This is a genomic window from Streptomyces sp. NPDC107454, from assembly GCF_055582885.1.
The window spans coordinates 283,968-393,281 of record NZ_JBVJPA010000013.1 but is presented as its reverse complement, the minus strand read 5'-3'; the positions used below and the strand labels follow the sequence as shown (position 1 = coordinate 393,281).

At 69.8% G+C, this 109,314-nt stretch carries 113 protein-coding genes, 1 rRNA gene and 3 pseudogenes (1 of these 117 cut by a window edge); 58 read left to right on the top strand and 59 right to left on the bottom strand.

The annotated features are described in order from the left end of the window. A 5S ribosomal RNA gene (gene rrf / locus ACZ69M_RS32895) occupies positions 1–93 on the top strand; the annotation flags it as partial. Positions 94–244: 151 nt separating this feature from the next. Here the strand turns inward: rrf and ACZ69M_RS32890 are convergent. Further along, entirely contained in the window at positions 245–1,006 is a 762-nt protein-coding gene (locus tag ACZ69M_RS32890; protein WP_470055547.1) for a CDP-alcohol phosphatidyltransferase family protein, read from the bottom strand. 123 nt (positions 1,007–1,129) lie between these two features. Here ACZ69M_RS32890 and ACZ69M_RS32885 point away from each other — a divergent pair, with 123 nt between their 5' ends. Beyond that, entirely contained in the window at positions 1,130–1,672 is a 543-nt protein-coding gene (locus ACZ69M_RS32885) for a GNAT family N-acetyltransferase (protein WP_470055545.1), read from the top strand. A gap of 23 nt (positions 1,673–1,695) precedes the next feature. Here the strand turns inward: ACZ69M_RS32885 and ACZ69M_RS32880 are convergent, their stop codons facing one another. The 11 genes from ACZ69M_RS32880 to ACZ69M_RS32830 all read right to left on the bottom strand — a co-directional run bounded on the left by ACZ69M_RS32880 (position 1,696) and on the right by ACZ69M_RS32830 (position 14,984). Then, positions 1,696–3,213 carry a type IV secretory system conjugative DNA transfer family protein gene (locus tag ACZ69M_RS32880; protein WP_470055543.1) on the bottom strand — a complete coding sequence of 506 codons (1,518 nt, stop codon included), beginning with the start codon at positions 3,211–3,213 and terminating at the stop codon, positions 1,696–1,698. A 1-nt stretch (position 3,214) separates the two neighbouring features. Beyond that, positions 3,215–4,639: an ATP-binding protein gene (locus ACZ69M_RS32875; RefSeq protein WP_067371420.1), complete on the bottom strand. Its 1,425-nt coding sequence runs from the start codon at positions 4,637–4,639 to the stop codon at positions 3,215–3,217. 14 nt (positions 4,640–4,653) lie between these two features. Next, positions 4,654–6,195 carry an SCO6880 family protein gene (locus ACZ69M_RS32870; RefSeq protein WP_351433221.1) on the bottom strand — a complete coding sequence of 514 codons (1,542 nt, stop codon included), beginning with the start codon at positions 6,193–6,195 and terminating at the stop codon, positions 4,654–4,656. Between the two features lie 14 nt (positions 6,196–6,209). After that, positions 6,210–7,547 carry a hypothetical protein gene (locus ACZ69M_RS32865; protein WP_470055541.1) on the bottom strand — a complete coding sequence of 446 codons (1,338 nt, stop codon included), beginning with the start codon at positions 7,545–7,547 and terminating at the stop codon, positions 6,210–6,212. After that, a complete protein-coding gene (locus ACZ69M_RS32860) occupies positions 7,537–8,397 on the bottom strand; it encodes a DUF8175 domain-containg protein (RefSeq protein WP_470055539.1) in 861 nt (286 codons plus the stop codon). Before ACZ69M_RS32860 ends, ACZ69M_RS32865 begins: the two co-directional genes overlap by 11 nt. A gap of 186 nt (positions 8,398–8,583) precedes the next feature. After that, complete coding sequence (locus ACZ69M_RS32855; RefSeq protein ID WP_054232206.1) at positions 8,584–8,892, bottom strand: hypothetical protein; 309 nt, start codon at positions 8,890–8,892, stop codon at positions 8,584–8,586. A 562-nt stretch (positions 8,893–9,454) separates the two neighbouring features. Beyond that, positions 9,455–10,792 carry a S53 family peptidase gene (locus ACZ69M_RS32850; RefSeq protein ID WP_470055536.1) on the bottom strand — a complete coding sequence of 446 codons (1,338 nt, stop codon included), beginning with the start codon at positions 10,790–10,792 and terminating at the stop codon, positions 9,455–9,457. Positions 10,793–11,170: 378 nt separating this feature from the next. Beyond that, positions 11,171–12,538, bottom strand: coding sequence for a S53 family peptidase (locus tag ACZ69M_RS32845; protein ID WP_470055534.1), 1,368 nt, complete (start codon positions 12,536–12,538; stop codon positions 11,171–11,173). 371 nt (positions 12,539–12,909) lie between these two features. Next, complete coding sequence (gene bla, locus ACZ69M_RS32840; protein WP_470055570.1) at positions 12,910–13,812, bottom strand: class A beta-lactamase; 903 nt, start codon at positions 13,810–13,812, stop codon at positions 12,910–12,912. Beyond that, a complete protein-coding gene (locus ACZ69M_RS32835; protein WP_470055532.1) occupies positions 13,806–14,042 on the bottom strand; it encodes a DUF397 domain-containing protein in 237 nt (78 codons plus the stop codon). The genes bla and ACZ69M_RS32835 overlap by 7 nt, the downstream gene beginning before the upstream one ends. Positions 14,043–14,138: 96 nt before the next feature. Next, on the bottom strand, positions 14,139–14,984 hold the full coding sequence (locus ACZ69M_RS32830; RefSeq protein WP_470055530.1) for a helix-turn-helix domain-containing protein: 846 nt from the start codon (positions 14,982–14,984) through the stop codon (positions 14,139–14,141). Between the two features lie 268 nt (positions 14,985–15,252). Between ACZ69M_RS32830 and ACZ69M_RS32825 the strand changes: the two genes are divergently transcribed. The 3 genes from ACZ69M_RS32825 (at position 15,253) to ACZ69M_RS32815 (ending at position 18,094) form a co-directional block, all read left to right on the top strand. Continuing rightward, a complete protein-coding gene (locus ACZ69M_RS32825) occupies positions 15,253–16,011 on the top strand; it encodes a trypsin-like serine peptidase (RefSeq protein ID WP_470055528.1) in 759 nt (252 codons plus the stop codon). 243 nt (positions 16,012–16,254) lie between these two features. Next, on the top strand, positions 16,255–17,202 hold the full coding sequence (locus tag ACZ69M_RS32820; RefSeq protein ID WP_470055568.1) for a C40 family peptidase: 948 nt from the start codon (positions 16,255–16,257) through the stop codon (positions 17,200–17,202). Positions 17,203–17,392: 190 nt separating this feature from the next. Next, positions 17,393–18,094, top strand: coding sequence for a phosphatase PAP2 family protein (locus tag ACZ69M_RS32815; RefSeq protein ID WP_470055526.1), 702 nt, complete (start codon positions 17,393–17,395; stop codon positions 18,092–18,094). Between the two features lie 41 nt (positions 18,095–18,135). Here the strand turns inward: ACZ69M_RS32815 and ACZ69M_RS32810 are convergent, their stop codons facing one another. Both ACZ69M_RS32810 and ACZ69M_RS32805 read right to left on the bottom strand, forming a co-directional pair. Next, positions 18,136–19,722, bottom strand: coding sequence for an FAD-binding oxidoreductase (locus tag ACZ69M_RS32810; RefSeq protein WP_470055524.1), 1,587 nt, complete (start codon positions 19,720–19,722; stop codon positions 18,136–18,138). A gap of 192 nt (positions 19,723–19,914) precedes the next feature. Then, positions 19,915–20,088, bottom strand: coding sequence for a hypothetical protein (locus tag ACZ69M_RS32805; RefSeq protein WP_470055522.1), 174 nt, complete (start codon positions 20,086–20,088; stop codon positions 19,915–19,917). A gap of 117 nt (positions 20,089–20,205) precedes the next feature. Between ACZ69M_RS32805 and ACZ69M_RS32800 the strand changes: the two genes are divergently transcribed. Both ACZ69M_RS32800 and ACZ69M_RS32795 read left to right on the top strand, forming a co-directional pair. Beyond that, entirely contained in the window at positions 20,206–21,045 is an 840-nt protein-coding gene (locus ACZ69M_RS32800; RefSeq protein ID WP_470055520.1) for an SCO4651 family lipoprotein, read from the top strand. Positions 21,046–21,176: 131 nt separating this feature from the next. Next, entirely contained in the window at positions 21,177–21,362 is a 186-nt protein-coding gene (locus ACZ69M_RS32795) for a hypothetical protein (RefSeq protein WP_470055518.1), read from the top strand. A gap of 58 nt (positions 21,363–21,420) precedes the next feature. On the opposite strand, the gene ACZ69M_RS32790 is transcribed toward ACZ69M_RS32795, so the two are convergent. Beyond that, the gene (locus tag ACZ69M_RS32790) at positions 21,421–21,861 is read right to left on the bottom strand and encodes a metal-sensitive transcriptional regulator (RefSeq protein ID WP_470055516.1); all 441 of its coding nucleotides are present in this window, start codon (positions 21,859–21,861) and stop codon (positions 21,421–21,423) included. A gap of 209 nt (positions 21,862–22,070) precedes the next feature. Between ACZ69M_RS32790 and ACZ69M_RS32785 the strand changes: the two genes are divergently transcribed. Continuing rightward, on the top strand, positions 22,071–22,691 hold the full coding sequence (locus ACZ69M_RS32785; protein ID WP_054232360.1) for a DUF47 domain-containing protein: 621 nt from the start codon (positions 22,071–22,073) through the stop codon (positions 22,689–22,691). A gap of 5 nt (positions 22,692–22,696) precedes the next feature. Further along, complete coding sequence (locus ACZ69M_RS32780; protein ID WP_470055514.1) at positions 22,697–23,695, top strand: inorganic phosphate transporter; 999 nt, start codon at positions 22,697–22,699, stop codon at positions 23,693–23,695. Positions 23,696–24,390: 695 nt separating this feature from the next. Here the strand turns inward: ACZ69M_RS32780 and pstB are convergent. The 11 genes from pstB to ACZ69M_RS32725 form a co-directional block, all read right to left on the bottom strand. Next, a complete protein-coding gene (pstB, locus tag ACZ69M_RS32775) occupies positions 24,391–25,167 on the bottom strand; it encodes a phosphate ABC transporter ATP-binding protein PstB (protein WP_101404245.1) in 777 nt (258 codons plus the stop codon). Positions 25,168–25,220: 53 nt separating this feature from the next. Continuing rightward, complete coding sequence (pstA, locus tag ACZ69M_RS32770; protein WP_470055512.1) at positions 25,221–26,285, bottom strand: phosphate ABC transporter permease PstA; 1,065 nt, start codon at positions 26,283–26,285, stop codon at positions 25,221–25,223. Further along, positions 26,282–27,289 carry a phosphate ABC transporter permease subunit PstC gene (pstC, locus tag ACZ69M_RS32765; protein ID WP_470055510.1) on the bottom strand — a complete coding sequence of 336 codons (1,008 nt, stop codon included), beginning with the start codon at positions 27,287–27,289 and terminating at the stop codon, positions 26,282–26,284. The genes pstA and pstC overlap by 4 nt, the downstream gene beginning before the upstream one ends. A gap of 104 nt (positions 27,290–27,393) precedes the next feature. Beyond that, the gene (pstS, locus tag ACZ69M_RS32760) at positions 27,394–28,530 is read right to left on the bottom strand and encodes a phosphate ABC transporter substrate-binding protein PstS (protein ID WP_352043972.1); all 1,137 of its coding nucleotides are present in this window, start codon (positions 28,528–28,530) and stop codon (positions 27,394–27,396) included. Positions 28,531–28,801: 271 nt separating this feature from the next. Next, entirely contained in the window at positions 28,802–29,224 is a 423-nt protein-coding gene (locus tag ACZ69M_RS32755; protein WP_470055509.1) for an NUDIX hydrolase, read from the bottom strand. A 10-nt stretch (positions 29,225–29,234) separates the two neighbouring features. Then, positions 29,235–30,338, bottom strand: a complete 1,104-nt coding sequence (locus ACZ69M_RS32750) for a CHAD domain-containing protein (protein ID WP_470055507.1) — start codon at positions 30,336–30,338, stop codon at positions 29,235–29,237. Then, positions 30,319–32,550, bottom strand: a complete 2,232-nt coding sequence (locus ACZ69M_RS32745) for an RNA degradosome polyphosphate kinase (protein ID WP_382016640.1) — start codon at positions 32,548–32,550, stop codon at positions 30,319–30,321. Before ACZ69M_RS32745 ends, ACZ69M_RS32750 begins: the two co-directional genes overlap by 20 nt. 318 nt (positions 32,551–32,868) lie before the next feature. After that, a complete protein-coding gene (locus ACZ69M_RS32740) occupies positions 32,869–33,813 on the bottom strand; it encodes a hypothetical protein (RefSeq protein ID WP_470055505.1) in 945 nt (314 codons plus the stop codon). Beyond that, positions 33,810–34,841, bottom strand: coding sequence for an ABC transporter permease (locus ACZ69M_RS32735; RefSeq protein ID WP_470055504.1), 1,032 nt, complete (start codon positions 34,839–34,841; stop codon positions 33,810–33,812). The genes ACZ69M_RS32740 and ACZ69M_RS32735 overlap by 4 nt, the downstream gene beginning before the upstream one ends. Next, on the bottom strand, positions 34,838–35,743 hold the full coding sequence (locus ACZ69M_RS32730; RefSeq protein WP_470055502.1) for an ABC transporter ATP-binding protein: 906 nt from the start codon (positions 35,741–35,743) through the stop codon (positions 34,838–34,840). Before ACZ69M_RS32730 ends, ACZ69M_RS32735 begins: the two co-directional genes overlap by 4 nt. Then, positions 35,740–36,126 carry a GntR family transcriptional regulator gene (locus ACZ69M_RS32725; protein ID WP_470055500.1) on the bottom strand — a complete coding sequence of 129 codons (387 nt, stop codon included), beginning with the start codon at positions 36,124–36,126 and terminating at the stop codon, positions 35,740–35,742. Before ACZ69M_RS32725 ends, ACZ69M_RS32730 begins: the two co-directional genes overlap by 4 nt. Before the next feature lie 147 nt (positions 36,127–36,273). On the opposite strand from ACZ69M_RS32725, the gene ACZ69M_RS32720 reads away from it, so the two are divergent. From ACZ69M_RS32720 to ACZ69M_RS32700, 5 genes are read left to right on the top strand one after another with little or no spacing between them, the layout of a single operon-like run. Further along, positions 36,274–36,816, top strand: a complete 543-nt coding sequence (locus ACZ69M_RS32720) for an RNA polymerase sigma factor (RefSeq protein ID WP_060895010.1) — start codon at positions 36,274–36,276, stop codon at positions 36,814–36,816. Beyond that, positions 36,813–37,811, top strand: coding sequence for a cupin domain-containing protein (locus ACZ69M_RS32715; protein ID WP_470055498.1), 999 nt, complete (start codon positions 36,813–36,815; stop codon positions 37,809–37,811). The genes ACZ69M_RS32720 and ACZ69M_RS32715 overlap by 4 nt, the downstream gene beginning before the upstream one ends. Further along, positions 37,808–38,668 carry an ABC transporter ATP-binding protein gene (locus ACZ69M_RS32710; RefSeq protein ID WP_470055496.1) on the top strand — a complete coding sequence of 287 codons (861 nt, stop codon included), beginning with the start codon at positions 37,808–37,810 and terminating at the stop codon, positions 38,666–38,668. The genes ACZ69M_RS32715 and ACZ69M_RS32710 overlap by 4 nt, the downstream gene beginning before the upstream one ends. Next, complete coding sequence (locus ACZ69M_RS32705) at positions 38,665–40,239, top strand: ABC transporter permease (RefSeq protein ID WP_470055494.1); 1,575 nt, start codon at positions 38,665–38,667, stop codon at positions 40,237–40,239. Before ACZ69M_RS32710 ends, ACZ69M_RS32705 begins: the two co-directional genes overlap by 4 nt. A 2-nt stretch (positions 40,240–40,241) precedes the next feature. Further along, a complete protein-coding gene (locus tag ACZ69M_RS32700) occupies positions 40,242–40,958 on the top strand; it encodes an ABC transporter (protein WP_470055492.1) in 717 nt (238 codons plus the stop codon). A 151-nt stretch (positions 40,959–41,109) separates the two neighbouring features. Here the strand turns inward: ACZ69M_RS32700 and mshD are convergent, their stop codons facing one another. Continuing rightward, on the bottom strand, positions 41,110–42,036 hold the full coding sequence (gene mshD, locus ACZ69M_RS32695; RefSeq protein WP_470055490.1) for a mycothiol synthase: 927 nt from the start codon (positions 42,034–42,036) through the stop codon (positions 41,110–41,112). A gap of 200 nt (positions 42,037–42,236) precedes the next feature. Between mshD and ACZ69M_RS32690 the strand changes: the two genes are divergently transcribed. The 4 genes from ACZ69M_RS32690 to ACZ69M_RS32675 all read left to right on the top strand — a co-directional run bounded on the left by ACZ69M_RS32690 (position 42,237) and on the right by ACZ69M_RS32675 (position 46,496). Next, positions 42,237–44,036 (top strand): bifunctional metallophosphatase/5'-nucleotidase, encoded by a 1,800-nt coding sequence (locus tag ACZ69M_RS32690; protein WP_470055488.1) that lies wholly within the window; start codon positions 42,237–42,239, stop codon positions 44,034–44,036. A 263-nt stretch (positions 44,037–44,299) separates the two neighbouring features. After that, the gene (locus tag ACZ69M_RS32685) at positions 44,300–44,437 is read left to right on the top strand and encodes a hypothetical protein (RefSeq protein ID WP_470055486.1); all 138 of its coding nucleotides are present in this window, start codon (positions 44,300–44,302) and stop codon (positions 44,435–44,437) included. 71 nt (positions 44,438–44,508) lie between these two features. Further along, positions 44,509–44,649, top strand: coding sequence for a hypothetical protein (locus ACZ69M_RS32680; protein ID WP_470055484.1), 141 nt, complete (start codon positions 44,509–44,511; stop codon positions 44,647–44,649). 92 nt (positions 44,650–44,741) lie between these two features. Then, a complete protein-coding gene (locus ACZ69M_RS32675; RefSeq protein ID WP_470055482.1) occupies positions 44,742–46,496 on the top strand; it encodes an ABC transporter ATP-binding protein in 1,755 nt (584 codons plus the stop codon). Here the strand turns inward: ACZ69M_RS32675 and ACZ69M_RS32670 are convergent. From ACZ69M_RS32670 to ACZ69M_RS32640, 7 genes and pseudogenes are all read right to left on the bottom strand, one after another. Further along, a pseudogene (locus ACZ69M_RS32670) lies at positions 46,472–46,606 on the bottom strand (winged helix-turn-helix domain-containing protein); the annotation flags it as partial. The gene ACZ69M_RS32675 and the pseudogene ACZ69M_RS32670 sit on opposite strands and share 25 nt — an antisense overlap. Before the next feature lie 357 nt (positions 46,607–46,963). After that, positions 46,964–47,140, bottom strand: a complete 177-nt coding sequence (locus tag ACZ69M_RS32665) for a hypothetical protein (protein WP_470055480.1) — start codon at positions 47,138–47,140, stop codon at positions 46,964–46,966. A 198-nt stretch (positions 47,141–47,338) separates the two neighbouring features. Continuing rightward, positions 47,339–49,405: a pectinesterase family protein gene (locus ACZ69M_RS32660; RefSeq protein WP_470055478.1), complete on the bottom strand. Its 2,067-nt coding sequence runs from the start codon at positions 49,403–49,405 to the stop codon at positions 47,339–47,341. A 193-nt stretch (positions 49,406–49,598) separates the two neighbouring features. After that, the gene (locus tag ACZ69M_RS32655; RefSeq protein WP_470055476.1) at positions 49,599–49,838 is read right to left on the bottom strand and encodes a hypothetical protein; all 240 of its coding nucleotides are present in this window, start codon (positions 49,836–49,838) and stop codon (positions 49,599–49,601) included. Further along, positions 49,835–50,161: a DUF6247 family protein gene (locus ACZ69M_RS32650; protein WP_470055474.1), complete on the bottom strand. Its 327-nt coding sequence runs from the start codon at positions 50,159–50,161 to the stop codon at positions 49,835–49,837. Before ACZ69M_RS32650 ends, ACZ69M_RS32655 begins: the two co-directional genes overlap by 4 nt. A 131-nt stretch (positions 50,162–50,292) precedes the next feature. Beyond that, positions 50,293–50,604, bottom strand: a complete 312-nt coding sequence (locus ACZ69M_RS32645; protein WP_470055473.1) for a hypothetical protein — start codon at positions 50,602–50,604, stop codon at positions 50,293–50,295. Continuing rightward, positions 50,601–50,930 carry a hypothetical protein gene (locus ACZ69M_RS32640; protein ID WP_470055471.1) on the bottom strand — a complete coding sequence of 110 codons (330 nt, stop codon included), beginning with the start codon at positions 50,928–50,930 and terminating at the stop codon, positions 50,601–50,603. The genes ACZ69M_RS32645 and ACZ69M_RS32640 overlap by 4 nt, the downstream gene beginning before the upstream one ends. Before the next feature lie 184 nt (positions 50,931–51,114). Between ACZ69M_RS32640 and ACZ69M_RS32635 the strand changes: the two genes are divergently transcribed. Genes ACZ69M_RS32635 through ACZ69M_RS32625 form a run of 3 tightly spaced genes read left to right on the top strand, consistent with a single transcriptional unit; the run spans position 51,115 to position 52,356 of the window. Next, positions 51,115–51,948 carry a helix-turn-helix domain-containing protein gene (locus ACZ69M_RS32635; RefSeq protein WP_470055469.1) on the top strand — a complete coding sequence of 278 codons (834 nt, stop codon included), beginning with the start codon at positions 51,115–51,117 and terminating at the stop codon, positions 51,946–51,948. Further along, the gene (locus ACZ69M_RS32630) at positions 51,945–52,184 is read left to right on the top strand and encodes a DUF397 domain-containing protein (RefSeq protein ID WP_470055468.1); all 240 of its coding nucleotides are present in this window, start codon (positions 51,945–51,947) and stop codon (positions 52,182–52,184) included. The genes ACZ69M_RS32635 and ACZ69M_RS32630 overlap by 4 nt, the downstream gene beginning before the upstream one ends. 28 nt (positions 52,185–52,212) lie before the next feature. Continuing rightward, complete coding sequence (locus ACZ69M_RS32625; RefSeq protein WP_470055467.1) at positions 52,213–52,356, top strand: hypothetical protein; 144 nt, start codon at positions 52,213–52,215, stop codon at positions 52,354–52,356. Positions 52,357–52,949: 593 nt separating this feature from the next. Here ACZ69M_RS32625 and ACZ69M_RS32620 read toward each other — a convergent pair. From ACZ69M_RS32620 to ACZ69M_RS32600, 5 genes and pseudogenes are all read right to left on the bottom strand, one after another. Continuing rightward, positions 52,950–53,487 (bottom strand): annotated as a pseudogene (locus ACZ69M_RS32620) (IS701 family transposase); the annotation flags it as partial. Positions 53,488–54,347: 860 nt separating this feature from the next. Next, entirely contained in the window at positions 54,348–55,820 is a 1,473-nt protein-coding gene (locus tag ACZ69M_RS32615) for a sensor histidine kinase (protein ID WP_470055465.1), read from the bottom strand. Next, positions 55,817–56,548 (bottom strand): response regulator transcription factor, encoded by a 732-nt coding sequence (locus ACZ69M_RS32610; protein WP_266433129.1) that lies wholly within the window; start codon positions 56,546–56,548, stop codon positions 55,817–55,819. The genes ACZ69M_RS32615 and ACZ69M_RS32610 overlap by 4 nt, the downstream gene beginning before the upstream one ends. 450 nt (positions 56,549–56,998) lie before the next feature. Continuing rightward, the gene (locus ACZ69M_RS32605) at positions 56,999–57,247 is read right to left on the bottom strand and encodes a hypothetical protein (protein ID WP_470055463.1); all 249 of its coding nucleotides are present in this window, start codon (positions 57,245–57,247) and stop codon (positions 56,999–57,001) included. A gap of 34 nt (positions 57,248–57,281) precedes the next feature. Then, entirely contained in the window at positions 57,282–58,502 is a 1,221-nt protein-coding gene (locus tag ACZ69M_RS32600; RefSeq protein ID WP_470055461.1) for a S1C family serine protease, read from the bottom strand. A 371-nt stretch (positions 58,503–58,873) separates the two neighbouring features. Between ACZ69M_RS32600 and ACZ69M_RS32595 the strand changes: the two genes are divergently transcribed. Beyond that, complete coding sequence (locus tag ACZ69M_RS32595; protein ID WP_470055459.1) at positions 58,874–60,619, top strand: trypsin-like serine protease; 1,746 nt, start codon at positions 58,874–58,876, stop codon at positions 60,617–60,619. 60 nt (positions 60,620–60,679) lie between these two features. On the opposite strand, the gene ACZ69M_RS32590 is transcribed toward ACZ69M_RS32595, so the two are convergent. Next, positions 60,680–61,702 (bottom strand): LacI family DNA-binding transcriptional regulator, encoded by a 1,023-nt coding sequence (locus tag ACZ69M_RS32590; protein ID WP_403689636.1) that lies wholly within the window; start codon positions 61,700–61,702, stop codon positions 60,680–60,682. A 71-nt stretch (positions 61,703–61,773) separates the two neighbouring features. Further along, the gene (locus tag ACZ69M_RS32585; RefSeq protein ID WP_470055457.1) at positions 61,774–62,565 is read right to left on the bottom strand and encodes a response regulator transcription factor; all 792 of its coding nucleotides are present in this window, start codon (positions 62,563–62,565) and stop codon (positions 61,774–61,776) included. A 285-nt stretch (positions 62,566–62,850) separates the two neighbouring features. Here ACZ69M_RS32585 and ACZ69M_RS32580 point away from each other — a divergent pair, with 285 nt between their 5' ends. The 8 genes from ACZ69M_RS32580 to ACZ69M_RS32545 all read left to right on the top strand — a co-directional run bounded on the left by ACZ69M_RS32580 (position 62,851) and on the right by ACZ69M_RS32545 (position 68,182). Beyond that, complete coding sequence (locus tag ACZ69M_RS32580) at positions 62,851–63,759, top strand: alpha/beta hydrolase (RefSeq protein ID WP_470055455.1); 909 nt, start codon at positions 62,851–62,853, stop codon at positions 63,757–63,759. Positions 63,760–63,856: 97 nt separating this feature from the next. Beyond that, complete coding sequence (locus tag ACZ69M_RS32575; RefSeq protein WP_054232388.1) at positions 63,857–64,111, top strand: MoaD/ThiS family protein; 255 nt, start codon at positions 63,857–63,859, stop codon at positions 64,109–64,111. An 8-nt stretch (positions 64,112–64,119) separates the two neighbouring features. Beyond that, positions 64,120–65,313: a hypothetical protein gene (locus ACZ69M_RS32570; RefSeq protein ID WP_470055453.1), complete on the top strand. Its 1,194-nt coding sequence runs from the start codon at positions 64,120–64,122 to the stop codon at positions 65,311–65,313. Between the two features lie 132 nt (positions 65,314–65,445). Then, positions 65,446–66,198 (top strand): LmeA family phospholipid-binding protein, encoded by a 753-nt coding sequence (locus ACZ69M_RS32565; RefSeq protein ID WP_470055451.1) that lies wholly within the window; start codon positions 65,446–65,448, stop codon positions 66,196–66,198. 257 nt (positions 66,199–66,455) lie between these two features. Further along, positions 66,456–66,536, top strand: coding sequence for a putative leader peptide (locus ACZ69M_RS32560; RefSeq protein ID WP_350310325.1), 81 nt, complete (start codon positions 66,456–66,458; stop codon positions 66,534–66,536). 139 nt (positions 66,537–66,675) lie between these two features. Further along, positions 66,676–67,515 (top strand): sulfurtransferase, encoded by an 840-nt coding sequence (locus tag ACZ69M_RS32555; RefSeq protein ID WP_352044002.1) that lies wholly within the window; start codon positions 66,676–66,678, stop codon positions 67,513–67,515. A 30-nt stretch (positions 67,516–67,545) separates the two neighbouring features. Further along, positions 67,546–67,833 (top strand): DUF1416 domain-containing protein, encoded by a 288-nt coding sequence (locus ACZ69M_RS32550; RefSeq protein WP_054232391.1) that lies wholly within the window; start codon positions 67,546–67,548, stop codon positions 67,831–67,833. A gap of 88 nt (positions 67,834–67,921) precedes the next feature. Next, on the top strand, positions 67,922–68,182 hold the full coding sequence (locus ACZ69M_RS32545; RefSeq protein WP_470055448.1) for a DUF3099 domain-containing protein: 261 nt from the start codon (positions 67,922–67,924) through the stop codon (positions 68,180–68,182). A gap of 46 nt (positions 68,183–68,228) precedes the next feature. Here ACZ69M_RS32545 and ACZ69M_RS32540 read toward each other — a convergent pair whose 3' ends face one another. Beyond that, positions 68,229–68,591: a DsrE family protein gene (locus ACZ69M_RS32540; RefSeq protein WP_450480369.1), complete on the bottom strand. Its 363-nt coding sequence runs from the start codon at positions 68,589–68,591 to the stop codon at positions 68,229–68,231. Positions 68,592–68,726: 135 nt separating this feature from the next. On the opposite strand from ACZ69M_RS32540, the gene ACZ69M_RS32535 reads away from it, so the two are divergent. The 6 genes from ACZ69M_RS32535 (at position 68,727) to ygfZ (ending at position 73,695) form a co-directional block, all read left to right on the top strand. After that, the gene (locus ACZ69M_RS32535; RefSeq protein WP_470055446.1) at positions 68,727–69,542 is read left to right on the top strand and encodes a hypothetical protein; all 816 of its coding nucleotides are present in this window, start codon (positions 68,727–68,729) and stop codon (positions 69,540–69,542) included. After that, complete coding sequence (locus ACZ69M_RS32530; RefSeq protein ID WP_470055444.1) at positions 69,539–70,441, top strand: hypothetical protein; 903 nt, start codon at positions 69,539–69,541, stop codon at positions 70,439–70,441. The genes ACZ69M_RS32535 and ACZ69M_RS32530 overlap by 4 nt, the downstream gene beginning before the upstream one ends. After that, positions 70,438–71,352 (top strand): hypothetical protein, encoded by a 915-nt coding sequence (locus ACZ69M_RS32525; RefSeq protein WP_470055442.1) that lies wholly within the window; start codon positions 70,438–70,440, stop codon positions 71,350–71,352. Before ACZ69M_RS32530 ends, ACZ69M_RS32525 begins: the two co-directional genes overlap by 4 nt. A 248-nt stretch (positions 71,353–71,600) precedes the next feature. Further along, complete coding sequence (locus ACZ69M_RS32520; protein WP_470055440.1) at positions 71,601–72,176, top strand: heme-binding beta-barrel domain-containing protein; 576 nt, start codon at positions 71,601–71,603, stop codon at positions 72,174–72,176. Positions 72,177–72,282: 106 nt separating this feature from the next. Then, the gene (locus tag ACZ69M_RS32515) at positions 72,283–72,720 is read left to right on the top strand and encodes a Fur family transcriptional regulator (RefSeq protein WP_352044008.1); all 438 of its coding nucleotides are present in this window, start codon (positions 72,283–72,285) and stop codon (positions 72,718–72,720) included. A 9-nt stretch (positions 72,721–72,729) separates the two neighbouring features. Beyond that, entirely contained in the window at positions 72,730–73,695 is a 966-nt protein-coding gene (ygfZ, locus tag ACZ69M_RS32510) for a CAF17-like 4Fe-4S cluster assembly/insertion protein YgfZ (protein WP_352044009.1), read from the top strand. A gap of 27 nt (positions 73,696–73,722) precedes the next feature. On the opposite strand, the gene dtd is transcribed toward ygfZ, so the two are convergent. After that, on the bottom strand, positions 73,723–74,160 hold the full coding sequence (gene dtd / locus ACZ69M_RS32505) for a D-aminoacyl-tRNA deacylase (RefSeq protein ID WP_060897698.1): 438 nt from the start codon (positions 74,158–74,160) through the stop codon (positions 73,723–73,725). A gap of 282 nt (positions 74,161–74,442) precedes the next feature. On the opposite strand from dtd, the gene ACZ69M_RS32500 reads away from it, so the two are divergent. The 3 genes from ACZ69M_RS32500 (at position 74,443) to ACZ69M_RS32490 (ending at position 77,814) form a co-directional block, all read left to right on the top strand. After that, positions 74,443–75,162, top strand: coding sequence for an RsiG family protein (locus tag ACZ69M_RS32500; protein ID WP_470055437.1), 720 nt, complete (start codon positions 74,443–74,445; stop codon positions 75,160–75,162). A 237-nt stretch (positions 75,163–75,399) separates the two neighbouring features. Further along, entirely contained in the window at positions 75,400–76,377 is a 978-nt protein-coding gene (locus tag ACZ69M_RS32495; protein WP_470055435.1) for an asparaginase, read from the top strand. A gap of 180 nt (positions 76,378–76,557) precedes the next feature. After that, positions 76,558–77,814, top strand: a complete 1,257-nt coding sequence (locus ACZ69M_RS32490) for a GNAT family N-acetyltransferase (RefSeq protein WP_470055433.1) — start codon at positions 76,558–76,560, stop codon at positions 77,812–77,814. Between the two features lie 210 nt (positions 77,815–78,024). On the opposite strand, the gene ACZ69M_RS32485 is transcribed toward ACZ69M_RS32490, so the two are convergent. Continuing rightward, a complete protein-coding gene (locus ACZ69M_RS32485) occupies positions 78,025–78,210 on the bottom strand; it encodes a hypothetical protein (RefSeq protein ID WP_054232402.1) in 186 nt (61 codons plus the stop codon). Positions 78,211–78,380: 170 nt separating this feature from the next. Between ACZ69M_RS32485 and ACZ69M_RS32480 the strand changes: the two genes are divergently transcribed. Then, entirely contained in the window at positions 78,381–79,301 is a 921-nt protein-coding gene (locus ACZ69M_RS32480) for a winged helix-turn-helix domain-containing protein (RefSeq protein WP_097285286.1), read from the top strand. Between the two features lie 18 nt (positions 79,302–79,319). Here ACZ69M_RS32480 and ACZ69M_RS32475 read toward each other — a convergent pair whose 3' ends face one another. Continuing rightward, the gene (locus ACZ69M_RS32475) at positions 79,320–79,508 is read right to left on the bottom strand and encodes a hypothetical protein (protein WP_054232404.1); all 189 of its coding nucleotides are present in this window, start codon (positions 79,506–79,508) and stop codon (positions 79,320–79,322) included. A gap of 241 nt (positions 79,509–79,749) precedes the next feature. Here ACZ69M_RS32475 and ACZ69M_RS32470 point away from each other — a divergent pair, with 241 nt between their 5' ends. Together ACZ69M_RS32470 and ACZ69M_RS32465 are read left to right on the top strand one after the other, a co-directional pair. After that, positions 79,750–80,604, top strand: a complete 855-nt coding sequence (locus ACZ69M_RS32470; protein ID WP_470055430.1) for a GntR family transcriptional regulator — start codon at positions 79,750–79,752, stop codon at positions 80,602–80,604. Then, on the top strand, positions 80,553–81,341 hold the full coding sequence (locus ACZ69M_RS32465; protein ID WP_470055428.1) for an HAD family hydrolase: 789 nt from the start codon (positions 80,553–80,555) through the stop codon (positions 81,339–81,341). The genes ACZ69M_RS32470 and ACZ69M_RS32465 overlap by 52 nt, the downstream gene beginning before the upstream one ends. Before the next feature lie 54 nt (positions 81,342–81,395). On the opposite strand, the gene ACZ69M_RS32460 is transcribed toward ACZ69M_RS32465, so the two are convergent. Next, complete coding sequence (locus ACZ69M_RS32460; RefSeq protein WP_470055426.1) at positions 81,396–81,584, bottom strand: hypothetical protein; 189 nt, start codon at positions 81,582–81,584, stop codon at positions 81,396–81,398. 194 nt (positions 81,585–81,778) lie between these two features. Between ACZ69M_RS32460 and ACZ69M_RS32455 the strand changes: the two genes are divergently transcribed. Continuing rightward, the gene (locus ACZ69M_RS32455; RefSeq protein ID WP_470055425.1) at positions 81,779–82,684 is read left to right on the top strand and encodes a winged helix-turn-helix domain-containing protein; all 906 of its coding nucleotides are present in this window, start codon (positions 81,779–81,781) and stop codon (positions 82,682–82,684) included. A gap of 220 nt (positions 82,685–82,904) precedes the next feature. Beyond that, positions 82,905–85,142: a phosphotransferase gene (locus tag ACZ69M_RS32450; protein WP_470055423.1), complete on the top strand. Its 2,238-nt coding sequence runs from the start codon at positions 82,905–82,907 to the stop codon at positions 85,140–85,142. Between the two features lie 46 nt (positions 85,143–85,188). Here ACZ69M_RS32450 and ACZ69M_RS32445 read toward each other — a convergent pair whose 3' ends face one another. Beyond that, a complete protein-coding gene (locus ACZ69M_RS32445) occupies positions 85,189–86,160 on the bottom strand; it encodes a zinc-binding dehydrogenase (protein WP_470055421.1) in 972 nt (323 codons plus the stop codon). 176 nt (positions 86,161–86,336) lie between these two features. Here ACZ69M_RS32445 and ACZ69M_RS32440 point away from each other — a divergent pair, with 176 nt between their 5' ends. Then, positions 86,337–86,942, top strand: a complete 606-nt coding sequence (locus ACZ69M_RS32440; RefSeq protein WP_470055419.1) for a TetR family transcriptional regulator — start codon at positions 86,337–86,339, stop codon at positions 86,940–86,942. A 98-nt stretch (positions 86,943–87,040) separates the two neighbouring features. Beyond that, the gene (locus ACZ69M_RS32435) at positions 87,041–89,104 is read left to right on the top strand and encodes a HelD family protein (protein ID WP_470055417.1); all 2,064 of its coding nucleotides are present in this window, start codon (positions 87,041–87,043) and stop codon (positions 89,102–89,104) included. Positions 89,105–89,147: 43 nt separating this feature from the next. Here ACZ69M_RS32435 and ACZ69M_RS32430 read toward each other — a convergent pair whose 3' ends face one another. The 3 genes and pseudogenes from ACZ69M_RS32430 to ACZ69M_RS32420 form a co-directional block, all read right to left on the bottom strand. Beyond that, positions 89,148–89,816: an SDR family NAD(P)-dependent oxidoreductase gene (locus ACZ69M_RS32430; protein WP_470055415.1), complete on the bottom strand. Its 669-nt coding sequence runs from the start codon at positions 89,814–89,816 to the stop codon at positions 89,148–89,150. A gap of 128 nt (positions 89,817–89,944) precedes the next feature. Next, positions 89,945–90,793: a nitroreductase/quinone reductase family protein gene (locus ACZ69M_RS32425; protein WP_470055413.1), complete on the bottom strand. Its 849-nt coding sequence runs from the start codon at positions 90,791–90,793 to the stop codon at positions 89,945–89,947. Between the two features lie 321 nt (positions 90,794–91,114). Then, positions 91,115–91,644 (bottom strand): annotated as a pseudogene (locus ACZ69M_RS32420) (sigma-70 family RNA polymerase sigma factor family protein); the annotation flags it as partial. A gap of 20 nt (positions 91,645–91,664) precedes the next feature. Here ACZ69M_RS32420 and ACZ69M_RS32415 point away from each other — a divergent pair. The 5 genes from ACZ69M_RS32415 to ACZ69M_RS32395 all read left to right on the top strand — a co-directional run bounded on the left by ACZ69M_RS32415 (position 91,665) and on the right by ACZ69M_RS32395 (position 95,079). Further along, positions 91,665–91,877 (top strand): hypothetical protein, encoded by a 213-nt coding sequence (locus tag ACZ69M_RS32415; protein ID WP_470055412.1) that lies wholly within the window; start codon positions 91,665–91,667, stop codon positions 91,875–91,877. Between the two features lie 11 nt (positions 91,878–91,888). Beyond that, on the top strand, positions 91,889–93,328 hold the full coding sequence (rox, locus tag ACZ69M_RS32410; RefSeq protein ID WP_470055411.1) for a rifampin monooxygenase: 1,440 nt from the start codon (positions 91,889–91,891) through the stop codon (positions 93,326–93,328). A 112-nt stretch (positions 93,329–93,440) separates the two neighbouring features. Next, positions 93,441–93,956, top strand: coding sequence for a helix-turn-helix domain-containing protein (locus tag ACZ69M_RS32405; RefSeq protein WP_470055409.1), 516 nt, complete (start codon positions 93,441–93,443; stop codon positions 93,954–93,956). Between the two features lie 99 nt (positions 93,957–94,055). Continuing rightward, on the top strand, positions 94,056–94,646 hold the full coding sequence (locus ACZ69M_RS32400) for a hypothetical protein (protein ID WP_470055407.1): 591 nt from the start codon (positions 94,056–94,058) through the stop codon (positions 94,644–94,646). Positions 94,647–94,743: 97 nt separating this feature from the next. Further along, a complete protein-coding gene (locus tag ACZ69M_RS32395) occupies positions 94,744–95,079 on the top strand; it encodes a DUF2516 family protein (protein WP_075026970.1) in 336 nt (111 codons plus the stop codon). 174 nt (positions 95,080–95,253) lie between these two features. On the opposite strand, the gene ACZ69M_RS32390 is transcribed toward ACZ69M_RS32395, so the two are convergent. The 3 genes from ACZ69M_RS32390 to ACZ69M_RS32380 form a co-directional block, all read right to left on the bottom strand. After that, entirely contained in the window at positions 95,254–96,588 is a 1,335-nt protein-coding gene (locus tag ACZ69M_RS32390) for a PP2C family protein-serine/threonine phosphatase (RefSeq protein ID WP_470055405.1), read from the bottom strand. A 363-nt stretch (positions 96,589–96,951) separates the two neighbouring features. Continuing rightward, the gene (locus ACZ69M_RS32385) at positions 96,952–98,052 is read right to left on the bottom strand and encodes a C40 family peptidase (RefSeq protein ID WP_470055403.1); all 1,101 of its coding nucleotides are present in this window, start codon (positions 98,050–98,052) and stop codon (positions 96,952–96,954) included. 402 nt (positions 98,053–98,454) lie between these two features. After that, positions 98,455–99,276 (bottom strand): class I SAM-dependent methyltransferase, encoded by an 822-nt coding sequence (locus ACZ69M_RS32380; protein WP_470055401.1) that lies wholly within the window; start codon positions 99,274–99,276, stop codon positions 98,455–98,457. A 267-nt stretch (positions 99,277–99,543) separates the two neighbouring features. Between ACZ69M_RS32380 and mshA the strand changes: the two genes are divergently transcribed. The 3 genes from mshA (at position 99,544) to ACZ69M_RS32365 (ending at position 103,247) form a co-directional block, all read left to right on the top strand. Then, entirely contained in the window at positions 99,544–100,881 is a 1,338-nt protein-coding gene (mshA, locus tag ACZ69M_RS32375; protein WP_470055399.1) for a D-inositol-3-phosphate glycosyltransferase, read from the top strand. 53 nt (positions 100,882–100,934) lie between these two features. Next, a complete protein-coding gene (locus ACZ69M_RS32370; protein ID WP_470055397.1) occupies positions 100,935–101,426 on the top strand; it encodes a type III secretion system chaperone family protein in 492 nt (163 codons plus the stop codon). A gap of 138 nt (positions 101,427–101,564) precedes the next feature. Then, entirely contained in the window at positions 101,565–103,247 is a 1,683-nt protein-coding gene (locus ACZ69M_RS32365) for a glycosyl hydrolase family 28-related protein (protein ID WP_470055395.1), read from the top strand. A gap of 63 nt (positions 103,248–103,310) precedes the next feature. Here ACZ69M_RS32365 and ACZ69M_RS32360 read toward each other — a convergent pair whose 3' ends face one another. Further along, positions 103,311–104,111, bottom strand: coding sequence for a helix-turn-helix transcriptional regulator (locus ACZ69M_RS32360; protein WP_470055393.1), 801 nt, complete (start codon positions 104,109–104,111; stop codon positions 103,311–103,313). Here ACZ69M_RS32360 and ACZ69M_RS32355 point away from each other — a divergent pair. Beyond that, a complete protein-coding gene (locus ACZ69M_RS32355) occupies positions 104,110–104,586 on the top strand; it encodes a DUF2000 family protein (protein ID WP_470055391.1) in 477 nt (158 codons plus the stop codon). The genes ACZ69M_RS32360 and ACZ69M_RS32355 overlap by 2 nt on opposite strands. A gap of 109 nt (positions 104,587–104,695) precedes the next feature. Here the strand turns inward: ACZ69M_RS32355 and ACZ69M_RS32350 are convergent, their stop codons facing one another. Continuing rightward, positions 104,696–105,949 (bottom strand): MDR family MFS transporter, encoded by a 1,254-nt coding sequence (locus ACZ69M_RS32350; RefSeq protein ID WP_470055390.1) that lies wholly within the window; start codon positions 105,947–105,949, stop codon positions 104,696–104,698. Positions 105,950–106,101: 152 nt separating this feature from the next. Here ACZ69M_RS32350 and ACZ69M_RS32345 point away from each other — a divergent pair, with 152 nt between their 5' ends. Beyond that, positions 106,102–106,863, top strand: coding sequence for a phosphoglyceromutase (locus ACZ69M_RS32345; RefSeq protein ID WP_470055388.1), 762 nt, complete (start codon positions 106,102–106,104; stop codon positions 106,861–106,863). A 103-nt stretch (positions 106,864–106,966) separates the two neighbouring features. On the opposite strand, the gene ACZ69M_RS32340 is transcribed toward ACZ69M_RS32345, so the two are convergent. After that, entirely contained in the window at positions 106,967–107,242 is a 276-nt protein-coding gene (locus ACZ69M_RS32340; protein ID WP_470055565.1) for a ribosomal protein L7/L12, read from the bottom strand. A 197-nt stretch (positions 107,243–107,439) separates the two neighbouring features. After that, entirely contained in the window at positions 107,440–107,748 is a 309-nt protein-coding gene (locus ACZ69M_RS32335; protein WP_470055386.1) for a hypothetical protein, read from the bottom strand. Between the two features lie 475 nt (positions 107,749–108,223). On the opposite strand from ACZ69M_RS32335, the gene ACZ69M_RS32330 reads away from it, so the two are divergent. Beyond that, a complete protein-coding gene (locus tag ACZ69M_RS32330) occupies positions 108,224–108,385 on the top strand; it encodes a hypothetical protein (RefSeq protein ID WP_470055384.1) in 162 nt (53 codons plus the stop codon). 135 nt (positions 108,386–108,520) lie between these two features. Beyond that, on the top strand, positions 108,521–108,793 hold the full coding sequence (locus ACZ69M_RS32325) for a hypothetical protein (RefSeq protein WP_470055382.1): 273 nt from the start codon (positions 108,521–108,523) through the stop codon (positions 108,791–108,793). 149 nt (positions 108,794–108,942) lie between these two features. On the opposite strand, the gene ACZ69M_RS32320 is transcribed toward ACZ69M_RS32325, so the two are convergent. Next, on the bottom strand, positions 108,943–109,095 hold the full coding sequence (locus tag ACZ69M_RS32320; protein WP_167552125.1) for a hypothetical protein: 153 nt from the start codon (positions 109,093–109,095) through the stop codon (positions 108,943–108,945). A 180-nt stretch (positions 109,096–109,275) separates the two neighbouring features. Next, positions 109,276–109,314 carry the 3' end of a phosphate signaling complex protein PhoU gene (phoU, locus tag ACZ69M_RS32315; protein WP_054232434.1) on the bottom strand. It continues 651 nt past the right edge of the window, so only the last 39 of its 690 coding nucleotides appear in the window; the start codon falls outside the window, past its right edge; it ends in the stop codon at positions 109,276–109,278.

Sequence of the window (109,314 nt, the reverse complement as noted above, 5' to 3'; positions counted from 1 at the left end):
ACGCCCGGTTACATTCCGAACCCGGAAGCTAAGCCTCACAGCGCCGATGGTACTGCAGGGGGGACCCTGTGGGAGAGTAGGACGCCGCCGAACAAATCTTGAGAAGAGCCCCAACTTCGGGTAGGTAACCGAAGTTGGGGCTTTTTTGCGTTCGCTCTCGTGTCTGACTGCGGAGGCGGCGGGGAGCATGCGGGGCCGGACAACAGCCCCGCATGCCCTCACTCGGTTCCTGCGGGCGACTCGGTTACTTCAGGCGGGACGACGCGACGATCGAGACGATGTGCGCGGGGACCAGCAGCCCGACGATCGCCGTCACGGCCACGGTCGCGATCTTCGTCGCCGTCAGGTCGCCGAGCGCCAGGTCGACGATCGCCGTCACGAGCAGCAGGATGGTGCACTCGATGCCGTTGACCAGGCGGTGGAGGCCGACGGCCGAGGTGAGGCGGCGGACCCGGGCGAGGCCACTGGAGCGCGGGACGACGGACTGGTCGGTGGCCTTCTGCATGCCGCTGTCGGAGCGCGCCACGTGGACGAGGTCCGAGGACGACTTCAGGAGCAGCACGCCGATCGCGGCCGCCAGGCCGGCCACCAGGTAGAGGTTCAGGCCGAGTTCGGCGGCGCGGATGCCCATGCCGACCATGACGGCGGCGTCGGCGAGGTAGGCGCCGAGGCGGTCCAGATAGACGCCGAGCGGGCTGAACTGGCGTCGCCAGCGGGCCACTTCGCCGTCCACGCAGTCCAGGAGCAGATACAACTGCATGAAGAGGACGGACAGTACGGCGCCGCCCAGGCCGGGGACGACCAGGGCGACTCCGGAGAGTACGCCCGCGAAGACCATGACCGTCGTGATCTGGTTCGGTGAGACGCGGGTGCCCAGCATCAGCCGGGTCACCCGCAGGGAGAGCGATCGCATGTAAAGGCGGCCGGCCCAGTGTTCCGCCCTGCTCTCCAGCTTGCCCGCGGGGTGGATGACCTCGCGGAGTTCCTCTAGTTGGACCTTGGTCATGCGGCTTTCTCCCCTGGGATCAATGTGTTTACAGGGAAGAGCATGACGGGGGCCCGGACGGCAGGGATCGGCAGGGTGGAATTCAGATGAGCGATGTCGAACGCGAAGACTACGGTGGGTTCCATGAACCACGTGATTCGTTCCATAAGTGCCGACGAGTGGCCCGCGACCAAGGAGTTGCGGCTTGCCGCACTGCGGGACCCTGTGGCGCACCTCGCGTTCCTGGAGACCTACGAGCAGGCGGCGGCCCGGCCCGACTCGTTCTGGCAGGAGCGGGCGGCGGGGGCCGCCGAGGGGGACGGGGCGCGGCAGTTCGTCGCGGTCGGGCCGGACGGGGTGTGGGCGGGTTCCGTGGTCATGCTGGTCGAGAAGGCCGGGCAGCGGGACTTCTTCGATGCTGTGATCGACCAGGACCAGGGGCATCTGGTGGGTGTCTTCGTGCGGGCCGAGCACCGGGGGAGCGGTGTGACGGACGCGCTCGTCGACGCCGCTCTCGGCTGGGCCTGGGAGCGCGGGCTCGAGCGTGTGCGGCTGTTCGTGCACGAGAAGAACGGGCGCGCCGAGGCCTTCTACCGCAAGACGGGGTTCGTGCCGACCGGGGGATCCGTGGCATCCCAGGGGAACGAGGGGACCCGGGATCTGGAGTTTGTGATCGTCAGGCCGTAGGTGTCGCCAGGCCGTAGGTGTCGTCAGGCCGGGAGTTCGTGCTGGGGCCAGCGGGCCCTGGCCTGTTCCTGGGAGCGGAGGAGGGCCAGGGTGGGCATGCCCTGGGCGGCTCCGGTGGCGAGCAGCTCCGGGAGTTGGGGGAGCGGGGCCACCGCGGCGACGTCGTCCAGGACGAGCGTAAGTGGTGGGTCGAGGCGACCGGAGGATGACCGTTCGGCCATGCGCCGGCCGCGCTCGACCACGCTTGAGGCGAGGGCCGTCAGGAGCGGCATCGCGCCGGGGTTCGCCTTGGGGTCCTCGATGGGTTCACCGACCACATAGAGCGTGCCCCCTTCGTTGACGAAGGAATCCAGCGTGAGGGCGTCACTTCGGTTCGGGGTGCAGGATTCGCGGACGTTGACCGTGAAGAGGGCGGACAGCGCGCGGGCCGTCAACTCCTGTGCTATGTCGCGGCGTTCCGGGTGTGAGGTGAGGGCGGCCTCGAGTTCGCCCGCCGCGCCGGAGGCGGCCTTGGGGTTCGTGCGGAGGGCTCGTACGGCGTCCTGCACCTGGGTGCCCTGGGCCCAGCGGTGGACGTGGCGGAATGCTTTGCCCTCCACCGCGGCGGCGTGCAGATAGCTGCGCAGGAGCGTTTCGGCGACGTCTGCCATGGCCTGGTCGACCTTGGCGGTGGGGCGTACGGGGCCGAGGAGGGCGGTGGCTCTCGACGCGGCCGTCGCCTTGTCCTCGCAGCCGGTGGAGGGGGACCAGTGGAGGCGGGCCGGGGTGTCGCAGAGGTGGGAGGGGTCGTAGAGGAGGACGGGGCCGAGTTTGGCTCTGGCGTCCTTGGTTTCCGACCAGATGGCAGGGTTGGAGGTGACGACCAGGGCGGGGCCGTCCGCGTCTCGTACGGCCTGGGTCGCGGTGGTGTGGCGGGTTTCGGCGGGGCCGAGGATGAGCGCGGCTGTCGTGCGGTTGCTCTCCCACCCACCCACCCGTTTACTGTCCGCCACCAGGGGAGCCGTCGAAAGCGGTGGCTGTGAGGTCTCCTTGGACAGCTCGGTCGGCTGCGGCTCCGGTCGCGGCAGCGGGACCTCGTGATGCGCCGGGACCTGTTCAGCAGCGGGGGTCGGAGCCGGTTCGGGTACCTGCGCCGGAGCCGGTGCCCGTCTCGCGTACGCCCCCGCCCTGCGTCTCGCCCGGACCGCGCGCCACCGTGCCCACGTTCCCATCACGAAGATGGTCATCACGACCAGCACCATCAGCTGGCCGATGAACAGGCCCCAGAAGAGCCCGTACCCCGAGAGCTGGTCCGCGGGGGTGTCCGGCCAGGCGCCCGTCATGTCGTGCGGGTGCCCGACGAGGTGCCGCAGGGCCAGCGGCGTACGGGCGAAGGTGACCGCGTTCGGCCAGGCGCCGTGGGCGAACCAGCCGGCGAGTCCGGTGGCCGACCAGATCAGGAAGGTCATGCCGAGCAGGAAGGCGAGCACCCCGACCAGCAGGCCGTCCGGGATGCCGCCCTCGCTCTCCGCCTTGCGGCGGTCCCGCCCGTCCCGGCTCATCTCACGCCACCGTGGACTCGGACGAACCGTCGAGGTCGGCGAGGTGCTGCTCCACGAAGGCCGCGGCGCGTTCCTCGGCCTCGAGTTCGGCGGCGCGCAGCGCGTCGTCGGCGAGGTGGTCGGCGGAGGACTCGGTCATGGCGCGGTCGGTGAAGACGAGGGGGCGTTCGGTCTCGGTGATGAGGTGTTTGACCACCTGGACGTTGCCGTTGACGTCCCAGACGGCGATGCCGGGGGTCAGGGTCGGGATGATCTCGACGGCCCATCGGGGCAGGCCGATCACCCGGCCCGTCGCCCGTGCCTCGTCCGCCTTCTGGGCGTAGATCGTCCGGGTGGACGCCATCTTCAGGATCGCGGCCGCCTCCTTGGCCGCCGCGCCGTCCACGACGTCGGACAGGTGGTGGACCACCGCCACGAAGGACAGACCCAGGCGGCGGCCGAACTTCAGCAGGCGCTGGAAGAGCTGTGCCACGAAGGGGCTGTTGATGATGTGCCACGCCTCCTCCACCAGGAAGATGCGCTTCTTGCGGTCGGGGCGGATCCAGGTGTGTTCCAGCCAGACGCCGACGATCGCCATCAGGATCGGCATGGCGATGGAGTTGCGGTCGATGTGGGACAGGTCGAAGACGATGAGCGGGGCGTCGAGGTCGATGCCCACCGTCGTGGGGCCGTCGAACATGCCCCTGAGGTCACCGTCGACCAGGCGGTCGAGGACCAGGGCGACGTCCAGACCCCACGCCCGTACGTCGTCTATGGCGACGTTCATCGCCTCGGCCGACTCCGGCTCGGGGTGCCGTAGCTGTTCGACGATGTCCATCAGTACGGGCTGGCGCTCGACGATCGTCTCGTTGACATAGGCGTGTGCGACCTTGAGGGCGAAGCCGGAGCGCTCGTCGAGGCCGTGGCCCATCGCGACCTCGATGATCGTGCGCAGCAGGGCCAGCTGGCCCGTCGTCGTGATCGCCGGGTCGAGCGGGTTGAGGCGGATGCCCATGTCCAGGGCCGCTGTCGGGTCCAGGCGGATGGGAGTTATTCCCAGCTCTTCCGCGATGAGGTTCCACTCGCCGACGCCGTCCTCGCCCTGTGCGTCGAGCACGACGACCTGGCGGTCGCGGAAGCGCAGCTGGCGCAGGACGTAGGTCTTCTCGAGCGCCGACTTGCCGTTGCCTGACTCGCCGAGCACCAGCCAGTGGGGCGCGGGGAGCTGCTGGCCGTACAGCTGGAAGGGGTCGTAGATGTAGCCCTTCCCGGAGTACACCTCGCGTCCGATGATGACGCCCGAGTCGCCGAGGCCGGGTGCGGCGGTCGGCAGGTAGACCGCCTGGGCCTGGCCCGTGGAGGTGCGCACGGGCAGGCGGGTCGTCTCGACCTTGCCGAAGAGGAAGCCCGTGAAGGCGTCTGTCGCGGCGGACAGCGGATCCCGCATCAGAACATCAGCTCCTACCTGCGGATTCCGGTGGCGAACGGCAGTGTGTTGACGAAGGCCCGGTGGTGCTCGCGGTCGCACCACTCCAGCTTCAGATACGACTTTCCGGCGGAGGCGCGGATGGTGCGCTTGTCGCGGGCCAGGGCCTCCGGGGAGCGGGAGCTGACCGTGATGTAGCCGACGAGGTTGACGCCGGCGGCGCCGCTCGCGAGGTCCTCGCCGCGCTGGTCCAGGCGGTTGTGGGAGGCGATGTCGCGGGGGTCGACCGTGCGGTTCATCTTCAGCTGGCGGCTGGCCTCGGCGTCGTCGTTCGTCTTCTCCGTCAGCATGCGCTCGATGGCGACCTCGGTGGGTTCGAGGTCCATCGTGACGGCGACGGTGCGGATGACGTCCGGGGTGTGGACCAGGAGCGGGGCGAGGAAGTTCACGCCGACCGGGGTCATCGGCCATTCCTTCACCCAGGCCGTGGCGTGGCACCAGGGGGCGCGGGTGGAGGACTCGCGGGTCTTCGCCTGGAGGTAGGTGGGCTCCATGGCGTCGAGCTCGGCGGGCCAGGCATTACGTTTCGTCATCGCCTGGATGTGGTCGATCGGGTGGTCGGGGTCGTACATGGAGTGCACGAGGGAGGCCAGTCGCCCCTGACCGAGCGGCTGGCGCACGCGGATGTCGGCTTCCTGGAGGCGGGAGCAGATGTCGGTCAGCTCGCGTGCCATGACGACGGCGAGCCCGGCGTCGCGGTCCAGCTTCTTGCCGCCCTGGGGACGGGCGGCGCGCGCCATGGCCTGGGCCTCGGCGGCGAGTTCACGGTTGTAGTGCATGCACGCGACGAGGTAGGCGCGGTGCTGCTCGCTGCTGGTGGACACCATGGACTGGAGCTGGTCGTAGGACTGCTGGAGCCAGGCCGGTGCCTTCTCGTCCCCGCGCTGGGCGACGTCCTTGGCGTGGGCGTCCGGGTCGGCGGGGAGGGTGCGGGCGAGCATCTGGAGGCGGGTGACGAAGCCGTCGCCGTTCGCCACGTGCTTGAGCAGCGTGCCGAAGCGGTCGACGAGGGCCTCCTGGTCCTCGCTGTCGCGCAGGCCGACACCCGGACCCTCGATCTCGATCGCGGCGGTGACGGTGCGGCGGTCGGCGTGCAGGAGTACGGCGATCTCGTCGGGGCCGAAGGGGGCCGCGAGCCAGGAGATCCGGCCGATGCCGGGCGGCGGCCCGATCTCGACCTCCTTGCCGTCCAGACGCGTGCCGGCCTCCTGGACGCTGCTGCGGTACGCCGTGCCGCCGCGCAGGTTGCGCTTGTAACTGCGGTTGATCTCGAACCACTTGTAGAACGTGCGGCGCTTGTACGGGACGTACACCGCGGCGATGGCCACCAGCGGGAAGCCCATCAGCAGCACGATCCGCAGGGACAGGACGGGGACGAGCAGGCCGCACATCATGCCGAGGAACGCGCCCGCGATGATGAGCGCGATCTCGCCGGACTCGCGGTTCCGGCCGACGATCGCGTTCGGCCGGGCGCGGCCGATCAGATATGTACGGCGGGGCGTGACCGGATGGGACACGTGGGAATCGGTCGTCAACGCCCTTCACCTCCCGTGCGGTTGGAACTGGTGCTGTTGCGGGTGTTGCCGGTACGTGGTGGGGGTGCGGCGGAGGGGACAGATCCGCCGCCTCCGTTCGGCGTACGGGTGCTGTGGGCGGACACGCCTCCGGAGACGGGGTTCGCGGGGCGCGGCTGGCTGTTGCCGCCGCCTGCGCCGCCTCCGCCGTTGTTGTCGGCGCGGGTGCTGTGGGTCTTGATGCCCTGGGCGACCAGGGTGGCGGGGGAGCTGATCACGGCCGCGGCCTTGCCTTCGGCGCCCTGCATGATGCGGTTGTTGCGGCCATTGGCGATCTCGTCGCCGAAGCCGGGCACGAAGCGGTAGATCATCGCGCTGGCGAAGATGGCGAGCAGGATGATCGCGAGGCCGGAGACGACGGCGGAGAAGGAGTCCGGGCCGCCGTTGGTCGACAGCGCGCCGGCGAGGCCCAGCACGATCACGATGACCGGTTTGACCAGGATGACGGCGATCATGATGCCGGCCCAGCGGCGGACGTGGCCCCACAGGTTCTTGTCGACGAGCCCGGCGTAGACGACGGTGCCGAGCAGGGCGCCGACGTACAGCAGGGCGGCGCGGATGACGAGCTCCAGCCACAGGACGCCCGCGGCCAGGATCGACACCAGGGAGACGACGATCAGCATGATCGGACCGCCGCCGATGTTCTCGCCCTTGGCGAGGGCGCCGGAGAAGGTGCCGAAGAAGGTGTCGGTCTGGTTGCCGGTGGTCTTGGCGAGGACGTCGGTGACGCCGTCGCTGGCCGAGACGACGGTGTAGAGGATCAGCGGGGTGAACGCCGACGCCAGGACCGTGAGCCAGAGGAAGCCGATCGCCTCGGAGATCGCGGTGCCGAGGGGGACGCCTCGCACCGCTCGCTTCGCCACGGCCAGCAGCCACAGGAGGAGGGTGAGGATGGTGGACGCGGCGAAGACCACGGCGTACTGCTGGAGGAACTTCTGGTTCGTGAAGTCGACGTTCGCCGTGTCCTTGACCGCCGCGGAGAGCTTGTCGATGGTCCAGGACGCGGCTTCGGCGCAGCCCTTGGCCAGCGAGGAGAGGGGGTCGAGCGTGGAGGTGGTACCGGGGTCGGTGGTACCGCCGCCGGTGCTGCCCTTTTCGCAGTACTTCTTGGCCTCGCCGACGATGAGCCTGCACGAGTCGGTCGAGGCGCTCGCGCTCGCACTGGGACTGGGACTTGAGTTCGGCGTCGGGCTCGGTGGAGCCGCGTAGGCGTGGGATGCCAGCAGAACGACCGCGGTCTGTACGGCCGCGACGGCGCCGGTGAGCCTGAGTACACGGCGCGGGCTACCGGGCATAAGTGAACCCTCCGTACTCCTCGATGACCTTGCTGATCTCGTCGGAGGTGGCGGCCTTGTCGTCGCCGGGGACCGGGGCGGGGCCGTCCTTCTGCGAGTCGGTGACGATCTTCCAGTCCCCGCCGGACCACTGGAGCTCGAAGGTCCACGTCTTCCAGGTCGAGGTGACGGGGTCGGTCGAGTTCTGCGCGGACATTCCGATGAGTCCCAGGTACCAGACCGACACCTTGGCGTCGGTGGCGCTGTACTGCTCGACCTTGCTGCCGACGGGGATCGTGCGGGAGACGAAGGTGCTGCCCCGGGGTGCGTTGCCTGCCGCGTCGAGTCCCAGCTTGTTGAGGAAGCCCGTCGAGTAGGCGTCGTCCAGCGGGCCCTGGAGGCGGCCGGCCGCGGCGGAGGTGTAGAGGGTGTCGACCAGGTCGTGCCGACCGGCCTTCTGGAACATGCTCGTCGAGCCCAGCGCCACCGCGTAGTTGGCCGCCGCGCTCTGCGCGCCCTGCTCGCTGTGCGCGAACCCGGTGGGGATGCCCCCGGTGTTCGTGTCCACCGGGCGTTGGCCCGAGGGGGCCGTGGGGGAGGTCTTGGTGGCGTTGCCGCCTCCGTTGCCGGTTCCGGAGGAGGAAGAGGAATCGTCTCCTCCACGGTTCGCGAAGGCGATGGCCGCGATGAGCAGGACGACGACGCCGACCACCGTCACCAGGCTCCGTGAGGAGGAGCGGCCACGGCGGGCGCCGCCGTAGACGTCTCCGGGGCGGTCGGGGAGGCGGGTCCGGGTCTGGCCCGTTCCCCCGTATCCCCCGTCGTCGCCGCGGGAGCCGTCCCCGTATCCGGGTTCGTCACCGGGACTCATGTCGCGTACGCCCCCTCAACCTCTTCCTGAACCGCGTAGTACGACGGTAGCCGTGCTGGTTTCCGCGCGGACGCGGTGTGGTGACTCGACATCAGGGAAACGCAACCTCAGCCGGTGGGCACGACGGACGGGTGGGTCGGACAGGGAAGGAGGAGATGAGGTGAGGTGCCGGGTGCCCGGCCGAAGCTAGACGGCCATGCCGTACACGATGGTGAAGAGCGTGCCGAGGGAGCCGATGATGAAGACCCCGGTGAGGCCCGCGATGATCAGACCCTTGCCCTGTTCGGCGCTGAACGTGTCGCGGAGCGCCGTTGCTCCGATACGTTGCTTCGCCGCTCCCCAGATCGCGATCCCGAGGCAGAGCAGGATGGCGACGGCCATCACGACCTGGATCATCGTCTTGGCCTCGTTGCCCAGGCTGCCGAAGGGACCCCAGTCCGGGGCGATTCCGCCGATGATTGTGGTGATGTCGCCCTTGTCGGCTGCGAAAAGCATGTAAGTCACCGCCCCTAGTGGGTAGTTCTGCACCCCCTGCCACTGTGCGCAGAGGTCGGGCCCATTCTCGCCGACAATGCCGCTGTCGTATGTCGACTTGGCGTCATTGATTGGCGGTTTTCGTACGAATCCCTTGTCACCGGCGTACGCGGGCCCCTTTCGGGAGGCGTGCGACGGTATGCAAAGAGTCGTATGGTCACTCTGTGTATCACGCCTGGTCACGCCGGGCAATGAAGTCGAACCGGAACCTGTGGTGTGGTTCCGTCGTTAACCCCTTCTACGACGAGTGCGGGGCGGTCACCCCGCCGCTCCTCGCAGCATCCCTGCGTGCCCGTCGTGTTTCTGACGGGTTGTCGAGCCGATGTTCTCCGGGTCGCGCGTCCGCCCGATGTGGACGCACGGCCACTGCCCCGAAGGCTATCCCCGTCGCCGTGGCGCACGGAAACGGGCCGCGGCTGGTTGCCGCGGCCCGTTCCCCGCACTGCCGGAGGATCCCCACGTCCTCCCCGGCAGTTCCCCCCGCTTTCCCGTGCTTTCGGGGGTTTTCCGTGTCTCCGGCGGGTCAGCCGGTGAAGGCCGAGACTCCCTCCGGGGTGCCCCAGCCGGTCGGGCCGTCGTAGCCCGACTTCGCGGTGCACAGATAGCTGGAGCCGCAGCTGCCGTTGCTGCCGGAGGTGACGTCGTTGAGGGCCGAGGTGCCGGCCGACGCGTAGGGGAAGGACGCCGGGTAGGAGCTGCTGGAGGGGGTGCCGCCGAGGGCGTACACACCGGCGATGATCGGCGAGGACGCGCTCGTGCCGCCGAAGGTGTACCAGCCGGCCGTGACCCCGTAGGAGTCGTAGACCGAGACGCCGGTGGCCGGGTCGGCGACGGCGGAGACGTCGGCGACGGTCCGCTTCGAGCAGCCCGTGTCCGTCTGCCAGGTCGGCTTCGCGTCGTACGAGGAGCAGCCGGAGCCGGTGCCCTCGGTGCTGCTGGTCTCCCAGACGCTCTCGGTCCAGCCGCGGCTGTTGGAGCTCGAGGAGAGGGCGGTGCCGCCGACGGAGGTCACGTACTTGGAGGCGGCCGGGTACTCGGCGCCGTAGCCGGAGTCACCCGCGGAGACGGTGATGGCGACGCCGGGGTGGTTGAAGTACGAGGTGTCGTAGGAGGTGTCGGAGGAGGACTCCGAACCGCCGTAGCTGTTGGAGACGTACTTCGCGCCCAGGGTGACGGCCTCGTTCACCGCCTTGCCGAGGTTGGCCATGGTGGCGGAGGTGGCCTCGACGAGCAGGATGTTGCAGTTCGGGCAGATGGCGCTGGCCATGTCGACGTCGAGGGAGATCTCCTCGGACCAGCCGGCGTCACTGGAGGGCAGGGAGGTCGTGGAGCCCGTCTGACTGACTTTCTTGAAGCAGCCGTTGGCCGTGGTGCAGGCCGACAGACCGTAGTACGAACGGTACTTGGCGAGGTCCGCCTCGGCGTTCGGGTCGTTGTACGCGTCGACGATCGCGATCGTCTCGCCCGAGCCGTTGGAAGCCGCGGCGGAGGTCAGGCCGTAGGCGCTCTGGAGGTTGCTCGGCCCGTACCCGGACGGGGTGGCGGCGTCGGCGGCCTTCGGGGTGACGGCGTCCGCGTGGGCGTTGGCCTTCTGGAAGGCGGTCGTGCCGCCGGTGACCCGCAGTGCCTTGCAGGCCATCCGGCCCTTCGCGGGGGTGGAACAGGCCGGGCTCCACGTCACCTTGGAGGAGGTGGAGGCGGCTGTGGCGGTGGCCTTGGCGGCCGGGGCGGCGTTCGCGGGGCCCGCGGCGCCGAAGCCGGCGAGGACGAGAGCCGCGGTGCCGACGGCGGCTGCTCCGATACGGCGCCACCGGCCGCGTACGGCGGGTCTGGCGGGCTCTTGGGGATTCGAGGTACGCAACGGACAGCCTCCTGAGAGTGTTTGACAGGGGCAGTGCGGGTGCGCCGCCGGTGCGGTGTCCCCGGCGGAGGGCCGAGTGGCCCGCCGATGACCATCCTCTTGTTGAGTACGTGACAACAAGAGCCGTCTGGAATCCTGACTTCCGCATTACTGAACGAGGCCGCCGCGTTACTCCTCGATGGCCGCTCGATGGACTGCGGCTGAGCGCCACTTGACTCAACTCACAGGCAAGTCAAGGGATTTGCCAAAGTTTCCGATCGGGTGGACGTGAGCGCGAACGGGCCGCGGCAGGCTGCCGCGGCCCGTCCCGGACGCCGCCGGCGGATCCCCACTTGATCCGTTACCCGGCGGCTCCGTGCCGTGCGGAGGGTGATGCGATCAGCCGGTGAAGGCCGAGACGCCCTCCGGGGTGCCCCAGCCGGTCGGGCCGTCGTAGCCCGACCTGGCGGTGCAGAAGTAGCTCGTGGAGCAGGAGCCGTTGCTGCCCGACGTCACGTCGTTGAGCGCGGACGTGCCGGCCGAGCCGTACGGGAACTTCGCCGGGTACGAGCCGCTGGACGGGGTGCCGGCCAGGGCGTACACGGCCGCGATGATCGGCGAGGAGGCGCTGGTGCCGCCGTAGGTGACCCAGCCGGTGCCGTCGCCGTAGGTGTCGTAGACCGAGACGCCGGTCGCCGGGTCGGCGACGGCCGAGACGTCCGCGATCATGCGCTTCGAGCAGGAGGTGTCGGTCTGCCAGGTCGGCTTCGCGTCGTAGGCGGAGCAGCCGGAGCCGGTGCCCTCGGTGCTGCTGGTGTTCCACACCTTCTCGCTCCAGCCACGGCTGTTGGAGCTGGACGAGAGGGCGGTGCCGCCGACGGAGGTCACGTACTTGGAGGCTGCCGGGTACTCGGCGCCGTAGCCCTCGTCGCCCGCGCTGACCGTGATGGCGACGCCCGGGTGGTTGAAGTACGAGCTGTCGTAGGAGGTGTCGGAGGAGGACTCCGAGCCGCCGTAGCTGTTGGAGACGTACTTCGCGCCGAGCTTGACCGCCTCGTTCACCGCGGTGCCGAGGTTGGCCATGGAGGAGGACTTCGCCTCGACCAGCGTGATGTTGCAGTTGGGGCAGACGGCGCTGGCCATGTCGAGGTCGAGCGAGATCTCACCCGCCCAGCCGCTGTCGGCTGAGGGCAGGGAGGTCGTGGAGCCCGTCTGGCTGACCTTCTTGAAGCAGCCGTTGGCGACGGTGCAGGCCGACAGGCCGTAGTACGAGCGGTACGCGGCGAGGTCGGAGGCCGCGTTCGGGTCGTCGTAGGCGTCGACGATCGCGATGGTCCTGCCCGAGCCGTTGGAGGCGGCGGCGTCGGTCAGGCCATAGGCGTCCTGGAGGTCGCTGGGGCCGTAGCCGGTGGGGGAGTCGGCGGCGGCCTTGGGGGTGACGGCGTTCGCGTGGGCGTTGGCCCGCATGAAGGCGGTCGTGCCGCCGGTCACGCGCAGCGCGTTGCAGGCCATCTCCCCCTTCTTCTTGGGCTCGGCGCAGGAACGGGTCCAGGTGACCTTGGCCGAACCGGCCTCGGTGGCGGTGCTCTTGCTCACGACGGTCTTCGTCGCGGTCGTGCCGGCCGCCGCGCTCGCGTCGACGGCGGTGCCGAAACCGGCCACCAGGAGGGCGGCGGTGGCGACGGCCGCGGAGCCCAAGCGGCGCCAGTCGGTGCGGGCTGCCGATCTGTTGCCGGGTGTGGGGGGTATGGGGGGTGTAGTACGCAACGTACAGCTCCTGAGAGAGGTTGACAGGGGCGGTGCGGGTGCTGTTGCCGTCGGTGTGGTGTCCCCGGCGGCCGGGCCGTGTGACCCGCGTAGACACTCGCTTGTTGAGTACGCGACAAACAAGAGTGATCTGGAATTCTGACTTCCGCCTTACCGAACCCGGGTGATCGGGTGACCCCTCAATGGCCCATCGTTGGCTGGAAGTTGACGTCGGCTTGACTCGCTTCGCGGCTCGGCTGTGCATCGGGCGAGGCGCGGTGGTGACGGCGGAAGCCGCCGCCCGTGGGGCCGCGATCGCACGAACGCGGCGTACACGGGGGCGGCGCCGGACTAGTGATGACGGGGGTCGCCGACTGTTCCGGGGGCTCGCGTCAGCCCACGGCCGCGGCCAGGACCGAGGCCGTGGCGGCGACGAGGGGGCTGTCCGCGGCGGCGTCCCGCGCGGGTTTGGTGCTGAGGACGGCGAGGGCCACGGGGGCGCCGTCCGGGGTCCAGGCGATGCCCACGTCGTTGCTGGTGCCGTAGTCGCCGGTGCCGGTCTTGTCGGCGATCGTCCAGTCCTCGGGCAGGCCCGCGCGGAAACGCTCGCCGCTGGTGGTGTTGCCGAGCAGCCATGTCGTCAGGCGGTCACGGTCGCGGTAGTGGAGCGCGTCGCCGAGGACGAGCCGGGCGTAGGTGCCGGCGATGGCAGCCGGGGTGGTCGTGTCCTCCACCCGCCAGGGCTCCGCCGAGTTCAGCTCCGGTTCCCAGCGGTCCAGGCGGGTCTTCGGGTCCCCCAGCGAGCGGCAGAAGCGCGTGATCGCCGTGGGGCCGCCCAGTTCGCGCAGCAGCAGGTTGGCCGCCGTGTTGTCGCTGTAGCGGATCGCCGCGTCGCACAGTTCCCCGACGGTCATGCCGCCCGCCAGGTGCTCCGGCTCGCCCGTCTTCGGCGAGTACCCGGCCAGGTCCGCCGCCGTGTAGTGGATGCGCCGGGCGAGTGTCTCCCCGTGCCGGTCCAGATCCCGCAGCACGGCCGCCACCGCGAGCGTCTTGAACACCGAGCAGCCGGGGAAGCGTTCCGCCGCGCGGTGGCGCACGGTGGCCTTGGTCCTCAGGTTGTACGCGACCGCGCCGATCCTCGTGCCGTGTCGTGCCTCCAGCTCTCGCAGCCTGGCGCGGGTGTCGCGTTGCCGGGGATCCTCCGCGTACGCCGGGCCCGCGCCGAGCGCGAGGGTGGCGGCGGTGGTGGTGGCCGCGGTGAGCAGGGTGCGGCGTGTTGTCGTGGTTCCTAAGATCTCTCGTCCTCCAGTCCTTCCACGAAGTGGTCGAACTCGCCCGCCTGTACACCCAGGACGAAGGCGTCCCACTTCTTCTGAGTGGTAGTGACGATGTTGGTGGGGTCGCTGGTTTCGCGGATGTGGACCAGGCCGTCGGCGCCGAAGGCGAGTTCGATCCAGGGGCCGGGGCCGGTCGCGTCGTCCGGGGCGGCGCGGACCCAGTCGAGGTCCGGGGGGACGTCAGCCACGGGGGGCTTCCTTAGGGGTGAGGAAGAGGGTGTGGAAGAGGGGTGAGGAGGAGGGTGTGGAAGGCGGCGGGGCGGCCCTGAGTGTCTCGGTCCTTTTCACAGGTCGTGGATCAGCTTGTGGAGCAAGTCTCGCGAGTGCTCCGGGGCGAGGGACACCGATTCCATCCGGTCGAGGAGGGCGCGGTACCTCCGCAACTGGGCCTCGGCGTCGAGGAACACCGGGCCGTGGGACTGGTCGAGGCACACGGTGTCGAGTGGGGGGACCGGTCCGCCGGAGTAGAAGACCGACTGGCCGGAACCAGGGAAGGATCCGGTGGCGAACGGGAGCACCCTGAGGGTGATGTGGTCCCGCTCGCTCATGTCCAGCAGGTGCCGCAACTGGGACGTGGCCACGGTGAGGCCGCCGAACCGCATGCGAAGCGCCGCCTCGTGGATGACCGCCACCAGGGCGGTCGGGGCGTCTGCGAAGAGGACGGTCTGGCGTTTGACGCGGAACGACACCCGGTGCTCGATCTCCGGTGGCGAGAGCTCGGGCACGACGTGCCGCAGCAGCTCCCGGGCGTGATCGGTCGTCTGGAGCAGGCCCGGGATGTGCATCGTGACCGCGGTGCGCAGCCGCCCCGCATGGTGCTCCATCTCGGCGAGGTCCAGCAGGGCGGCGGGCAGGATCTCGCGGTACTCCTCCCACCAGCCGCGCGAGCGCTCCGTGGTCATGGCGCTGAGCGCGTCGACGAGGGCCTTGTCCGTGCAGCGGTAGTGGCCGGCGAGCGCGCGCAGCCGCTCGGCGCTCACGCCCACGCGCCCCGCCTCCATGTTGCTGACCTGGGTCTGCTTGATGCCAATGAGCTGACCGGCCCCAGTGACGGTCAGGCCCGCGCGCTCCCGGAGTTTGCGCAGCTCCGCGCCGAAGCGGAGTTGGCGACCTGTCGGGTTGCTCCTCACGGGCTCCTCCGTCTCCTGGCTGTCGCCGGCCGCCCACACGAATGATAGTGAACCCAATGCCTGCCTGCCGGTGAATGTGTTTACCGTTCGCCGTGTTCGTCCACAGGCTGTGGGCAGTTTGGAGTGTCGAGTGTGCGTGCGAGGGCCGGGGATGGGCCGTACGGTGGACCTGCCGTTGTGACTCCGTTGGCCCCCACCGGTGACTCATAGGAGATTCTCAGTGTGGTTCCAGGATTTTTCTTAATTTCGTGGGCCAGAGTATGAACCGATGAAGCGCACCACTCGTCCCCCTGGTAACCGGCGGAACGCTTTGTTCGTCGTGGTCGTGACGATCGCCGTCACGTCCGCGTCCGTGGCGTCCGCCGATGACGGCCCCGGGCCGTTCGGCGTGACCGTGCAGGCCGACGCGAACAAGGCGAGCGCCCGCGTGGGCGCCTTGTTCGGCGCGGGTGATGGCCTGAGCGGACACTTCTGCACCGCCTCGGTCGTGCACAGCGAGGGGCGGGACCTCCTGGTGACCGCCGCACACTGTCTTGACGGGGGCGGAAAGTTGCGGTTTGTCCCGGGTTATCGGGACGGCAAGGCGCCGTACGGGATCTGGGACGTCAAGAAGACCTTCGTCGGTGACGCCTGGACGGGCGGTCAGGACGAGGACAGTGACGTCGCCTTCGCCGAGGTGGCCAAGCGGGGCGCGAAGGGCATCGAGGACGTCGTCGGCGGGAACGCCCTCGCCACGGGGCGGGAGACCGGGGCCACCGCCGTCACGGTCACCGGCTACCCCAGCACCCTCGACGCACCGCTCATCTGTACGAACAAACCGACCGCCCACAGCCGCACCCAACAGCGCATCGAGTGCCCCGCCTTCGCCGGCGGCACCAGCGGCAGCCCCTGGGTGAACGGCGACGGGGCGGTCGTCGGGGTCATCGGCGGCCACGAGGCGGGCGGGGACACCGACGACGTCTCGTTCAGCGTCGTCCTCGGGAATGAGGCCGCGAAGTTGTACAAGGCGGCGCGCAAGGCGGGTTAGGGGCGCGCGGGGCGGGTTCGAAGTGTGCAGGGCGGGTTCGGGGCGTACGGGGGCGGGTTCGGGGTGTACGAGTGGGGCTCGGGGCGCACTTCGCGCCCCGTTTCTTGTCGTGTGTGATCGTTTCCTCGCACAGGGGTCGCCTCTAGACTGACGTCCGGCGGACTCCCGGGCGGCGAGGGGCGGTTGACGGTGCGTAAGACGTGGGTCGCGGTGACCGCCGTCGCCGGGGTCGGGCTCGTTTTCATGTCGGCGCTGGTCGTCGGCGTCTACATGGTGGCCGGGAACCTCGCCAACGGGGTCGGCGGCGGATCGGTCGGGCTCGCCAAGGGCGCCGTGCCGGCCGCGTACCAGACGCTCGTACAGAAGTGGGGCAATCTGTGCGGCGCGATCAATCCGGCGCTGCTCGCCGCGCAGCTGTATCAGGAGAGTGGATTCAATCCGAACGCCAAGAGTCCGGCGGCGGCCGAGGGCATAGCGCAATTCATCCCCGGCACCTGGGCCACGCACGGAATCGACGGCAATGGGGACGGCAAGCGCGACGTATGGGACCCGAATGACGCGATTCCGTCGGCCGCCTCCTACGACTGCAAGCTCGCGTCCTATGTGAAGGACGCACCCGGGAACACCACCGAGAACATGCTCGCCGCTTACAACGCGGGGGCCTACGCGGTCATCAAGTACGGAGGCGTGCCGCCGTACAAGGAGACCCAGAATTATGTGAAGACGATCACGACTCTGGCGAAGAGCTTCGCGCGGCCGGTGAGCCGGGTGGATCCCTCGCAGCAGGCCGCCGCGGCGATCTACTACGCCCAGAAGAAGCTCGGCACGCCCTACCTGTGGGGCGGCAACGGAACCGCTGACCAGGGCGGACGCTTCGACTGCTCGGGTCTGACCAAGGCCGCGTACGAGAGTATCGGAGTCACCCTGCCGCGCGTCGCCAACGACCAGTACAACGCCGGACCGCACCCCGCGCGCGCGGAACTGCTCCCGGGCGATCTGGTGTTCTTCTCCGACGACCTCACCAACTCGCGGGCCATTCGGCACGTCGGTATCTATGTGGGTGGCGGGTACATGATCGACGCACCGCGAACGGGTGCCGTCATCCGCTTCGACCCCATCGACACCCCCGACTACTTCGGCGCCACGCGCGTGACCGAAGATGGCGCGAAAGCGTTGCCGACGACGGTTTGATCCCACCCCTGAGCTGCGGCGATGTATCTCTCTTCGATAACGTCTGCGTGATCATTCGGTGGAGGGTGGAACGTACTGAAGGGGAATGTGCGTTCCTGTTGACGTAGAGCTGATCTACGACCACGGGGGTGGATCGGGCGGCGCACGAAAGGCTGCGCCCGCGGAAAGACGACGAAGGGGCCGCAGCACCATGGCTGGACTCGCCGAATCCGGTTCGAACCCCGACGTGGACCTGCTGTACGACATCAACGGCCTCGCCAAGAACGCGCCGCACTGGTTCGACCGCGGCATGGAGTTCGTCGGAGAGTACGGGCTGCTGCTCGCCATGATCCTGCTGGTGCTGTGGTGCTGGTGGACCGTGCGGCGGCGCGGCGACGAGAACGCCGCCCCGTCGGTGGCCGCGCTCGTCTGGGCGCCCCTCGCGGCCGGCGTCGCGGTGCTGGTGAACGTGCCGATACGCGGCTTTGTGGAGCGGCCCCGCCCCTTCGTGGACCACCAGGGGCTCGACGTCCTGGTCGATGGCAAGACCGACTTCTCCTTCGTGAGCGACCACGCGACGCTCACCATGGCGATCGGCGTCGGGCTGTTCGTCGCGAACCGGAGGTTCGGGCTCGTCGGGATAGGGATCGCGCTGCTCGAAGGCTTCTGCCGGGTCTACATGGGCGTGCACTACCCGACGGACGTCGTCGGCGGCTTCGCCCTCGGCACCGCCGTCGCCCTGCTGCTGTCCCCGCTCGCCATGGCCCTGCTGACCCCGGTGATGAAGGCCGTGGAGCACTCGCCGCGCGCCGGATGGCTGATCCGGGCGCGGAGCGTGGGGAGTGCGGGGCAGGAGGCGCTGATTCCCGGGGCGCGGGCGGAGCGCCCCGAGGAGCCGGACCTCGCCGCGTAGGCGCCTCCGCTGAGCGGCGGGGGCGGTGGTGGGTCTGCGGGTCAGAGTGACTGGGGGAAGGAGAAGAAGCGGTTCGGGTCGTACTGCTTCTTCAGGGCCGCCAGGCGGGTCGCCGCGTCGCCGTAGTACGCCTTGCGCCAGTTGGTGAGGGTCGCGTCCGTGTAGTTCTGGTAGGCGGCACCGGAGGCGTGGGGGGCCATCGCCGAGTGGGCGGAGACCAGCCAGGACTGGACCGTGCTGCCGGAGGCGCCGGCGCCCCAGGAGGCGAAGTACTGGGCGAGCATCCGGGAACGCCGGTGCACGAAGGCCGTCGCGGTCGGCGAGACCCGGTTGACCGCGCCGCCCAGTGCGGTGAGCGCGATGCTGCCCGCGCCGCCGCGGACCGAGGAGATCTGGTGCAGCAGCGTCTGGATGCCGGCCGCGGAGATGGACCGGTCGAAGAAGTCCGAGCGGGCCGCGAACGTATCGCGGCTGAGGGAGCCCTGCGGGGAGCGGCCCGGTGTCGAGCCCGGCAGATGGCACTGGGCTTCGGTGGGGAATGACGAGCAGCCCGCGTACGCCTCCATCGACTCCTTGTAGGAGTGCTTCTTGAGCGAGACGCTGCGCGCGGGGCCGCCGATCATGATGGCCAGGCGGTCCACGGCGTTCTGGAGTTCGCCGTAGGTGCCCAGGGAGAAGGCGGCGACGGCGACGGTGGGTGTGCCGCTGCCGTTCTCCAGGTGGAGCGAGGACCAGATCTCGTCCGGCTGGCTGGGGCCCCACTCCTGCCAGGCCTTCACCACGGCGGCGGCCTTCGCCCAGGGCCACGTCATGTACGCCGACACGGCCTGCGGGGCGGCGTGGGTCTTGAAGCGCAGCTCGGTGACGACACCGAAGTTGCCGTTGCCGGCGCCGCGCAGGGCCCAGAAGAGGTCCTTGTTCTCGCTCGCGTTCGCCACGAGCTGCTTGCCGTCCGCGGTGATCAGCGTCGCCTGGGTGAGGCTGTCGCAGGTCAGGCCGTACGCCCGTGACACCACGCCGTGGCCGCCGCCGAGGGTCAGACCGGAGACGCCGACGGTCGGGCAGGAACCGGCCGGGATCGTGACGCCCTTCGCGGCGAGCGCCCGGTAGACGTCGATCAGCTTGGATCCGGCGCCGACCACCGCTTCGTTCGCGGACGCCCGGATGGTGTTGAGCTTGGACACGTCGAGGATCAGGTGGCCGTTTCCGGAGGACCAGCCCGCGTAGGAGTGACCGCCGTTGCGGATCGACAGCGGGATGTTGTGGGCACGGGCGTAGGCCATGGTCGTACGGATGTCGTCCGCGTGGGCGACGTACGCGACGGCGGTGGGCTTCAGGGAGTCGAAGCGGGTGTTGTACAGCAGGTGGGCCGTCGACCAGCTGCGGTCGCCGGGGCGGACCAGCGGGCCGTCGAGGTCCTTGGCGAGAGCCGTCCAGTTGGCGGCGGCATGGGCGGCTACGCCGCTGCCCGTGCTGCTCGTGCCCGTGCCGGTGGTGGCCGTGCGTATCGACGTGCCGGCCGAGTCCGTGGCCGCCGCCTTGCCCCCGCTGCCCTTGCCGTTGCACGCGGCCGTGGCCGCCGCCGCGAGTGCGGCCGCGCCGCCACCGATGAACGTACGCCGTTGCATGTGCGCCTCCCATTGCTTCCCGTGCGTGGGACGAGACGTGTGCCGGGTCCTGGGGGTTCCGGGGCGGACGGGCGCGGGACGGAACCGGGACACGGCCGTGATCCCGCGCGGATCTCGCTCTCAATCTTCAACCTGGCCTGGGCCTTTTCGGCCGTGGACGGGCGAGAGGTTGGTCACGCCCCTTATGGGGTGCTACGCGAGCGGTGTGTTCTGCGCGTGGCCCTCGGCGTCGGTGCGGGCCAGGCTGCGGGCGCGGCGGGCCGGGCCTCGCCAGCCACAGGTGCAGCGCGCCAGACAGAAGCGACCCTGCTCGATCGTCGTCGTTCGGTGTTCCTGGACGGGATGGGTCTCCTCCGGTTGCGCCACAGTGACAACGTTACCCAAGGCAAGCAGATGAATCGCCGCTGCGTGACGGCCGTCCCTACCCGTCGTTAACCGGAACGACAGGAGGCCCGGGACGGACCGGCTGGGGGTCGGCGGACGATGGTGGCGCAGCAGCAGAGTCGGACGGGCACGGGCGTCGTCGCGGTCGCGATGGCGGGGCTCATGGTCTGCGTCGGCGGATGTTCCGTCGGCCGGGCCGGTGCCGAGGACGCGCGCGAGGGCATCACCTCCGTCGAGGTGCTGCACCGGGCCGCCGCCACACTGGAGCGCGCGGGCAGCGCCAAGACCCGTACGTCGATGGAGATGGCCACCGGCGGGACCCGGGTCACCATCCGCGGCCAGGGTGTCTACGACTTCAAGAAGCAGCTGGGGCAGTTGAAGGTGCTGCTGCCGCAGGATCCCGCGGGCGCCGTCGAGCACCGGCCGATCACCGAACTCCTCGCCCCGGGCGCCCTGTTCATGAAGAACCGCGGCGCCGGTGTCCCCGCCGACAAATGGGTGCGCGTCGACACGGCCACCCTCTCCGACGGGAACCTCGTGACCGGCGGCGCCACCGACCCGTTCGCCGCGGCGGAGTTGCTGCGGGGGGCGCGGACGGCGACGTACATGGGCAGGACGGAGGTGGCCGGGACGCCGGTGTGGCACTATCGCGGGACCGCCGACCTGGACATCGCCGCGCGCAGCGCCTCGCGGGGGAACCGGAAGGCACTCGCGGCGGCGGCGAAAGGGTTCGCCACCGCCGAAGTCCCGTTCGACGCCTACCTCGACGACCAGGGGCGCGTCCGCAAGCTCCGGAACCGGTTCAGCTTCATCAACGGGCGGCAGAAGGGCACCGTCGCGGTCGCCTCGACGACCTTGCTGTACGACTTCGGGGTCCCCGCCCACGTACGGCTTCCGGAACCCGAGGACATCTTCGCGGGGAAGATCGCGGAGCCGTAGACGTCCGTCCGCGGCGTGGCTGCCGGTGCGTGGACGAGGTGGAGTTGGGGGCTGGAAATGGCCCTTCCGTGCCATGCGCGGTGTGTAGGCCGCTCCCTACTCTAGGAAGTCGGTGACGGCAGGAAGAGGTGATGCACGTGGCTCCGGTCGGCGGTACGGCAGTTCAGGACCACGTGGCCCTCGCCGAGATCGAGCTGTGCGGCGACCTGATCATCGCGGCCTCGGCCGCCCACGAGGAGCGGCTCAGCCTGGAGAGCATCGACGAGGTGCTGAAGGTGGCCGAAGAGCGCACCCGGGAGAGCGGCACGGGAGAGTAGGCCCGCTTCACGTGCGCACTTCGGTGTGTCCGTGCGTTTGTGTCCCCGTGCGTTTGTGTCATGTGCGCAGCAGGCGGCCGATCGCCTTCGTGGCCTCCTCGACCTTCGCGTCGACCTCCTCGCCGCCCTTGAGGGCCGCGTCCGCGACGCAGTGGCGCAGGTGTTCCTCGAGGAGCTGGAGCGCGAAGGACTGGAGGGCCTTCGTGGAGGCGGAGACCTGGGTGAGTATGTCGATGCAGTAGACGTCCTCGTCGACCATCCGCTGCAGACCGCGGATCTGACCCTCGATGCGGCGCAGGCGCTTGAGGTGCTCGGCCTTCTGCTTGTGGTAGCCGTGGATGCCGCGGTCGTGGTCGGTCACGACGTCCTCGGTCCCGGCTCCGTCGCTCCCGGCTTCCGCGGTGTCGACGGGGGCCTCGATGTTCGAAATGTCCGGGACCTCCTGAACCTCTTCGGCCTTGTCGGGAGGCGCCGTCGCGCCGGCCTCGGTGGTCGTCATCGCGTCCTCCTGGTGGTCCGGTATATATACCCCTGGTGGGTATATGGTAACGAACTTTGCTGGGTATAGGGCCCTTGCCGGATGCCGGGACCGGACCCTGTGCTGATCACTGTGCCTGATGGGCGACACTGGGGGACGGCCGGTTAGCCGTGGCCGGATGATGCGCCTAGCATCAGCCTGACCGAACAAAAGGACCCCGAGGACCCCAAGTGCGCTTTCGTCTGACCCCCAGGGAGACGAGCTTCTACGACATGTTCTCCGCCTCCGCGGACAACATCGTCACGGGCTCGAAACTCCTGATGGAACTGCTCGGGGCGGACGCCTCCGCCCGGGCCGAGATCGCAGAGCGCATGCGGGCCGCCGAACACGCCGGTGACGACGCCACTCACGCGATCTTCCACCAGCTGAACTCCTCCTTCATCACGCCGTTCGACCGCGAGGACATCTACAACCTGGCCTCGTCCCTCGACGACATCATGGACTTCATGGAGGAGGCCGTCGACCTGGTCGTGCTGTATCAGGTCGAGGAGCTCCCCAAGGGCGTGGAACAGCAGATCGAGGTACTGGCCCGGGCCGCCGAGCTGACGGCCGAGGCCATGCCGAACCTGCGGACGATGGACAACCTCACCGAGTACTGGATCGAGGTCAACCGGCTGGAGAACCAGGCCGACCAGATCCACCGCAAGCTGCTCGCCCATCTCTTCAACGGCAAGTACGACGCCATCGAGGTCCTGAAGCTCAAGCAGATCGTGGATGTGCTGGAGGAAGCGGCCGACGCGTTCGAACATGTGGCGAACACGGTGGAGACCATCGCCGTCAAGGAGTCCTGAACTTCGTGGACACCTTTGCGCTGGTCGTGACCATTCTGGTCGCGCTCGGATTCACGTACACGAATGGCTTCCACGACTCGGCGAACGCCATCGCCACGTCGGTGTCCACGCGGGCGCTGACCCCGCGGGCCGCGCTCGCCATGGCCGCGGTGATGAACCTCGCCGGTGCGTTCCTCGGGAGCGGGGTGGCGAACACCGTCAGCAAGGGGCTGATCGCGACGCCCGAGGGGTCGAAGGGGATGGGGATCCTCTTCGCCGCGCTCGTCGGGGCGATCGTCTGGAACCTGGTCACCTGGTACTTCGGGCTTCCGTCGTCCTCCTCGCACGCGTTGTTCGGGGGACTGGTGGGGGCCGCGCTCGCGGGCGGTACGAAGGTGTTGTGGTCCGGGGTCGTGGACAAGGTCATCATCCCGATGTTCCTGTCGCCGGTCGTCGGTCTGATCGTCGGCTATCTGGTCATGTGCGCGATCATGTGGATGTTCCGGCGGGCCAATCCGCACAAGGCCAAGCGGGGGTTCCGTATCGCGCAGACGGTGTCCGCGGCGGGGATGGCGCTCGGGCACGGTCTTCAGGACGCCCAGAAGACGATGGGTGTCGTCGTGATGGCGCTCGTCATCGGCGACGTCCAGAAGTCGGACGACCCGATTCCGGTGTGGGTGAAGATCGTCTGTGCGGTGATGCTGTCGCTGGGGACGTACGCCGGTGGGTGGCGCATCATGCGGACGCTCGGGCGCAAGATCATTGAGCTGGATCCGCCGCAGGGGTTCGCCGCGGAGACGACGGGGGCGTCGATCATGTTCGCCACGGCGTTTCTGTTCAAGGCGCCGATCTCGACGACGCATGTCATCACTTCGGCGATCATGGGTGTCGGGGCGACGAAGCGGGTGAACGCGGTTCGCTGGGGTGTCGCCAAGAACATCGTCCTGGGGTGGTTCATCACGATGCCGGCCGCGGCGTTGGTGGCTGCCGCCAGCTTCTGGGTTGTTGACCTGGCGTTCCTGTAGGACGCCGGCCGCCCCGACGTTTCTCGCCCCCGCCGCCCCTACCCGTCCCATCCCCAGGGGCTTCGCCCCCCCGGACCCCCGATCGCCCGAAGGGCTCGTCCTCAAACGCCGGACGGGCTGACAGATACGGGCCGGGGCGAGGCTTTCAGGGGCGCGGGGAACTGCGCGAGCAGCTCCCACCGGCGGACAGCCGAAGGTCTTCTGGCGGGCGGCGGATTCGGGGCGAAGCCCCGGCTCTGGGGGCGCGGGGAACTGCGCGAGCAACCCCCGCCGGCCGGTAGTCAAAGAGCTTCGGGTGGGTGGGGGATTCGGGGCGAAGCCCCGGCTCTGGGGGCGCGGGGAACTGCGCGAGCAACCCCCGCCGGCCGGTAGTCAAAGAGCTTCGGGTGGGTGGGGGATTCGGGGCGAAGCCCCGGCTCTGGGGGCGCGGGGAACTGCGCGAGCAACTCCCGCCGGCTGGTAGCCAAAGAGCTTCGGGTGGGTGGGGGATTCGGGGCGAAGCCTCGCTTCTGGGGGTGCGGGGAACTGCGGGAGCAACCCCCGCCGGCCGGCAGGCGGGAGATTCTCCGGTCCAACCTCGCCCTTGGGTCTCGGCGAAGACGAGCGGGCCCGCCCCCGGGAGCCAGGGGCGGGCCCTTCTCGTCCTCGCGGTGGCACCGCCATGCAGCACCGCGAGGGGTATGGGGGGAAACGGCTCAGCCGAAGCGGCCGGAGATGTAGTCCTCCGTGGCCTGCACCGACGGGTTGGAGAAGATGCGCTCCGTGTCGTCGATCTCGATGAGCCGTCCCGGCTGGCCCACCGCGGCCAGGTTGAAGAACGCGGTGCGGTCGGAGACGCGCGCGGCCTGCTGCATGTTGTGCGTCACGATGACGATCGTGAAGCGCTCCTTCAGCTCGCCGATCAGGTCCTCGATGGCGAGGGTCGAGATCGGGTCGAGGGCCGAGCAGGGCTCGTCCATGAGGAGGACCTGCGGCTCCACCGCGATCGCCCGCGCGATGCACAGACGCTGCTGCTGACCACCGGACAGACCCGAGCCGGGCTTGTTGAGGCGGTCCTTGACCTCGTTCCAGAGGTTCGCGCCCTTGAGGGACTTCTCGACGACGTCGTTCAGCTCGGACTTCTTGTACGAGCCGTTCAGACGCAGACCCGCCGCCACGTTGTCGAAGATCGACATGGTGGGGAAGGGGTTGGGGCGCTGGAAGACCATGCCGATCGTGCGGCGCACGGCGACGGGGTCGATGCCCTGGCCGTACAGGTCCTCGTCGTCGAGGAGGACCTTGCCCTCGACCCGGCCGCCGGGGGTGACCTCGTGCATACGGTTGAGCGTGCGCAGGAACGTCGACTTGCCGCAGCCGGAGGGGCCGATGAACGCCGTCACCGAGCGCGGCTCGACCGTCATCGAGATGTCTTCGATCGCCTTGTGGGAGCCGTAGTAGGCGGTGAGACCGCTTACGTCGATTCGCTTGGCCATGTCAATCACTGCTTCTTTCGAGGGGGATGCTGCTGGTCGCTGATATGGCCGCGTCAGCGACCTGTCTTCGGTGCCTTCCAGCGGGCGATGCCGCGGGCCACCATGTTGAGAATCATCACGAAGGCGATCAGGGCGAGCGCAGCCGCCCAGGCACGGTCGTACGCCGCGTTCGAGCCGGCGCTGTTCGCGTACTGCTGGTAGATGTACAGCGGCAGCGAGGCCTGCGCCCCGGAGAACGGGTTGGTGTTGATGAAGTTCGTGCCCCACACCAGCAGCAGCACCGGGGCGGTCTCGCCCGTGATGCGTGCGACGGCGAGCATGACACCGGTCGTGATGCCACCGATCGAGGTCGGCAGGACCACCTTGAGGATCGTGCGCCACTTGGGCACGCCGAGCGCCAGGGAGGCTTCGCGCAGCTCGTTCGGTACGAGCTTGAGCATCTCCTCGGTGGAGCGGACCACGACGGGCATCATCAGGATGGCCAGGGCCAGCGAACCGGCGAAGCCGAAGGGCTGCAGATCCAGGATGAGCATCAGGCTCAGGATGAACAGACCGGCGACGATCGAGGGGATGCCCGTCATCACGTCGACGAAGAAGGTGATGGCCGTGGAGAGCCTGCCGCGCCCGTACTCCACCAGGTAGACCGCGGTGAGTACACCGATCGGCGCCGCGATCAGGGTGGCGAGACCGACCTGCTCCAGCGTGCCGATGATGGCGTGGTAGATGCCGCCGCCGGGCTCGGAGTCCGCGACCACGCCCATCGAGTGGGTCAGGAAGTAGATGTCGAAGACCTTCACACCGCGCTTGACGGTGGTCCAGATCAGGGAGGCCAGCGGGACGACCGCGATGAGGAAGCAGACCCAGACGAGGCTGGTCGCGACGCGGTCCTTGGCCTGCCGGCGGCCCTCGACGCGCGCGGCGATGCCGTACGTACCGAGGACGAAGAGGATTCCGGCGATCAGGCCCCACTGGACCTTGCTGTCGAGACCGCCGACCAGGCCGATGACCACGGCGAGCACGACGGCGCCGGCGGCGATCGCCCACGGGGACCACTTCGGCAGGGTCGCGCCGCGCAGGGTGCTGGGGCGCTTGCCCATGGCGGGTGCTGAGTGGCTCATGCGTTGGCCCCCGAGTACTCCGCGCGACGGGCGATGATGACCCGGGCCGCGCCGTTGACCAGCAGGGTGATGACGAAGAGGACCAGACCGGACGCGATCAGCGCGTCACGGCCGTCCGCCGTCGCCTCGCCGAACTTGCTGGCGATGTTCTGTGCGAAGGTGCCGCCGCCCGGGTCGAGCAGGCTGGCGTTGATGTCGAAGGTCGGCGAGAGGACCGTGGCGACGGCCATTGTCTCACCGAGCGCGCGGCCGAGACCCAGCATCGACGCGGAGATGACGCCGGAGCGGCCGAAGGGCAGCACCGACATGCGGATGACTTCCCAGCGCGTGGCGCCGAGGGCCAGCGCGGCCTCCTCGTGCATCTGCGGGACCTGGCGGAAGACCTCGCGGCTCACGTTGGTGATGATCGGCAGGATCATGATCGCGAGCAGGATGCTGACGGTGAGCATCGAGCGGGGCGCGCCGCCCTGCCAGCTGAAGATGCCGGTCCAGCCGAAGTACTTGTCCAGCCAGCCGAAGAGGCCGTTCATGTGCGGCACCAGGACGAGGGCGCCCCACAGGCCGTAGACGATGGACGGCACGGCGGCGAGCAGGTCGATCACGTAGGCGACCGGGCCGCTCATCCTGCGCGGTGCGTAGTGCGTGATGAACAGCGCGATGGCGACCGCGACGGGGACCGCCAGGGCCATGGCGATGATCGAGGAGACCACCGTGCCGAAGGCCAGGACGGCGATGCCGAAGACCGGCGGGAGGGTGTTGGTGTTCCACTCGAAGGTGGTGAGGAAGTTGCCGTGGTCCCTGCTGATCGCGAGCGAGGCGCGATAGGTGAGGAAGACCGCGATGGCGGCCATGATCACCAACAGGAAGATGCCCGAGCCGCGGGAGAGACCGAGGAAGATCCGGTCACCGGGTCGGGTGGCGCCGCGGCTCGCGCGCTTGTGCACGGCCGCGGAAGGCTGGGAGGTGGGGGGAGGTGCGTCTGTGTTCTGTGTAGATATGTCCATCGGGATCTCCGGTCTGCAGAGCCGTACTTGGTGTGCGGCTCCTGGCGGCGGTGCACCGGACGGTGCGGCCCGGCCCCGAACCGGGGCCGGGCCGCACGCTTAGGTCAGCTGAGGCCCGCGATGGTGGTGCGGACCTTGGCGATGATGTCGGCCGGGATCGGCGCGTAGTCGATGGAGGAGAGGACCTTCTGGCCGTCCTCGCTCGCAATGTAGGTCAGGAACGCCTTCGTGGCGGCCAGGGTGTCCGACTTGTTGCCCTTGTCGCAGACGATCTCGTACGTGACCAGGGTGATCGGGTAGGCGCCGTCGGCCTTGGTGGCGCGGTTCAGCTTGAGCGAGAGGTCCTTGCCCGTGCCGATGACCTGGGCGTCCGCGATGGCCTTGGTGGCGTTCTCGACGGTGGCCTCGACCGGGGCGCTGGCGCCCGTGTCGATGCTGGCCGCCTTGATGCCGTCCTTGGCGAACGACAGCTCCATGTAACCGATGGCGCCGGAGGTCTGCTTGACCTGCTGGGCGACACCGGAGGACTGCGGAGCGGACTGGCCGCCCTTGGCCTGCCAGGCCTTGCCGCCGGAGTACTTCCAGTCGGAGGGGGCCGCGGCGATCAGGTACTTGGTGAAGTTGTCCGTGGTGCCGGACTCGTCCGAGCGGTGGAACGCCTGGATCTTGAGGTCGGGCAGCTTGACGCCCGGGTTCAGCTTCGCGATCGCCGCGTCGTTCCAGTTCTTGATCTGGTCGTTGAAGATCTTGGCGGTCACGGAGGCGTTCAGGACCAGCTTGTCGACGCCCGGGACGTTGTAGCCGACCGCGATCGGGCCGCCGACCATCGGGAGGTCGATGCCCTGGCCGCCGCCGGTGCACATCTTCTTGGAGGCGGTGACCTCTTCGGGCTTCAGCGCGGAGTCGGAGCCGGCGAAGGCGACCTGGCCCTGGGTGAACGCGGTGACGCCGGCGCCGGAGCCGCCGCCCTTGTAGTTGATCTGCACGCCGGAGCAGGCGGCGCTGAACTCCTTGACCCAGGCGTCGATCGCGTTCTTCTGCGCGGACGAGCCGTCGGCGAGGAGCTGGCCCTTGGCGTTGTCGCACTTGATCGAGCTGGCGGAGCCCGTCGTCGCGCCGCCCGTGGCGTTGCTCTTGGTGCCGGTGTCGTCGGAGCCGCACGCCGTGAGGGCCAGGGCGCCGGAGACGGCGACAGCACCGAGCGAAAGGGCGCGAAGCCGGTTCTTGCGCTGAAGCTTCACTGTTGGGGTGTTCCTTCCAGGAGCCGCCGTCTGGTTGGCGGCGTGCGAGGTGTGTGTGATGCGGAGGCCACACGCAGGAGGCGTTCCGCACCGGGTAAGGCCGAAATTAGGCAGATCAGGTGAAGGCGTCGATGGCCGTAAGTGAACGGGGGGTGAACCCCTGTGGGCGGTGCGGTGAGGTCACGGAACGCTTACGTCGAGGACACGGTGGGATCCCGATCGTTGTCACTGCATGCGACCGGATGTGTACGCATATGGCTGGGAGGTCCGGCTAAGTGAGGTGCAGCACGCTCAGCAGGGCGTCAACCAGATCGGCGTCCCTGGGCTGGGTCAGGCGGTCGCGGGCCACGGCGGGGGAGAGCCACAGGATGCGGTCGACCTCGTCGTTGGGAATGAAGTGGCCGTCCGTCGCCTCGGCGGCCCAGTAGCGGACCTCCTTGGGGCGGCCGGCGACGGGATAACGGAGGGTGGGCAGGGCCGTGCCGGGCACGGCGGTGTACCCCGTTTCCTCCTGGACCTCCCGCAGTGCCCCCGCGAGCGGTTCCTCGCCGCGCTTGAGCTTGCCCTTCGGATGTGACCAGTCGTCGTACTTCGGCCGGTGGACGAGACATATCTCCAGCTCACCGCCGAGTGGCGAGCGGCGCCACAGGACGCAGCCCGCCGCCCGTACGGCCTTGAAGGTGTCCTCGGTCATCAGGCCTCCCTCACGGGGTGCGCACGGTTTCCTTCTGCCAGTTCTGCTGGAACGCGAACCGTGCCGCCTCCACCTCGTGCCGCTGGTCGGCGTGGAGCACGCCGAGCGCGTACGCGGTGGCCGGGGCGATGCGCGGGGTGCGGGCCGCCGACGCGGCGGCCGCGGCCGCCTCCGCCGCGTCCCGGTGCCGGTTGAGGGCCTGACCCGCGCGGAGCAGTCGTACGTCGATGGGGGCGTCCTCCCCGTAGAGGACCTCGCACGCGTAGCGGTGCAGGCGCAGCAGCAGCCGGACCTGGTGCCAGGGCGCGTCCTGGGGATGGGGCGCGGTGTCCGCGGAGAGGCCGTGCACGAGGGCCTCGGCGTTGTACGGGTGGCCCGCGGTGACCAGCGGCAGCGCGGCGACCGCGTCGGTCAGCCGGTCCGTCGCGGCGGCGGCCAGCGGGCGCAGGTCGGCCGTGGCGGCCGCCGGGGTGAGCGGCACCTCGCTGGCGAGCACGGCGACGCTGTCGGCGACGGCGTGGAAGCGGGACGAGCCGAGGGCCTGCAGCGCGGCCGAGTGGGCCCGGGTGCGGGCCAGCGTCAGCTGGCGGTCGAGCAGCGCGCCCGCTTTCGCGGCGCCGACGGTCAGACTGCCTTTGGCCGGGGCCCCGGTGTCCTGTGCGGCCTGTGCCGGGAAGCCGGCCGCGCCCGAGAGCCGGTTCAGCGCGCCGATCAGCCGCTCCAGGCGGGCCGCGTAGGCGTGTTCACGGGCCAGAGTGCCCGAGAGCCACGCCAGTTCGGGCCGCATGCCCTCCGACCACTCCGCGTCGAGCAGCGGTCGGAAGGTGTGCAGGGTGCCGCTGATGCGGCGGGCCGAGCGGCGCAGGGCGCGCGCCGCGTCGACCGATTCCCCGGAGCCGTTGTCCCCCGCTCGTGACATGTCCCGCGACTCGGCGCGTGACTCCGTTCTCGGCTTCGCCCGGGCGGTGGTACCCGCGTCGGTGCCGTTCTCCCGGTGCTGTCGCAGGGAGCGGAGGAACTCCGTGGCCTGGGCCCTCAGGTAGCCCGCGAGGGCGTCTCCTGACATGGGCCCGGCCGGGGAGTCGGTGGGGGGTTCAAGGTGTTGCTGTGCCACGCCGGCGCCTCCGGGCGTCTATGAGCATCTCCTGGACGTTCCGCAGGGGTTGGCCGTCCGCGTCGGTCGAGTGCCGGGTCCACTCGCCGTCCGGGCCCAGGTGCCAGGAGGCGGTGGTGTCGGACATCCCGGTCTCGAACAGCCGGTTGAGGGCTGCGCGGTGTGCCGGGTCGGTGATCCTGACCAGCGCCTCGATCCGCCGGTCCAGGTTGCGGTGCATCATGTCCGCGCTGCCGATCCAGACCTCGGGCTCGCCGCCGTTGCCGAAGGCGAAGACACGGGAGTGTTCGAGGAACCGGCCGAGCACGGACCGTACGCGTATGTTTTCGGACAGGCCGGTGACACCCGGCCGGACCGCGCAGATGCCACGCACCCACACGTCGACGGGCACTCCGGCCTGGGACGCGCGGTACAGCGCGTCGATGATCGCCTCGTCCACCATCGAGTTGCACTTGATGCGGACGTAGGCGGGGCGTCCGGCGACGTGGTGCTGGACTTCCTTGTTGATCCGCGCGATCAGCCCGTCACGCAGGGACTTGGGGGCGACGAGCAGACGGCGGTAGGTCTCGCGGCGCGAGTAGCCGGAGAGCCGGTTGAAGAGGTCGGACAGGTCCGCGCCGACCTGCGGGTCGGCGGTGAGCAGGCCGAGGTCCTCGTACAGCCGGGCGGTCTTCGGGTGGTAGTTGCCGGTGCCGACATGGGAGTAGCGCCGGAGCGTCTCCCCCTCCTGCCGGACGACCAGCGACAGCTTGCAGTGGGTCTTCAGCCCGACGAGTCCGTAGACGACATGGCAGCCGGACTCCTCGAGCTTGCGGGCCCACTTGATGTTGGCCTGTTCGTCGAAGCGCGCCTTGATCTCGACGAGGACGAGGACCTGCTTGCCGGACTCGGCGGCGTCTATCAGCGCGTCGACGATCGGCGAGTCGCCCGAGGTCCGGTACAGCGTCTGCTTGATGGCCAGCACGTCCGGGTCGGCCGCCGCCTGCTCCAGGAAGGCCTGCACGGAGGTGGAGAAGGAGTCGTACGGGTGGTGCAGCAGGACGTCACGCTCGCGCAGGGCGGCGAAGATGTCGGGGGCGGACGCCGACTCGACCTCGGCCAGGTCGCGGTGCGTTCCCGCGATGAACTTCGGGTACTTCAGCTCGGGCCGGTCGAGGGCGCCGATGCCGAAGAGGCCGGTGAGGTCCAGGGGACCCGGCAGCGGGTACACCTCCGCCTCGGAGATCTTCAGTTCCCGTACGAGGAGATCGAGGACGTACCGGTCGATGGACTCCTCGACCTCCAGGCGCACCGGCGGCCCGAAGCGGCGCCGCATGAGTTCCTTCTCCAGCGCCTGGAGCAGGTTCTCGGTGTCGTCCTCCTCGACCTCCAGGTCCTCGTTCCTGGTCAGCCGGAAGGTGTGGTGCTCCAGGACCTCCATGCCCGGGAAGAGCTCCTCCAGGTGTGCCGCGATCACGTCCTCGATGGGGACGTAGCGGTTGGGGGAGGCCTCCAGGAAGCGGGAGAGCAGCGGTGGGACCTTGACGCGCGCGAAGTGCCGGTGGCCGCTGACCGGGTTCCGTACGACGACCGCGAGGTTCAGGGACAGACCCGAGATGTACGGGAAGGGGTGCGCGGGGTCGACCGCCAGCGGAGTCAGGACCGGGAAGATCTGGTGCCGGAAGAGGGTGAAGAGGCGGGCCTGCTCCTTCTCCGTCAGTTCGCTCCAGCGGACCAGATGGATGCCCTCCTCCGCGAGCGCGGGGGCGACGTCCTCCTGGTAGCAGGCCGCGTGCCGGGCCATGAGCTCGCGCGAGCGGGCCCAGATCATCTCCAGGACCTCGCGGGGCTGCAGGCCGGAGGCGGACTTGGTGGCCACGCCGGTCGCGATGCGGCGCTTCAGTCCGGCCACCCGGACCATGAAGAACTCGTCCAGGTTGCTGGCGAAGATCGCCAGGAACTTCGCCCGTTCGAGCAGGGGCGTGCTCGGGTCCTCGGCGAGCTCCAGCACCCGCTCGTTGAATGCCAGCCAGCTGCGCTCGCGGTCCAGGAACCGGCCCTGCGGCAACATGATGCCGTCCTGCACCGCGTCCTCGTACGCGTCGAGGTCGGCGTCGATGTCGGGCTCGAGGTCGGAGACGTTCGCCGCCACGGTGTGCGGGCGGTGCGCGGCGATGGAGCCGACGGAGGGCTGCGGGTGCTGCACCGGTGCCTGGGCGCTGGTCTGGTTCATGGAACCATTCTTCCGCGCCGGGAGCGAGACCGGCGCGTCGGAGAGCGCGAGCGGCAACGGGGTGAGGCGGATGTTCCCGTTCCGCGTCCCCGGTACCGCCCTGCTCCCCGTCGTCGGAGAGGTCTCGCCCTCCGGCGGAGGTGACGGCTCTGGCACGGCGGGTTTCATTGGGTGAGCGTCGCAAGCCCGTCTGAATCGATGGTTACGGCGACATGACGTGCGGGATATCGGGGAGCGGCTCCGGGACGTCTACATGCCCGGGAGCGGCGTACGCCCCACCCCCCGTGGGGGGCGTACGCGGCCCTGGCATGGGGGGAGTTACGCGGTGCGGCGGTGCAGCAGCCGGAAGGCGGCGGCGGTGGCCGCGGCGGTCACGGCGAGGACGATGCCGGTTTCCACCAGATGGAGGGGCCAGAAGTGGGAGTCGGGGTGGTAGACGGAGTACCGGCCCATGACACCGTGCTCGGCCAGGCACCGCCTGGCTTCCGCGGTCGTGCCCTCGCAGTTCCCGTAGCTGGGGTCAGGGACCCGTTTCCCGTGGACGAACACCCCGGACTCCAGTTGCCAGACGGTACCGGACTGGTCGTAGACAGCGGCGCCGGTACGGGTGATCGTGGGCCACAGGTCCGCGCGGTACCGGTCCAGACACTGGCTGAGCAGCAGCATCACGGCGAACGAGACGCTCAGAGCGGGCAGCGAGCGCCGTAGCGCCAGACCGGTGAGCGCGCCCACGGCCAGGGCGCACAGGGCGTACGCCACCATCGCCGGGCCGCGGGCGACGAAGACGCCGGTGGCGGACCAGTCGCCGATGACCCGGGCCGGTCTGTTCGACCAGCTCCAGCGGTACGCCGCCACGAGCACCGTGCCGCTGAGCGTGATCAGCAGTGCGGGCACGGCGAGCTTGGCGGCCAGCCAGCGCACGGGGGACACCGACTGGGTCCAGGCGAGCCACGCGGTGCCGGACTCCAGTTCACGGGCGATCAGCGCGGCGCCCGCCCAGGCGGCGACGGCGTAGAAGGAGTAGCACAGGACGGTGGCGGTGTAGCGGAGGATCGCGCTGTACTCGAGTGTGGCCGTGACCTCGCAGCCGTCGGAGCGGAGACAGCGGAAGGCCTCCGCCCGGGCGGCGTCGGCCGTGACCCCCATCGCCCACACCAGGATTCCGATGACGGCGACGACGAACGAGCCCCAGACGATCAGCGCGGTGCGGTGCACGCGTACGACGGTCCACGGCAGGCCGCCGACGGCACCCGTGGTGCTCACAGGGCGGCTCCCTTCGCGAGCGGGGCGCTGCCGGTGTCGCGCTTGAGCAGCCGGAAGGCGGCGAGGAGAACGAGCGCGGTGAGGACGAGCACCAGGCCGGTCGCCACCAGCTGGAGGGGCCAGTAGTGGGACTGGGGGTGGGAGTCGGTGTAGAAGCTCACGGCGTCGAGCCGGTGGTACAGGGTGCCGCACTCCGTGCTGTGGCTGCTGCCGCACAGCGGGTCGGGCAGCCGGGCCCCGGTCGAGGTGAGGAGACCGGCGTGGACGGTGATCCCGAGGCTGGTGGGGCGGTCCTGGGTCAGGCTGCTGACCGTCCGCACCGTCGGCCACAGGTACGGCAGGGCGAATCCGAGGGCGACCCGGACGCCGACCGTCCACACCACCGACACGACGAGGGCGCTCAGGGAACCGCGCAGCCTGATGCCGGCGAGCGCGCCCACGGCCAGGCCGGACAGGGCGAGGACGACGGTGGTGGGGCCGTTGGCGTGGAAGACGAAGGGGTCGGTCCAGTCCTTGGCGGTGTCGATCCGGCCCTGGCCGCGCGCCCACATCTGCCGGTGCAGCACCACCAGCACACTGGTCCCGACGGTGACGAGCGCGGCCGGCACGGCCAGTTTCACCGCCAGCCAGCGGGCCGGGGAGACCGACTGGGTCCACGCGAGCTGCGCGGTGCCGGACTCCATCTCGCGGCCGATCAGCGAGGCGCCGGCCCAGGCCGCGACGAGGAACGGCAGGAAGGTCAGCGCGAGGGAGGCGTACAGGCTGTACGACTTGTACCTGAGGATCGCGTCCTGGTCGTAGGCGCAGGTGGGCTTCGTGCAGCGGTCGTACGCCCGCCATGCCGCGGCGGCCGCGTCCGTCCCCGGGCCGTACAGCCACAGCAACAGGACGGCGAGCGCGAGGAACAGACCGGCCCAGAGGTAGAGCGCCGGGCGGTGCAGTCGCAGCACCGTGCGGACCAGGCCGCGCGAGGCGGACTGGCGGCGGGCGGGCGCCGGCGTGCTGCCGGAGGCGGTCAGCGTGGTCATGCGGCGGACTCCTGGGCGGCGGTGCGGGCGGAGGCGAGGATCAGCGCGGGGGCCTCGGGGTTGCGCAGGTGCGCGAGGACCAGTTCCTCCAGGGAGGGCGTGGTGACGCGGGCGTCGAGTCCGCCGGAGACCGGTCCCTGAGGGCGGATCAGGGCGGTCAACTGGCGCCCCGTGGTGCGGGATTCGACCACGGTGTGCGGAGCGAGGTCACGGACCGGCCCGGTGGTCAGGGTGTGCGCGGCCAGCAGGTCGTCCAGGTCGCCCGCCAGTCGCACCTGGCCGCCGCCTATCAGCAGCAGGTAGTCGCAGGAGCCCTCCAGCTCGGCGACGACGTGCGAGGACATCACGACCGTCGTGCCGTACTGGGCGGCCTCGGCCATCAGCGTGCCCATCAGCTCGTGGCGGGCGAGCGGGTCGAGGTCGGCCATCGGCTCGTCCAGGAGCAGGAGTTCGGGCCGCTTGCCGAGCGCCAGGGCGAGCGCCACGCGGGTGCGCTGACCGCCGGAGAGCGTGCGGACCTTGGCCTTCGGGTCCAGCCCGCCGCTCTCGTACGTGATCCGCTCGGCGACCGAGGCGTCCCAGCGGTCGGGGTTGAGCTCGTGGCCCAGGCGCAGCGTCTGGGCCACCGTGAGCTGCGCGTACAGCGGCTTGTTCTGGGCGACGTACGCGATGCGTTCGCGGGCGGCGGCCGGGTGGCTGCCGAGCACGGTCAGGGAGCCCTCGGTGGGGGCGAGCAGTCCGGCGGCGTGGGCCAGCAAGGTCGACTTGCCCGCGCCGTTGGGTCCGACGACGGCGCAGACGCGTCCGGCGGGGAGCCGGAAGGAGCACTCGCGCAGTGCCCAGCCCCCGCGCCGCCCGAACCGCTTGCCGAGGCCGGCCGCCTCCATGGCGGTGTCGCTCATTCCTTGTCTCCCTTGCTGAACTTTTCCAGTACGGCGGTGAAGAGCGCCGCCATGTCGTCGTGATCGAGCCCGGCCTCGCGGGCCCTGGCCGCCCAGTCGTCGAGCTCGGCGCGCAGGGGCGAGTCGGCGGGGGCGGCGCCCAGCGAGCGCTTCACGAAGGTGCCGAGGCCGCGTCTGGCCTCGACCAGGCCCTCGCGCTCCAGCTCGCGGTAGGCCTTCAGGACGGTGTTCGGATTGATCGCCGTGGCCTCCACGACCTCGCGGGCCGTGGGGAGCTTGTCGCCCGGCTCCAGCAGGTTCAGGCGCAGGGCCTGTTTGGTCTGCTGGACGATCTGGACGTAGGTGGCGACACCGCTGCGCCGGTCGATTCGGTACTCGACCACTCGGACGACCACCCTTTCACTAATTGAGTAGTGAAAGGGTGGTGGATGAGGGTGTCCGGGGTCAAGCCCGGACATCGCGGAGGCGAGTCCGGAAAATTCGATGCCGGATGCGTGAACCGATCGGCGGGGCTCGTCCGATGAGGGGATGTGAGGGAAACGAGAAGCGACGGGGAGCTGCTGCGGGCCATCGCGGCGGACACGGACCGTCGCGCCTTCGAGGAGCTGTACCGGCGGTATGCGCCGTGGCTGACGGCGCGGCTGCGCGGCCGGTGCGCCGATGCCGGGGTCGTCGACGACGTCGTGCAGGAGACCTTCCTCGCCATCTGGCGCGGCACCGCGAGTTACCGGGAGGAGGGTGACGCGGCGGGCTGGCTGTGGCGCATCGGCTCGCGGCGGCTGATCGACACGCTGCGCGGCGACGGTGCGCGCGGCCGGTTGCGCCAGACACTGGCCCGCTTCCGCCACCGCCACGAGGCCTCCGCCGAGGAGCGCGTCCTGGCCGGGGTCGAGCACGGCGACCTCGCGGGCGCGTTGATACGGCTCTCGCCCGAGCTGCGCGCGGTCCTCCAGGCCACGGTGATCGACGGACTCACGACCCGGGAAGCGGCCGTCCTGCTCGGCATTCCACCCGGCACGGTCAAGACGCGGGCCCTGCGGGCGCGCAAGCAGCTGCGGGAGGAGCTGGCATGAGCGGCGGAGATGACGAGGCCATCGGCGGAGACCGCCGGGACATGGGTGGGGGTGGAGAGAACATGAGCGGGTGGGACGAGGACGCGGCCGCCGGTCGGAGCGCGTCTGGCGCCGACGGTTCCCCGGACGGGCGGTGGCACGCGGACGCCGAGGACCTCCGGGCCTATGCGCGGGGCGAGTTGGCGCCGCCCCGGCTCTGGTCCGTCGACACCCACCTCGTGGCGTGCGCGCCCTGCCGGGAGGCGCTCGCCACCGTGAGCGATCCGGTCGTCCTGGACGCCGGATGGGAGCGGCTCGACGCCGAGCTGGACGCGCCACGACCACGGCTGCTCGAGTCGCTGCTGGTGCGGATCGGCGTCGCCGACCACACGGCACGGCTGCTGGCGGCCACGCCCGTGCTGCGCCGCTCCTGGCTGGCCGCGGTCGCCCTCGTGCTCCTCATGACGGTGGTGGCGACCGACGCAGGGGCCTCGGCCTCGCCCACGCTGTTCCTCGCCCTCGCCCCCCTGCTCCCGCTCGCCGGGGTCGCCCTGTCCTACGGACCGGTGCTCGACCCGACGTACGAGATGGCCGTGGTGTCACCCCTCCACGGATTCCGCCTGCTGATGATCCGCACGGTGGCCGTGCTCACCACCGGCCTCGTTCTGAACGGCCTGGCGACCCTCGCGCTCCCCGCGTACGGGCTGCGCGCGCTGGCCTGGCTGCTGCCCGCTCTCGCCCTCACCGGGACGGGGCTCGCGCTGACCGCCCGCTGGGGCCCGGTCCTGCCGCCCTGCCTGGTCGGCGGAGCCTGGGTCGCGCTGCTGATGGTGGCCCACGCGAAGGCCGACGGCGGCACCCTCGCGCCGTTCACGGCACTCGGCCAGGGCGTCGCCGGCGCGGTCGCGGTACTGGCCGCCGGGCTGCTCTATCTCGTGCGGGACCGGTTCGACTCCTCCCCCTCGCACGCCTTCTTCGCCGACCACACCGACTTCTCCGACAGGAGCGCCGCATGACCCCCACCGTCTCCGCCTCCGGGCTCACTCTCCGGTACGGCGGGACCGTCGCCCTCGACGACGTCTCCCTGCGCCTGAGTGAGGGCGTGACCGGGCTGCTCGGGCCCAACGGCGCCGGGAAGACCACCCTGTTGCGGGTGCTCGCCACCGCCGTGCCCGCCGACCGGGGAGCCTTCACGGTGCTCGGGCACGACCCCGGCACCCCCGCCGGCCGCCTGGACGTGCGGCGCAGGCTGGGCTATCTGCCGCAGACCCCGGCGTTCCACCCGGACTTCTCGGCCTTCGAGTTCGTCGACTACGTGGCGATCCTCAAGGAGCTGACGGACCGCTCCGCCCGGCACCGGGAGGTGCGGCGCGTGCTGGAGGCCGTCGACCTCTCCGACGTACGGGGCAAGCGCATCAAGAGGCTTTCGGGCGGTATGCGTCAGCGGGTCGGACTGGCCGCCGCGCTGGTCGGCGACCCCGGCTTCCTCGTCCTGGACGAGCCGACCGTCGGCCTGGACCCCGAACAGCGCATGCGGTTCAGGGAAATGATCGCCGAGGCGGGCATGGGACGCACGGTCCTGCTCTCCACCCACCAGACCGAGGACGTCGCGATGCTCTGTCACCGCGTGATCGTCATGGTCCGCGGCAGCATCCGCTTCGAGGGCACCCCGGCCGAGCTGACCGCGCGGGCGGCGGGGCGGGTGTGGAGCAGTACGGCCCGCGACCCCGGCGCGAGAGCCGGCTGGCGTACGGGCACGGGTTCCTTCCGCAATGTCGGCGACCCGCCCAAGGGCGCCGACCTCCTCGAACCAACCCTGGAAGACGGCTACTTGCTCGCTCTCGACGGCGAGCCGGCGGAGGTGGCGGCATGAGCGAGCTGGTGACCCGCACGGTCGTGGACGAGGCGGCCCCCACGGCGGTGGAGCCGCCCGCCCAGGACCTGCAGCAGAACAGGACGCGGGCCGTCATCGCCCTCGCCCGCTTCGAGGCACGCGAACTGCTGATGCAGATCCCGGTGCTCGTCTTCCTCCTCCTGTACGTCGCCTACACCGGCTGGGGAATGTTCAACGGCCGGGAGGGCATGGACGACTTTCCGGTCCTCCACGATGTCGACCGGTCCACCCAGACCGCTCCCCTGCTCCTCGCCCTCGTGCTGTTCGTCAGCATCAACCGCGCCGTGCTCCGCTCGCGCAGGCACGGCACCGACCTCCACTTCGACGTGCTGGTCATGGAGCCGTGGCGGCGCTCGCTGGCCCACGCCCTGTCGGCCGTGCCGTTCGCGGCGTTCACCGCGCTGGTCGTGGGGTTCGAGTTCACCTGGGCGGCCCTGAAGCCCGGCGCGGTCGGCCACGGCTCGCTCTCCGAAATGCTCGTGGGCCCCCTGTCGGTACTCCTCGCCGGAGCCCTCGGCGTCCTGGTCGCACGGTCGATCCCCTTCACCTTCGCCGTCCCGCCCTTCGTCATCGGTATGTACGTCCTCACGACCCTCGTGGCCGCGAGCACACAGGGCACGCACTGGGTGCAATGGCTGGCACCGGTGGTCACCGAGGAGGGCGCCCACCCGTTCCCCTCCGACCTGCTGGGCCGCCCGGCCGCCTGGCACGTGCTGTATCTGGTGGGACTCACCGTGCTGCTGCTGTGCCTCGCGCTGCTGATCAACGGCGGTCGTTCGCCCAGGATCAAGGCGATCACGGTCCTCGCCCTCGCGGCCATGGCCCAGGGCATAGCGGGGCAGGCCCCGGGTGACTCGGCCGCGCTGATCGCGGCCCGCGCGAAAGCGTCCGCCACCCCGGAGAAGGTGCAGACCTGCGTCGCGCACGAAAGGTCGACCTACTGCGCCTACCCCGAGTGGGCAGGCCAGACCGCCGACTGGGCCGAGGTGGTCCAGCGCGTCCAGTCCCTCGCGGGCGGCCCGGCTTCGGCCGAGCGGCTGACGGTGCGGCAGCGGGTCGACGCCCGCTCCGGCCTGGAGGGCGACTCCGCGCTGGAGCCGGCCAAGGCGCCGGGGGTCGTGACCGTCGGCACGCGGTGGGGCGGCAACCGGATCCCGGAGTTCGCCGTGGGGGTGGCCTCGGTTCTGGTGACGGGGGACGAGACGTCCAGCGTCGACGTGTGCGACGCCCGCGCGGTGATCATCATGTGGCTGGCGCTCGGCTCGGAATCCGACCCGCTGACCATGCTGCGCCATGTCCGCATCGACGACTCCATCACCGGCGGAGGGGTCGCTCTCGAGCCCACGAATTCGCTCTCCATGAACGCCGCGCAGACAGAGGTGATCAAGGAGTTGCTGCAGAAGCCCCGCTACAGCGTCATCCCCAAGGTGAAGGCCCACTGGGCGGAGCTCACGTCCCCCAAGACGACGACGGCCCAGGTGGCTGAGCTGCTGGGAGTGCCGGCGCCGACCGGTCCGGGTGCGCTGAGCGTCAAGACATGCGAGGAGTGACCGTGCTCGACGACACAGGTTCAGCCGGAAGCGCGGAGAGTGCCGGAGGCACCCCGTCCCGGGGGCGCCCGCACACCGTGGCCCGCGCCCTCCTCCGTCCCCTCTGGCGCAGCCTCCCCCGGCGGGCGCTGGTGACCGGTGCCGGACTGGGGCTGCTGTTCGCCGCGATCCCGCGGCTGTTCTCCCTCCGGCTCGACACGGGGGCCGGCCTCAACCTCCTGCGGGCCGTCGCGCTCACCTTCGCCCTGGGCCTGGCCTTCCTGCTGGACGATCCGGCCCGGCACATCACCACGGCGGTGCCGACCCGGCGTCCGGTGCGGGTCGGCCTGCGGGTGGCGCTCGTCGCCCCGGCGGCCGTGCTCTGGTGGACGGCGGCGCTGTTCCTCATACCGGAGCAGGCCCGGCCGCCGGTGGGCGCAGCGACCTTGGAGGCCGCCGCCACGGCGTTGCTCGCGCCGGCGGCCGCGGCGGTCATGGTGCGGTTCAGCAACCGGGCCGAGCCGGGAGGCGCGGTGTGCGTCGGACTACTGGCCATGGCGGTGCTGGCATCCCTGCTGCTCCCCGAGCGGTGGACGCTCTTCCCCGCGCCGTCAGCCCCGCGCTGGGAGGGCGCCCATCAGACATGGGCGGTGGTCCTGGTCGCGGCGGCGCTGGCCGGGGCGTGGTCCTGCGCGGAGCCCCTCCGGAGGTGGCGACCCGCCGTCTTCGCCCACCGGTGACACGAAGACGCGGGCACGGACGGGCGGGGACACCGGACAGCACCGGCAAGGACACCGCGGACCGAGACACACCGGACCGGTAGGGACACCGGACCGGCAAGGACACCGCGGACCGAGACACACCGGACCGGTAAGGACACCGGACCGGCGGTCAGGACTCGCTGCGGTACATCAGATCCGTCTCGTGCGTGCGGAAGCCGAGCCGCTCGTACACGGTGAGGGCCGCCTTGTTGTCGGCGTCGACGTAGAGCATGGCGGTGGGCAGACCCTGCCGGGCGAGGTGGCGGAGCCCGATCGTGGTGAGGGCCTTGCCGAGACCGCCGCCCTGGGCGCCGGGGCGGACTCCGAGGACGTACACCTCACCGAGGCCCTCCTCGGCGTGGACCTTCGTCCAGTGGAAGCCGACGAGTTCGTCGCCGCGGAAGGCGAGGAAGAACCCGGACGGGTCGAACCACACCTCCGCCTTGCGGTCGTCCAGGTCGCGCTGGGTGAGGGAGCCCTGCTCGGGGTGGTGGGCGAAGGCCTCGGCGTTCAGGGCGAGCCAGGCCGCGTCGTCCTGGCCGGGCACGAAGGTGCGGACGTTCACGCCGTCCGCGAGCTTCGGTTCGGGCAGGTCGAGGTCGGTCAACGGTCGCCGCAGCTGGCGCAGTTCGCGGAAGAGGGTGAGGCCGAGGACCTGGGCGAGATGCCGGGCGGCGGAGTGACCGCCGTGCGCCCACACGCGCAGCCGCTTGCCGGACTCGGCGAGCAGGGCCGAGCCCAGGGCCCGACCGTGGCCGTGGCCGCGGTACGCCGGATGCACGACCAGTTCGGCGGCCGGGGCCTCCACCGGGTCGGTGTCCTCCAACTGCGCGTACCCGATCAGCTCCTCGCCGAGGGTCAGCAGCAGATGGCGCACGCCCTCGCGGGCGCCGCCCTTCAGCTGGAGCCGGCCCTGCTCGGAGACCGCCTGCTGCCCGTCGGCCCGGGCGGCCTCCGCGAGCAGCCGGAGCACGTCCTCGGCCTGGGCCGGGGAGAGCGCGGTGTGGGTCTCGATGGAGCGGGTGAGGGCGTGGGGCGCGGTGTCGTCGCTGGTCATGGATACGAGGGTACGGCGCGGTGTTTTGCGGACAAGGAGTTGCGCGGCGTCGATGTGGCTCGTGGCGGAGTGAGGAGGGGCTTCCGTCAGGTGGTGGTGAGGCGATGGCAACCAGTCTGTAACCCCGAACCCCCTGTTGCGCTACGCGCGTTGATTCTAAAGTGCGCGTAAAACCACAGCCGTCCCACAGGGGGGAACCCATGCTGCCGACGCCCCGGCACAGACGTACCCATCGCATCCTCGCCGCCGCCGCCGGGCTGGCCACCGTCGGCGCCCTGGCCGCCGCGATGCCCGCGAGCGCAGGGCAGGACAGGTCGACCCCGCACCACCACCCCGGCAGCGGCCGCTACCAGGACGTACAGCTGCTGTCCTTCAATGACCTGCACGGCAACCTGGAGCCGCCGGCCGGCTCGTCCGGCCGGGTCACGGAGCTCCAGGCGGACGGCACGACGAAGTCGATCGACGCGGGCGGTGTCGAGTACCTCGCCACGCATCTGCGCGAGGCCCGCAAGGGCAACAAGTACTCCATCACGGCCGCCGCCGGAGACATGGTCGGCGCCTCCCCGCTGATCTCCGGGCTCTTCCACGACGAGCCGACGATCGACGCGCTGAACAAGCTCGATCTGGATGTGACGAGCGTCGGCAACCACGAGTTCGACGAGGGCGCCAAGGAGCTGGCCCGCCTGCAGAACGGCGGCTGCCACCCCACGGACGGCTGCTACGACAAGAAGGCGAAGTTCCGGGGCGCCGACTTCCCGTACCTCGCGGCGAACGTCACCGACGAGAAGACCGGCAAGCCGATTCTCAAGCCCTACTGGGTGTGGAAGAAGAACGGCGTCAAGGTCGGCTTCATCGGCGTGACGTTGGAAGGCACCCCGAACATCGTGTCGGCCGACGGCGTCAAGGGACTGAAGTTCGGCGACGAGGTCGAGACGATCAACAAGTACGCCAAGGTGCTCCAGCGCCAGGGCGTGAAGTCGATCGTCGCGCTGATCCACGAGGGCGGCGCGCCCGCGTCGACGGCGTACAACTACGACTGCGACAGCCCCGGCGCCGGTGACGGCATCTCCGGGCCGATCGTCGACATCGCCAAGAACGTCACGCCGGCCGTGGACGCCCTGGTCACCGGCCACACCCACCAGGCGTACGCGTGCACCATCCCGGACCCGTCGGGTCAGCCCCGCATGGTGACGTCGGCCTCGTCCTTCGGGCGCCTCTACACGGACACGACGCTCACGTACGACCGCTGGACGGGCGACATCGCGCGTACGGCGGTGAAGTCGGCGAACCACGTGGTCACCCGTGACGTGGCGAAGGCCGCCGACATGACGTCCCTGATCAGCAAGTGGAAGACGCTCTCCGCCCCGATCGCCTCGCGTCCCATCGGGTACATCGCGGGCGAGATCGGCAACACCGGTGACGAGTCCCCGCTCGGCGACATGATCGCCGACGCGCAGCTCGCGTACGCCAAGTCCGTCGACCCCGAGGCCGACCTCGCGGTGATGAACCCGGGCGGCATCCGCGCCGGGCTCACCTACGCGGCGAGCGGCAGTGAGGGCGACGGGGTGGTGACGTACGGGGAGGCGTACACGGTCCAGCCGTTCGCCAACACCGTCAACCTGGTGAACCTCACCGGCGCTCAGGTGGTCACGGCACTTCAGCAGCAGGTCAGCGGGGCCAACCAGGCCGCGCCGAAGATCCTGCAGATCTCCAAGGGCCTGACCTACACGCTGGACCTGACGAAGACGGGCGCGGCGCGGGTGGTCGCCGACTCGGTCAAGCTCAACGGCGCGGCGATCGACCCCGCCGCCACCTACCGCGTCGCGATGAACTCCTTCCTCGCGGGCGGCGGCGACGGCTTCGCCGAGCTCGGCAAGGGCACGAACGTCCTGGTCGGCGGTGACGACCTGGCGGCCTTCGAGTCCTACCTGACGGCCAACTCCTCGGCCGCGGCGCCGTACCCGGTGCCGACGGCGGACCGGATCACGGTCGTGCGGTAGTCCCTTACGGAACGGGCGGGGCCGGTACGCGGATGCGTACCGGCCCCGCTTTTTTCGACCTAAATTCTGTGTGATCGGCCTAAATTCTGTGTGAGTAGTGGATTGGTTCCACGGTCCATCTGAAAATTTGTTTCAGCCGTAATTCATTGAGGTCTAAGTCGAATTGGCGATTTCAGGGTCCGGGGTCCCGTAGTGTTTTCCATGTCGAAAGCGAACAGCGCAAACGGCAAAGGGAATTCACCCGCAGGGACAAGGAGACACCCATGAGCTTCCACAAGATCGCCCCGGTCAAGAAGCACCACGAGCCGGCCCCGGCCCCGAAGAAGCCCGCGAAGCGCCGGCCCGCCAAGCCGGCCCCGGTGGCGCAGAAGCCCGGGCGCCGCCCTGTCGGCAACAAGTAAGCAAGATCCACCCCCGATTAACAGATCCACCCGCGACCAGCGGATCAGTCAAAGCTACGAGAGGGAATCCCATGAGCTTCCACAAGATCGCCCCCGTCAAGAAGCACCACAAGGCCGCCCCGGTCGCGAAGCGCCGGCCCGCCGAGTCGGCCCCGGTGGCGAAGAAGGCCGCCGCTCCGAAGAAGCGCCCGGTCGGCCGTCAGGGCCAGTAGCAGTCCGCGCGAGGCGGGGTCCCCGGGAATTATCGGTTTCCGGTGGCCCCGCCTCGGCCATGTTCCGGACCGGAAAGGGAAGTTGATTTGACATGCAGGAAGTACGGGAGGCATTCGCACGCTTCTGGCCGCTGACACGCGGCGACCGCAGATGGCTGCTGCTGATCATCGGCTGCGTGGTCGTGGCCGCGCTCGCCGAGACGGCCTCGATCCTGCTCTTCGCACAGCTCACGGACCACGCCCTGAAGGCCGGTTCGCTCTCCGCGTTCTGGGGGCCGGCCGGAGCCTGGCTGGGTGTCGCCGTGATCGGCGCGATCGTCGGCTACCTCGGCAACTCGCTCGCCGTGTGGACCGCGGAGAGATTCGTCCTGCGCCTGCGCGCGGGTGTCTTCCGGCACGTCCAGGACCTGCCGCCCGACTTCTTCCAGAAGCACCGCCAGGGCGACCTGGTCGAACGGCTCACCGGTGATGTCGAGGCCATCGAGCAGATGGTCGTGTCGGGTGTCGTCGGCACGGTCTCCGCCGCCTTCTCCGCCGTCTTCTACGCCGCCGCCGCGCTCTGGCTGCGCTGGGACCTCGCCCTCGTCACCTTCCTCCTCGCCCCCCTCTTCCTCGTCGCCGCCCGCCGGTTCGCCGGCCGTATCAAGACCGCCTCCCAGGAGGAGCGGGCCGCCGACGGCGCGATCACCTCGGTCGTCGAGGAGTCCCTCGGCAATGTGGTCCTCACCCAGGCCTACAACCGCCGCCGCGCCGAGGAGAAGCGGCTCGACCGCGAGGCGCGCGCCTGGATGCGGGCGTCGGTGCGCGGGGCACGGGCGAGCGAGATGTACGAGCAGTTCGTCGAGGTCGTCGAGACGCTGTGTGTGCTCGCGGTGATCGGTCTCGGAGCGTGGGAGATCTCGAAGGGGCGCATGTCGCTGGGCCAGTTGCTCGCCTTCGCCGCGTTCCTCGGGTACCTGTATCCGCCGATCCGCAGTCTGGGGCAGCTCGGTCTCACCCTGACCGCCGCCACCGCCGGCGCGGAACGCATCCAGGAGATCCTGGACACCGAACCCGCCGTCACCGAACCCGCCGACCCCGTCCGGGACTGGCCCGTGCACGGCTGGGTCAGCTTCCACGGCGCGTCGTTCCGCTACCCCGGCGCCGACCGGGAGTCCCTGCACGACGTGACCTTCACCGCGGGACCCGGCGAACTCGTCCTCGTCACCGGCCCGAGCGGCGCCGGAAAGTCGACGCTCTCCAAGCTCCTCACCCGCTTCTACGACCCCACGGCCGGCGTGGTCTGCCTGGACGGCGTCCCGCTGCCCGACATGTCCCTGGAGTTCCTGCGCGAGAACGTGGCGCTGCTGCCCCAGGAGACGCTGATCCTGCACGGCACGATCCGCGAGAACATCGAGTGCGGCAGGCCGGGGGCGTCCCAGGCGGACATCGAGCGGGCGGCGACGGACGCGGTCGCGCACGACTTCATCAGCGCGCTGCCCGACGGGTACGACACCGAGATCGCGCCCGGCACGGCCACCCTGTCCGGCGGCCAGCTCCAGCGGATCGCGATCGCCCGCGCGATGCTGCGCGCCGCGCCCGTCCTGGTCCTCGACGAGCCGACCGCCGGGCTCGACTCGATCGCCGCACGCCGGGTGGTGCAGCCGCTGCGGCGCCTGATGGAGGGCCGTACGACCATCATGATCACGCACGATCTGAGCCTGGCCCCCGACGCCGACCGGATCCTGGTGGTGGACGGCGGCCGGCTGGTGGAGGCGGGCAGGCACGACGAGCTGATGGCGTGGGGCGGGGCGTACGCCCGGCTCGCGACGCCGGAACTCGACTACTTGGCTGCGCGGAGCGTGTAGCCGAGCCCCCGCACGGTGTGGATGAGCCGCGGTTCGCCGCGGCTCTCCAGTTTCCGGCGCAGGTACATCACGTACACGTCCAGCGTGTTCGACGTCGGCTCGAAGTCGAACACGCTGGACGTTCTTGAGGTTCTGGGCGCAGCTGAGGGCCCGGACCCAGCCACCAGTTTGGTGGCTTCACGGCCGTCCCTGGTGAGGACGGTCTCGTACCGTTCCTGGGCAGTGAGCGGGAGTGGGTCCGCTTACCGGCACGCCCCGAACGGTTTTGGGCGCACTGGTCGTCCGCGTTCGCAACCGGGCGGTGACACGGATCCTGTCCGTGGTCCGGCCCCGGAAGGGCAGAGTCCCTCGCAACCTGGCCATATGGGTGCGGCCAGAGGCACCGGGGAGGCCCTGAACCATCTCGCTGGTGGAGCAGGGGCCCCGACGCTGGCACCATACCCGGCGTCCCAGATCGCACGCTCACGCTAACCCGCGACGCCTGCAGCGCCGCAAGTCCGGAAGGCGACCACCACACGATCGAGTGAAGCCACCTCAACGCTACGTACCTCGCTAGCAGTTGCCAGCCCCTCGAACCTGAGCAGCCGGTCGAGCCCCTCACGTACGGCCTCGTCGTCGTCGGCCAGCAGGATCTTCCGCGCCATCCCCCCAACGTGTAACGGGGTGCTGTGGGAGGGCTTGGAGAGGGGTGTGGGGAGGCTGGGCGGTGTCCGCGCCCAGCCTCCCCGGCCGGGAAGACCCGGCCTTCCCCAGGAGGCCCCCCGGCCTCTCGGGGAGTCAAGAAGCAGCGATGGAGTCAAGATCAAGAAGCAGCGATGGACGTCACGAAGTCCCTGTGGCCGTCAGGAGGCGGTGGGCGTCCAGTCGCCGAGCCAGGCCTTCACCGTTTGTCCGGCGGCCTGCGCGTCCGTCAGCTGCGGTCGCTCACCGCTCGCGGCGCCCGCGCCGGCACCGGTGTTCCCGTACTCGGCGAAGCGGTCGTTCTTCCAGGAGAAGCCGCCCATGTCGGACCACGGGTTCGACCGGATCGCGGCGCTGAGCGAGGAGTCGCGGACGGTCGTCTGCGGCCTGAGGGTGGCGTCGCCGCCCGCGTGCCAGTTGCGGCCGAGGGAGAAGGAGCCCGCGGCGACATCGCCGGTCACCGTGGAGTGGGTGATCAGGAAGCCCTTGCGGTTCGCCTGGGTGCTGGGCGCGGTGACGAAACCGGCGGACGAGCCGTCCCAGCGCTTCTTCAGGTTGATGACCGACTTGTTGATCACGGCGGTGGCGCGGCCGAAGACGAAGTCGACGTTGCCGGTGATGTAGGAGTTGGTGATGTAGACGCGGCCGGGCTTGTCCGAGCCGGGGGTCTCCATCTCCAGGGTGTCCTGGTCACCGCTGACGATGACACCGTCGAGCACGACCTTGTCGGCACCGGTGCGCAGGGCCACGGCCTGGTGCCCGAGCACGCTCTGGTTCTTCGCCTCGTCGAAGTCGTTGGCGATGGTGAGGTTGCGGGCCTGGAAGTCGTCGCCCTCGACGGCGACGGTGGCGCTGCCGGTGGTCCCGTACGTGGAGCCGTCGGCCTTCTTCGTACCGGCCGCGTTGCCGAAGGTGATCACCGTGTCCTTGCGGCTGCCGCCCGAGCCCTGGAGGGTGAGGTGCGGCTTGTTCGAGGGGACCTTCACCGTCTCGCGGTACGTGCCCGGCTTGACGGAGATCGTGACGCGCGCGGTGTTGTCCACGGGTACGGCGTCGACGGCGGCCTGCACGGTCCGGTACTGCCCGGAGCCGTCCTGGGCGACGGTGAGGGTCTTGCCGGTGGCGGCGGTAGCGGTAGCGGTGGTACCGAGCGAACTCCGCGGCCCGGCACCGGACTTGAGCAGCGACGGCACGTCGGCGGCCTTGTCGAGCGTGTAGCTGTAGTACGTCTTCGGGTCGAACGGCGTACCGCTGCCGCCGCTCTCGTTGCGGCCGGTGGTGCCGGAGAAGACGTTGCCGCGCTGCACGAGGGTCGCGGTGTTGTCCCGGATGACCGGGTTGTTCATGCCCTGGAAGTAGCTGTTCTCCAGGACCATGGTGGTCCTGCCGCGCGCGTAGTTGCCGTACGAGGACGTGATGGCGGTGCCCGCGTCGTCCTCCAGGTAGTTGTTGTAGAGGTGGGCGTGGGCGACGTTGTCCGTGGACGGGTTGCGCTGCTCGGTCTCGCGGATCCAGTTGTGGTGGATCGTGATGTCCGCGGTGGTGTTGGCGGTCCAGCCGATGCCGAAGGCCTTGTTCTCGTTGCTCAGCCTGTTGTACGAGACCGTCAGGTACGTGGTGTCCTTGCGGCTGTCGATGAGTCCGTCGGCCATGTGCCGGATGTCGTTGTGGTCGATCCACACATGGTGGGCGCCGTCCATCTGGACGCCGTCGAAGTCGTGTTCCTTGTCGTTCCAGATGCCCTGGTACGCGTCGCGGATGGTCAGGTTCCGGATGATGACGTTGTGCACGCCCTGACCGAGGAAGAAGCCGCCGCCGACGATCTGGCCGGAGGTGCCGGCGCCGATGATCGTCTTGTTGCTCGCGACCTTGATCTCCTTGCCGACCGGGTCCATCGTGATCGCCGCGGCGACGACGATGACGTACGGGTCGGCCGCGGTCGCGTACTTCTCCAGGTCGGCGAGGGTTCGCACGGTGACGGTCTTGCCGTCGCGTCCGCCATAGGTCCCGTTCTGCCCCATGGCGTGGACGGAGGCGAAACCGTCGGCGGCCTCGGTGGCCCAGGCCGGGGTGTTCGTCGCGGCGGACGCCGTCGGCTGGGCGTCGTCGCCGAAGAGTCCGAACACCGTGCCGTACGCCATCGCCCCGGCGGCGGTCAGGGCCAGCGGCACACCGACGACGAGGGCGGTCCTGCGTCTGCGGTGGCGCGCCTTGCGGATCTCAGTCACGTGGTGGTCCCGTTCGAGTGCTGTGGAGGGGGTCCGTCACGAGGCAGTCGCCACCGGGGGAGGAAAGGTTGCCGGGACGAAGGAAAAGAAACGCGCCCCTGTCCGGTGGTGGACGGGGACGCGGTCGCCCTTAGGGCCCTCTGAGTCCTCTGGGCCCAATGTGCCGGGGCGGCGGGATCGGTCAAGGGTTCGGTCAGAGGGCCACCAGGTCCACGACGTTGATCACGACGTGACGGTTCGACACGACGTAGGTGATGAAGCCGCCCTTGAACGACGCCGACCAGCTGTTGTCCCGGTTGCTGATCGCGGGCGCGCCGAACGGGTTGAGGCTGAGCCGCTTCTCCAGTTCCTCCAGCGATACGCGTTGGGGTGCGGACAGTCCCGCTTTGCATCGAGCCGCGCGGTCCGCGTACCTGATGGCGTAGGCGCTCACCCGCGCCTGCCCGCGTCGAGAGGATGGTTGTCGGCGTCGTAGGCGTTCCCGTCCGCGTCGCGGAAGACCATGCCGTCCGTGTCGCCCTCGGTCACGCGCTTGACGGTCTGCTCCACTTCGTCGAGGTAACCGGGCGTCGCGCAGGCGCAGGCAAAGGGAAACCACTTTTCGATCACGTCGTCGAGCGCCGCGTGATCGAAGTCCGCCGCCGCGCTCAGCCAGTCCTGTTCGAAGGCCTGCAGCCAGTCGGGACGCCGCTGGAGGGCCGTACGGATCGCCTCGGGCGTTCTTTCGCAGGAGTGGGGATCCACGTCATGAGCCATGATCGGTTTCTCTTCTCCGGCAAGGGCGATGTGTGGTGACCGGACCTCCACGGTAGAGGGTGCCGGGTGTCGAGTGCCGGAGGATGAGGCTGTTGGCGGGGTGAGGTGGTCACGGTGTGTTGCTGCTCTGGTCACGATGCGTCCCGGTGGATGCGCTGGCCCCGGCTGACCGCGACGCGCAGGACGTCCGTCAGGGACTCCGTCGCCCTGGTGAGCGCGAAGCGCACGGCGCGCTCGCCCGCCTTGGGGTCGGCGAGCACGGCCTTGGCACCCGCGAGCACCTGTTCCCCGGAGTCCAGCTGTGCGGTTTCGATGTCGTCGGCGAGGAGGGAGAGACGGCTGTCGTCGCTGTCGGTGCCGAGATAGCAGGGTTTGCCCTCGGGGGTCGTCCACGGCAGCAGTCGCAGCTCTCCGTACGTCGACGTTTCCCAGGACGTGCTCATGCGGACACCTCCACTCCGTGAATGCGGCGCGGGCCGATGTCGATGCCGTGCACGGCCAGCCACAAGGCGCGCCGCTGCTGTCTCCGCGATCGCCGCTCGCGACGTTCTTCCGCGGTGAGGAGGTAAGGGCGTACGAGATGGGTGTCGCGCTCAAAGGGCCCTACGTCGGCCGGGCTGTGCCGACGCATGGGCGGGGAGGGTGCGAGCGCCTTCTCTCCGTCCGGCAGTTGGGGCAGGACTGCTCGGTGGCGGCCCCGGCTGGGCAACAACGCCCGCACCAGTGCCAGTAGTAGCAACTCGCAGAATCCCGCGACACGTTCGCGCATGTCGGCACTCCCTCTAAGCGTCGGCCACGTCCCGGGCTGACCTGTTGTCGGCTTCGGGGGCTTGTCGTGACTGTGGTCCTGACGAACGGTGATTACCGTTCGTGTCCTGATCGTCACTACTGCGGCGTACGCTGCGGAAGAGGGCTGGCGTTGTCTGGGATGCCAGGCAACGGGGAGGGGTGACGTGGGCGAACGGGTTGACGGGGAAGGGGAGTCGGGGCGCGCCGCGCTCGGGCGGACGCTGCGGTTCCTACGGGAGAAGGCCGGCAAGACGCTGGGGCAGTTGGCTGAGGAGACGTCGTACGACAAGAGCTATCTGTATCGTCTGGAGGCGGGGCAGCGGCTCTCCAAACAGGCGGTCATGGAGGACCTGGACGGCTACCACGGGTCCGGTGACCTGCTGGTTCGCTTGTGGCGTGATGCGCGCAAGGACGTCATCAAGGACAAGTACAAGGCGTTCATGGAGCTGGAGGCGACGGCGCGGGTCATGTGGATGTTCCAACTGCGCGTGCCGGGCCTCTTGCAGACCGAGGAGTACGCCCGTGCGGTGTTGTCTGGGTTGTCTGGAGCCCAGACAACGGCTGGCAACGGTGAGGAGATCGAGGAACAGGTGGCCGCGCGCATGGGACGGCAGGAACTGCTGTACCGCCACCCGGCGCCGAGCATCCGCGTGATTCTGGACGAGTCGGCCCTGCGGCGACCCGTTTCCAACACGACTGTCTGGGCAGACCAGTTGTCACGTTTGGTGGACTCGGCGGAACTTCCGTCGGTCGCCCTTCAGGTGCTGCCCTTTACAGCCGGAGTGCACGACATCATGGACAGTCACCTCTGGCTCTTTTGGCAGCGAACCGGTGACCCCGTTGCCTACGTGGAAGGCAACGGCTTGGGTGAGTTGGTCGATGATCCAGACAAGGTCTTGTCGTTCCGCTTGTCCTACGATCTGGTCCGGGATGTGGCGCTGACTCCGACGGAGTCGACGGCGTTCATCAAGCGCCTTCTGGAGGAGTGCAGATCATGAACCGAAGCCTTGACCTCACCGCTGCCGAATGGCGCAAGTCGTCCTACAGCGACGGGGGCGGCACGAACTGCGTCGAGGTCGCCGACGGCTACGTCGGCCTCGTGCCCGTCCGCGACAGCAAGACCCCGAAGGGCCCCGCCCTAGTACTCGGCGCGAAGGCGTGGGCGCCCTTCATGGAGGCAGTCAAAGGCGAAGGTGTGTTCGAGGGTGCCTCGTGCGGGTGGGAGGCCTCCTGACTGGCACTGGTCGAGTTACGGATTTCCTATGACGCAGCACACCACCATTCAGGTGACCGAAGAAGTCCGTGACCCCTTCGCCCAGGTCGCCAAGGACCGCGGCGTGACGTTGGGACAACTCGTCGAGCAGCTCGCCGCAGAACAGCTGACCACCGAGCTGCGCGGCTCTTAGCCGACTGCGAACTTCCTGTAGCGACCCACTGCTGCACCCGGGGTACTTTGTATCTCATAGCGCACGATTTTTTTGCCCATACAGTGGGTCGTCGACTTGATTTTCTTATATCCGATCGGCACCTGCCACTGCTTGGCAAAGTACGGTCCGCGGTTGGTGTAGTCGGTGGCTTAGCCGATCGAGTTCGCGACGCTCGCCGAGCCTTCGATCTTCCCGGATGCCTACCTGGCGCCCTCCCCCTGTGATGTGCATAAGGGCAGTGTGAGGCACCGAGATGAGAAGTGGGTGAAGGAACGGTGGGGCTGCCCAGCTGGATGGCGAATGACGGTTTGATGGGTTGTATATAGCGCGACAGGTGAGGCCGATCCACGCGAAGGGCGGCACCACCCCGATCGCGGAGATGTGGCGGTAGTGCCTAGTACTCCAGCAGCACTTTGACGTTTTCCCTGTTCAGGGGCGGTCTGGGTGAGTGTAGAGGGCTGATGACCGGCCTGTGTTCTCTTTCCCGGGCCGCCCCTCGATCGTGTGCAGCCGCCGCTGATAGTGATAGCGGCGAGCGACGGCCTGGCGTCGTCTGCGCCAGTGTGACCACCTCAACGCGCGTGCGCTGATGAGGGGCTGGTGAACGGCGATGGATGAGTGGCCAGTTGCCAAGAGCCGCCGAATTTCTGCCACGGTGAGGGGCGCGAGGCAGGAACCGTTTCTGCTGCCCCTTTTGCTGCGGGCGTCGACGGCCATGGCGGCCAGGAAGGCATGCGCCAGTATGGCCAGGGTGATGTGCCGCATCCAGCCGGTGTAGCGGCGGACTTCGTACTGGTCGAGGCCGCATTCGTTCTTCGCGGCCTGGAAGGCTTCCTCGATGGCCCAGCGCGTCCCAGCGACGCGGATCAGGTGCTCGACGGTGGTGCCGAGCGGCGCGTAGGCGAGGTAGTAGGCGATCTCTTCGGGCTTGCTGATGCTGCGGCGGCCCAGTGCCCACCGCTGGTGGGTGGGCATCTCGTCGTCGAAGTCCTCGATGGGCGTGATCTGCAGGGCGGCCCAGTAATAGACGCGCGGGCCCTTGGCGCCGTCACCGCACGAATGTCTCTCCCACGCTTCGTTGGGTGCTTGGGAGAAGAGGTGGTCGATGCGGCATCACAGTCGGTATTTGAGCCGAATTTATGGGCGCAAATGACCACTAATGTGATCACCGCTCGGTCGTCAAAGGCTAATTCAAGTCATACTCGAGAGTGAAGGTCTATTGCTCTCGAATCGATGATAAATTCAATCCCGCTCCAGTGTGAAATCAACGTGCGAATTCATCTATTCGCGACTGGGAGGGGTTGAGTTTTGTTCTCCAGGGGTAGCGTATTCAGGTCGGCGACCAAGTCAATGGTTGGTCGAATAGCCGCAGCCGGCGTAGTAACCGCCACGGCAATAGCCCTCTCGGCGTCTCCGGCAAGCGCCGACTCGTACAAATTCGTCTACCTGCCTAGCGATAGGGGATACTTCCAATTCGCAGACAACGGTGACATATTCACGGTCTGTGACACCAAGGCCGACGGTTATGGTGTAACAGGCGTTTTGATTCGCAGAGATATTCACGGGACTCAAACGTATGCCGCGACGATAGACGATGGTGGCGATTCCGGATGTGACTCAAAGGTCTACGATATCAACGCTGCCTACGACTATCAGATGAACATCTATTGGAATGGTAACCGCATATTCTATTCGAGTGCCTGGTTCACTGAATGAGCCCCATGGCTGACTAGCCTCGGCATTTTATGACGGTCCGCCGGATCTTCCGGCGGGCCGTTTTGGCTCGTTGGGCTGACCCTGGGCAGGTGCGGGCCAGCCCGAGGTAGCGGCGTTGGCCGGAGGCGACCAGTGGGCCAGCAGTGGATATCAGCCGCAGGCAGAGCTTCTTGAGGCGCGCCGAGCACCCGCAGATTGTGGGGCAGGAGATCTTCTGGCAGTGAGCGGCGTCCTCAGGGTGCCGTAGGCCATGGTTACAGCACCTCGGGCGGAGGCGTCGGCGCGCCCGGCAGTCGTAGCGTCGCCACCGTTCCGCCGCCCTGCGCCGGTTGCAGGGACACCTCGCCGCCGGACTGCTGGACGGTACGCGCGACGATCGACAGGCCCAGGCCCGAGCCCGGCAGTGCGCGGGCGGACGGGGAGCGCCAGAAGCGGTCGAAGACGTGCGGGAGTTCCTCGGAGGGGATGCCGGGGCCGTGGTCGCGGACGGTCAGTTCGCCGGCCTTGAGGATGACGTCGATGGCCTCGCCCTCGGGGCTGAACTTCACCGCGTTGTCGAGGATGTTCACGATCGCCCGCTCCAGCGCGGACGGCTCCGCCCGTACGAACCAGGGCTGGAGGTCCGCCGTGATCGTCAGCTCGGGTCCGCGCAGGCGGGCCCGCTGCAGGGCCGCCTCGACCGTTTCCTGGAGGTCGACGACCTGGATGCGGTCGCCCGACTGGCCCGCGTCCGAACGCGACAGCGTCTGCAGGTCGCCGATCAGCGCCGCCAGCTCCGTCATCTGCGCCTTCACCGACGACAGCAGTGCCCTGCGGTCCGCCGGGGGGATCGGGCGGCCCGTCTCCTCGCTGCGGGTGAGGAGTTCTATGTTCGTACGCAGCGACGTGAGCGGCGTACGCAGCTCGTGGCCCGCGTCGGCGATCAGCTGCTGTTGCAGCTCGCGGGAGTTGGCGAGGGCGGACGTCATCGAGTTGAAGGAGCGGGAGAGACGGGCGACCTCGTCCTCGCTGTCGTCCTCGACGGGGATGCGGATGGAGAGGTCCTCCGTGCGTGCGACATGCTCCACGGCCTCGGTGAGCTTGTCGACCGGGCGTAGGCCCGCGCGGGCGACCGCCAGGCCGGCGGCTCCGGCACCGACGACCCCGATGCCCGAGACGAGGAGGAGGACGAGGGCGAGGTCGTTGAGGGTGGCCTGGGTGCTCTTCAGAGGTACGGCGACCATAAAGGCGGCATTTTCGTACAACACGCGGGTGTCGGGCAGTGCCTGGGGATCACCGTTGACAACGAGTGCCGTCGTCAGCACTCGTACGTCGTTGCCGTTACTGTCGGTGCCGTTCCGGATCGTGACGGCGCCGAACTTCGCGTTCTTGGCCAGGTCCTTGTCGCCGCTGGTGATATTCACCGTGCCCGCAGAACCGTTGAAGACGCAGACAGTGCCGTCTGTCTGGATCACCTGAGCGTACGAATCGGACTGTCCGCGGTAGTCAGTGCTGTTGGCTTTCGGGGCTTGGCCGCAGTTTTTGAGGGCGCTCTGAACCACGGGGTAGGGCAGGGACTTTCGCTGAGACCAGAGAGAGTCGTCGACCTGGGCGTACAGCTTCTTCTGCACGATGAACCAGCACGTCACCGAGACCGCCGCCACCGCGAACGCCACCGCCGCCGCGACCAGCATGGCCAGCCGGGAGCGGATCGGCAGGGATTTGAAGCGGCGCAGGACCCTCATCATTCGGCGCCGCCCGACCGCAGGACGTACCCCACGCCCCGCACCGTGTGCACGAGGCGCGGCTCGCCGCCCGCCTCGGTCTTGCGGCGCAGGTACATGACGTAGACGTCGAGGGAGTTGGAGGAGGGCTCGAAGTCGAAGCCCCAGACCGCCTTGAGGATCTGCTCGCGGGTGAGGACCTGGCGCGGGTGGGCCAGGAACATCTCCAGCAGGGTGAACTCGGTGCGGGTCAGTTCGACCGCCCGGCCCGCGCGCGTGACCTCGCGCGTCGCGAGGTCCATCCGCAGGTCGCCGAAGGTCAGCGCGTCGTCGTCCGGGGTGCCGACCGTCGCGGTCGCGTAGGAACTGCGTCGCAGCAGTGCCCGGACCCGGGCGAACAGCTCGTCCAGCTCGAACGGCTTGACCAGGTAGTCGTCCGCACCCGCGTCGAGGCCGGTCACGCGGTCGCCCACGGTGTCGCGGGCCGTCAGCATGAGGATGGGGGTCGTCGTGCCCGCCCCGCGCATCCGGCGGGCGGCCGTCAGGCCGTCCATCCGGGGCATCTGGATGTCCAGGACGACCAGGTCGGGCTGGTACGCGGTCGCCTTCTCCAGCGCGTCCGCTCCGTCGACCGCGACCTGGGTGTCGTATCCCTCGAAGGCGAGGCTGCGCTGAAGTGCTTCGCGCACGGCCGGCTCGTCGTCGACGATCAGGATGCGCTGGGTTTCACGGTCGCCTTCGGCGGGGCTCATGGGCGTGGGTTCCTAGGGGTGCGGTGGGACGGGGCCGGACGCTTTCAGCCTCGCACGTTCCGGCCGGGGCAGAAAGGATCAGCGGAGATCGGCGGGGATCGGTCGGGATCGGCGGTGATCGACGGGGATCGGGTGGGATCGACGGTGATCGGTCGGGATCGGGTGGGATCAACGAGGATCGGCGGGGATCGGCGGGATGGGTCGGATCGGCCGGATCGGTTCGTCGGCTCAGGCTTGCAGCCTGCTCAGCCTCCTCGACCTGCTTAGCCTGCTTAGCCGGTTCGGCCGGTTCGGCCTCCTGAGCCTGCTGGGCCTCCTCGGCCCGCTCAGCCCGCTAAGCCTCCTCGGCCCGCTCAGCCTCCTCGGCCCGTCAGGCGACGCGGAGCGCTCGGCCCGCTCAGGCAACGCGGAGCGCTCGGCCCGTCAGGCAACGCGGAGCGCTCGGTCGGCTCAGGCCCCCAGCGTGCTCAGTTGGCTGAGGCGGCTGAGGCGGCTCAGCGGGACCTTGCGGCGGTGCGGGTGATCGGCGGAGGTGTGCAGGCCCATCATCTGCGGCTGCGGGACCGTCCTCTGCGACTGCGGGACCGTCACCTCCGGAGCCCGGGGCGCCGGCCGGTGCAGTTCACGGGCGACGGAGAGGGCCAGGTCGAGACCGGCGGGGTCGGTGCCTTCGATGCCGTGGGAGACGCGAGTGATCATTTCAACCTCCGAGAAGGACTTGGCCGAGATGGACTCAGCTGTCGGAACCGCCGGCCCGCAGGCTGGCGAGGTCCGACTTGACGGTGTTGATCGGGATGGCGAAACCGAGGCCGACGCTGCCCGCGCTCGACGAGCTGGACGAGGAGTTGGCGGCCGAGTACATCGCGGAGTTGATGCCGACGATGTTGCCGTTCATGTCGATGAGGGCGCCGCCGGAGTTGCCGGGGTTCAAGGACGCGTCGGTCTGGATGGCCTTGTACGTGGTCGTCGAGGAACCGGTGTCGCCGTTGAACTGCTGGCCGCCGAAGGAGAACGGCCACTGGCCGCTGCCGCCGCCCTGCTGCTGTTGCTGGCCCTGGCTCTCGTCCGTGGAGACGGTGACGTCGCGGTTGAGCGCCGAGACGATGCCGCTGGTGACGGTGCCGGTCAGTCCTTCGGGGGAGCCGATCGCGACGACGTCGTCACCGACCTGGACGCCGTCGGAGTTGCCGAGCGTGGCGACCTTCAGGCCGGAGGGCGCGTTCTCGAGCTTGATGAGCGCGAGGTCCTTCTTGCTGTCGGTGCCGACCACCTTCGCGGTGTACGACTTGCCGCTGCTCAGCTGCACCTTGATCTCGGAGGCGCCCGAGATGACGTGGTTGTTGGTGATGATCTCGCCGCTGGACGAGATGACCACACCCGAGCCGGTGGACGAACCCGCGTTCGAGGTCGCGCTGATCTCGACGATACTCGGGCTGACCGCCTGGGCGACACCGGCGACGGTGCCCTTCTTGGCGGCGGGCACCACGGTGGTGCTGGTGCTGCTCGACGCGGTGTCCTTGCCGGTCAGCTCCTGTATGCCGTACGCGGTGCCGCCTCCGATGGCGGCCGCGACTATCGCCACGGCGGCGAGCAGGGCGATCGTGCCCTTCGCGCGCTTCTTCGGCGCGGAGGCCGGCGCGGCCGGGACCGGCTGCGCCTGGAGTACCGCGGTGGAGGAGACGGCGTCCGGCTCGGGGTAACCGGCGTAGGCGCCGCCCGCGCCGTGACCGCCCGCACCGCCGGCGCCACCCTGACCGGAGCCCGGCCACACGGTGGTGCCCGGGTCGACGGCGACCGGAGCGACCGGCTCGTACGCCGGCGGCGGCGGCCACTCGGGGTTCACGGGGGAGGAAGAGACGGGCTGCTGCTGGGGGTACGCCGCCCGCATGGGGTCGGTCGCCTGGTGGTCGTCGCCCTGGGGGTACTCGCCGCTGCGGCGGAAGCTCTCGGTCATGGAAAAAGCTTGTCCCCCGATCATGAGAGCTCCCTGAGTGGCCGCTGAGAAGCCCGACAGAACCTCGTATGCCCGATATAAAGGCGCCTGGGCCCGCTGAAATCCGGGAAACAGCGGGTTGCGTGGGGGTGATGTCACGGAAGGCGACGGACGAATACTTGTCTGTCCGCTGTGTAGTACATGTGTTCTGGGGCGGATGAGGCCTACGATTCTCCGCGCCGGAGGGGGGCTCCGCGGTGTGCCTGAATCGATGCAGGCGGTTGCCGGCCATGGGCCAGCGACCGCCGCCGTCGATCGGGCCGGTGCGTCGTATGCCCTTCTCGGGCCTCCTACGTCATGGAATCCACACGCACCCACACCAGGAGCCCTGAGTGATACGTGCCCTGCGCGACCGCTGGAGACGCCCCGCCACGGCGTTGCCCACGGCCGCTCTTGCGCTGGCGCTGACCTGCGCCGGCGCCTTCGCGGCGCAGCCCGCCACCGCGGCGGGCGGACCCTCGCTGCCGGGGGTGAACCAGTCCCAGCCCGCGAAGCCGACCGTCTCCGACAAGGAACTGCGCGGCCGGGTCGCCGCGGCCGTCAAGGACCGGGCGACCCCGGACACGGCCCCCAAGAAGACACCCTTCATCATCGGCGGCACCGAGACGACGATCTCCTCCGCGCCGTGGATGGTCCAGCTCTCCTACTACGACAGCACGGCCGGCGTCGGCTACTTCTGCGGCGGCACCCTCGTCGCCCCGAACAAGGTCCTGACGGCGGCCCACTGCGTCGCGGGCCTGGACTGGGTGAAGAACGGCGCGGTCGTGGCCGGCGCCACCGGACTGCTGGACGACACCAGCGGCACGGTCGCGGGCGTCTACCGCCAGTGGAACCACCCGCGCTACAACTCCGCGACCGTCCAGAACGACATCGCGGTCCTCACGCTCGACCGTCCGCTGGACCAGCAGTGGCAGCGGCTGGTGGCCGCCGGTGACAGCGCCTCCTACAAGGCCGGCAACTCCGCCACCGTCTACGGCTGGGGCCTGACCTCCGGCGCCGACGGCGCCGACCTGTCGGCGAACCTGCGCAAGGTGACCCTGCCGCTGGTCGCCGACTCCACCTGCAACTCCGCGATGCAGTCGGTCCTCGGCGAGGACGACTTCGTCGAGGGCGCGATGTTCTGCGCGGGCACCCCGGCCACCGGCACCGACGAGGGCACCAAGAGCCCCTGCAACGGTGACTCCGGCGGTCCCGTCATCGTCGGCGGCAAGGTCGTCGGCATCGTCTCGTGGGGCGTCGCGGGCTGCACCGCGAAGGGCGCCTACCCGGTGTTCACCAAGGTGTCCTCGTACACCTGGGCCGCCCAGCCGCGCATCGACGACGCGGACATGACCTTCGACGGCAAGGCCGACCTGCTGGAGCGCACGCCGTCCGGCGGCCTCTTCCAGCAGGACAGCAAGGGCACCTCGCTCGCCACCCGCGCCTACCAGGGCAGCGGCTGGCAGAACGCCAGCTGGGTCCTCCAGGCCGACCTGGACCGGGACTTCTACCAGGACCTGATCATGCGGGACAAGGGCGACGGCAAGCTGTACCGCAGCTACCTGAACCACGCCTCCGGCGAGTTCGAATGGATGCAGATCAGCACGGTGTGGGGCGGCTACAAGTCGTACGCCATCCCCGGCGACATGACGGGTGACTCCCGCCCCGACCTGGTCGCGGTGGACGCCGACGGCTCGGTCTACCTCTACCCGGGCAAGGGCAACGGCCAGTTCTACGGCAAGGTCAAGGTCGTCGACAAGGCCTGGAAGAACGTGAAGATCTTCGGCCACGGCGACCTGTCCGGCGACGGCAGGGCCGACCTGCTGGTCCGCAACAGCTCCGGCGTCCTGTACCTCTACCGGGGCACGCAGGTCGAGAAGACCCCGTTCGCGGCGCGGATCCAGGCGCGTACGGGCTTCACCTTCACCTCGTACGTCGCCAACGGCGACGTCACGGGCGACGGCATCGCGGACCTCATCACCCGCGACTCCGCCGGCAAGCTCTGGCTCTACCCCGGCACCAACAAGGCCTCCAGCAGCCTCTTCGGCTCACGGATCGGCCTGGGCAGCGGCTTCAACCAGTACAACCTGCTGTTCTAGCGCATGACCAAGAAGCGCCGGCCCTGCGATCCCGCGGGGCCGGCGCTTCTTGTCTTTGAGCTACTCACACCCGCAGGAACGCCGGACGACCAACCGCGACGGAAACACCTTCAGCCGCTCGCGCCGCGATCCCGCGACCCGCAACCCGTCATCCAGTACGAGATCCACCGCGGCCCGCGCCATCGCCGACCGGTCGGAGGCGATCGTCGTCATCGGGGGATCCGTCAGCGCGGCTTCCTTGACGTCGTCGAAACCGGCCACGGCCAGCTGCCCCGGCACGTCGATGCGCAGCTCACGCGCGGCGCGCAGCACGCCGATCGCCTGGTCGTCGGTGGAGCAGAAGATGGCGGGCGGACGGTCGGGACCGCCGAGGATCTGGAGGCCGACCTGATAGGCGTCGTAGCGGTTGTACGGCGCTTCGAAGAGGCGCCCCTCGGTGGGGATGCCGGCCTCCTGCATCGCGCGCCGCCAGCCCTCGACGTGGTCGGAGACCGGGTCGCCGACGGTCGGGGTCTCCGCGAGGCCGCCGAGACAGGCCACATATTCGTAACCATGTTCGAGGAGGTGGCGGGTGGCGAGCTGGGCGCCGCCGATGTCGTCCGTGACGACGGCGACGTCGTCGATGGCCTCGGGGCGCTCGTGCAGCAGCACCACGCGGGCGTCCCACGCGTCGATCTCCGCGGCAGCGTTGTCATTGAGCGCGTGGCTGACGAGGATCAGCCCGGAGACCCGCATACCGAGGAAGGCGCGCAGGTAGTGGACCTCGCGCTCGGCGATGTAGTCGGAGTTGCCGACGAGCACCATTTTTCCGCGCTCGGCGGCGGCCTGCTCGACCGCGTGCGCCATCTCCCCGAAGAAGGGCTGGCGCGCGTCCGGCACGATCAGGCCTATGAGCTCGGTCCGCCGCGACGCCATGGCCTGGGCGACCCGGTCGGGCCGGTACCCCAGTTCCTTGATCGCGGCGAGAACGCGCTCGCGCGTGGCCGGGGCAACCGGCCTCGGTCCGTTGTTGATGACATAGCTGACAACAGCGGTGGACGTACCCGCCAGTCGCGCTACATCGTCCCTCGTCACCTTGGCCACGCGCGGAGTCTACGCGGATGGACCCGCCGCTGGGCAGGGCGTACGGAGGCTTGCTGCGCCTCCGTTACCGCCTACTGCGCCTCCGCCGCCGCCTCGACCACCTCGACGGCGTCCAGGTGCGCCGTCTCGTCCGCATCCTCCGGCTTTGGCTGGGCCGCCCTGGCCCTCGCCTCCTCCGCGGCGCGGTCCACCTTCTCAGGTGTAACGAATCGATAACCGACGTTCCGGACGGTACCGATCAGCGACTCGTGCTCGGGTCCGAGCTTCGCGCGCAGCCGTCGTACGTGGACGTCGACCGTCCGCGTACCGCCGAAGTAGTCGTATCCCCAGACTTCCTGGAGCAGCTGGGCGCGCGTGAAGACACGGCCCGGGTGCTGCGCGAGGTACTTGAGGAGCTCGAACTCCTTGAAGGTCAGGTCCAGGACCCGGCCCTTGAGCTTGGCGCTGTACGTCGCCTCGTCGACCGAGAGGTCGCCGTTGCGGATCTCCATCGGGGAGTCGTCGTTGACGATCTGCTGGCGGCCCATGGCCAGCCGCAGCCGTGCCTCGACCTCCGCCGGTCCCGCGGTGTCCAGGAGCACGTCGTCGATGCCCCAGTCGGCGGTGACGGCCGCGAGGCCGCCCTCCGTCACGACGAGGATCAGCGGACAGCCGGGCCCGGTCGAGCGCAGCAGCTGGCACAGGCTGCGCACCTGCGGGAGATCGCGCCGGCCGTCGATCAGGATCACGTCGGCACCGGGGGTGTCGACGAGAGCGGGGCCTTCCGCGGGAGCCACTCGCACGTTGTGCAGGAGCAGGCCGAGAGCGGGAAGCACCTCCGTCGACGGCTGAAGAGCATTGGTCAGGAGCAGCAGAGAACTCATCGCGCCCCACCTGCCTGGGTCGTCCTACGGTCATGCAAGGTTCGCTCGCCCATAACGTCTGGTTCCTCCTCGGTCCCTGCGAGGACGTTTGCGGCACTGCTTCCTACGGTGCGGCTCCCGCGCCCCTGGGAGTCGCCGGACGGCCCACGGGGGGTCGCCGCACGTTCTATGCGTTCGTGGGCTTCGTACACCTGCGGTTTCCCGCTTCGTATACAACGCTTCAGAAAGCACAAAAGGACCCGGGGGCTTCGCTGCCCGAGTCCTCTGCCCAGCAGAATAGCCCACATGAGCTCAGGTCCGGCAGGTCAAGCGACGGGATCTTCCGATCGTCCACCCCTTGAGACGCCCCCGCGCGCCCCTTTGCGGAGATTCCTGCACACGGTCGACGGGGTGACGATCGATGCGGCGTACGACCCTGGAATGCTGCCTTCTGGTGACTCGGCCACTGGCTTGAACGACGTGGTCATCGTCGTCGCGCACGGCTTCACGGGCGATCTGGACCGTCCGCACGTGCGTCACGCCGCGGCCGTTCTCGCCCGGCACGCGGCGGTGGTCACCTTCTCCTTCCGTGGTCACGGCGCCTCCGGCGGCAGCTCCACGGTCGGTGACCGTGAGGTCCACGATCTGGCCGCCGCGGTGGCCTGGGCCCGCGAACTCGGGCACACGCGTGTGGCGACCGTCGGCTTCTCGATGGGCGGTTCGGTGGTGCTGCGGCACGCGGCGCTGCACCGCGGCCCGGACGGTGACGCGGAGGGTGGCCAGGACCGGGGCGCGGAGATGGAGCACGAGGGGCGCACTGGGGCGCGTACGGACGCCGTGGTTTCGGTGAGCGCACCCGCCCGTTGGTACTACCGGGGTACGGCCCCTATGCGGCGCCTGCACTGGCTGGTAACCCGGCCGGTGGGCCGCGCGGTCGGCCGATACGGTCTGCGCACCCGGATCCACCATCGTGACTGGGACCCGGTGCCGGCCTCCCCGGTCGAGTCGGTCCCGCTCATCGCGCCCACTCCGCTGCTGATCGTCCACGGCGACCAGGACGGCTACTTCCCGGTGGACCACCCGCAGATGCTCGCCGCCGCCTCCGGCGGCCACGCCGAACTGTGGATCGAGCACGGTATGGGCCACGCCGAGCACGCGGCCGACGACGAGCTGCTCGGCCGTATCGGGGCGTGGGCCGTCGCGGCGGCGGGCTAGCCTGACCGTGTTCACAGAAACCACTGATGACCAACTACCGATGACCAACCACTGATGACTGATCCGTGGTCACGCAAGACACCGATTGAGGAAAGAGATGGCAAAGGGCACGGTGCGTTACTGGGCCGCCGCCAAGGCCGCGGCGGGTGTCGCGGAGGAGCCGTACGACGCGGGCACGCTCGCCGAGGCGCTCGACGCGGCTCGCGTGCGACACCCCGGCGAACTCGTCCGCGTGCTGCGGCGATGCTCCTTCCTCATCGACGGTGACCCCGTGGGCACGCGCGAACATGAGACCGTACGGCTGGCCGAGGGCGGCACGGTCGAGGTGCTCCCGCCGTTCGCAGGAGGGTGAGCGAGACGATGAGCGACCAGCCGTACGAGGGCCGGTACGAGGGTCCCTACGAGGGGTACGACCCGTATCCGCAGCCTCAGCAGCAACAGCGGCATGGGCATGGGCATGGGCAGCCTCAGCAGCAACAGCCGCCGCAGCAGCCCGAGTGGCAGCAGCACACCCAGCAGTGGGAGGGGCAGACCTGGGAGACCCAGGTGCAGCCCCCGATGCCGACGGCGGACACGACGTATCTGCCGCCGCAGGGCTACCAGGCGTACCCCGAGCCGCAGACGTACGGCACGGTCGGGCAGCCGCTGCCGCAGGAGGCACCGACACCGACACCGGCACCGGAGTGGACTCCCGCGTACCAGCCGCCCGTCCAGCAGGCGCCCGGCACCGGCACCGGCGCGGTCACCCCTGACACCGCCTCCGGCTACGGCCCCCCGACCGTCACCGGCAACGCCCGCGTCTCCGACGCCCAGCGCGCCCGCGCCGAGGGCCGCTCCCCGATCATCGAACCCGGCATCCAGCCCGCCGCGCTCACCGCGGTGCTCGGGCTGCTGCTCTCCGGGACGGCGGCGATCGGGCAGTACGCCCTCGTCGTCCCCCTCGTCCTCCTCCAGGCCGTCACCGCGGCGGGCTGGTTCCGCCTGAACGGGATGTGGCCGGCCCGTCAGGGCATCGCGCTGGCGTTCCTCGGCGCGGTCACCGCGGACGTCGCGCTCCTCGCGGCGGGCCGGGAGAACGCGCCCGCCGCGATCCTCGGCACCCTCGGCGTGTGGGTCCTGCTCACCCTCGTGCTGCAACTGCGCAGCCACGCCGACCCGGACACCCGGATGTACGGCCTGATGGCGACCGTCACCTCGGCGGCGCTCGCGATCATCGCGACCGGGCACCTCGCGGCCGAGCCGGACGCCGTCACGGTGGGCGCCGCCGCGGTCGCCGTCGCGATCCTCGCCCGCGCCCTGCCGCTGCCCACCGCGGCCTCCGTGGTGGTGGCGCTGCTGGCCGCCGCGGGCGCCGGTATCGCGGTCGGCGGGATGACGGACCTGGGCAGCAAGGGGGCCTTCCTCGGCCTCGGCGCCGGGGTCTGCGCGCTGATCGGCCACCGGGTCGCCAGCTACGACTACCCGTCCCGCTTCGTCCACTTCACCGCGGGCGTGGCCCTGCCGCTGGCCGCCGCGGCCCCCGCGGTGTACCTGCTGGGCCGCGCGCTCGGCTAGGGCCTGTGGCTGTTCGTCACAGGTGATCTACAACTACTTCGGAGGGCCCCCGTCGCGGGGCCCTTCGGGGTTAGGTTCGCGAGGGAGGGCCACTCGGTCGTCCGGATCCGTTCGAGGTGGGGAACACCGCGCATGCGTGCACTGCGAATAATCCTGATCGTCACCGTCATCCTGGGCGGCCTGTTCGTGATCGCGGACCGGGTGGCGGTCGGTTTCGCGGAGAGCAAGGCTGCGGACCGGATCAAGAGCACCGAGGGCCTGGCCGGCACGCCGGACGTGTCCATCGAGGGCTTCCCCTTCCTCACCCAGGTCGTCGGTGGCGAACTCGACGACGTGAAGATCGGCATCAAGGACTACGAGGCGTCGACGAGCGGCGCGGGCAGCGCGGGCGGCACCGGCACCATCCGTATCGACGACCTGAACGCCGAGATGCACGGCGTCACCTTCAACGGCGACTACAGCTCCGCCACCGCCGACAGCGCCACCGGCTCCGCGTCCATCGGGTACGCCGAGCTGCTCAAGACCGCCAAGTCCCAGCCCACGCAGGTCGGTCCCGAGGTCACCGCCCGGGTCGTCGGCCTCTCCGACGGCGGCAACGGCAAGATCAAGGTGGCGGTCGAGGTCAGCATCGGCGGCACCAAGGTGCCCCAGCCGGTCTCCGTGCTCAGCACCGTCACGGTCGTCGGCGGCAACACGGTCAAGGTGCACGCGGACTCCCTCCCCAAGCTGGGCGTCGCCCTCGCCGAGAACCGGGTGCGCGCGATCACCGACTTCGAGCAGAAGATCGGCGAGCTGCCGGGCGGCATCCAGCTCGACACGGTCCAGGCGGCAGCGAACGGCGTGGACGTCTCCGTGAAGGGTTCGAACGTCAAGCTGGTCGGGTAGAAGGGTCAGCGGCCGGAGGGCAGAGGGCAGAGGGCCGACGGCAGACGGCGGGGAGACTGCGGCCGGGGAGCTGTCCGAGGGGCGAGACGTGCCCGTCCGTACCGCAGATGTGCGGTCCGTGTGATGACGGATACGGGCACCCGGAATCCCTGCGGGCGCCGCCCCTGCAATGAAGGCGTCCCACATCCCGGACGATCGCATCTCAGCATCCGACACACCGGTGACATGCCCGCCTGTCCGTCCCTACGATCGGACCCATGAAGCGACAGGCGGATCTCACGAAGCGGCGGGCAGTAGACCTGTGCCGCGTCGCCGCCATGCTCTGTCGCACCTTCTGAGCGGGACATTCGTCCGTCCGCCCTCCCTGGCCCTTCTTCGCCAGGGTCCTCGTGCGCGCCGCGCAGCCTCGACAGGCATGACCGCGCACCCTCTGTCCAACGCACCGCCCCGCCGCAACTGCCCCGGAGGAGAAACAGCATGAGCCGCAGCGACGTCCTGGTCGACGCCGACTGGGTCCAGGACCACCTGGACGACCCGAGCGTGGCCATCGTCGAGGTCGACGAGGACACGTCCGCGTACGAGAAGAACCACATCAAGAACGCGATCCGGATCGACTGGACCAAGGACCTCCAGGACCCGGTCCGCCGTGACTTCATCGACCAGGAGGGCTTCGAGAAGCTCCTGTCGGAGAAGGGCATCGCCAACGACACGCTGGTGGTCCTCTACGGCGGCAACAACAACTGGTTCGCGTCCTACGCCTACTGGTACTTCAAGCTGTACGGCCACGAGAACGTCAAGCTCCTCGACGGTGGCCGCAAGAAGTGGGAGCTCGACTCCCGCGACCTGGTCGTCGAGGTCCCGAACCGCGCCGCGACCGACTACAAGGCCAAGGCCCAGAACACCGCGATCCGCGCCTTCCGTGACGACGTCGTGGCAGCCATCGGTTCGCAGAACCTGGTCGACGTCCGCTCGCCCGACGAGTTCAGCGGCAAGCTGCTCGCCCCGGCGCACCTTCCGCAGGAGCAGTCGCAGCGTCCGGGCCACGTCCCGAGCGCCCGCAACATCCCGTGGTCGAAGAACGCCAACGACGACGGCACCTTCAAGTCGGACGACGAGCTCAAGGAGCTCTACGCCGACGAGCAGGTCGACCTCGCCAAGGACACCATCGCGTACTGCCGTATCGGTGAGCGTTCCGCGCTCACCTGGTTCGTGCTGCACGAGCTGCTCGGCGTGCAGAACGTCAAGAACTACGACGGTTCCTGGACCGAGTACGGCTCCCTGGTCGGCGTCCCGATCGAGCTCGGCGCCAACAAGTAACCCTCAAGGCCTGAAGGACGGAATCGAAATATGTGTGGAGCGAAGGCCGGCGGCCCCGACGCCTCGACGATCAAGCCCGGTGAGACCACCATCCAGGGCCAGGTGACCCGCGACGGCGAGCCCGTCACCGGTTACGTGCGCCTGCTGGACTCGACCGGCGAGTTCACGGCGGAGGTCCCCACCTCCGCGACGGGCCAGTTCCGCTTCTACGCGGCCGAGGGCACCTGGACCGTACGCGCCCTGGTCCCCGGTGGCACCGCGGACCGTACGGTCGTCGCCCAGACGGGCGGCCTCGCCGAGGTCGCGATCGCCGTCTGACGGCGCCTCTGAGTGGCCGAAGGGCCGCACCCCAGGGTTGGACGCTCGGGGTGCGGCCCTTCGGCATGTACGGGCCTACGCTTGAGGTATGTACGCACGACGGCGACACGTCTACTTCGCCATGATGGGGACGTGCATCGGTCTTTTCGTTCTGGCCTGGGGAGTCGTGAGGCTCTGGTCGATTCCCGTGGCCGTGGGGATGTGTGTGGTGGCGATGGTAATTCCGCCGTTCGCCGCGGTGGTCGCCAACCGGCGGGGGCCCGAGGACCGCTGGTGGGACGACCCGTCCGGGGACCAGAAGTCCGACGAGTGGTGGGACGAGCTCGACGGCAAGAAGCGCCGCCCGTAGCTCGACGGCAAGAAGCGCCGCCCCTAGGAGGGCGCGCGCGGCATCTTCAGTAGACGAGCGCCTGGGTCTCGTCCGCCATCGCCTCCTGGACGAACACCTGGGAGCCCGCGATGCGTACGCCGTCGATGACGTCCTTCTCCGTGATGTCCCGGCGGGCCGCGCACTGCGTGCACAGGGTGAGCCGGCCCGCGGCCAGGACCGAGTCGATCAGATCGGGCAGCGGCGCCGCGTGCGGCAGCTCGAACTCCGCGGCCCGGCCCGGCAGCGCGAACCACGCGGACTCGCCGGTCAGCCACAGGGAGACCTCGACCCCGCTCGCCACGGCCACCGCCGCGACCGTGAACGCCTGCGAGCAGCGCTCGGGGGCATCGGCCCCCGCCGTCACCTTGATCACGAGCTTCTTCGCCATGGCCGCATGGTAGTCCGGGAGCGTTCGGGGAGAGTCCGAATCGTGATCATGCCCCTTACAACCCCGTGAGATTCCCATGGGTCTCCTGTGCGCGCGGATACGGAATCCGTGCGTCGCGTTCCGTGGGGGGATGTCGTGGAAGTCGAAGAGATGGATGGGGAGATCCGCGAGGAGATCCCTGAGGAAATCCGTGAGGAGACTCAGGGGGAGACCCAGGGGGAGATCCGGGAGGAAACGCCTCGCGTACGTCGGCGGGGGCGTACGGCCCTGTTGATCGCCACGGCCGCCGTGCTGGGGCTGGTCGGGGGTACCTGTGCCGGCTTTCTGATCCAGGCCGACCGGGAGCCGACCAAGCTGCCGTCGCTCTCGCAGCCCGTGGTCGCCCAGGCCAAGGGCGCCGGTCCCGAACCCCTGTCCGCCGCGCAGGACCGCCGGGTGAAGACCGACGACGACCTGCGCAAGCTGCTGGTCAAGCGGCCGAAGGGGACGCGGGACGCCGAGTACCTGCCGGGCGCCAAGGGCTGGATGGGCATCGCCGACTACGCGGAGGAGTACACCAAGCCGGCCAACGCCTTCGGCGACCTGATCAGCGCCGAGTTCCGGCGTGCGGCTGCCACCGGCTGGATGGTGGGCAGCACGTACAGCGTGGAGGTCCGCCTCATCCAGTACCGGCAGGAGGAGAAACTCGGCGCCTCCGACGCCGCCGCCGAGGGCCGCTACTGGGCGAACACGAAGAGCGGCACCCATGTCTGGGCCGTCCCGGGGACGGGCGACGGCATGGCCTACGTCCACACCAAGCCGGACACGAAGCCCGGTTACCTCCCGATGTACGAGGCCGAGGCGCACGCCTGGCGCGGTGACATCGCCATGGAGATCTGGATCTACGACACCAAGCCGATTCCCAAGGCCAAGATCATGGACCTGGCCGAGCGGCAGATGGAGCGGCTGTGACCGACGAGCAACCGATGAGCGAGCAGCCCGTCCAGGAACGCGTCGAGGAGCCTGTTCAGGAGCGCGAGGAGAAGCCTGTTCAGGAGCCCGCGCCCGAACCCGCCGCGCCCGAATCCATCGCCCCCGTCAAGAAGCCCAGGAAACCCCTCCGACGGGGGCGCATCGCCGCCGTCGCCGGTTCCGTGCTCCTTGCCGCGGCCGTCCTCGGCGGCGCCGGCTACACCGTCGTGACCGTCCAGGACGCCGACCGGGACCCCGGCGCGCCCTCCTGGACCTTCCCGGTTCCCGCCCCCAACGACGCCAAGACGGCGAAGACCGCCTCGGGACTCGCCGCGATGCTCGTGCCGTACGGCACCGAGGGCTGGAGCCGGGGCCCGGACATCGGCGAGTTCGGCTCCGACGCCTCGCTCAGCGGGCCCGAGGCCACCGCTCTGCGCAAGGAGGCGCTGCGCGACCTGCCGCGTTCCCAGCGGCGGGAGTTGGAGGCGCGGATCGACAAGCAGCACACCAAGGGCATCGCGATGCGCAGCTACCTCAGCACCTCCAGCGGGTTCAGCTCCACGCTGTATGCCGACAGCGGCTTCACCATGAGCGTCGAGCTGGCCCAGATCGAGGACAAGGCGGCGGTGAAGGGCATGTCGACGTTCCAGAACGAGTTCTTCGACGCCCTCAAGATCTTCCGCAAGGGGCCCGAGATCAAGGGCCACAAGAACGCCGAGTGCTTCCTGCCGCCCAAGGACAAGGACGAGAAGCTCGACATGATGGTCTGCTCCGCCTACCAGGGTGACGTGCTGGTCAGCGCGACCGCCTACGGGGCCAAGCCGTTGAACACCAAGGGTGTCGCGATGCTGCTGCGCGAGCAGCTCGACCGCATCGCCGAGCCGGGGGAAGCGGTATGACCGAGCAGACGAGCTCCGCCGAGGACGCGACGGCGACGCCGGTCGGGGACGCGGCGCCGACGCCCGTCGAGGACGGGACCACGACTCCGGTCGAGGTACCCGCCGCGCTGCCACCCACGCCCGAGGAGGCGCCGGCCCCGGTGCGCAAGGACCGTCGGGTGCTGCGGGCCCTGTTGCGCTGGACCGCCGCCACCGTGGTCTTCGCGGCGGTCGGCACGTCGGTCGCGTACGGCATCACCCGCATGGACCGCACCGACGTACCCGGTCTGGCGACGGAGTCGGACGGGCGCTGGGACTACCCGACGATCACCCGGCCGCCGCTGCCCTCCGGCAGCCCGCGCCCGCTCGCCGAGTCGAACAGGACCGGCACCCACTACGCCGACCTGCGGCGGCTCGTGCTGCCCGCCCCGAAGGGCGCACACGTCGACGCGGCGCTGCGCGGGACGGACGGCTGGCTGGCGACGAAGACGTTCCTGGCGGAGTACGCCACGCCGGACGACCGGGAGACGATCGGGCAGCAGCTGACCGACAACGGCCTGCGGCACATCGCGGCGCGCGGCTGGACGACGCCGGACGGTACGCACACCCGGATCTACCTGTTGCAGTTCGACTCGGTCGTCGTCGCGGACGAGGTGAACTCGCCCGGGCTGACCAGCTACAGCGCGCCGATCTACGCGCTGCGCGGCGCCGAGCGGACGCAGGCCGACGACGGGTTCCCGGACCGCGCCACGGTCGACGACGTGATCCGTCACGCGTACGACGAGGTCAAGCCGTACGGCGCCGAGCAGGTCCGCCAGGCGTACCTCTCGGCCGGGGACACCCTCGCCCTGGTCGTGCAGTCCCGCAAGGGCGCCGCGAAGGCGGTGCCCTTCGAGCAGACGGTGGTCCTCCAGAGCCAGCTGCTCGGCTGAACACGCCTGGGCGTACCGCGCGGAGAACCGCCCAGGAGTACCTCGCAGAGAGCCCCGAGCCCCGGCCCACTAAGCTGGGGCTCGGCTCTTGTACCGCCCACCCCGCTCATCCGAGGAGCACCCCGTGGAGATCTTCTTCGAAACCCTGCTGGTCCTGGTCTGCGTCGGCGTGCTCGCCTTCGCCGGACTGGCCGTGAAGAAGCTGTACCAGGGCCAGCGCTGACCCCCATCGAGGAACTGCCGAGCTCATGATCGAGATCCCGTCCGACCTGCACAAGGACCTGCTTCCCCTTGCCTTCCTGCTCGGCAGCTGGGCCGGTGCGGGCGTTCACGACTTCCCCGGCTCCGAGAAGTGCAACTTCGGGCAGGAGGTCACCTTCACCCATGACGGGCGCGACTTCCTGGAGTACCAGTCGCACACCTGGGTGCTCGACGCCGACGGGAACAAGGTCCGTCCGCTGGAGACCGAGTCCGGCTTCTGGCGCGTCGACTCCGACCGCAAGGTCGAGGTCGTCATGACCCGCGACGACGGTGTCGTCGAGATCTGGTACGGCGACCTGGCCGCCAAGACGCCGCAGATCGACCTGGTCACCGACGCCGTGGCACGGACGGCGGCCTCGGGTCCCTACACCGGTGGCAAGCGCCTCTACGGCTATGTGAAGAGCGACCTCATGTGGGTCGGTGAGAAGCAGACCCCCGAGGTCGAGCTGCGCCCCTACATGTCCGCGCACCTGAAGAAGGTCGTCACTCCGGAGGACGTCGAGCGCTGGGCCAAGGCCCTCCCGGACGACATGCCGGACGACGGAATCGCGTTCTTCAAGTAGTCAGGAAGCAGTCAGGAAGCAGTTCGGCAGCAGTTCGGAAGTGGTGCGGCCGGTTCGGCGGCTCTCCCCAGGTCGGCAAATCCCGGAATGGTCCTAGACTTCCTGTGTGGTGAGCACCGACTGGAAGAGCGACCTGAGGCAGCGCGGCTACCGGCTGACGCCGCAGCGCCAGCTTGTCCTCGAAGCTGTGGACACCCTGGAGCACGCGACCCCCGACGACATCCTCATCGAGGTGAGGAAGACGGCGTCGGGGGTCAACATTTCCACCGTCTACCGGACCCTGGAGCTCCTGGAGGAGCTCGATCTGGTCAGCCACGCGCACCTCGGGCACGGCGCGCCGACCTACCATCTCGCCGACCGGCACCACCACATCCACCTGGTCTGCCGGGACTGCACGAACGTCATCGAGGCCGATATCTCGGTCGCCGCGGAGTTCACCGCGAAGCTCCGGGACACGTTCGGCTTCGAGACGGACATGAAGCACTTCGCGATCTTCGGCCGGTGCAAGGACTGCTCTCTCAAGAGTTCAACTACCAAGTCGTAGGCTGGGTGTATGAAGAGCCCTCTCCTGTCCCTGCCCGGCGCCGTCCCCGCCGAAGGCGTGGATGAACAGGTAGCAGCCCATTACGGCGACCTGTTCCGCGAGCAGCGCGCCCTCGCCGACGGCAACGGCTTCGTGGACCTCTCGCACCGCGGCGTCGTCGCCGTCACCGGTGAGGACCGGCTGAGCTGGCTGCACCTGCTGCTCACCCAGCACGTCACGGACCTCCCGGCGGGCCGCGCCACCGAGGCGCTGATCCTCTCCGCGCACGGCCACATCGAGCACGCGCTGTACCTCGTCGACGACGGCACCACGACCTGGGCCCACGTCGAACCCGGCACCCAGGACGCGCTGCTCGCGTACCTGGAGTCGATGAAGTTCTTCTACCGCGTCGAGACCGCCGACCGCACGGACGACTTCGCGGTCGTGCACCTGCCGGCGGGTTCGATCGCCGAGGTCCCCGAGGGCGTGGTCGTCCGCGAGACGCCGTACGGGCGTGATCTCTTCCTGCCGCGTACGGACCTGGAGTCGTACGCCGAGAAGGCCGGTCCGGCGGCCGGGCTGCTGGCCTACGAGGCGCTGCGCGTCGAACACCACCGCCCGCGGCTCGGTTTCGAGACCGACCACCGCACGATCCCGCACGAGCTGGGCTGGATCGGCACCGCGGTGCACCTCCAGAAGGGCTGCTACCGGGGCCAGGAGACCGTCGCCCGCGTACAGAACCTGGGCAAGCCCCCGCGCCGGCTCGTCTTTCTGCACCTGGACGGCAGCGAGGTCCATCTGCCGCCGCACGGCGCCGAACTGCGCCTCGCGGACGACGGCCCCGACGGCCGGAAGATCGGCTTCATCACCACCTCCGTGCGCCACCACGAGCTCGGCCCGATCGCGCTCGGTCTGGTGAAGCGGAACGTGCCGCTGGACGCGCGGCTGCTGGCGGACACGACGGCGGCGGCGCAGGAGGTCGTGGTCGAGCCGTAGGTGCTCAGGCGGGTCGCATGTCCTGGGTCACATCTCCAGGAGCACGGTGAACGGGCCGTCGTTCGTCAGCGAGACGCGCATCTGCGCGCCGAACCGGCCCGTCGCCACCGTGGCGCCCAGCGCGCGGAGTTGGGCCACGACCTCGTCGACGAGGGGTTCGGCGACATCGCCGGGGGCGGCCGCGTTCCAGGTGGGGCGGCGGCCCTTGCGGGCGTCGCCGTACAGGGTGAACTGGCTGATGACGAGCAGCGGCGCGTCGATGTCGGAGCACGACTTCTCGTCCGCCAGCATCCGGACGGACCAGAGTTTGCGGGCGAGTTGGGCCGCCTTCTCCTTGGTGTCGTCGTGCGTGACACCGACGAGGACGCACAGCCCCTCGCCGTCGATCGCCCCGACCGTCTCCGGACCGTGTTCCCCGTTCACGACGACGCTCGCGCCGTCCACCCTCTGCACCACCGCACGCATGGGAACCATCATGCCGTGCGGGACGGAGCCCCCTGCACGGGGCTCAACGCCTTCGCGTCACGGGGCCCGATGCTTTCGTGTCACGGGGACTCAATGCTTTCGCACGTGATCCCCTGACCTCTTTCGAGGGGTCCTTTGGGGGTTTCTTTTTGCTCCTTACCCCCCCATCTGGGGCCGATCGGGGGCACTCGGTCACATAGCGGCCACTTGGGGTGGCACGATGCGTGTGTTGCGGTGCAACCGTGGGGTGGACCGCGCCGGTCGAGGGGACGGTAGAGGCACATGAGCACACCGAGTACCGGGCAGCAGCCGCCCGGGGCTGTGTCGTTGACCCGTACGAGTCCGCGGGCGGGAGGCGGTCGTTCGGGGGTTCATCGTCCTCCCGTGCAGCGCACCGACAGCCCGCTGCACCCGGACCCGCCCGCGCTGCCCCTGCTGCGGCTGCCCGAACTGCGGACCCTGCGGCGCGACGCGCAGCGCGACGAGGCCGACCTCAGCTATGTGCGGCGGCTGCTCCAGGGGCGCATCGACATCCTGCGGGCGGAGCTGGCGCGCCGCGGGGGACTGCGGGCGCCCTCCGCGACGCCGGGAGCGCCGCTGGTCTCGGGCTTGGGAACGAGCCCGGGGCTGCGTCCGGCCGGGGGGAGAGGAGCGGGTTCGGGCACCGGTTTCCGTGAGGCGTCGGTCGTAGACCGGCTCCCCGAGATCCTCACGGACGCGCCCGCCCGGCACCGTTCGTCGGCCCGCCATGTGACAGTGGGCACACCGTACGGCGAGGAGTACCGGCGGCTCGCCGCGGACATGCTCGCCGAGGTGGAGCTGTCGGACCTGGAAGCACGTACGGACGACGAGCTCGGCGCGGGGATGGGACGGCTGGTGCGCTACGAGCGGCAGGTCTCGCGGCGGCGCCAGCACCTGCAGCGCACCGCCGACGATTGCAGCGCCGAGATCGCCCGCAGGTACCGTGATGGGGAAGCACAAGTAGACGACCTGCTCATGTGACGCGGTGGCCCCCGGCGATCCCGGGGGCGCGTGCGAGGGCTGTGGCGGCGCCGGCGCTCCGGGACATCCGGGGCCGGGCCCCATGGCCGCGCCCGGTTCCGCGGTCGCGGCGGCCGCGCCCGGGAACCGCCCGGGTCGCGGTCGTGGGGCTCGGCCGGGGACACGCCATCGGGGACCTCCCGTACGGTGCCGCGGTTCGATCACCGGGCGGGTCCCTGTCATGGAAGGCCACCGCCGATGTCCGCCGCCGCTCCTGCCGTCCCCGCAGACCCCTTCATACCGCCTGTTCTCGCCGAGGTCGTCCGTTCGGGATTCGTCGAGGGGCGGCATCGGGGCAGCCTGGTGCTGCTGGCCGCGGACGGGTCGGTCGAGCTGGCCCTTGGCGAGGTGACCGCACCGGTCTTCCCGCGCTCGTCGAACAAGCCGATGCAGGCGGCGGGTGTGCTGCGGGCGGGGCTGGACCTGGCCGGCGAACGGCTGGCTCTCGCCGCCGCGAGCCACTCCGGGGAGGCCTTCCACCGCGATCTCGTCCACAAGATGCTGGCCGAGCACGGGCTGGACGCCGGGCAGTTGCAGTGCCCGCCGGATCTGCCGCTGGACCCGGCGGAGGCGGAGACGTATCTCGCCGGGGGCGCGGTCCGTGACCGGGTCACCATGAACTGCTCCGGCAAGCACGCGGCGATGCTCGCGGTGTGCGCGCTGCGAGGCTGGCCCCTGGACTCCTACCTGGACCCCGGGCATCCGCTCCAGCAGCTCATCCACACGGTGGTCGAGGAGGCGGCGGGGGAGCCGGTGGCGGCGGTCGGTACGGACGGCTGCGGTGCGCCGCTGATGGCGATCAGCCTCACAGGCCTCGCCCGTGCCTTCCGGTCCTTCGTCCTCGCTGCCCCCGGCTCCGCCGAACGCCGTGTCGCCGACGCCATGCGCGCCCACCCCGAGTACGTCGCCGGCACGCGCCGTCCCGACACCTGGCTCATGCGCGAGATACCGGGTGCCCTCTCCAAGATGGGCGCGGAGGCCGTCCAGGCGGTGGCCCTTCCCGACGGCAGGGCCCTCGCCTTCAAGATCGACGACGGCGCCACCCGAGCGCTCGGACCCGTCCTCGCCCGCGCCCTGTCCCTCCTGGGCGCGCAATCCCCCATCCTCTCCACCATCGGCCACGCCCCGCTGACAGGCGGAGGCGTCGAGGTGGGCAAGATCCGAGCGACGTTCTAGACCCGACCCCCGCAGCGCCCCTTCAGGGGCGCGGGGAACTGCGCGATCAGCCCCCACTCACCCGCAGCCGAGAAACCCACCCCGGGGGTCTGGGGGCGGAGCCCCCGGGGATGGGTCGGTAGGGGCGGCGGGGGCGAAAACGGTGCGACAGGGGCGGGCTCGGCGCCCTAGCGTGCTCCCATGAGCCGTCGCGAAGAAATCGACGTACGAACGATCACAGAGACCGAGATCCCGGCCTGGATCCGCGCGCTGAACACGGGGTTCCTACGCTCTCCGGCCGTATCGGACCAGGAGATCACCAACCGCGGTTCGAGCCTCCTCCCGCAGCGAACCCTCGGCGCGTTCGACACCGGCCGCTGTGTCGCCACCTTCCGATCGTTCCCGCAGCAGCTCACCACCGTCGGCGGCACCCCCGTCCCCGCCGACGCCATCACCAACGTCTCCGTCACCCCCACCCACCGCCGCCGAGGCCTCCTCACCCGCATGATGGCCACCGACCTCACCGCGGCGAAGGACCGGGGCGACGTGGTCGCCACCCTCATCGCCGCGGAGTACCCGATCTACGGGCGGTACGGCTTCGGCCAGGCCACCACCGCCGCCGAGTGGACCATCGACGTCTCCAGGTCGGGCCTGGACCCCCGCTGGTCCGGGCCGGCCGACGGCGCCCGTATCGACCTCGTGGACGGCGAGGACGTACGCAAGCTCGGCCCGGACCTGCACGACCGCCTCCGTCGCACCCAGCCGGGCGCGGTCAGCCGCGACGAACGCTGGTGGCAGACCAACACCGGCGCACTGAGCCTGAGCGGCGACTCCTGGAAGGAACCCTTCTACGCCGTGTACCGCTCGGCGACCGGCGAGGCCGAGGGCCTGGTCTCGTACGAGTCGGACGACAACTGGGGCGACGTCAAGCAACCGCTGAACACGGCGGAGGTGAACTGGCTGATCACGGTGACCCCGGCGGCCGAACGCGCCCTGTGGCGGTACCTCTGCTCGATCGACTGGATCGCCCACGTCAAGACCGGCTGGCGGGCCCCCGACGACCTGCTCCCGCACTTCCTCCCCGATCCGCGCGCCGCCCGCATCACGACTCAGGCGGACTGGCTGTGGGTGCGGATCCTGGACGTCGTACGGGCTCTGGAGGCGCGTACGTACGCGGGGTCCGGGACCTTGGTCCTGGACGTCACCGACGGGGACGGACTGTCCGCCGGGCGCTACCGCCTGGAGGCCGGACCCGACGGGGCGACCTGCGCACCGACCACGACGACCGCCGATCTCACCCTGAACGCGGGTGAGCTGGCGGCCCTGTGGCTGGGCGACGAGTCGGCGGTGCGGCTCGCCGCGCTCGGGCGGGTGCGCGAGGAACGAGAGGGCGCCGCCGTCGTCGCCGACGCCCTGCTCCGCACGTCCAGGCGACCGTGGTGCCCGGACATCTTCTGATTCCGATGCTGATTCCGGTTCTGGTTCCGGTTCCGATTCCGCATGGTGTGGTCTGTAAGGGGGGTGTGGTGCTCCTTCCGGTTCCGTCGGTGAGTGGTGGTGCACTGCATCCGTAGCCGTGCGGTTGTGCGGTGGTGCGGACTGACCGAGCTCCCGGCTCCCCTCCGGAGGGGAGCCCGGTCAGCCGGACTGCCGGACGGTGGCGTCCGATCAGCCGGACTGGGCGAGCAGCATCACGAGCAGGACGGCTCCGATGCCGCTGATGGTGGTGTTCTTGGCCTTGAGGCCGACGGACAGCGCGACGAACGCGATGATGCCCAGCGGCCCGTACTTCCACTGGATGAGTTGCTCGAATCCGATGGCGAGGGCGGCGACGGCGAGGGCGATGAGCGGCATGACGTTCCCTCCTTGGGGTCCTGAGGAGGACGGCTCTGGCGGCCAACCCTCGGGAAGTGTGACCATGTTGTGTAAGTTGGCAACCAACTCACTGGTACTTATCTCCGCGTTGGGTCGACTCATAACCACCTATCCCGCAACTGCCCAAAGATGGCGCGAAGTTGTAGTGTTTGGTCGTGGAACCGGAACACGCCTCCGTCAATGGACGGAACAGGTCACCACGGCCACAGAGGTCACACCGCGAGGTGGCCGACGAGCTGCGCAGCCGGATCAGGTCCGGCCAGCTGCGGCCGGGGCAGCGCATGCCCACACAGGCCAAGCTGGCCGACGAGTTCGGTGTAGAACGCGGGGCGGTCCGGCAGGCGCTGCGCATCCTGCAGTCGGAACATCTGCTCGTCAATGTGTCCAAAGGGAGCCCGGCGACCGTCGCCGACACCCTGGGACGGGCTCTGACCGGCCCGGAAGCCTCACCGCAGCCCACCACGGTGGCACTCGGCGGCCGGATCACGGCCGCCTTCGAAGCGCCGCACGTGGAGATCGACGCGCTGTGCCTGACGTCGATATCGCTCACCCTTGCCATGGGCGAACCCCTCCGGCAAATTCACGCGGGCCGAATAAAACCGGCCAGGGTGGACGTCCGCGTACTGCTGCCGAGCAGTGACATCGACCTCGCCTTCCCCGCGCCGGTGGACGCGCCGGTGGACGCCTCGACGGCCGGCCGGCTCCAGCGCAGCTGGCTGACCAACCGCAACGCCCAGGGCCAGGTGCTGCGCCACAACCTGCTCGCCCTGCGCGCCACGCACGGCATCGACGTCAACGTCACCTTCCGCGCGCTCCCCTTCACCCCGCCGGTGAAGTTGTACCTGCTCAACGGGGTCGAGGCACTCTTCGCCTACTACACGCTGACCAGGCGCGAGGAGGAAGTGGACCACGAGTACCTGGAGATGTACGACGTCCAGGGCACCCAGTCCATGCTGTTCCCCTTCGCGCAGGGGACCGGTCTGCGGGACACCACGTTCGTGGAGCAGTCCCACCTCTGGTTCAACGCGCTGTGGGAGACCATCAGCTCGAAGCTGCTGCTCTCGAACTGACCGACTCTCCCCTGCACGTCACAGGGCAGGACCCGCGACCATCAGGGCGAGGACGACCGCGCCGATGGAGCTGCAGGTGGGGCTCTTTGCCTTGATCCCGATGGTGAGGAGCAGCAGGCCGATGACGCCTGTCGTGCCGTACTGCCACTGCACGAACTGGTCGAAGCCGACGACGAAGAGGGCGGAGAGAAGGGCTATGGCGGGCATGGGCGGTTCTCCTGCTTCTACTGTGGCGTGGTGGTTCCTCTGGGGTGTGCGAGGGTGAGGCCGGGTGAGTCGGTGACGGACTCGGGTGGGGGAGGCAAAACTTCCGCCAACTTGGCTAAGTTGGTGACCAACTCTGATTAAGTTGTCCCCACTTGGCTACTAGTCATAAACAACTTTCAAACAACTCCCCGTAGATGGACCAGAGTTGTAGCGTTTGGTCGTGACCCAGGAGAACGTTGCAGTGAACGGCAGCAGAAGGCTCTCGCCCCAGGAGATCGCCGACGCCCTGCGGGATCGGATCCGAGCCGGTGACCTCAAGGCGGGCGACCGCCTGCCAACTCAGGCCGAGTTGGCAGAGGAGTTCGGTGTCGAGCGGGGCACCGTCCGGCAGGCCCTGCGCGCGCTCCAGGACGACGGACTGCTGAGCAACGTCAGCAAGGGCAGCCCCCCGCGGATCGCGGAGCCGCCGGCCTCGGCCCGGAACGAGCCGCAGACGACGATGGTCGGACTGGCTCCCCGGCTGGCGGACGCGTTCTCCGCGCCGCACGTCCGGGTCGACGCGGCCTGCCTGACCGCCGAGACCCTGATGCTGGCGCTCGGCGAACCGGTCCGGCTGATCCACGAGGGCCGCATCTGCCCGGAGTCGATCGACGTCCGTATCCTGCTCCCGTCCCGGGACATCAACCTCGCCTTCCCGGTCCCCGTCGACGGCCGCGGTGACGACGACCCGGTCCACGAACGCTGGCTCGCCCAGCGCAACGCCCAGGTCCACGTCCTCCAGCACAACCTGCGCGCCCTGCGCTCCTCGCACGGCATCGACGTACGCGTGGCGTTCCGGGCCCTGCCCTTCACCCCGCCCATCAAGCTGTACCTGCTCAACGGCGCCGAGGCTTTAATCGCCTACTACATGGTCACCCGGCGCGAGGAGGAGATGGCCGACGTGACGCTGGACATGTACGACGCCCTCGGCTCGGACTCCCTCCTCTTCTCCTTCGAGAAGCGGACCGGTCAGCGGGACGCCGCGTTCGTGGACCAATCCCAGAAGTGGTTCGACGCCCTCTGGGAAACCATCACCACGGACCTGACACTCTCCTAGTGACTTCTGATACGGCGCAGACTGAACCTGTGGCAGCAGAGACCGAGAACTTGCGGGGAGTGATCGAACGCGCTCGCTTTGTGCTCTTCGACTTCGACGGGCCGATCTGTCGGCTGTTCGCGGGGCACTCCGCGGAGGACGTGGCGAAGGACCTGGTGGAGTGGCTGGAGCGGCAGGGGCTGCGGGGACTGCTCACCGAGGAGGAACAGGTCCACCCGGACCCGATGGTCGTCCTCTACGCCGTCCACCGCCGCCATCCGCACAGCGATCTGGTGAGCGAGCTGGAGGAACGTCTGACCCAGCAGGAACTCAAGGCGGTGCCGTCCGCCTGGCCCACCGCGTACGCGGACCCGCTGATCCGGACCTGGAGTGCCGTCGGCGCACGGCTGGCCATCGCGACCAACAACTCGGCCCGCACGGCCACCGGTTACCTCGCGAGCCGGGACCTCACCAACTGCTTCGCCCCCAACATCTACGGCCGGGGCCAGGACCTGCACCACCTCAAGCCGGACCCGCACTGCCTCAACCGCGCCCTGAACGCCCTGGGCGCGGCCCCGACCGCCGCCCTGATGATCGGCGACGCCCCCTCGGACTACGAGGCCGCCCGCCAGGCCGGCGTCCCCTTCCTCGGCTACGCCCACACCGCCTACAAGGAGAAGCTCCTGCGCGAGGCGGGCGCCGAGGACGTGGTGAGCTCACTGGAGCCGGTGCTGAGGGTGCTTCGGGGAGCGGCGTGAATCGTCGGTAGGCCTGGAGGTGTCAGGGTCTGGAGGTGTCACGGCCTGGAGGTGTCAGGCCTGGATCCGAAGGGTCAGCAGGAAGAGGAGGGCCGCCGACCACCAGGCCAGGCGCGGGTGTCCCGCTCGGACCCCCACCAGAAGGAGGGTCAGCAGAACCAGACCCACCAGCCCGAGCTCCATCCGCACGAGCTGCGTCACGCTGAACTCAAGTCCCACGCACACCAGTTGAAAGAGGATCACGTATCCCACCCCGTCCACTTCAGCGAATCTGTCAACTAGTCGTCCAATTGGACTGGTTACCTCAAATTGGATGTGCCCTGTCTGCTTGATCCCTTAACGACCAGTCAACTTCCAGCCCTGCCAACCTTCCAATCCGGTCACTCAAGTGCCGGGAAGCGGGTTTGCCCATGGGGCGGGCGAGGTACGGTCGCGGTGTGAGCGGAGAACGCGGCGAGGGAGGCGGTACGGAGTTCCAGCGCATCCTGGAGACGCTGCGAACCCGTATCGCCGACGGCACGTACGCGATCGACTCCCACTTGCCCGCGCAGCGTGAGCTCGCCGAGGAACTCGGGGTCTCCCGCGACACCGTGCAGCGTGTACTGCGAGAGCTGAACAACGAAGGCTGGATCAAGTCCCGTCAGGGCAGCGGATCGCGGGTCGTGAAAAGTCCGACCCACTTGGGCAACCCGAAGCAGGAAGTGCCCCGGGTGCGCGCGACTCTGGGCACCTTCGTCGCACGGGCCTTCGCCCAGCCGACCGTACGACTGGACGTGTTCACCCTCACCTCGGAGTCCCTGGACGCCCACATCCGACTCCAGGCCGAGCGCATCCGGCTCAAGGAGATCACCCCCGAGCGCATCGAGCTGCGCATACTGCTGCCCTCGGAGTCGCTGGACCTTCCCTATCCGCGTATGAAGAAGCCGGGTGAGGACCAGCCCGCGCAGCCGGAACCCGACCAATCGGGCCGGTTGCAGGAACGGCTCCGTGCCATCACCTGGCGGCATACGATTTCATTGCGTGCCGCGCTGCGCGATCTGCAGACGGAGGGTCTGGTGTCCTTCGTGCAGGTGGAGATCCGGCATGTGCCCCTGACACCGGCGTTCAAGTTGTATCTGCGTCCTGGCGTCGAGGCGCTGTTCGGTCCGTATCAGGTGGTGGAGCGGCCCATCCTGCTGGACGACGGCGTGGAGGTCGAAGCCACGGACGTCCTCGGTCTCGGATCGACCCTGACCCGTCACGTCAACGACGAGGGCGATCCGGACTCCTCCGGTTCTGTGTTCATGGAGAGCATGCAGGCCTGGTTCGACTCCTGCTGGCATCTCCTCGCGGATGCGCCCTGAGGCGACGGCGGCACCCCCGGGGGCGGCGGGGAGTACTGGACCGACGGGAAGTCGACCGGGCCTCCAACAACTCCGTGTTTCCGGGAGGTACAACTCTTTCTCAAGTAGGCACCGATTTCGCAGAGGACTCAGCCGGACTTCTGGGTGGGCACTAAGGTGTGCTCACCCTCATCGCTATGCATGAACATCAGCGATAATGCACAGTTATTCAGGAGTGACCGTGGGTGTTCCGTCGCTGCCCGGCCTGTCCGGCCCGCCGGCTCTGGAAAGTGCGGCGGACACGGCGTACGAGGACTTCGTGCGCTACGCCAGGGCATTTGGGTCGTTCGGCCGCGGTCACCACAACCGGAACTACATGGTGCGCCCGTTCACGGAGAACGACTCCCGTCTCGTGGCGTGCGACGACCGTGCGCCGGTGACGGTGCGGGAACGTATTGCCTCGGTCGTGCCCGTGGTCATCAGAACCTGGCAGGACGAGGCGGAGATCCTCAACACGATCTGGCGTGTGCTGCCGCACGTTCCGCGGTGCCTGGTCAAGCGCGGTGACGTGACCATCCTCAGCTTTGTCGAGGGCGTGCCGCTGTCGCGCATCTGCCCCAACGGCAAGCCGGTGGAATCCAGCCTGGTCCTCGCGCTGGTGGATCTTCTCGCGGACATGACGCAGGTTCGCAGGCAGCATCTCCCTCCGCTGCCCGCGTCCTGGCCGCGCTCCAGCAGGGACAGCAGAGGCTTTCTGCGGGCGTTGGCATCAGCGGCGGAGGAACAGATCCGCCGGCGTAACTGGAATGACTTCGGTGGGCTGTTCGCGATGCTGGGCATCCCCGAGGACGCGATGGTGCGGTTCGCGGAACGGGTGCCGGCGCTCATCAGCCGCCCCTTCAGCCTGCTCCACACGGACCTGCACCGGGACAACGTCATCGTGTCGTACGACGGTGACCCGCCCCTGATCTGCGTCGACTGGGAGCTGGCGAGCTACGGCGATCCGCTGCACGACCTCGCGACGCACCTCGTGCGCATGAAGTACCCCGACCACCAGTGGCCCGAGGTGATCGAGGCATGGCGTGAGGTCATGGGCCGACGGCGGCCCAAGGCCGTACACGGTCTGGACCGGGACCTGAAGCACTACCTGGCCTTCGAGCGCGCCCAGTCCGTCTATCCGGATGTGATCAGAGCCGCCACGTCGCTTCGTGGCTCCTTCGACCAGCGGGAACTCGAAGCGGCGACGCAGGAGGTGTACCGGGCCCTGAGGCTGGCCGAGGAACCGCTGCGGCTCGCGAGCGTGCCGGACACGGCCGAGATCGAGCGCATTCTCTTCCGCTGGAACGAGTCCCACGCGGGCCGAGACCACCCGAACGGTCCGATCTCACAGATCGTCTGGGAACCTGACGACCGAGTTCAGCCGCATCCTCGGTTTCCCGCGCCCGTCGTGAGCAGGGCCCTCTTCGAGGAGGGGGCCGCATCCGCGGAACGTGTGTTCAAGGGAACGGCCCATCTCAATACGGCGGTACGGGTGCCGGGATACCCCCTTCCCGTCATGGTTCGCCGGAAGATCGGCACGGCGAACTCCCGGGAGCGCCGGTTCCTCAACGAGCATGCCGTTCTGGGCGCCATCGAGCGGTCAAACGTTTCCGTACGCGCCCCGCGAGTGCTGGCGCTGGGCACCAGCGGCCTGCGAGAGCAGTTCACCATCCAGTCCTACGAAGGTCCGGCGGACGGGTTCCGCCCACCGGACCACCCCACCGACGGGCTCCGGCCGCACGAGGCGGACGATCTCGTGGATCAGCTCGCGGCGCTGACCCTCGTCGCCTACGACACGCTGGATCCCGAAGCGGTGCGGTTGAATTTCTACCGGGAGCTTCAGGGCGAACTGGTCCGCATGGTGACCGAACTCCCCCCGGCGACCCGAGACCTGATGCGAGAACTGGGGCTCCCCAATGGAGGCCGTCTCGGTGAGATCCTCGATCGCCACACCCTGGTCCCGCGCCGCCCCGTGCTCCTGCACGGCGACCTCAACCCCTGGAACCTCGTGCGCCGTGAGAGTGGCGGCCTGACCCTCATCGACTGGGAGATGGCGATGGTCGGCGACCCGCTGTACGACCTGGTCCGCCACATACACCTCACCCCCACGCGTCCGGAGATCCGTGAGCGCCTCTTCTCCCGCTGGGCCCGTCTGCTGCCCGAGGACTGCACGAAGGGCTGGCGTGAGGACTGGCGTGTCTACCGTTGGATGGAAGTCGTCCGCTCGGCCTACGTGGACCTCGACCGCCTCGTGACCGGCGACAGCCTGGACGCCCCGAACGTTCGCCGTGCGGTGGACGCCTACGCGATGACCCTGGCCGGCGCCACCGCCGCGTTGGGGCTCCCGGACAAATCGACAGCGAACCCCTATCTCACCCGCGCCCTGCCGCGGGGAGACCACGGGGGCCAACGGCCGGCCGAGCACTTCGCGGACGCCTGACCCGTTGCAGGCTGCGGGCGGTCGGCGGCCCCGATGCGACGCTCTCTCACACCTCCAGCACCACCTTCCCCACCAACCCCCGCCCCTCAATAGCCGCATGGGCCTGAGCCGCCCGTTCCAGTGGGAACACCTCCCCGATCACCGGCCGCAGCCGCCCCGCCGCGGCCTCGGCATGGGCGTCGGAGGTGAAGTGGCTCAGGTCGGTGGGGCTGAACTGGACGTCGGTGATGCCGAAGAGCCGGATCCCCCGGCGGGTGACCTCCTCCGTGTCGAGGGGAGAGAAGCCGCCCGATGGTGCTCCGTGGGCGGAGAACCGGCCGCCGTCGACCGTCAGGGGCAGCGCCGCGGCCCCCAGGTCGCCGCCCACCCCGTCCAGGACGACGTCCGCCCCCTCGGCGGCCCCGCCGAGCGCCTTGCGGGCGGCGGACGCCCAGTCGTCCCGGGTGGCGTCCACCACGTCGTCCGCCCCGAGCTCCCGTACCAGGGCGAGTTTCGCGTCCCCGCGGGCCACCGCGACCACCCGTGCCTCGCGCTCGTGGGCCAGCTGGACGAGCAGCGTGCCCATGCCACCGGAGGCGCCGAGGATCAGTACGCGGTCGCCCGGGCCCACGGCGGTCAGATCGAGCAGGCCGTTGGCCGTGACGCCGTCGTGCACCAGGGCCGCCGCGCTGCGCAGGTCCAGGCCGTCCGGAACCACCGTCAGCGCCGACACCGCCGCCACGGCCCGCTCCGCATAGCTGCCCGTGACGTAGGACGTGACCCGGCGCCCCAGCCACTCGCCGGGAACGCCCGCCCCCACCGCACCGACGACACCGGACACGCCGCCCCCGGGGACGTACGGCGGAGCCACCTGGAACCATTCCCGCCCCCACCCCGCCCGCACCTGTGTCTCCACGAAGATCGTGTCCACGTACGCCACATCGATCACGACCTCCCCGGGCCCCGGAACCGGATCGGGAAGGTCCACGGGAACCAGGACCTCGGGGCCGCCGAACTCCTTCACTTGCACCGCACGCATCGCAACGCTCCTCAAAGCCGAAGACAGGTAGGGCCGAACGACGGACAGTCTTCGACCTGAAGCCTGGTTGAGGTCAAGGAGGGCCATGGGGGCAAGGAGGGGCGAGGAGCGCCGAGGAGCGCCGAGGAGGGTCGAGGAGGGTCGAGGAGGTGTCGGGGCGTGCGTAGGCTCGGGGCATGGGTGAGATCGGACTGCGCGAGCGCAAGAAGCAGCGGATGTACCAGGCTGTCTCCGACATCGCGATCGGACTCTTCCTGGAGAAGGGGTTCGACGCCGTGTCCGTCGCGGAGGTGGCCGCCGCCGCCGAGATCTCCAAGCCGACCCTCTTCCGGTACTTCCCGACCAAGGAGGACCTGGTCCTGCACCGGTTCGCCGATCACGAGGACGAACCCGCGCGCGTGGCCGCGGGCGGGCCGTCCCCGCTGACGGCGCTGCGCCGGCACTTCCTCGACGGGCTGGAGCGCCGCGACCCCGTCACCGGCCTCAACGACGCCCCGCAGGTCCTGGCCTATCACCGTCTCCTCTACGGGACGCCCTCCCTGGCCGCCGGGATGTTCAGATACGTGGAGCGCTCCGAAGCCGCGCTCGCGGGGACGCTCGGCGGCGACCTCGGCGCCCGGCTCGCCGCCGGACAGATCATCGCCGTACAGCGCGTCCTCGCCCTGGAGAACTGGCGGCGGATCGCCGACGGCGAGGACGTCGAGCAGGTGCGGCCCGACGCGGTCGCCGCGGCCGAGGAGGCGTTCGCGCAGCTGGAGGCGGGTCTGCCCCGCTATGCGTAGCTCCGCTGTGCGTGGCTTCATGGGGATGAGTGACCGGGCAAAGAGGGCTACCGGGTAAAGAATGTTACTCGGTAACGTTATTCGGTATCCTTGGCCGAGTGACGTCTACCGACCCCGCCCTCGCCCGCTCCCTCACCCATGAACGCGCCCACCACGACGCCTGCCGCGCAGGCCTCGCCGCGATGGTCGACGGCGCCGAGGAGCAGGTCGTCACCGGGGAGGACGTCTCCGCCTCCGGTGCCGACGCCGAAGTGCTCGGCAGGCAACTGCGCGGCCAGGCCAGGGATCTGCGCGAACTCCCCGAAGGCCCGCTGTTCTTCGGCAAGCTGGACTTCGCACCGGGCGGTGGTGAACACGCCGGGCAGAGCTACCACATCGGCCGCCTGCGTATCACCGAACACCCCGCCGCCCCACCCCTCGTCGTCGACTGGCGCGCCCCCGTCTCACGCGCCTTCTACCAGGCGAGCGCCCGCGACCCCCAGGGCGTGGCCGTGCGCCGGCGCTTCGGCTGGGCGCCGGGGAGCAAGGGGGACTCGGCGGACCTCACCGGCCTGGAGGACGAACACATCGGAGGGGGCCGACCGGATCGGGGCCATGAAGGCACCTCGGTTCCGGAGAGCCGCATTCTCACGGGCGAGATCGAACGCCCCCGCGTCGGCCCCATGAGGGACATCGCCGCGACGATCCAACCCGAGCAGGACCACCTCGTGCGCGGAGACCTCGCCACGTCCGTGTGCGTACAGGGCGCCCCCGGCACCGGCAAGACGGCCGTCGGCCTGCACCGGGCCGCGTACCTCCTCTACACCCACCCGCAGCGTATCCGTCGCGGTGGACTGCTGATCCTCGGCCCCAACCCCACCTTCCTCGCGTACATCGCCGAGGTGCTGCCCGCTCTCGGCGAGAGCGGCGTACGGCAGTCGACGCTCGGGGACGAGATCGCCCGCCACCCCGTCACGGCGCGCGACGACGAGCGCGCCGCCGCCGTCAAACACGACGCACGGATGGCGCAGGTGCTGCGCCGTGCCCTGTACGGGAACATCGGCACGTACGCCGACCCCCTCGTCGTGCCGGACGGTTCCTACCGGTGGCGGCTGCCGGCCGCGGAACTGAACCGCATCGTGGACGGCGTACGGGCGGAAGAACCTCCGTACGGCATCGGGCGCGAGCGGGTACGGACGCGGGCCGTGCGGCGTCTGCGGGAACAGGCCGAATGGCGCGCCGGACCCCAGACGAACGCCTGGGCGCGGAAGGTCTCCGGGTCCCGGCCGGTCGGCGCGTACGTCGACGCGGTCTGGCCCCGGATGCGGCCCGAGGAGGTCCTCGCCCGGCTCCTCACCGACGCCGAGGCGCTGGCCGGCGCGGCGGACGGGCTGCTGGACGCCGACGAACAGAAGGCGATCCTGTGGGCGAAGCCGCCCCGCTCGTACAAGTCGGCCCGGTGGTCGGCCGCAGACCTCGTCCTTCTCGACGAGGTCGCCGGGCTGGTCGAGCACCCGGAAGGCTACGGCCACGTGGTCGTCGACGAGGCGCAGGACCTGTCCCCGATGGAGTGCCGGGCGATCGCGCGCCGGGCCCCCTTCGGGTCGCTCACGGTGCTCGGGGATCTCGCCCAGGGCACGACGCCCTGGGCGGCCCGGGAGTGGGGCGAGCTGCTCGGGCATCTCGGGAAGCCGGATGCCGCCGTGGTGCCGCTGACGATCGGGTTCCGGGTGCCGGAGGCCGTCGTCGGGCTCGCCAACCGGTTGCTGGCACGACTCGACGTGCGCGTACCGCCGGCTCGTTCCCTGCGCCGGGACGGGGAGCTGACGGTCCGCGCGGTTGCCGAGGCGCGGGACGTACTGCCGGCCACGGTCGACGCGGTGCGCGGCGCGCTCGCGCACGAGGGGTCCATCGGCGTCATCGCGGCCGACCCGGACATCGGGAGGGTGCGCGAGGCGCTGCGCGCCGCCGGGGTCGAGGCGGCGGGGCCCGAGGAACTGGGCGCACGTGTCGCGGTGGTGCCCGCCACCCTCGCCAAGGGCCTCGAGTACGACCATGTGGTGGCCGTCGAACCGGCTGCCGTCGCCGAGGCGGAGGCGCGCGGCCTGCACCGGCTGTACGTGGTACTCACCCGGGCCGTGTCGCGGCTCGAGGTCGTGCACACACGGCCCCTGCCCTGGTGATCCGGCGGCCGGCGGGGCCAGGACCGGCCGTGTGATTCGGCGGCTACCAGGGCAGGGGCTGCCCGTCGCGGAAGAAGCCGCCGGTCGGGCCGTCGTCCGGGAGGGTCGCCGCCCATACGACGCTCGCGGCGCCCTCCGCGACCGGTCGCCCGCCGGGGCCGCCCATGTCGGTGGCGGCCCAGCCGGGGCAGACGGCGTTCACGAGGACCCGGTCGGGGCCCAGTTCGGCGGCGAGCATGCGGGTGAGGGCGTTGAGGGCCGTCTTGGTCGCCGTGTACGCGGGGGTGCCGCCGCCCATGGACGTGAGGGACGCGACCTCGCTGGAGACATTGACGATCCGCGGGTGCGCGCTCGCCCGCAGGAGCGGCAGCAGCGCCTGCGTCAGCCGCCAGGGCCCGAAGAGATTCGTCTCGGCCGCCTCCCGTACGACGTCCAGGTCGGCGTCGGTCGCGCGCTGCCAGGTGTCGTACGTGATCGCCGCGTTGTTGACCAGCACGTCCAGGGCGGTGAGGTCCCGGGCGGCCGCGGTGATGTCCGCCTCGGACGTGACGTCCAGGCGCAGCGGGTGCACGTCGGGCCCGGCGGCGCGGGCCGCTTCGGCGGCGGCCTCGGCGGATCTGGCCGTCAGGAACACGGTGTGGCCCGCGACGGCCGGCTGCCGGGCGACCTCGCGGCCGATGCCGCGGTTGGCGCCGGTGACGAGCGCGATCATGTGGGGTGCTCCTCGGGGCGGTGACCGGACCACGGTAGGCGTACGGGGGTCCGGTCACCGCCCGCGCCACCGGGCGGGGGTCGGCCGGCTTCAGAAGCGGGTCAGGGGCCGGCCGGGCTCAGGAGCGGTCAGGGGGTGGCCACTGCCTCCAGCGCCGGGATCAACTGTTCTTCCTCGTGGGCGAGATGGGCTTCCAGTTCCTCCGTCAGGCGCACCACCTCGGGGAGTACGCGGGCCGGGTCGGCGGGCCGTTCGCCGATCACCCGGCGCAACTCCTCGGTCAGCACCGCGATCCGCTCGTGTTCGACACGCAGCCGGTCCAGGACCGGGGTGAGGCCGGGGTGACGGTCGGCGATGACACGGAAGAGGCCGAGGTCCTCGCCGGTGTGGTGCCGGTGCAGGCCCCGGCAGAGGGAGAGGCAGTTGACCCGGAGCTGGGCGCCGAGGGAACTGCCCGAGGTGGCGAACTCGTCGCGGATGAGCGCCAGTTCGCGCCGGAAGGCGTCGTGGATGACCCTCAGCGCCTCGCCCGGTGAGCCCGCGTCGACGTGCGGCGGGCCGTCCCCGGGGATCTCGCGGAGCGCGACGACGGGGATCACCCGGTCCGTCTTCGCCTGGTACTCCGCCCATCCCTGGTCGGCCTCCACCGCGCGGGCGAAGAGCCGGTCGCGCTCGGCGCCCTCGAGGACGACGGCCTCGGCGGCGTAGGTGAAGACGCCGCTCTCGACCCGCACGCGCGGATGGGCGACGAGGTTGCGGTACCAGTCCGGGTGCCGGTGCGCGCCGCCGGCGGAGGCGATGACGATGACGCGGTCGCCGCCGTCGGGGTAGTAGCCGACGGGGGTGGTGTGCGGGGTTTTGGTGCGGGCGCCGGTGGTGGTGAGCAGGAGAAGCCGGGCTCCCTCGAAATATCCGCCGACTTTCCCGTGGTGGGCGCGGAACTCTTCGATGACTTGCTGATTGAAGGGGTTGGGCATGCGTCGCTTTCTTTTGTTTTCGGGCAGGGTGAATTACCGCGGGGCGTTTTGGAGCGCGGCGCGGTAGGGGAGTGCGGGAGAGCGCGCAGAATTCCGGAAGAAGCGGACGCGCGGTGAGGTGAAGACGTGATGCGAAGGAGAGGATGGTCGGGGTGGGCGGGGCTCTACCCCGCCGCGGCCTCACTCGGAGGCCGGGCAACCAACTCGCTCACGGCACAGGGCCGACCCGGCAGTCATGGGCGCAACGGTAATGCCGTACGCGCGTCGAGGCAATCCCGTATCGAGTGAAATACGGGATTGCCGCGGTGATTTTCCTCGCTGTCAGTTGTCGAGAACGGTGATTTCGAGTCGGCCCAGTCGTTCCGGCTCCGCGATCACATCGATTTCGGTGATCAGACCGTCCGCGAACGCGAAGACGAGTACCACGGAAAGCCGGCCGCGCGGGGCCATCGCGCCCTTGGCCACGGTGTGCGCCCCGCGGACCACGACGGGTTCGGGGTGGGGACGACGGCCTTGTCGGCGTGCAGGACCACGTCGGGGTGGAGCAGGGCGACCAGTGCGTCGAAGTTCCCGCCCCGGGTGGCGGCGAGGAACGCGTCCACGACCCGGGGCCGCCGTGCCAGACCGGCCTCGGGCAGCGGCGAGGCGCCCTCGACCCGCCGCCGGGCCCGGCCGGCGAGCCGGCGCACGGCGGCCGGGGACCGTTCGGGCATCGGGCCGATCTCGTCGAAGGGCACGGCGAACATGTCGTGCAGCACGAAGGCGAGCCGTTCGGCGGGCCTCAGCGTGTCGAGTACGACGAGCAGGGCCACGCCCACGGAGTCGGCGAGTACCGCCTCCTTTTCGGGGTCCGGGCCTGGCCGGTTCGACGGTGTACGGCCTCGGCGACCTCGTACGCGGCTACCTTGAGGCTGACGGCAGGCACCGCCCGCTGCTCCCCCTGCGGATGCCCGGAAAGGCCGGCCGCGCCTACCGGGCCGGCGGCAACCTCTCCCTCACCGACGCCGACACCGGCGAGCGCGCATGGGAGAAGTTCCTCGCGGAGCGGGTGGGTTGGTCGAGGGCTGGAATCCAATCTCGTTGAATGGGCGTTCGATGATTGACGTGATCGTGGTCGGCGGCGGACCGACCGGCTTGATGCTGGCCGGAGAGTTGCGGCTGCACGGCGTGCACGTGGTCGTGCTGGACAAGTTGACCGAGCCGACCGAGGAGTCCCGCGGGCGCGGCCTGCACACGCGCAGCGTCGAGATGATGGATCAGCGCGGTCTGCTGGACCGGTTCCTCGCGGTCAGTGAGAAGTTCCAGGTCGGCGGCTTCTTCGGCGGCATCCTCAAGCCGTGGCCGGACAGGTTGGACACGGCTCACCCGTACGGTCTCTCCACCCTGCAACCGGTCACCGAGCGGCTGCTGAACGAGCGTGCCCTCGAACTCGGCGCCGAGATCCGGCGCGGCTGCGAAGTGGTCGGGCTGAGTCAGTCCGACGACGGGGCCGGGTCCGGGGTGACCGTCGTGCTGGCGGACGGCACGCGCCTGCGCTCGCGTTACCTCGTCGGGTGCGACGGCGGCCGCAGTGTGGTGCGCAAGGAGCTCGGTGTCGGTTTCCCCGGTGAACCCGCCAAGGTCGAGACGCTGCTGGGCGACATGGAGATGACCGAGGACCGGGCGACGGTCGCCGCCGTCGTCGAGGAAGTCCGCAAGACCCAACTGCGGTTCGGCACCATCCCCAACGGGGACGGGACGTACCGCGTCATCGTGCCCGCCGAGGGCGTGTCCGAGGACCGTACGGCCGCGCCGACCCTCGAGGAGTTCAAACAGCGGCTGCGGGCCGTCGCGGGCACCGACTTCGGCGTGCACTCGCCACGCCGGCTGTCCCGGTTCGGCGACGCCACCCGGCAGGCCGAGCGCTACCGGGTCGGCAGGGTGCTGCTGGCCGGCGACGCGGCGCACATCCACCCGCCGACCGGTGGGCAGGGGCTCAACCTCGGCGTGCAGGACGCGTTCAACCTCGGCTGGAAGCTGGCCGCCGAGGTCAACGGCTGGGCACCGGCGGGGCTCCTCGACAGCTACCACGCCGAACGGCACCCGGTGGGCGCCCGCGTGCTGGACAACACCCGCGCGCAGATCACGCTGCTGGGGACCGATCCGGGCGCGACCGCGCTGCGGGAGCTGCTGTCGAAGCTGATGGACTTCGAGGAGGTGAACCGGTACGTGACCGGGATGATCACCGGGGTCGGGGTCCGCTACGACTTCGGCGAGGGCCATGAACTGCTCGGCCGGCGGATGCGGGACGTGGGGCTGAAGCGGGGGCGCCTTTACGAGCTGACGCACGGTGGCCGCGGGCTGCTGCTCGACCAGACGGGCCGGCTCTCGGTGGCGGGCTGGGCGGACCGGGTCGACCACGTCGTCGACGTCAGCGAGGAACTGGACGTGCCCGCGGTGCTGCTGCGGCCGGACGGCCATGTGGCGTGGGTCGGTGAAGACCAGCAGGATCTGGTCGGCCGGCTGCCCCAGTGGTTCGGCGCCGCCGCCGGCTGAGCGCGCGGACACCTCCTTCGTGGCGCGGCGCGCAGGCGCCCTCTTCGTGGCGCAGCGCACTTTTGCAAGCGGGTGCTTGCAATTGTTAGCGGAGGTGCGGCAAGGTGGAGGCATGGCATCACTCAACGTCGGCAATCTCGGTGAGTACCTGCGCGAGCAGCGGCGCAACGCGCAGCTGTCGCTGCGGCAGCTCGCCGACGCCGCCGGGGTGTCCAACCCGTATCTGAGCCAGATCGAGCGCGGGCTGCGCAAGCCGAGCGCGGAGGTGTTGCAGCAGGTCGCGAAGGCGCTGCGGATCTCCGCCGAGACGCTGTACGTGCGAGCCGGCATCCTCGACGCCGAGCGGGACCGGGACGAGGTGGAGACACGTGCCGTCATCCTCGCCGATCCCACACTGAACGAGCGGCAGAAGCAGGTGCTGCTCCAGATCTATGAGTCCTTCCGCAAGGAGAACGGATTCGAGATCACGCCGGACCTGGCCCAGAGCGTGATCGAGGACATGGCGCAGGACGAGGCGCAGGGCATGGCAGAGCACATATCGGGCACCCAGCAAGCGCCGGACACCGCCGTCCGGGGCCCCCGTACGGCCGACGGCAGCGATGCCGATCCGCAGCAGACCGCCAGTTGACGACAACGACGTGCAGCACCGCCGGCCCCCACGCGGGCCTGCCGGTCTTGCCGCGGAACACCAAAACCCTCAGCTGAAAGCGACCGGAGGACCATCACCATGGCCATCACCGACGACATCCGCAAGGCTGCCACGGACCCCACCCCGCTGTACTTCCTGGCCGGCACCGCCGACCTGGCCGTCCAGCAGGCGAAGAAGGTCCCCGGCCTCGTGGAGCAGATCCGCACCGAAGCCCCGGCGCGGATCGAGACCGTGAAGAACATCGACGCGAACACCGTCCAGGAGAAGGCCGCCACCCGCGCGAAGGAAGCGCAGGAGACCATCCAGGCCAAGGTGACGGAGTTCATCAGCACCCTCGACACCGACCTGAAGAAGCTCGGTGAGTCCGCTCAGGACCTCGCCCTGCGCGGTGTCGGCGTCGCCGCCGAGTACGCCGTGAAGGCCAAGGAGACGTACGAGAAGGTCGCCGAGCACGGCGAGCAGACCGTGAAGACCTGGCGTGGCGAGGCCGCCGAGGAGATCGAGGAACTGGCCATCGCCGTCGAGCCGAAGGCCGAGCCGGTCGAGGTCAGGTCCGAGGAGAAGCCGGCCGCGGCCGCCGCCGTGCCCTCTCCGGCCAAGAAGCCCATGGCGAAGAAGGTCCCGGCCCGCAAGGTCACGGCCAAGAAGACGACGCCGCCCGTGAAGTAGCAAGGGTCAGCACGACGGGCCGGGCACTCTCAGAGTTCCCGGCCCGTTCTGCGGGTACGGTGGCCGTAGAGATGAATCGACTCGGGCGGTGGGCATAGTGCTGTTGACGGCATTCGGCGGCTTCTTGTCGCTGATCTTCCTCGCCATGCTGGTGCTCGCCGTGGTGGCACTGGTGATGGCAGCGGTGGCCCGCGAAGACGCGTACCGCGCGGCCGACAAGCAGAACAAGATGTTCTGGCTGATCATCCTGGGCATCACGGTGGCCGTGAACCTGCTGGTCCCGATCATCTTCCTGCAGATCGCGGGGCTGGTCGCCACGATCGTCTTCTTCGTGGACGTACGCCCCGCGCTCCGTCAGGTCTCCGGCGGTGGCCGGGGCCGCGGCGGAAGCAGCAGCGACGGCCCTTACGGCCCCTACAACGGAGGCCGCTGACCCCGGCGGTCACGTTCGAGTCGACCACCGGCGGTCAGGTCAGCGGGCCGGAGGGTTACGCGGGCCGGGCCGTCAGGCAGGCCCGACCGTCACGCGGTCGTACGGCGGTCACGGCGCCACCGTCACGCGTTCGCACGGCGGTCACGGCGTCACCGTCACATGGTCGTACGGCGGTCACGGCGTCCGGTCCAGCAGGAGTACCGCCACGTCGTCCGTCAGCTCTCCGCCGTTGAGGTCCCTGACCTCGTTCACCGTCGCGCGCAGCAACTCCTCGCCCGCCAGGCCCTCGGCGAGCCGGCGGCGTACCAGGTCCACCATGCCGTCCTGGCCCAGCCGCTCCTTGCCCTCGCCGATGTGACCCTCGATCAGGCCGTCGGTGTAGAGCATCAGACTCCACTCGCCGCCCAGCTCCACCTGCCGGCGCGGCCAGCGGGCACCGGGCAGCAGGCCGAGCGCCGGGCCGCCGTTCTCGTACGGCAGTAGCTCGGCGGGCCGGCCGGGGCGGGAGATCAGCGGGGACGGATGGCCCGCCAGGCAGAGCCCGGCGCGGCGCCCGTCCGGCGCGATGTCCACCGTGCACAGCGTCGCGAAGATCTCGTCGTTCTCGCGCTCGTGCTCCAGGACCTGCTGGAGGGTGGACAGGAGTTCGTCGCCGCACAGGCCCGCGAACGTCAGCGCCCGCCAGGCGATGCGCAGCTCCACGCCGAGCGCGGCCTCGTCGGGCCCGTGCCCGCAGACATCGCCGATCATGGCGTGCACCGTGCCGTCGGGCGTACGGACCGTGTCGTAGAAGTCGCCGCCGAGCAGGGCGCGGGAACGCCCTGGGCGGTAGCGCGCGGCGAAGCGAAGCGAGGAGCCCTCCAGGAGAGGGGTCGGCAGCAGGCCGCGCTCCAGGCGGGCGTTCTCCTGGGCGCGCAGCCTGGACTCGGTGAGTCGGCGCTCGGCCTTGTCGGAACGTTTCCGCTCCACCGCGTACCGGATCGCGCGGCTCAGCAGCCGCCCGTCCAGCTCGTCGCGGAACAGATAGTCCTGAGCGCCGACGCGCACCGCCTCCGCGCCGCGCTCGGCGTCACCGGAGGCGGTGAGCGCGAGGACGGCGTGCCGGGGCGCGAGCCGCAGCACGTGCTTGAGCGTGGTCAGCTCGTCACCGCTCTCGGTGGCCGCCCGGCCGGGGGCGGGCAGCGCGAGATCGAGCAGGATGCAGTGGACGTCGTCGGTGAGCAGCCGCTCGGCCTCGGTGAGGTTGCGGGCGGTGCGGATGCGGATCGGCTTGCCGGCCGCGTCGAGGATCTCGGGCACGCTGAGCGAACCCGCCGGGTCGTCCTCGATGACCAGCAGGGTCAGGTTGGTGGTGCTGTCGACCGGGGTCGTGGCGGCATGGGGCGCCGGTACTGCCCCGGCCGGGCCGCCGGTCGCTTCTCCGGATGGGCCGCCGGGTGAGAACGCGCCTTGAGCCTGACCGCTCTCCGCGGCCGGGATCGCTCTCTGCCGCGGTATGGGTACGGGCATCGTGTGGGTTCCTTCCCTCCCCCCGAGGGCGTGGTGGGGCGAAGGTCCTCGACCCACCGACGGGGACCATAGCGGTAGCGGACGCCGCAACGGAATGGTGTGCGTCGCGGCGTCCGGCAGGCGGCCACCGTCATATGCCGCATCCTGTACCGCACTTGGACAGGATGCGGTGGTGCCCGGAATGACGAACGTCACGTCCACAAGGTTGAGGGGTATGTACAACCGTGGGGTGGGTCACGTGCGGTGCATCACGAGGGGCGGCGCGCTTTTTCGGGGTTGATGACGGTTTGGCCGTCCAGGCCGAAGCCGTACGACGATCGTCGGCCCGATCCGCCCCGGCTCCCTGCGTCCCGCCCCGTCCCGTCACGCGTCCGGCCGTACGATCCCCAGTATCGGCATGGACCCGGCCCCCGCGATCGTCACCGTCCGGCCCGGCCGCGGTGCGTGCACGATCGCGCCGTCGCCGATGTACATCGCGACATGGCTGGCGTCGTCGAAGTAGATGATCAGGTCGCCGGGGCGCATGTCCTTGACGTCGACATGGGGAAGCTGCTTCCACTGCTCCTGCGAGGTGCGCGGAATGCCGTGGCCGGCGGCGGCCCAGGCCTGTGAGGTCAGCCCCGAGCAGTCGTACGAGCCCGGGCCCTCGGCGCCCCACTCGTACGGCTTGCCGATCTGGTCGGTGGCGAACTTCACCGCCTTCTTGCCCTGCTCGGACGCCTTGCCGCTGATCTCGGCGAGGACGCCGGAACTCAGCCAGGCCGTCTGCGCCTTGTACGCGGCCTCCTCCTCGAGCTTCGCCAGCCGCTCCTTCTCCTTCTTCTCGAGCTGGGACTCCAGCTTCTCGGCGGCGGCGATCTGCTTCTTGATCTCCTTCTGCGCCGTGGCCTTGGCCTGGCGGTTGGTCTCCAGCTTCTGCCACTGCGCGGAGGCGTCCTTCGCGTACTGCTCCAAGTCCTGCTGTGTGCGGGTCATCTCGGCGAGCAGCCCCTTGGTCGCGTGCTCGCCCTGGAGCACCCGCCCCGCGCCGTCCAGGTACTGCTGGGGGTTGTCGCTCAGCCACAGCCGCATTTCCGGCGGCAGCCCGCCGCCCCGGTACTGCGCCCGGGCCGCGGCGCCCGCGCGGTCCTTCAACTCGTCCAGCTTGTCCTGGCCCTTGACGATCTCGCGGGCCAGGTCGACGATCTCGGCCGACTGCTGCTTGGCCTGCTCCTCGGCGGCGTTGTACGCGTCCGTGGCGACCGCCGCGTCGTGGTAGAGAGCGTCCAGCTTCTCGCGGATCGCCTCGAGGTCCTTGCCGGCCGGCGAGGTTGTCGGAGTCGGAGTCGGAGTCGGTGTCGGTGTCGGTGTGCGCGTGGGCGCTGGTGTCGGGCTCGCGTGCGCCACACCCGGTGCTGACAGCACCGCGCAGGCGCAGGCCAGAACCATGGCCGCCGTGGTCAGGCTCCGCTTGCCGGATCCCATTGCTCCGCCCCCAAACTGATTTACCGTCAGTAACTTACGGACGCCTGGGGGATCGTGCCATGTCGGCGCGCAATGCGACAGAGGTGGGCAAGAACTCCCTTCCCCCCGGCCCGCCTCCGTGAAACGATCTCCCGGCCTGTGTGACGAGTCGGTCACGCAGTTCGTTCCATGCAGCTCACGGGCGTGCGGTGGCCACCCCTCCACCGACGAAGCACGCCCGCGCGACCCCCGGCGTCAACCGCCCGCGCGGCACTCCGGTCTCGCACACCCGTGCGTCCCGGTTCGTCGCACCCCAGCCTTCAACGCCCGTGCCTCGCCCGGGTGTCCGATGTCTGTGCGGCGCTTGACGCCCGTGCGTCATCCAGACGTCGCACGCCTGTCTGGCAGCCCCGCGCCCCGCGCCTACGCGAAGGTCCCGCGGGGGGCCAACGCCTCCCAGCGCACCGTGACTTCGCCCTGGCGCCGACGGGATATTCCGTCCGTCACCGGCCAGTCCGCCGTCAGGTCGCCGACCGCGCGTATCCAGCGCTGCCGCGCGCCGTACGAGGCGTACGGCGCGGCTGCGGCCCAGGCGCGGTCGAAGTCGCGGAGGAACGCGTGCACGGGCTCGCCCGGGATGTTGCGGTGGATCAGCGCCTTGGGCAGGCGCTCAGCGAGGTCGGACGGGCGGTCCAGGGAGCCCAGGCGGGTGGCGAAGGTGACCGTGCGCGGGCCCTCGGGGCCCAGGGCGACCCAGACGTGCCGGCGGCCGATCTCGTCGCAGGTGCCCTCGACGAGCAGCCCGCCCCGGGAGCCGGGACCCGCCGGTGCGAGGCGTGCGCACAGACGCTGCCAGACCTCGGCGACCTGCTCCTCGTCGTACTGGCGCAGCACGTTCGCCGCGCGGATGAGCGAGGGGCTGCCCTGCACCGGGACCTCGAAGCCGCCGTGCCGGAAGACGAGTCCCTCGCGCTCGTACGGCCGGGCCGCCGCGACCCTCGCCGGCTCGATCTCCACGCCCACCACTCGGGTGCGGGGGGCGGCCGTGCGCAGGCGGGTCAGCAGCTCGACCGCGGTCCAGGGAGCCGCCCCGTATCCGAGGTCGACCGCCACCGGGTCGGCGCTTCTGCGCAGCTCGGCGCCGTGCGTGGCCGCGATCCAGCGGTCCATGCGGCGCAGTCGGTTGGGGTTGGTCGTCCCGCGCGTCACCGTACCCACGGGGCGGGACGCGGCGCGGGTTGTCATGCGTACGAGAGTAGGCGGCCGGGAGGAAGCCCGTACGGGCCTGTGGATAACCTCCGGCGACCCTCCGCCAGCCTGTGGAAAAGAAGGGAAGAGGGCCGCGCACGCAACGCGCCCTCGAACGGTTGAGCGACTCTCGGTAATGATTCGGCAAAGGGGCGCGGGAGGGAACGCGGAAGGGAAATGGAGCGGACCGCTCCGGCGTTGCCGCTCTTCGGAGGGTGCAGCGCGCCCTCCGACCGGCATGCCCGCAGCGAGGAGGAACGCCACGTGAGCCAGTACGTCAGCAGGCTCGGGCGACGCTCCCCGGCGACGCCCTCACGGCTCAGGCTGCACCGCAGGCCCCGTCGCGTCGCGATGCTCTCCGTCCACACCTCGCCGCTGCACCAGCCCGGCACCGGCGACGCCGGCGGCATGAACGTGTACATCGTGGAGCTCGCCCAGCGCCTCGCCGCGATCAACATCGAGGTCGAGATCTTCACCCGGGCCACCACGGCCGCCCTCCCCCCGACCGTCGAACTCGCCCCCGGCGTCCTCGTCCGGCACGTCGACGCGGGCCCGTACGAGGGCCTCGCCAAGGAGGAGCTGCCCGCCCAGCTGTGCGCCTTCACGCACGGCGTCATGCAGGCCTGGGCCGGGCATCGACCCGGTTACTACGACCTCGTGCACTCGCACTACTGGCTCTCCGGCCACGTCGGCTGGCTCGCCGCCGAACGCTGGGGCGCGCCCCTGGTGCACGCGATGCACACCATGGCCAAGGTCAAGAACGCCTCGCTCGCCGAGGGCGACACCCCCGAGCCCGCCGCCCGTGTCATCGGCGAGACCCAGATCGTGCGCGCCGCCGACCGTCTCATCGCCAACACCTCAGAAGAGGCCGACGAGCTCGCCCGCCACTACGAGGCCGAGCCCGGCAAGGTGGCCGTCGTCCACCCGGGCGTCAACCTCGACCGCTTCCGCCCGGCCGACGGCCGCGCCGCCGCCCGCGCCCGCCTCGGGCTCCCGCAGGACGCGCTGATCCCGCTCTTCGCGGGCCGCATACAGCCCCTGAAGGCCCCCGACGTGCTGCTGCGCGCGGTCGCCGTCCTCCTGGACGAGCGCCCCGAGCTGCGCGCCAACATCGTCGTCCCCGTGGTGGGCGGCCCCAGTGGCACCGGTCTCGCCAAGCCCGAGGGGCTGCAGAAGCTCGCCGCCCGGCTCGGGATCGCCGATGTCGTGCGCTTCAGGCCGCCCGTCGGCCAGGAGCAGCTCGCGGACTGGTTCCGGGCCGCGTCGGTGCTGGTCATGCCCTCCTACAGCGAGTCCTTCGGGCTGGTCGCCATCGAGGCGCAGGCGGCCGGCACGCCGGTCCTGGCGGCCGAGGTCGGCGGGCTGCCCGTCGCCGTGCGCCATCAGGAGACCGGATTCCTGATCCCGGGGCACGATCCCGCCGCCTACGCGCGCGTGCTGCGCGATTTCGCCGAGGACCAGGCGCTGTCGGCCAGGATGGGCGAGGCCGCCGCCCGGCACGCGCAGCGCTTCGGCTGGGACACCGCGGCCGCCGCCACGGCGGACGTGTACACGGCGGCCGTACAGGCGCACCGCCGCAAGGTGCGCGCCCACCAGGGCTGACGCGCGCACCGCCCGAGGGCCGGTCCGCCGGACGCCTGACGTACGCTCCCTCCATGGCTGACGCAGCGTCGATCATCGAGCAGGTCCTCACCGAGGCCGAGCTGGAGTGGGAGAGCCCCAAGGCGGGCTCGTACGTCGTGAAACTGCCCGGCACCCGCAAGCTCTCGACGACCGTCTCGCTGATCGTCGGCAAGCACTCCCTGTCGCTGAACGCCTTCGTGATCCGCCACCCCGACGAGAACCACGAAGGCGTCCACCGCTGGCTCCTGGAGCGCAATCTCAAGCTCTATGGCGTGAGTTACGCGGTCGACTCCCTGGGGGACGTGTATCTGGTCGGCAAACTGCCGCTCGTCGCGGTCACGCCGGACGGGATCGACCGGCTGCTCGGCTCGGTCCTGGAGGCCGCCGACGGCGCTTTCAACACTCTCCTTGAGCTCGGTTTCGCCTCCGCGATCCGCAAGGAGTACGCCTGGCGGGTGTCCCGCGGCGAATCGACCCGCAATCTGGATGCGTTCACCCACCTGACCCAGCGTCCCGCTGGCTGAATTCCAGGTCCAGTCCAACTAAGTAGTGCATGACCCCTTCCGGGCCAGGGGTCTCAGTGGCATGCTCACCGCCGACGCAGATCTGAACGTCATTCACATCCATGAAAATCGATGGAATGCGACGGAAGGCGGGCGGGTATGAGCAAGGAGTACGTGAGCATCACCAGACGGGGCCTGCTCGGCAGCGCCGTGGCGGTGGCGGCCGCCACGGTGACCGGCGGACCGGCGACGGCCGCGACCGCTGCCGCACGCCCCCATGACCCGGGTCGGGTCCCCACCATCTGGCGGGAGTTCACCCGCACCCCCTTCACCCACCCGCAGATCCCGTACGTCGGCAGGGCCGGCCACCGGGGCGGGGCGGCGCGCTTCCCCCGCCGCCCCGTCGTGGCCGACGTCCGCGCCTACGGCGCCGTCGCGGACGGCACCACGGACTGCGCGCCCGCGATCAACCGTGCCATCGCCGCTGCCGGGAGGGCCGGCGGTGGCACGGTGCTCATCCCGCCCGGCACCTTCCGCATCGACGGCCTGATCCGCATCGGCCACTCGAACGTCGTGCTGCGCGGCGCCGGCAGCGACCGTACGAAGCTGTACGCGACCAGGAACCTCACCGAGCTGATCGGCGTCTACGGCTCCCGCTACGGCGGCGACAAGTCGTCCTGGTCCTGGGCGGGAGGCCTCATCTGGCTCGCGCCCACGGCCCGTTGGGACTCCCTCGTCGCCGCCATCAAGGACAAGGCCTGGCCCTTCGAGGGCTGGACCGGCAACAAGCGCGACGAGTGGGAGACCCTGACGACCGTGGCCCCCGCCACCCGCGGCTCCTGGTCGGTGACGGTCGCCGACCCCCGCCCGCTGAAGCCGGGCCGGCTCGTCCTCCTGCGGCTCGCCGACGACGCCGACCACACCCTCCTGGAGCACATGGCGGGCGGCGGTCCGGGTCCTGAGGCGTACTACTGGGACGACAAGACCAAGCTCACGAGTTACGTCCCCTACGAGTGGCCCGTACGCGTCGCGCGGGTGCGGGGCACAAAGGTCACCCTGGAGCGCCCGCTGCCCCTCGACATACGCCCCGAGTGGGACCCGCGTCTGATCACCCACGTCGAGCCGCTGACCGGCTCCGGCGTGGAAGGCCTCACCCTGGAGGCCGTCGAGACGCCCCAGTCCCCGCACCTCCTCGACAAGGGCTACAACGGGGTCGTCCTCCAGTGCGCGTACGACTGCTGGGTCGACGACGTGACGGTCCGCCACGTCGACAACGGCTTCGGATTCGTCGCCGCCTCAGCCTGCACCCTGCGCCGCACCCGTGTGGCGGGCCGCGGCTCGCACCACCCGTACTTCTGCCGCGAGGGCTCGCACGACAACCTCGTCGAGGACTTCACCATCGAACAGCGCACGGTCCCGGCCCCGCCGAACACCCAGCTCCACGGCATCAACGTGGAAGGCCTCTCCTCCTACAACGTCTGGTCGCGCGGCGACCTCCAGATGGGCACCTTCGATTCCCACCGGGGTCTGCCCTTCGCCAACGTCCGCACCGACATCACCGTCGACAACAACGGGCGGCACGGCGGCGACGCGAGCGCCGGTCCGCTCTTCGGCGCACGCTTCACCCACTGGAACATACGTGTCACGAACGGCCGCGCGGGGTTGATGAGGATCGACGGTCTGGCGCCCTACTCCGCCACCGTCGGCCTCAACGAGGTGACCGAGTTCGACCAGATCGACGTCCCCGACTTCACCGGCGACCTGCACTCCCGCCTGGAGTTGTACGGGACCACGGACGTCGTACGCCCGCGCAATCTGTACGAGGCCCAGCGGGATCTCTGACCCGGCCGAGTGTGCCGTACCCGGTGCAGGTGACCGTGGGGGGTGCGGAGCGTACCCACGGGGTCACGCCGGCCCCGAGCGTGCGTAGCGCCCCGGAGTCACCCCGACCAACTTCTTGAAGTGCCGGGTGAGATGGGACTGGTCGTAGAAGCCGGTCGCCGACGCCACCTCGCCCGGCGGCCGGCCCTCGAGGAGGAGACGGCGGGCCCGTTCGACGCGGCGGGACATCAGGTACTGGTGGGGTGCGATGCCGTAGGCGCCGCTGAACGCCCGTACCAGATGGGCGGGATGGGCGTGCATGAGCCGCCCGGCCTCGTCGAGGCCGATGCCCTGGGTGAGGTGTCCGTCGAGGAGTTCGCGCAGGGTGCGGGCGAGGGCGGGGGAGTCGCGCGGGGTGGCGGCGGGAGTGCTGGGCCGCAGATGCGTGCGCAGCCGCTCGGCGATGAGCGTCAGTCTGCTCTCGGCCTCCAGTTCGTCACCGGGGTGACCGAGCGCGGTGTGCAACTGGCCGACGCGCAGTCGCAGCACGGGGTCACGCAGGTCGGGCCCGTCCACCGCGGACCCGATGAGGTCCTCGCCCAGATGTGTGTCGTCGAGATAGACGACGCGCTTGCGGAAGCCGTGCGCGGTGACCGGGGAGCCGTTGTGCGGGACGTGCGGCGGCAGCAGGGACACCGTGTCGTGCGGGGTGCCGTGCTCGTGCCGGTCGAGGTCGTACCGTACGGCCCCGTCGTCGACGATGAGCAGCGTCCAGGCCTCGTGCACGTGCATCGGATAGGCGTACTCGGTGAAGTGGGCGTGGAAGACCTCCACGACACCCGGAACGCGCGAGCGCCAGGCGGAGACCTCCGGCTGAGCGACCATGCAAAGAACGTACAAGACGGCGTCGTACGGCGGTCGGCAGTCTCGATCCATGAACAGCGAACCGATCCGCTTCGATACGAAGATCGTCGTCCTGCTGCGGGACGACCTTGAGCCCTGGCAGCGTCTGAACGTCACGTCCTTCCTGGTCAGCGGCCTGGGAACGCAGATTCCCGAGGTGATCGGGGAGCCGTACGAGGACGCGGACGGGGTGCCGTATCTGCCGATGTTCCGGCAACCCGTGCTGGTCTTCGAGGGGACGAAGGAGGTCCTTGTGGCGGCACACGGCAGGGCGCTCAGCCGTGCGCTGCCCCGGGCCGTCTTCACGTCGGATCTCTTCAGCACCGGCAACGACCGGGACAACCGGGCGGCGGTACGGGCCGTCGCCACGGTCGGACTGGATGTGGTGGGGCTGGCTGTGTACGGGCCCCGGAACGCGGTGGACAAGGTGGTGAAGGGGGCGCGGATGCATCCGTGAGGTCGGCGGGGGCGTTTTTTCGGGGAGCTCCTGCGCTTGAGGGAGCTTCTCCGCCTCGGAGTGCCGGCCGAGAGTGACAAGCGGGTGCCGGTGGAGCGGCGAGTCGGCGTCAGGCCGCGCTGACCTCGGGCTTCGCCACCGCCGGACCGGCATCCACCGCAGGTTCCTCCGTGGGCAGCCGCCGCATCAGCAGGCCGTACCCGAGCCCGGCCACCGTGCCCACCAGCGCGCACAGCCCCCACAGCCACTCGGCCCCGAACCGGTCGATGACCACGCCGGACATCAGGGGAGCGATCAGCGCGGCGAGCGACCAGGAGAGGGTGTACATGCCCTGGTAGCGGCCCCGGCCATGGGTCGGGGAGAGCTGGACGACCAGGCCCGTCTGGGTGGGCGCGTTGACGATCTCGGCCAGGGTCCACACGCACACGGTGAGCGCGAAGACGCCGACCGACCCGGCGAAGGCGGTGAGTCCGAAGCCGTACCCGGCGAGGACCGAGGAGATCACGAGCAGCCGGCGCGGATCCCGGTGCTGGATGAAACGGGTGACCGGGATCTGCAGCGCGACGATGAGGACGCCGTTGACGGCGATCGCCATGCCGTAGTCGGCCGGGGTGAAGCCCGCCTCGCCCATCGCGACGGGGAGTCCCACGGAGCCCTGCTGGAAGACCAGGGCGACGAGGAAGGACAGCCCGACGACGCTCATGAAGCGCCGGTCGCGCAGCACGGTCCCGAGGCCGACGTCGTCCTTCGCCTCCTTGGCGTTCTGCGCAGGCCGGGACTCCGGCAGCTTCGCGAAGACGAGGAGCGCGCAGGCCAGGGTCATGCCGGCTTCGATGAGAAAGCCCGCGAGGTAGCTGAACTCGGCGATGAAACCGGCGGCCATGGAGGAGACGGCGAAGCCGAGGTTGATCGCCCAGTAGTTGAGGGAGAACGCCCGGACGCGGTCCTCGGGCCGCACGATGTCGGCCATCATCGCCTGGACGGCGGGCCGGGAGGCGTTGCTGGCCATCCCGACGAGGAAGGCGACCGCGGCGATGCTCACCGGGTCGTGCATGAAGCCGAGCAGCGCGACGGAGGCGGCCGTGGAGGTCTGGGCGACGAGGAGCGTGGGCCGGCGCCCGAGCCGGTCGGCCATCACGCCCGCGCCGAGCGAGGAGACGACACCGCCGAGGCCGTGCAGGGACGCCACGAGACCCGCGTACGAGGCGGAGTAGCCGCGGTCGAGCGTCAGGTACAGAGCCATGAAAGTGGCGACAAAAGCACCGAGCCGGTTGACCAGGGTGCTGGTCCACAGCCACCAGAACTCGCGGGGGAGCCCCGAGACGGTCTCTCGGGCGGCGCGTCGCATGACGGCGAGTGGCATCGGTCGTCCCCCAAGGATGTAAGCGGCTCATGTACTGATGGCAACTTACGAGCGGGAGGTCTCCGGGGGCCACTCAATTAGCAGATGCCGTCAACTGTCCGCCTTGCGGGCAGGGGCGCGAGGGGACGAAGGCTTCCATTACGCTCGGACGTATGGCCGACGCACCGTACAAGCTGATCCTCCTCCGCCACGGCGAGAGCGAATGGAACGCGAAGAACCTGTTCACCGGATGGGTGGACGTCAATCTCAACGAGAAGGGCGAGAAGGAGGCAGTCCGCGGCGGTGAGCTGCTGAAGGACGCCGGCCTGCTGCCCGACGTCGTGCACACCTCGCTCCAGAAGCGTGCGATCCGCACCGCCCAGCTCGCGCTGGAGGCCGCCGACCGCCACTGGATCCCCGTCCACCGCTCCTGGCGTCTGAACGAGCGGCACTACGGTGCCCTCCAGGGCAAGGACAAGGCCCAGACCCTCGCCGAGTTCGGCGAGGAGCAGTTCATGCTGTGGCGCCGCTCGTACGACACCCCGCCGCCGCCCCTCTCCGACGACAGCGAGTTCTCGCAGGCGAACGACCCGCGTTACGCGTCGATCCCGCCGGAGCTGCGCCCCCGCACGGAGTGCCTGAAGGACGTCGTCCTCCGCATGCTGCCGTACTGGTACGACGGCATCGTCCCCGACCTCCTCACCGGCCGCACGGTCCTGGTCGCCGCCCACGGCAACTCGCTGCGCGCCCTCGTCAAGCACCTCGACGGCATCTCCGACGCCGACATCGCGGGCCTGAACATCCCGACCGGCATTCCGCTCGCCTACGAGCTCGACGCCGACTTCAAGCCGCTCAACCCCGGCGGCACGTACCTCGACCCGGATGCGGCGGCGGCCGCGATCGAGGCGGTCAAGAACCAGGGCAAGAAGAAGTAACTCCGACTGATCAAGCCCCCTGCCTGCGGGTTCTCCGTGGGTAGGGGGCTTGTTGCTGTGCTGCGGCCGTCCCTGGTCCCTTAGCCAGTTGATCGGGTCGTCCTCAGGACTTCAGGAAGTCCGGCTCCGGCTGTTCCCTCGCCTCTGCCTGTGCTCCCACAGCGCGTAGGGCCCTGACTGCTGCCTCAGCGTCTTCTTCAGGCACGCCGTCGAGAATCACGGCGGGTACCTGCGTTGCCAGGACCTTGCTGCGCCAGAGACTCAGCCCGGTCAGCCGCCGCACGACCTGAGCGACGTCCAGCACACGGGCGCCGGGGTCAGTGAGCACGACGTCATGGGGCACGTCGTCGCACACCAGCAAGAAGTACTCGTCTGCCATTGCTCTCCCCGTCCCGCCCCGGTTCGGAGCGTACGAGCCCTCAAGCGTCGTGTCGCGTCGATTTGGTGGCTGGAAGACGGCGGCCATGGCCTTGCGGGTACACGCGAAGCGTCAGGCCCACCCAAGTCGCGTGGGGACGAGGAAGTCCGCGCCCCGATCTCCACGGCGGTTGCCGGGCTTGTGTCCAGTCTGGCCGTTCAGGAGCAGGTGCAGGACGCGGCGTAGGCGATGAAGAGAGCGGCCACGGTGAACGTGGCGGCCGCCGCGCCGGCCATTCGTCCGCGCCGCCCTGGCCTGGCGGGACGAAGCAGCTCCCAGCCGCCGTAGCCGAGGAAGACCAGCAAGGCGCCACCTGCACCCCCGGTGACAAGCGCGCTGTGCTCCCACCCCCGGACGAACGCCAGAGCCAGAACCGCCACGGCAAAGCAGGCGACCAACGTCAGCACTGTCTCCCCGACGAGGTCCACCAGGAGTTCCTTCAAGAACGAGCCAATGCCGCGGATCACGCGCAGGACACGACTCCACGCCACAGGAACTGCCACACGCCCCCCAGAGCCAGTTTCGATTGGATCGGACCCTACGAAATCGTGAGGTGTCAGGGAAGAGCGCTCAAGGCCATTCGCACCCGGACGGTCCTGGCCTCGGCGCCGGCCGGGATCAGGGCCGCCGCCTCTGGGACTGTCAACGGGGAGGATGGCGGAGCACGCCCGAGTGCGCCGGTTCGGCAGTTGGCGGGGCCAAAGCTGCTCGCGCCATCCATCCTTCCGTCCTGCCGGTTACCGGTTGCCGGCACGCGGCGGCACGCGGCGGGACGCCTTCGGCCGTCGAGGTGAGGAAGGCCGCGTGGATGTCGTAGCGGATCTCCCGGCGGGTCCGCAGGCGACGGAGCCAGTGCGGGTGGCGAGGGGCCTCTCGACAACCCGGCGTCCGGCGCCCAGCTCGCAGTCGTGGTCAGTACCGCGTCGGGCAATCAACGGCTTGATGCCGAAGGGCCACGGCGAGACGGCGGTACTGGCCGTGGCCGTACCCGCGGTCGCCGAGCGCAGCGCCCCGCACCGGTGGGACCGCCCTGCCGAGCGGAATGAGCCGGTCAGGAGTGTCCCGCCGGTGGGCCACAGTGCGCGCGGCGACGGGTTGTTCTAGCGTCGAACAGAGGAGGGGCAGTCCTGCCGAGCGGATGGGCGCGGGGGCCCGGGGGCACGGTCGTATACGTGCGTCCGCTGCTCGGCGCCTTGAATCCGCGCATCCCCGATCAGTCCCGGAGAGCAGGTGCCTCCCATGCACACGGCGGTCCGTATCGCCGGTGTCCTCACCGGTGTGACCCTCACACTCGGCGGCGTGGCCTTCGCCGCCCCCGCCGCCCACGCGGACATCCCGGCCTGCACGAACATGGTCCAACAAACGGGCGTCCAAGTCTCAGACGCCGTCAGAACGGCGTGCACGCAGGGTGTGCACGGTGACCTGCGGGGCTGTGTGAGCGCCCTGACCCAGGCCGGTACGCCGGGCGGCGCCGCGAACGGGGCCTGCCGTATGGCGGCCAACCCTCCGTGACGGCCCTCCGCAACGGCCCTGCGTGACGGTCCTCCGTTGCGACCAGTGCCATGGGTCCTGGCGGGGCCCCGGTCCAGCCCGGTCTGGTGACACGCATGCAGAAGGGGCCCCGTCGTGGTGACGGGGCCCCTCTGGGTGGGGCTATGCGATCAGCCGCACTGGCACGGGTTGCCCGACTGGCAGCCGCACCCGCAGCCGGAGCCGCAGCCGCAGGCGCCGAACAGCGGGAGGCTTTTGATGTCGGCGGGCTGGTCGGTGTCGCGGTCCAGGGTCGGGTCGGGCGTGGCGGGAGAATCGGCCATGGTGTCCTCCTCAATGCGGCCTCAATGAGGCATCGAGGCCGGGTGCCTACGCCGGTACGCCTGGGCGTAGGCGCGAATGCCTACCCCCATTGCATGCCCGCTCCCCTGGGCGCATCAACGGCGCACTGAGGCTCGCCCGCGCCCCCGGAGTGAGACGGCAGCCCCGGGCGCTCCCGGACCTCAGACGCCCTCGGCCCCCGTGACCGGCTGAATGTCGGG

What these genes read in the sequence shown, in the direction of transcription:
- ACZ69M_RS32735 (WP_470055504.1), bottom strand. Translation starts at nt 34,841, where the DNA reads ATGACCACGCTGACCGCCTCCGGCAGCACGCCGGCGCCCGCCCGCCGC.
- ACZ69M_RS32875 (WP_067371420.1), bottom strand. Translation starts at nt 4,639, where the DNA reads ATGCGGGATCCGCTGTCCGCCGCGACAGACGCCTTCACGGGCTTCCTC.
- ACZ69M_RS32615 (WP_470055465.1), bottom strand. Translation starts at nt 55,820, where the DNA reads ATGATGAGGGTCCTGCGCCGCTTCAAATCCCTGCCGATCCGCTCCCGG.
- ACZ69M_RS32560 (WP_350310325.1), top strand. Translation starts at nt 66,456, where the DNA reads ATGAAGCGACAGGCGGATCTCACGAAGCGGCGGGCAGTAGACCTGTGC.
- ygfZ (WP_352044009.1), top strand. Translation starts at nt 72,730, where the DNA reads ATGAAGAGCCCTCTCCTGTCCCTGCCCGGCGCCGTCCCCGCCGAAGGC.
- ACZ69M_RS32520 (WP_470055440.1), top strand. Translation starts at nt 71,601, where the DNA reads ATGATCGAGATCCCGTCCGACCTGCACAAGGACCTGCTTCCCCTTGCC.
- pstA (WP_470055512.1), bottom strand. Translation starts at nt 26,285, where the DNA reads ATGAGCCACTCAGCACCCGCCATGGGCAAGCGCCCCAGCACCCTGCGC.
- ACZ69M_RS32385 (WP_470055403.1), bottom strand. Translation starts at nt 98,052, where the DNA reads ATGGGATCCGGCAAGCGGAGCCTGACCACGGCGGCCATGGTTCTGGCC.
- pstC (WP_470055510.1), bottom strand. Translation starts at nt 27,289, where the DNA reads ATGGACATATCTACACAGAACACAGACGCACCTCCCCCCACCTCCCAG.
- ACZ69M_RS32430 (WP_470055415.1), bottom strand. Translation starts at nt 89,816, where the DNA reads ATGATCGCGCTCGTCACCGGCGCCAACCGCGGCATCGGCCGCGAGGTC.
- ACZ69M_RS32820 (WP_470055568.1), top strand. Translation starts at nt 16,255, where the DNA reads ATGTCGGCGCTGGTCGTCGGCGTCTACATGGTGGCCGGGAACCTCGCC.
- ACZ69M_RS32400 (WP_470055407.1), top strand. Translation starts at nt 94,056, where the DNA reads ATGGCCATCACCGACGACATCCGCAAGGCTGCCACGGACCCCACCCCG.
- ACZ69M_RS32585 (WP_470055457.1), bottom strand. Translation starts at nt 62,565, where the DNA reads ATGAGTTCTCTGCTGCTCCTGACCAATGCTCTTCAGCCGTCGACGGAG.
- ACZ69M_RS32365 (WP_470055395.1), top strand. Translation starts at nt 101,565, where the DNA reads ATGAGCAAGGAGTACGTGAGCATCACCAGACGGGGCCTGCTCGGCAGC.
- ACZ69M_RS32730 (WP_470055502.1), bottom strand. Translation starts at nt 35,743, where the DNA reads ATGAGCGACACCGCCATGGAGGCGGCCGGCCTCGGCAAGCGGTTCGGG.
- ACZ69M_RS32810 (WP_470055524.1), bottom strand. Translation starts at nt 19,722, where the DNA reads ATGCAACGGCGTACGTTCATCGGTGGCGGCGCGGCCGCACTCGCGGCG.
- ACZ69M_RS32565 (WP_470055451.1), top strand. Translation starts at nt 65,446, where the DNA reads ATGCGTGCACTGCGAATAATCCTGATCGTCACCGTCATCCTGGGCGGC.
- ACZ69M_RS32540 (WP_450480369.1), bottom strand. Translation starts at nt 68,591, where the DNA reads ATGGCGAAGAAGCTCGTGATCAAGGTGACGGCGGGGGCCGATGCCCCC.
- ACZ69M_RS32855 (WP_054232206.1), bottom strand. Translation starts at nt 8,892, where the DNA reads ATGCTTTTCGCAGCCGACAAGGGCGACATCACCACAATCATCGGCGGA.
- ACZ69M_RS32755 (WP_470055509.1), bottom strand. Translation starts at nt 29,224, where the DNA reads ATGACCGAGGACACCTTCAAGGCCGTACGGGCGGCGGGCTGCGTCCTG.
- ACZ69M_RS32630 (WP_470055468.1), top strand. Translation starts at nt 51,945, where the DNA reads ATGAACCGAAGCCTTGACCTCACCGCTGCCGAATGGCGCAAGTCGTCC.
- ACZ69M_RS32610 (WP_266433129.1), bottom strand. Translation starts at nt 56,548, where the DNA reads ATGAGCCCCGCCGAAGGCGACCGTGAAACCCAGCGCATCCTGATCGTC.
- ACZ69M_RS32485 (WP_054232402.1), bottom strand. Translation starts at nt 78,210, where the DNA reads ATGCCGCTCATCGCCCTCGCCGTCGCCGCCCTCGCCATCGGATTCGAG.
- ACZ69M_RS32790 (WP_470055516.1), bottom strand. Translation starts at nt 21,861, where the DNA reads ATGACGACCACCGAGGCCGGCGCGACGGCGCCTCCCGACAAGGCCGAA.
- ACZ69M_RS32555 (WP_352044002.1), top strand. Translation starts at nt 66,676, where the DNA reads ATGAGCCGCAGCGACGTCCTGGTCGACGCCGACTGGGTCCAGGACCAC.
- ACZ69M_RS32500 (WP_470055437.1), top strand. Translation starts at nt 74,443, where the DNA reads ATGAGCACACCGAGTACCGGGCAGCAGCCGCCCGGGGCTGTGTCGTTG.
- ACZ69M_RS32545 (WP_470055448.1), top strand. Translation starts at nt 67,922, where the DNA reads ATGTACGCACGACGGCGACACGTCTACTTCGCCATGATGGGGACGTGC.
- ACZ69M_RS32360 (WP_470055393.1), bottom strand. Translation starts at nt 104,111, where the DNA reads ATGGTCGCTCAGCCGGAGGTCTCCGCCTGGCGCTCGCGCGTTCCGGGT.
- ACZ69M_RS32715 (WP_470055498.1), top strand. Translation starts at nt 36,813, where the DNA reads ATGAGCGGCGGAGATGACGAGGCCATCGGCGGAGACCGCCGGGACATG.
- ACZ69M_RS32640 (WP_470055471.1), bottom strand. Translation starts at nt 50,930, where the DNA reads ATGCGCGAACGTGTCGCGGGATTCTGCGAGTTGCTACTACTGGCACTG.
- ACZ69M_RS32390 (WP_470055405.1), bottom strand. Translation starts at nt 96,588, where the DNA reads ATGCCCGTACCCATACCGCGGCAGAGAGCGATCCCGGCCGCGGAGAGC.
- ACZ69M_RS32685 (WP_470055486.1), top strand. Translation starts at nt 44,300, where the DNA reads ATGAGCTTCCACAAGATCGCCCCGGTCAAGAAGCACCACGAGCCGGCC.
- ACZ69M_RS32330 (WP_470055384.1), top strand. Translation starts at nt 108,224, where the DNA reads ATGCCGAAGGGCCACGGCGAGACGGCGGTACTGGCCGTGGCCGTACCC.
- ACZ69M_RS32380 (WP_470055401.1), bottom strand. Translation starts at nt 99,276, where the DNA reads ATGACAACCCGCGCCGCGTCCCGCCCCGTGGGTACGGTGACGCGCGGG.
- ACZ69M_RS32795 (WP_470055518.1), top strand. Translation starts at nt 21,177, where the DNA reads ATGCACGTGGCTCCGGTCGGCGGTACGGCAGTTCAGGACCACGTGGCC.
- ACZ69M_RS32425 (WP_470055413.1), bottom strand. Translation starts at nt 90,793, where the DNA reads ATGCCCAACCCCTTCAATCAGCAAGTCATCGAAGAGTTCCGCGCCCAC.
- ACZ69M_RS32710 (WP_470055496.1), top strand. Translation starts at nt 37,808, where the DNA reads ATGACCCCCACCGTCTCCGCCTCCGGGCTCACTCTCCGGTACGGCGGG.
- ACZ69M_RS32815 (WP_470055526.1), top strand. Translation starts at nt 17,393, where the DNA reads ATGGCTGGACTCGCCGAATCCGGTTCGAACCCCGACGTGGACCTGCTG.
- mshD (WP_470055490.1), bottom strand. Translation starts at nt 42,036, where the DNA reads ATGACCAGCGACGACACCGCGCCCCACGCCCTCACCCGCTCCATCGAG.
- ACZ69M_RS32405 (WP_470055409.1), top strand. Translation starts at nt 93,441, where the DNA reads ATGGCATCACTCAACGTCGGCAATCTCGGTGAGTACCTGCGCGAGCAG.
- ACZ69M_RS32320 (WP_167552125.1), bottom strand. Translation starts at nt 109,095, where the DNA reads ATGGCCGATTCTCCCGCCACGCCCGACCCGACCCTGGACCGCGACACC.
- ACZ69M_RS32890 (WP_470055547.1), bottom strand. Translation starts at nt 1,006, where the DNA reads ATGACCAAGGTCCAACTAGAGGAACTCCGCGAGGTCATCCACCCCGCG.
- ACZ69M_RS32495 (WP_470055435.1), top strand. Translation starts at nt 75,400, where the DNA reads ATGTCCGCCGCCGCTCCTGCCGTCCCCGCAGACCCCTTCATACCGCCT.
- ACZ69M_RS32745 (WP_382016640.1), bottom strand. Translation starts at nt 32,550, where the DNA reads ATGAACCAGACCAGCGCCCAGGCACCGGTGCAGCACCCGCAGCCCTCC.
- ACZ69M_RS32885 (WP_470055545.1), top strand. Translation starts at nt 1,130, where the DNA reads ATGAACCACGTGATTCGTTCCATAAGTGCCGACGAGTGGCCCGCGACC.
- ACZ69M_RS32475 (WP_054232404.1), bottom strand. Translation starts at nt 79,508, where the DNA reads ATGCCCGCCATAGCCCTTCTCTCCGCCCTCTTCGTCGTCGGCTTCGAC.
- ACZ69M_RS32525 (WP_470055442.1), top strand. Translation starts at nt 70,438, where the DNA reads ATGACCGAGCAGACGAGCTCCGCCGAGGACGCGACGGCGACGCCGGTC.
- ACZ69M_RS32350 (WP_470055390.1), bottom strand. Translation starts at nt 105,949, where the DNA reads ATGCCACTCGCCGTCATGCGACGCGCCGCCCGAGAGACCGTCTCGGGG.
- ACZ69M_RS32355 (WP_470055391.1), top strand. Translation starts at nt 104,110, where the DNA reads ATGCAAAGAACGTACAAGACGGCGTCGTACGGCGGTCGGCAGTCTCGA.
- ACZ69M_RS32865 (WP_470055541.1), bottom strand. Translation starts at nt 7,547, where the DNA reads ATGCCCGGTAGCCCGCGCCGTGTACTCAGGCTCACCGGCGCCGTCGCG.
- ACZ69M_RS32625 (WP_470055467.1), top strand. Translation starts at nt 52,213, where the DNA reads ATGACGCAGCACACCACCATTCAGGTGACCGAAGAAGTCCGTGACCCC.
- ACZ69M_RS32490 (WP_470055433.1), top strand. Translation starts at nt 76,558, where the DNA reads ATGAGCCGTCGCGAAGAAATCGACGTACGAACGATCACAGAGACCGAG.
- ACZ69M_RS32800 (WP_470055520.1), top strand. Translation starts at nt 20,206, where the DNA reads ATGGTGGCGCAGCAGCAGAGTCGGACGGGCACGGGCGTCGTCGCGGTC.
- ACZ69M_RS32665 (WP_470055480.1), bottom strand. Translation starts at nt 47,140, where the DNA reads ATGGCGCGGAAGATCCTGCTGGCCGACGACGACGAGGCCGTACGTGAG.
- ACZ69M_RS32370 (WP_470055397.1), top strand. Translation starts at nt 100,935, where the DNA reads ATGGCTGACGCAGCGTCGATCATCGAGCAGGTCCTCACCGAGGCCGAG.
- ACZ69M_RS32550 (WP_054232391.1), top strand. Translation starts at nt 67,546, where the DNA reads ATGTGTGGAGCGAAGGCCGGCGGCCCCGACGCCTCGACGATCAAGCCC.
- ACZ69M_RS32580 (WP_470055455.1), top strand. Translation starts at nt 62,851, where the DNA reads ATGAGCTCAGGTCCGGCAGGTCAAGCGACGGGATCTTCCGATCGTCCA.
- ACZ69M_RS32440 (WP_470055419.1), top strand. Translation starts at nt 86,337, where the DNA reads ATGGGTGAGATCGGACTGCGCGAGCGCAAGAAGCAGCGGATGTACCAG.
- ACZ69M_RS32340 (WP_470055565.1), bottom strand. Translation starts at nt 107,242, where the DNA reads ATGGCAGACGAGTACTTCTTGCTGGTGTGCGACGACGTGCCCCATGAC.
- dtd (WP_060897698.1), bottom strand. Translation starts at nt 74,160, where the DNA reads ATGCGTGCGGTGGTGCAGAGGGTGGACGGCGCGAGCGTCGTCGTGAAC.
- rox (WP_470055411.1), top strand. Translation starts at nt 91,889, where the DNA reads ATGATTGACGTGATCGTGGTCGGCGGCGGACCGACCGGCTTGATGCTG.
- ACZ69M_RS32575 (WP_054232388.1), top strand. Translation starts at nt 63,857, where the DNA reads ATGGCAAAGGGCACGGTGCGTTACTGGGCCGCCGCCAAGGCCGCGGCG.
- ACZ69M_RS32650 (WP_470055474.1), bottom strand. Translation starts at nt 50,161, where the DNA reads ATGGCTCATGACGTGGATCCCCACTCCTGCGAAAGAACGCCCGAGGCG.
- pstB (WP_101404245.1), bottom strand. Translation starts at nt 25,167, where the DNA reads ATGGCCAAGCGAATCGACGTAAGCGGTCTCACCGCCTACTACGGCTCC.
- ACZ69M_RS32445 (WP_470055421.1), bottom strand. Translation starts at nt 86,160, where the DNA reads ATGCGTGCGGTGCAAGTGAAGGAGTTCGGCGGCCCCGAGGTCCTGGTT.
- ACZ69M_RS32705 (WP_470055494.1), top strand. Translation starts at nt 38,665, where the DNA reads ATGAGCGAGCTGGTGACCCGCACGGTCGTGGACGAGGCGGCCCCCACG.
- ACZ69M_RS32345 (WP_470055388.1), top strand. Translation starts at nt 106,102, where the DNA reads ATGGCCGACGCACCGTACAAGCTGATCCTCCTCCGCCACGGCGAGAGC.
- ACZ69M_RS32600 (WP_470055461.1), bottom strand. Translation starts at nt 58,502, where the DNA reads ATGACCGAGAGCTTCCGCCGCAGCGGCGAGTACCCCCAGGGCGACGAC.
- ACZ69M_RS32675 (WP_470055482.1), top strand. Translation starts at nt 44,742, where the DNA reads ATGCAGGAAGTACGGGAGGCATTCGCACGCTTCTGGCCGCTGACACGC.
- ACZ69M_RS32325 (WP_470055382.1), top strand. Translation starts at nt 108,521, where the DNA reads ATGCACACGGCGGTCCGTATCGCCGGTGTCCTCACCGGTGTGACCCTC.
- ACZ69M_RS32690 (WP_470055488.1), top strand. Translation starts at nt 42,237, where the DNA reads ATGCTGCCGACGCCCCGGCACAGACGTACCCATCGCATCCTCGCCGCC.
- ACZ69M_RS32680 (WP_470055484.1), top strand. Translation starts at nt 44,509, where the DNA reads ATGAGCTTCCACAAGATCGCCCCCGTCAAGAAGCACCACAAGGCCGCC.
- ACZ69M_RS32570 (WP_470055453.1), top strand. Translation starts at nt 64,120, where the DNA reads ATGAGCGACCAGCCGTACGAGGGCCGGTACGAGGGTCCCTACGAGGGG.
- ACZ69M_RS32605 (WP_470055463.1), bottom strand. Translation starts at nt 57,247, where the DNA reads ATGATCACTCGCGTCTCCCACGGCATCGAAGGCACCGACCCCGCCGGT.
- ACZ69M_RS32880 (WP_470055543.1), bottom strand. Translation starts at nt 3,213, where the DNA reads ATGAGCCGGGACGGGCGGGACCGCCGCAAGGCGGAGAGCGAGGGCGGC.
- ACZ69M_RS32645 (WP_470055473.1), bottom strand. Translation starts at nt 50,604, where the DNA reads ATGAGCACGTCCTGGGAAACGTCGACGTACGGAGAGCTGCGACTGCTG.
- ACZ69M_RS32860 (WP_470055539.1), bottom strand. Translation starts at nt 8,397, where the DNA reads ATGAGTCCCGGTGACGAACCCGGATACGGGGACGGCTCCCGCGGCGAC.
- ACZ69M_RS32825 (WP_470055528.1), top strand. Translation starts at nt 15,253, where the DNA reads ATGAAGCGCACCACTCGTCCCCCTGGTAACCGGCGGAACGCTTTGTTC.